Origin of the sequence: Gottfriedia acidiceleris (genome assembly GCF_050457485.1) — a bacterium.
GTDB classification, from domain to species: Bacteria; Bacillota; Bacilli; order Bacillales; family Bacillaceae_G; genus Gottfriedia; species Gottfriedia acidiceleris_D.
Genome location: NZ_JBCMJM010000016.1, coordinates 1 through 115,343 on the forward strand (window position 1 = coordinate 1; position 115,343 = coordinate 115,343).

General features: G+C 31.7%; 105 protein-coding genes, 3 pseudogenes, 1 riboswitch and 1 other annotated feature. Of the genes and pseudogenes, 90 read left to right on the forward strand and 18 right to left on the reverse strand.

The window, feature by feature from the left end; all coding sequences use genetic code 11:
- The 7 genes from ABEY15_RS15665 to ABEY15_RS15695 form a co-directional block, all read left to right on the forward strand.
- Nucleotides 1-208: alpha/beta fold hydrolase (locus ABEY15_RS15665; RefSeq protein WP_429891088.1), on the forward strand; the 208-nt coding region annotated here is incomplete at its 5' end.
- A 265-nt stretch (nt 209-473) separates the two neighbouring features.
- Nucleotides 474-1,289, forward strand: coding sequence for a leucine-rich repeat domain-containing protein (locus ABEY15_RS15670; RefSeq protein WP_429891089.1), 816 nt, complete (start codon nt 474-476; stop codon nt 1,287-1,289).
- Between the two features lie 208 nt (nt 1,290-1,497).
- Complete coding sequence (locus ABEY15_RS15675) at nt 1,498-1,938, forward strand: hypothetical protein (RefSeq protein ID WP_429891090.1); 441 nt, start codon at nt 1,498-1,500, stop codon at nt 1,936-1,938.
- 513 nt (nt 1,939-2,451) lie between these two features.
- Nucleotides 2,452-3,792 carry a S8 family serine peptidase gene (locus tag ABEY15_RS15680; RefSeq protein WP_429891091.1) on the forward strand — a complete coding sequence of 447 codons (1,341 nt, stop codon included), beginning with the start codon at nt 2,452-2,454 and terminating at the stop codon, nt 3,790-3,792.
- Between the two features lie 319 nt (nt 3,793-4,111).
- Nucleotides 4,112-4,954: a GNAT family N-acetyltransferase gene (locus tag ABEY15_RS15685; protein ID WP_429891092.1), complete on the forward strand. Its 843-nt coding sequence runs from the start codon at nt 4,112-4,114 to the stop codon at nt 4,952-4,954.
- A 344-nt stretch (nt 4,955-5,298) separates the two neighbouring features.
- Nucleotides 5,299-6,162 (forward strand): metallophosphoesterase, encoded by an 864-nt coding sequence (locus ABEY15_RS15690; RefSeq protein WP_429891093.1) that lies wholly within the window; start codon nt 5,299-5,301, stop codon nt 6,160-6,162.
- 502 nt (nt 6,163-6,664) lie between these two features.
- Nucleotides 6,665-7,177, forward strand: a complete 513-nt coding sequence (locus ABEY15_RS15695) for a DUF2199 domain-containing protein (protein WP_429891094.1) — start codon at nt 6,665-6,667, stop codon at nt 7,175-7,177.
- Nucleotides 7,178-7,775: 598 nt separating this feature from the next.
- Here the strand turns inward: ABEY15_RS15695 and ABEY15_RS15700 are convergent.
- The 4 genes from ABEY15_RS15700 to ABEY15_RS15715 all read right to left on the reverse strand — a co-directional run bounded on the left by ABEY15_RS15700 (nt 7,776) and on the right by ABEY15_RS15715 (nt 10,860).
- Nucleotides 7,776-8,261, reverse strand: coding sequence for a DinB family protein (locus ABEY15_RS15700; protein ID WP_429891095.1), 486 nt, complete (start codon nt 8,259-8,261; stop codon nt 7,776-7,778).
- Between the two features lie 347 nt (nt 8,262-8,608).
- Nucleotides 8,609-9,271, reverse strand: a complete 663-nt coding sequence (locus ABEY15_RS15705) for a hypothetical protein (protein WP_429891096.1) — start codon at nt 9,269-9,271, stop codon at nt 8,609-8,611.
- A gap of 25 nt (nt 9,272-9,296) precedes the next feature.
- The gene (locus ABEY15_RS15710; RefSeq protein ID WP_429891097.1) at nt 9,297-9,473 is read right to left on the reverse strand and encodes a hypothetical protein; all 177 of its coding nucleotides are present in this window, start codon (nt 9,471-9,473) and stop codon (nt 9,297-9,299) included.
- A gap of 307 nt (nt 9,474-9,780) precedes the next feature.
- The gene (locus tag ABEY15_RS15715; protein ID WP_429891098.1) at nt 9,781-10,860 is read right to left on the reverse strand and encodes a site-2 protease family protein; all 1,080 of its coding nucleotides are present in this window, start codon (nt 10,858-10,860) and stop codon (nt 9,781-9,783) included.
- 266 nt (nt 10,861-11,126) lie between these two features.
- Between ABEY15_RS15715 and ABEY15_RS15720 the strand changes: the two genes are divergently transcribed.
- The 3 genes from ABEY15_RS15720 (at nt 11,127) to ABEY15_RS15730 (ending at nt 18,484) form a co-directional block, all read left to right on the forward strand.
- On the forward strand, nt 11,127-12,596 hold the full coding sequence (locus ABEY15_RS15720) for a long-chain-fatty-acid--CoA ligase (RefSeq protein WP_429891099.1): 1,470 nt from the start codon (nt 11,127-11,129) through the stop codon (nt 12,594-12,596).
- A 349-nt stretch (nt 12,597-12,945) separates the two neighbouring features.
- On the forward strand, nt 12,946-13,698 hold the full coding sequence (locus ABEY15_RS15725) for a hypothetical protein (RefSeq protein WP_429891100.1): 753 nt from the start codon (nt 12,946-12,948) through the stop codon (nt 13,696-13,698).
- 622 nt (nt 13,699-14,320) lie between these two features.
- Nucleotides 14,321-18,484 (forward strand): S8 family serine peptidase, encoded by a 4,164-nt coding sequence (locus ABEY15_RS15730; RefSeq protein WP_429891101.1) that lies wholly within the window; start codon nt 14,321-14,323, stop codon nt 18,482-18,484.
- Between the two features lie 700 nt (nt 18,485-19,184).
- Here the strand turns inward: ABEY15_RS15730 and ABEY15_RS15735 are convergent.
- Together ABEY15_RS15735 and ABEY15_RS15740 are read right to left on the reverse strand one after the other, a co-directional pair.
- Nucleotides 19,185-19,571 (reverse strand): hypothetical protein, encoded by a 387-nt coding sequence (locus ABEY15_RS15735; RefSeq protein ID WP_429891102.1) that lies wholly within the window; start codon nt 19,569-19,571, stop codon nt 19,185-19,187.
- 99 nt (nt 19,572-19,670) lie between these two features.
- Nucleotides 19,671-19,907: pseudogene (locus tag ABEY15_RS15740) on the reverse strand (nuclease-related domain-containing protein); the annotation flags it as partial.
- A gap of 378 nt (nt 19,908-20,285) precedes the next feature.
- Between ABEY15_RS15740 and ABEY15_RS15745 the strand changes: the two are divergent.
- From ABEY15_RS15745 to ABEY15_RS15780, 8 genes are all read left to right on the forward strand, one after another.
- On the forward strand, nt 20,286-21,734 hold the full coding sequence (locus tag ABEY15_RS15745; protein ID WP_429891103.1) for a sensor histidine kinase: 1,449 nt from the start codon (nt 20,286-20,288) through the stop codon (nt 21,732-21,734).
- Nucleotides 21,731-22,417, forward strand: coding sequence for a response regulator transcription factor (locus ABEY15_RS15750; RefSeq protein ID WP_429891104.1), 687 nt, complete (start codon nt 21,731-21,733; stop codon nt 22,415-22,417). Before ABEY15_RS15745 ends, ABEY15_RS15750 begins: the two co-directional genes overlap by 4 nt.
- A 221-nt stretch (nt 22,418-22,638) precedes the next feature.
- Complete coding sequence (locus ABEY15_RS15755; RefSeq protein ID WP_429891105.1) at nt 22,639-23,190, forward strand: RNA 2'-phosphotransferase; 552 nt, start codon at nt 22,639-22,641, stop codon at nt 23,188-23,190.
- A 357-nt stretch (nt 23,191-23,547) separates the two neighbouring features.
- Nucleotides 23,548-24,222: an ankyrin repeat domain-containing protein gene (locus tag ABEY15_RS15760; protein ID WP_429891106.1), complete on the forward strand. Its 675-nt coding sequence runs from the start codon at nt 23,548-23,550 to the stop codon at nt 24,220-24,222.
- Nucleotides 24,223-24,289: 67 nt separating this feature from the next.
- Nucleotides 24,290-25,261 carry a DUF4822 domain-containing protein gene (locus ABEY15_RS15765; RefSeq protein ID WP_429891107.1) on the forward strand — a complete coding sequence of 324 codons (972 nt, stop codon included), beginning with the start codon at nt 24,290-24,292 and terminating at the stop codon, nt 25,259-25,261.
- A gap of 597 nt (nt 25,262-25,858) precedes the next feature.
- Nucleotides 25,859-26,593, forward strand: coding sequence for an SIMPL domain-containing protein (locus ABEY15_RS15770; protein WP_429891108.1), 735 nt, complete (start codon nt 25,859-25,861; stop codon nt 26,591-26,593).
- A gap of 391 nt (nt 26,594-26,984) precedes the next feature.
- A complete protein-coding gene (locus tag ABEY15_RS15775) occupies nt 26,985-27,329 on the forward strand; it encodes a DUF2294 domain-containing protein (RefSeq protein ID WP_335481745.1) in 345 nt (114 codons plus the stop codon).
- 86 nt (nt 27,330-27,415) lie between these two features.
- Nucleotides 27,416-27,826, forward strand: a complete 411-nt coding sequence (locus ABEY15_RS15780) for a phosphate-starvation-inducible protein PsiE (RefSeq protein WP_429891109.1) — start codon at nt 27,416-27,418, stop codon at nt 27,824-27,826.
- A 103-nt stretch (nt 27,827-27,929) separates the two neighbouring features.
- Here the strand turns inward: ABEY15_RS15780 and ABEY15_RS15785 are convergent, their stop codons facing one another.
- Nucleotides 27,930-28,880 (reverse strand): glycine-rich domain-containing protein, encoded by a 951-nt coding sequence (locus tag ABEY15_RS15785; protein ID WP_429891110.1) that lies wholly within the window; start codon nt 28,878-28,880, stop codon nt 27,930-27,932.
- A gap of 349 nt (nt 28,881-29,229) precedes the next feature.
- Here ABEY15_RS15785 and ABEY15_RS15790 point away from each other — a divergent pair, with 349 nt between their 5' ends.
- The 9 genes from ABEY15_RS15790 (at nt 29,230) to ABEY15_RS15830 (ending at nt 38,795) form a co-directional block, all read left to right on the forward strand.
- Nucleotides 29,230-29,664: a VOC family protein gene (locus tag ABEY15_RS15790; protein WP_429891111.1), complete on the forward strand. Its 435-nt coding sequence runs from the start codon at nt 29,230-29,232 to the stop codon at nt 29,662-29,664.
- A gap of 237 nt (nt 29,665-29,901) precedes the next feature.
- Nucleotides 29,902-30,333: a hut operon transcriptional regulator HutP gene (hutP, locus tag ABEY15_RS15795; RefSeq protein WP_429891112.1), complete on the forward strand. Its 432-nt coding sequence runs from the start codon at nt 29,902-29,904 to the stop codon at nt 30,331-30,333.
- A gap of 106 nt (nt 30,334-30,439) precedes the next feature.
- Complete coding sequence (gene hutH / locus ABEY15_RS15800) at nt 30,440-31,948, forward strand: histidine ammonia-lyase (protein ID WP_429891113.1); 1,509 nt, start codon at nt 30,440-30,442, stop codon at nt 31,946-31,948.
- 17 nt (nt 31,949-31,965) lie between these two features.
- Nucleotides 31,966-33,624 carry a urocanate hydratase gene (gene hutU / locus ABEY15_RS15805; protein ID WP_429891114.1) on the forward strand — a complete coding sequence of 553 codons (1,659 nt, stop codon included), beginning with the start codon at nt 31,966-31,968 and terminating at the stop codon, nt 33,622-33,624.
- Between the two features lie 54 nt (nt 33,625-33,678).
- Nucleotides 33,679-34,902: an imidazolonepropionase gene (hutI, locus tag ABEY15_RS15810; protein WP_429891464.1), complete on the forward strand. Its 1,224-nt coding sequence runs from the start codon at nt 33,679-33,681 to the stop codon at nt 34,900-34,902.
- Nucleotides 34,883-35,842, forward strand: coding sequence for a formimidoylglutamase (gene hutG / locus ABEY15_RS15815; RefSeq protein WP_429891115.1), 960 nt, complete (start codon nt 34,883-34,885; stop codon nt 35,840-35,842). Before hutI ends, hutG begins: the two co-directional genes overlap by 20 nt.
- 316 nt (nt 35,843-36,158) lie before the next feature.
- Nucleotides 36,159-36,728 (forward strand): dihydrofolate reductase family protein, encoded by a 570-nt coding sequence (locus tag ABEY15_RS15820; protein WP_429891116.1) that lies wholly within the window; start codon nt 36,159-36,161, stop codon nt 36,726-36,728.
- A gap of 435 nt (nt 36,729-37,163) precedes the next feature.
- On the forward strand, nt 37,164-38,141 hold the full coding sequence (locus tag ABEY15_RS15825) for an endonuclease/exonuclease/phosphatase family protein (RefSeq protein ID WP_429891117.1): 978 nt from the start codon (nt 37,164-37,166) through the stop codon (nt 38,139-38,141).
- Nucleotides 38,142-38,525: 384 nt separating this feature from the next.
- Complete coding sequence (locus ABEY15_RS15830; RefSeq protein WP_429891118.1) at nt 38,526-38,795, forward strand: hypothetical protein; 270 nt, start codon at nt 38,526-38,528, stop codon at nt 38,793-38,795.
- Between the two features lie 399 nt (nt 38,796-39,194).
- Here the strand turns inward: ABEY15_RS15830 and ABEY15_RS15835 are convergent, their stop codons facing one another.
- Entirely contained in the window at nt 39,195-39,665 is a 471-nt protein-coding gene (locus ABEY15_RS15835) for a hypothetical protein (RefSeq protein ID WP_429891119.1), read from the reverse strand.
- 256 nt (nt 39,666-39,921) lie between these two features.
- Here ABEY15_RS15835 and ABEY15_RS15840 point away from each other — a divergent pair, with 256 nt between their 5' ends.
- From ABEY15_RS15840 to ABEY15_RS15865, 6 genes are all read left to right on the forward strand, one after another.
- A complete protein-coding gene (locus ABEY15_RS15840) occupies nt 39,922-40,242 on the forward strand; it encodes a hypothetical protein (protein ID WP_429891120.1) in 321 nt (106 codons plus the stop codon).
- Nucleotides 40,243-40,494: 252 nt separating this feature from the next.
- The gene (locus ABEY15_RS15845; protein WP_429891121.1) at nt 40,495-41,127 is read left to right on the forward strand and encodes a hypothetical protein; all 633 of its coding nucleotides are present in this window, start codon (nt 40,495-40,497) and stop codon (nt 41,125-41,127) included.
- 320 nt (nt 41,128-41,447) lie between these two features.
- Entirely contained in the window at nt 41,448-42,251 is an 804-nt protein-coding gene (locus tag ABEY15_RS15850; RefSeq protein WP_429891122.1) for an extracellular solute-binding protein, read from the forward strand.
- Nucleotides 42,252-42,467: 216 nt separating this feature from the next.
- Nucleotides 42,468-42,986: a hypothetical protein gene (locus ABEY15_RS15855; RefSeq protein WP_429891123.1), complete on the forward strand. Its 519-nt coding sequence runs from the start codon at nt 42,468-42,470 to the stop codon at nt 42,984-42,986.
- Between the two features lie 263 nt (nt 42,987-43,249).
- Nucleotides 43,250-43,687, forward strand: a complete 438-nt coding sequence (locus tag ABEY15_RS15860) for a hypothetical protein (RefSeq protein ID WP_429891124.1) — start codon at nt 43,250-43,252, stop codon at nt 43,685-43,687.
- Between the two features lie 311 nt (nt 43,688-43,998).
- Nucleotides 43,999-47,190: a YncE family protein gene (locus tag ABEY15_RS15865; protein ID WP_429891125.1), complete on the forward strand. Its 3,192-nt coding sequence runs from the start codon at nt 43,999-44,001 to the stop codon at nt 47,188-47,190.
- A gap of 405 nt (nt 47,191-47,595) precedes the next feature.
- On the opposite strand, the gene ABEY15_RS15870 is transcribed toward ABEY15_RS15865, so the two are convergent.
- The 3 genes from ABEY15_RS15870 to ABEY15_RS15880 form a co-directional block, all read right to left on the reverse strand.
- Nucleotides 47,596-47,727 carry a hypothetical protein gene (locus ABEY15_RS15870; RefSeq protein ID WP_429891126.1) on the reverse strand — a complete coding sequence of 44 codons (132 nt, stop codon included), beginning with the start codon at nt 47,725-47,727 and terminating at the stop codon, nt 47,596-47,598.
- 11 nt (nt 47,728-47,738) lie between these two features.
- On the reverse strand, nt 47,739-48,488 hold the full coding sequence (locus tag ABEY15_RS15875) for a CPCC family cysteine-rich protein (protein ID WP_429891127.1): 750 nt from the start codon (nt 48,486-48,488) through the stop codon (nt 47,739-47,741).
- Nucleotides 48,489-48,960: 472 nt separating this feature from the next.
- Nucleotides 48,961-49,230, reverse strand: coding sequence for a hypothetical protein (locus ABEY15_RS15880; RefSeq protein ID WP_429891128.1), 270 nt, complete (start codon nt 49,228-49,230; stop codon nt 48,961-48,963).
- A 377-nt stretch (nt 49,231-49,607) separates the two neighbouring features.
- Here ABEY15_RS15880 and ABEY15_RS15885 point away from each other — a divergent pair.
- The 5 genes and pseudogenes from ABEY15_RS15885 to ABEY15_RS15905 form a co-directional block, all read left to right on the forward strand.
- A pseudogene (locus ABEY15_RS15885) lies at nt 49,608-49,889 on the forward strand (GNAT family N-acetyltransferase); the annotation flags it as partial.
- A gap of 399 nt (nt 49,890-50,288) precedes the next feature.
- On the forward strand, nt 50,289-50,993 hold the full coding sequence (locus ABEY15_RS15890) for an HAD family hydrolase (RefSeq protein ID WP_429891129.1): 705 nt from the start codon (nt 50,289-50,291) through the stop codon (nt 50,991-50,993).
- A 394-nt stretch (nt 50,994-51,387) separates the two neighbouring features.
- The gene (locus tag ABEY15_RS15895) at nt 51,388-51,522 is read left to right on the forward strand and encodes a hypothetical protein (RefSeq protein WP_429891130.1); all 135 of its coding nucleotides are present in this window, start codon (nt 51,388-51,390) and stop codon (nt 51,520-51,522) included.
- A 53-nt stretch (nt 51,523-51,575) separates the two neighbouring features.
- Nucleotides 51,576-52,037: a hypothetical protein gene (locus tag ABEY15_RS15900; protein ID WP_429891131.1), complete on the forward strand. Its 462-nt coding sequence runs from the start codon at nt 51,576-51,578 to the stop codon at nt 52,035-52,037.
- 618 nt (nt 52,038-52,655) lie between these two features.
- Nucleotides 52,656-52,904, forward strand: coding sequence for a DUF3892 domain-containing protein (locus ABEY15_RS15905; RefSeq protein ID WP_429891465.1), 249 nt, complete (start codon nt 52,656-52,658; stop codon nt 52,902-52,904).
- 232 nt (nt 52,905-53,136) lie between these two features.
- Here the strand turns inward: ABEY15_RS15905 and ABEY15_RS15910 are convergent, their stop codons facing one another.
- Entirely contained in the window at nt 53,137-53,586 is a 450-nt protein-coding gene (locus tag ABEY15_RS15910; protein ID WP_429891132.1) for a hypothetical protein, read from the reverse strand.
- A gap of 244 nt (nt 53,587-53,830) precedes the next feature.
- Between ABEY15_RS15910 and ABEY15_RS15915 the strand changes: the two genes are divergently transcribed.
- The 8 genes from ABEY15_RS15915 to thrB all read left to right on the forward strand — a co-directional run bounded on the left by ABEY15_RS15915 (nt 53,831) and on the right by thrB (nt 65,937).
- Nucleotides 53,831-54,127 carry a hypothetical protein gene (locus tag ABEY15_RS15915; protein ID WP_429891133.1) on the forward strand — a complete coding sequence of 99 codons (297 nt, stop codon included), beginning with the start codon at nt 53,831-53,833 and terminating at the stop codon, nt 54,125-54,127.
- Between the two features lie 14 nt (nt 54,128-54,141).
- Nucleotides 54,142-56,013, forward strand: coding sequence for a squalene--hopene cyclase (gene shc / locus ABEY15_RS15920; protein WP_429891134.1), 1,872 nt, complete (start codon nt 54,142-54,144; stop codon nt 56,011-56,013).
- A 111-nt stretch (nt 56,014-56,124) separates the two neighbouring features.
- Nucleotides 56,125-56,228, forward strand: a riboswitch (SAM riboswitch).
- A gap of 80 nt (nt 56,229-56,308) precedes the next feature.
- Entirely contained in the window at nt 56,309-58,135 is a 1,827-nt protein-coding gene (locus tag ABEY15_RS15925) for a bifunctional homocysteine S-methyltransferase/methylenetetrahydrofolate reductase (protein WP_429891135.1), read from the forward strand.
- The gene (metH, locus tag ABEY15_RS15930) at nt 58,132-61,509 is read left to right on the forward strand and encodes a methionine synthase (RefSeq protein ID WP_429891136.1); all 3,378 of its coding nucleotides are present in this window, start codon (nt 58,132-58,134) and stop codon (nt 61,507-61,509) included. Before ABEY15_RS15925 ends, metH begins: the two co-directional genes overlap by 4 nt.
- 129 nt (nt 61,510-61,638) lie before the next feature.
- Entirely contained in the window at nt 61,639-62,544 is a 906-nt protein-coding gene (metA, locus tag ABEY15_RS15935; protein ID WP_429891137.1) for a homoserine O-acetyltransferase MetA, read from the forward strand.
- Nucleotides 62,545-62,676: 132 nt separating this feature from the next.
- On the forward strand, nt 62,677-63,981 hold the full coding sequence (locus ABEY15_RS15940; protein WP_429891138.1) for a homoserine dehydrogenase: 1,305 nt from the start codon (nt 62,677-62,679) through the stop codon (nt 63,979-63,981).
- Nucleotides 63,974-65,032 (forward strand): threonine synthase, encoded by a 1,059-nt coding sequence (gene thrC / locus ABEY15_RS15945; protein WP_429891139.1) that lies wholly within the window; start codon nt 63,974-63,976, stop codon nt 65,030-65,032. The genes ABEY15_RS15940 and thrC overlap by 8 nt, the downstream gene beginning before the upstream one ends.
- Nucleotides 65,029-65,937 carry a homoserine kinase gene (gene thrB / locus ABEY15_RS15950; RefSeq protein ID WP_429891140.1) on the forward strand — a complete coding sequence of 303 codons (909 nt, stop codon included), beginning with the start codon at nt 65,029-65,031 and terminating at the stop codon, nt 65,935-65,937. The genes thrC and thrB overlap by 4 nt, the downstream gene beginning before the upstream one ends.
- A gap of 251 nt (nt 65,938-66,188) precedes the next feature.
- Here thrB and ABEY15_RS15955 read toward each other — a convergent pair whose 3' ends face one another.
- Entirely contained in the window at nt 66,189-66,323 is a 135-nt protein-coding gene (locus ABEY15_RS15955) for a hypothetical protein (protein ID WP_091021372.1), read from the reverse strand.
- A 146-nt stretch (nt 66,324-66,469) separates the two neighbouring features.
- Here ABEY15_RS15955 and ABEY15_RS15960 point away from each other — a divergent pair, with 146 nt between their 5' ends.
- A complete protein-coding gene (locus tag ABEY15_RS15960; protein ID WP_429891141.1) occupies nt 66,470-66,844 on the forward strand; it encodes a hypothetical protein in 375 nt (124 codons plus the stop codon).
- 12 nt (nt 66,845-66,856) lie between these two features.
- On the opposite strand, the gene ABEY15_RS15965 is transcribed toward ABEY15_RS15960, so the two are convergent.
- Nucleotides 66,857-67,417, reverse strand: a complete 561-nt coding sequence (locus ABEY15_RS15965; RefSeq protein ID WP_025671360.1) for a 3D domain-containing protein — start codon at nt 67,415-67,417, stop codon at nt 66,857-66,859.
- 626 nt (nt 67,418-68,043) lie between these two features.
- Here ABEY15_RS15965 and ABEY15_RS15970 point away from each other — a divergent pair.
- The 5 genes from ABEY15_RS15970 (at nt 68,044) to ABEY15_RS15990 (ending at nt 75,828) form a co-directional block, all read left to right on the forward strand.
- Nucleotides 68,044-69,825, forward strand: coding sequence for a M3 family oligoendopeptidase (locus tag ABEY15_RS15970; protein ID WP_429891142.1), 1,782 nt, complete (start codon nt 68,044-68,046; stop codon nt 69,823-69,825).
- A gap of 148 nt (nt 69,826-69,973) precedes the next feature.
- Nucleotides 69,974-71,713 carry an ABC transporter ATP-binding protein gene (locus ABEY15_RS15975; RefSeq protein ID WP_429891143.1) on the forward strand — a complete coding sequence of 580 codons (1,740 nt, stop codon included), beginning with the start codon at nt 69,974-69,976 and terminating at the stop codon, nt 71,711-71,713.
- On the forward strand, nt 71,694-73,529 hold the full coding sequence (locus tag ABEY15_RS15980; protein ID WP_429891144.1) for an ABC transporter ATP-binding protein: 1,836 nt from the start codon (nt 71,694-71,696) through the stop codon (nt 73,527-73,529). The genes ABEY15_RS15975 and ABEY15_RS15980 overlap by 20 nt, the downstream gene beginning before the upstream one ends.
- An 11-nt stretch (nt 73,530-73,540) precedes the next feature.
- Nucleotides 73,541-74,188, forward strand: coding sequence for a nitroreductase family protein (locus tag ABEY15_RS15985; protein WP_069032559.1), 648 nt, complete (start codon nt 73,541-73,543; stop codon nt 74,186-74,188).
- A gap of 251 nt (nt 74,189-74,439) precedes the next feature.
- Nucleotides 74,440-75,828: an amino acid permease gene (locus tag ABEY15_RS15990; RefSeq protein ID WP_429891145.1), complete on the forward strand. Its 1,389-nt coding sequence runs from the start codon at nt 74,440-74,442 to the stop codon at nt 75,826-75,828.
- A gap of 52 nt (nt 75,829-75,880) precedes the next feature.
- On the opposite strand, the gene pepF is transcribed toward ABEY15_RS15990, so the two are convergent.
- Nucleotides 75,881-77,692: an oligoendopeptidase F gene (gene pepF / locus ABEY15_RS15995; protein WP_429891146.1), complete on the reverse strand. Its 1,812-nt coding sequence runs from the start codon at nt 77,690-77,692 to the stop codon at nt 75,881-75,883.
- Between the two features lie 219 nt (nt 77,693-77,911).
- Here pepF and ABEY15_RS16000 point away from each other — a divergent pair, with 219 nt between their 5' ends.
- The 7 genes from ABEY15_RS16000 (at nt 77,912) to ABEY15_RS16030 (ending at nt 84,091) form a co-directional block, all read left to right on the forward strand.
- Nucleotides 77,912-78,433 (forward strand): hypothetical protein, encoded by a 522-nt coding sequence (locus ABEY15_RS16000; protein WP_429891147.1) that lies wholly within the window; start codon nt 77,912-77,914, stop codon nt 78,431-78,433.
- 34 nt (nt 78,434-78,467) lie between these two features.
- Nucleotides 78,468-79,346 (forward strand): ABC transporter permease subunit, encoded by an 879-nt coding sequence (locus ABEY15_RS16005; protein ID WP_429891148.1) that lies wholly within the window; start codon nt 78,468-78,470, stop codon nt 79,344-79,346.
- Nucleotides 79,343-80,398, forward strand: coding sequence for an ABC transporter permease (locus tag ABEY15_RS16010; RefSeq protein ID WP_429891149.1), 1,056 nt, complete (start codon nt 79,343-79,345; stop codon nt 80,396-80,398). Before ABEY15_RS16005 ends, ABEY15_RS16010 begins: the two co-directional genes overlap by 4 nt.
- A 429-nt stretch (nt 80,399-80,827) precedes the next feature.
- Nucleotides 80,828-81,403, forward strand: coding sequence for a hypothetical protein (locus ABEY15_RS16015; protein WP_429891150.1), 576 nt, complete (start codon nt 80,828-80,830; stop codon nt 81,401-81,403).
- Between the two features lie 272 nt (nt 81,404-81,675).
- Nucleotides 81,676-82,188: a hypothetical protein gene (locus ABEY15_RS16020; RefSeq protein WP_429891151.1), complete on the forward strand. Its 513-nt coding sequence runs from the start codon at nt 81,676-81,678 to the stop codon at nt 82,186-82,188.
- 44 nt (nt 82,189-82,232) lie between these two features.
- Nucleotides 82,233-83,111, forward strand: coding sequence for an ABC transporter permease subunit (locus ABEY15_RS16025; protein ID WP_429891152.1), 879 nt, complete (start codon nt 82,233-82,235; stop codon nt 83,109-83,111).
- Entirely contained in the window at nt 83,111-84,091 is a 981-nt protein-coding gene (locus tag ABEY15_RS16030; protein ID WP_429891153.1) for an ABC transporter permease, read from the forward strand. The genes ABEY15_RS16025 and ABEY15_RS16030 overlap by 1 nt, the downstream gene beginning before the upstream one ends.
- 60 nt (nt 84,092-84,151) lie before the next feature.
- On the opposite strand, the gene ABEY15_RS16035 is transcribed toward ABEY15_RS16030, so the two are convergent.
- Nucleotides 84,152-84,481 (reverse strand): hypothetical protein, encoded by a 330-nt coding sequence (locus ABEY15_RS16035; protein ID WP_429891154.1) that lies wholly within the window; start codon nt 84,479-84,481, stop codon nt 84,152-84,154.
- 301 nt (nt 84,482-84,782) lie between these two features.
- On the opposite strand from ABEY15_RS16035, the gene ABEY15_RS16040 reads away from it, so the two are divergent.
- The 12 genes and pseudogenes from ABEY15_RS16040 to ABEY15_RS16095 all read left to right on the forward strand — a co-directional run bounded on the left by ABEY15_RS16040 (nt 84,783) and on the right by ABEY15_RS16095 (nt 94,579).
- On the forward strand, nt 84,783-85,478 hold the full coding sequence (locus tag ABEY15_RS16040; protein ID WP_429891155.1) for a cadmium resistance transporter: 696 nt from the start codon (nt 84,783-84,785) through the stop codon (nt 85,476-85,478).
- A 170-nt stretch (nt 85,479-85,648) separates the two neighbouring features.
- Nucleotides 85,649-85,906 carry a hypothetical protein gene (locus ABEY15_RS16045; RefSeq protein WP_429891156.1) on the forward strand — a complete coding sequence of 86 codons (258 nt, stop codon included), beginning with the start codon at nt 85,649-85,651 and terminating at the stop codon, nt 85,904-85,906.
- Nucleotides 85,907-86,873: 967 nt separating this feature from the next.
- On the forward strand, nt 86,874-87,236 hold the full coding sequence (locus ABEY15_RS16050) for a hypothetical protein (protein WP_429891157.1): 363 nt from the start codon (nt 86,874-86,876) through the stop codon (nt 87,234-87,236).
- Nucleotides 87,237-87,430: 194 nt separating this feature from the next.
- On the forward strand, nt 87,431-88,003 hold the full coding sequence (plsY, locus tag ABEY15_RS16055; protein WP_429891158.1) for a glycerol-3-phosphate 1-O-acyltransferase PlsY: 573 nt from the start codon (nt 87,431-87,433) through the stop codon (nt 88,001-88,003).
- A 152-nt stretch (nt 88,004-88,155) separates the two neighbouring features.
- On the forward strand, nt 88,156-88,572 hold the full coding sequence (locus ABEY15_RS16060) for a tetratricopeptide repeat protein (RefSeq protein WP_429891159.1): 417 nt from the start codon (nt 88,156-88,158) through the stop codon (nt 88,570-88,572).
- Nucleotides 88,573-88,584: 12 nt separating this feature from the next.
- Nucleotides 88,585-89,004: a hypothetical protein gene (locus ABEY15_RS16065; RefSeq protein ID WP_429891160.1), complete on the forward strand. Its 420-nt coding sequence runs from the start codon at nt 88,585-88,587 to the stop codon at nt 89,002-89,004.
- 175 nt (nt 89,005-89,179) lie between these two features.
- Nucleotides 89,180-89,429 (forward strand) — a binding site (T-box leader).
- Between the two features lie 65 nt (nt 89,430-89,494).
- The gene (locus ABEY15_RS16070) at nt 89,495-90,733 is read left to right on the forward strand and encodes an MFS transporter (RefSeq protein ID WP_429891161.1); all 1,239 of its coding nucleotides are present in this window, start codon (nt 89,495-89,497) and stop codon (nt 90,731-90,733) included.
- 328 nt (nt 90,734-91,061) lie between these two features.
- Nucleotides 91,062-91,226: pseudogene (locus ABEY15_RS16075) on the forward strand (hypothetical protein); the annotation flags it as partial.
- Between the two features lie 676 nt (nt 91,227-91,902).
- On the forward strand, nt 91,903-92,340 hold the full coding sequence (locus ABEY15_RS16080) for an N-acetyltransferase family protein (RefSeq protein WP_429891162.1): 438 nt from the start codon (nt 91,903-91,905) through the stop codon (nt 92,338-92,340).
- A gap of 310 nt (nt 92,341-92,650) precedes the next feature.
- Nucleotides 92,651-93,250, forward strand: coding sequence for a GNAT family N-acetyltransferase (locus ABEY15_RS16085; RefSeq protein ID WP_429891163.1), 600 nt, complete (start codon nt 92,651-92,653; stop codon nt 93,248-93,250).
- A gap of 180 nt (nt 93,251-93,430) precedes the next feature.
- Nucleotides 93,431-93,871, forward strand: coding sequence for an NUDIX hydrolase (locus tag ABEY15_RS16090; RefSeq protein ID WP_429891164.1), 441 nt, complete (start codon nt 93,431-93,433; stop codon nt 93,869-93,871).
- A 204-nt stretch (nt 93,872-94,075) separates the two neighbouring features.
- The gene (locus ABEY15_RS16095) at nt 94,076-94,579 is read left to right on the forward strand and encodes a CcdC protein domain-containing protein (RefSeq protein WP_429891165.1); all 504 of its coding nucleotides are present in this window, start codon (nt 94,076-94,078) and stop codon (nt 94,577-94,579) included.
- Between the two features lie 92 nt (nt 94,580-94,671).
- Here the strand turns inward: ABEY15_RS16095 and ABEY15_RS16100 are convergent, their stop codons facing one another.
- A complete protein-coding gene (locus ABEY15_RS16100; RefSeq protein WP_429891166.1) occupies nt 94,672-95,406 on the reverse strand; it encodes a HipA family kinase in 735 nt (244 codons plus the stop codon).
- 217 nt (nt 95,407-95,623) lie between these two features.
- Here ABEY15_RS16100 and ABEY15_RS16105 point away from each other — a divergent pair, with 217 nt between their 5' ends.
- The 19 genes from ABEY15_RS16105 to recQ all read left to right on the forward strand — a co-directional run bounded on the left by ABEY15_RS16105 (nt 95,624) and on the right by recQ (nt 113,588).
- Nucleotides 95,624-96,112, forward strand: a complete 489-nt coding sequence (locus ABEY15_RS16105) for an AraC family transcriptional regulator (RefSeq protein WP_429891167.1) — start codon at nt 95,624-95,626, stop codon at nt 96,110-96,112.
- A gap of 425 nt (nt 96,113-96,537) precedes the next feature.
- Entirely contained in the window at nt 96,538-97,221 is a 684-nt protein-coding gene (locus ABEY15_RS16110) for a hypothetical protein (protein ID WP_429891168.1), read from the forward strand.
- 227 nt (nt 97,222-97,448) lie between these two features.
- Nucleotides 97,449-97,823, forward strand: a complete 375-nt coding sequence (locus ABEY15_RS16115; protein ID WP_429891169.1) for a DnaJ family domain-containing protein — start codon at nt 97,449-97,451, stop codon at nt 97,821-97,823.
- A 169-nt stretch (nt 97,824-97,992) separates the two neighbouring features.
- Nucleotides 97,993-98,856, forward strand: coding sequence for an AraC family transcriptional regulator (locus ABEY15_RS16120; protein WP_429891170.1), 864 nt, complete (start codon nt 97,993-97,995; stop codon nt 98,854-98,856).
- A gap of 76 nt (nt 98,857-98,932) precedes the next feature.
- Entirely contained in the window at nt 98,933-100,009 is a 1,077-nt protein-coding gene (locus ABEY15_RS16125) for a Gfo/Idh/MocA family protein (RefSeq protein WP_429891171.1), read from the forward strand.
- Nucleotides 100,010-100,030: 21 nt separating this feature from the next.
- Complete coding sequence (locus tag ABEY15_RS16130; protein ID WP_429891172.1) at nt 100,031-100,777, forward strand: sugar phosphate isomerase/epimerase family protein; 747 nt, start codon at nt 100,031-100,033, stop codon at nt 100,775-100,777.
- 44 nt (nt 100,778-100,821) lie between these two features.
- Complete coding sequence (locus ABEY15_RS16135) at nt 100,822-101,538, forward strand: ThuA domain-containing protein (RefSeq protein ID WP_429891173.1); 717 nt, start codon at nt 100,822-100,824, stop codon at nt 101,536-101,538.
- A 25-nt stretch (nt 101,539-101,563) separates the two neighbouring features.
- Nucleotides 101,564-102,532 (forward strand): sugar phosphate isomerase/epimerase family protein, encoded by a 969-nt coding sequence (locus ABEY15_RS16140; RefSeq protein WP_429891174.1) that lies wholly within the window; start codon nt 101,564-101,566, stop codon nt 102,530-102,532.
- 40 nt (nt 102,533-102,572) lie between these two features.
- Entirely contained in the window at nt 102,573-103,601 is a 1,029-nt protein-coding gene (locus ABEY15_RS16145) for a Gfo/Idh/MocA family protein (protein ID WP_429891175.1), read from the forward strand.
- Between the two features lie 589 nt (nt 103,602-104,190).
- On the forward strand, nt 104,191-105,036 hold the full coding sequence (locus tag ABEY15_RS16150; protein WP_429891176.1) for a protein-glutamine gamma-glutamyltransferase: 846 nt from the start codon (nt 104,191-104,193) through the stop codon (nt 105,034-105,036).
- A 383-nt stretch (nt 105,037-105,419) separates the two neighbouring features.
- Nucleotides 105,420-106,376, forward strand: a complete 957-nt coding sequence (locus ABEY15_RS16155; RefSeq protein WP_429891177.1) for a LacI family DNA-binding transcriptional regulator — start codon at nt 105,420-105,422, stop codon at nt 106,374-106,376.
- A 282-nt stretch (nt 106,377-106,658) separates the two neighbouring features.
- Entirely contained in the window at nt 106,659-107,276 is a 618-nt protein-coding gene (locus ABEY15_RS16160; RefSeq protein WP_429891178.1) for a pyroglutamyl-peptidase I, read from the forward strand.
- Nucleotides 107,269-108,012, forward strand: coding sequence for a 5-oxoprolinase subunit PxpB (pxpB, locus tag ABEY15_RS16165; protein WP_429891179.1), 744 nt, complete (start codon nt 107,269-107,271; stop codon nt 108,010-108,012). The genes ABEY15_RS16160 and pxpB overlap by 8 nt, the downstream gene beginning before the upstream one ends.
- Entirely contained in the window at nt 108,002-108,757 is a 756-nt protein-coding gene (locus ABEY15_RS16170; RefSeq protein ID WP_429891466.1) for a 5-oxoprolinase subunit PxpA, read from the forward strand. Before pxpB ends, ABEY15_RS16170 begins: the two co-directional genes overlap by 11 nt.
- Nucleotides 108,758-108,761: 4 nt before the next feature.
- On the forward strand, nt 108,762-109,706 hold the full coding sequence (locus tag ABEY15_RS16175; RefSeq protein WP_429891180.1) for a biotin-dependent carboxyltransferase family protein: 945 nt from the start codon (nt 108,762-108,764) through the stop codon (nt 109,704-109,706).
- Between the two features lie 2 nt (nt 109,707-109,708).
- Nucleotides 109,709-110,212: an ankyrin repeat domain-containing protein gene (locus ABEY15_RS16180; protein WP_429891181.1), complete on the forward strand. Its 504-nt coding sequence runs from the start codon at nt 109,709-109,711 to the stop codon at nt 110,210-110,212.
- 83 nt (nt 110,213-110,295) lie between these two features.
- Nucleotides 110,296-111,012: a pseudouridine synthase gene (locus tag ABEY15_RS16185; protein WP_429891182.1), complete on the forward strand. Its 717-nt coding sequence runs from the start codon at nt 110,296-110,298 to the stop codon at nt 111,010-111,012.
- On the forward strand, nt 110,996-111,436 hold the full coding sequence (locus ABEY15_RS16190) for a YaiI/YqxD family protein (RefSeq protein ID WP_429891183.1): 441 nt from the start codon (nt 110,996-110,998) through the stop codon (nt 111,434-111,436). The genes ABEY15_RS16185 and ABEY15_RS16190 overlap by 17 nt, the downstream gene beginning before the upstream one ends.
- A 40-nt stretch (nt 111,437-111,476) precedes the next feature.
- Complete coding sequence (recQ, locus tag ABEY15_RS16195) at nt 111,477-113,588, forward strand: DNA helicase RecQ (RefSeq protein ID WP_429891184.1); 2,112 nt, start codon at nt 111,477-111,479, stop codon at nt 113,586-113,588.
- Between the two features lie 68 nt (nt 113,589-113,656).
- On the opposite strand, the gene ABEY15_RS16200 is transcribed toward recQ, so the two are convergent.
- Nucleotides 113,657-115,258, reverse strand: a complete 1,602-nt coding sequence (locus ABEY15_RS16200) for a glycoside hydrolase family 10 protein (RefSeq protein WP_429891185.1) — start codon at nt 115,256-115,258, stop codon at nt 113,657-113,659.
- Nucleotides 115,259-115,343 lie beyond the last annotated feature (85 nt).

The window sequence follows — 115,343 nt, forward strand, 5'->3', positions numbered from 1 at the left end:
GAATGGACTTGAAATGCCAATTTTATTTATGGTTGGAGAAGGAAACCTTCATGAAATTAAAGGAGCTATTACATATCCGAATGTGGGTAATGATGTCCATGTTTCTGTCATCCCTTTCGCCTCTCATCTTGTACACATTGACCAACCAGAAATATACACTAATATATTAGAACAATTCATATTTAAAAATGAACAACGTAGTAACTGACCTGATTGCAATTGGTAAAAGGATAATTTTTTGAAGAATTTTTACTTTTCTTATACAACTAACGCATGCTTTAGTTGAAGATCATGAGTCGCTCAGTCGCTCAATGTGGCTCTTTTTTTTATTCAACATAATAGCAGGTTGTTGAATAAGAAAAGAAGGAAATGATGTTCATTTAAGGTATATTAATTGTTGTTTATGTCTATTGCTTTATTGAAAAACTTTTCACCAAATAGTAGTTAATAATTTTAAAATTGGGAGTATAGAAATGTCATTCATAAAAGATCCTGAATTAATATTTTGTATTAATGAAAGACCTCAATTTACTGATGATTTGAATGGATTAGATGTTACTTTAACAGAGTTAGTGATTCGTGGTAAAACAAAGAATCTTCATAAACTAAAACTTTTTACTGAATTAGAAAAATTATGGATATATACAGTTAATCAAAAGGAATTTGAGGTTATTTTGGACTTAGTTGATCCTAAAATGCTATATATTTATGAAATGAGGGTAGAGGATTTATCATTATTTAGTACTTTAAAAAAAGTTGAGATTCTAGCTCTTACTTGGAATACTAAAGCCAAAAGTTTATGGGATATCACTAAAAACTCATTACTAAAAAGTTTATTTATTGAAGATTTCTCAAAATTAAGTAATTTAAGTTCATTAAATAATAATTTAAAGTTGGAGTACTTGAATTTATCCGGTGGTATGTGGAATTCTTTGAAATTAGATAACCTTAAAGATCTTAGAAATCTTAATAATCTTAGATACCTTGGTTTATCAAATATTAAAACAAAAGATGAATCTTTAGAACCGATTGCATTTCTAAAAAATCTACAAATATTAGAAATTTCTAATCAGTTTCCAACGGAAGAATATGCAAGGCTATCTGTATTATTACCTAATACTAAATGTGATTATTTTGAACCTTATAAAGTTTTACTAGATCCAATTGATGATAAAGATATAATGGTTACTGGTAAAAGAAAACCATTTTTAAATTCAAAAGATGATGTAAAGAGAATTCAAAAATATAAAGATCAGTTTGAAGATTTTCAAATTAAATATAGAAAATAATGTTTTCCTTATGCAACTAACGCATGCGTTAGTTATACAAACAAAAAGTTGAAAAATAGCCTGTTTCTATGAACATTTAGTTTACATAGAAACAGGCTTTATTTTTTTAGTTAAACTTTCTAGGTTAGATTAATCTAAATATTGATTAAAAATCAATGGAAGGTTAATGTATATTGAGAAATAATAAATGTTTTGGAGGAAATTCATATTGCGATATTTATTAAAAATCATATTTGCTATTATTCTATCGGCTCCTATTGCAGTATTAATATGGACAGTTTTCACTTATTTTGTAAGTCCAGATTTCTTTAGAGAAGAAAATCTTGCAAATAGAGGATATTTTCCGTTTTTTACTTTTGTTTATATCATTGTATATTTTATTTTGGGTGTACCTACTACACTTATTGCAGATTTTGTTAGTAAGAGAAAGATGTTTAGTAATTCAGTTAAAATTCAATATTTCGTTCAATTTGGAATTTACACTCTTGCTGCCTTATGTATAACAAGCTTTGATTTTTCTGAAGGGTTATCTGCATTTATTCCTGTTCTAATACCTGTTTACACATATCTACATATATTATTATTTCTAAGGAGAAATCCAAAGAAAATAATAAGCAACAATAACTTGAAAAGTACCTCAAATACTTGAACCGTAATTTTTATTTGAGAAGAAATAGATGTTTTTGCTTTTCCTTATACAGCTTACGCATGCTTTAGTTGTATAAGGTTTACTAATTCCGAAGTTTAGAAAAATATTTAGACTATAGAATTAGTGGATTAATATATTCTATCTCTTCAAGAAACAACATTGTTTTTTGAAAGACTTCATCTTCAAATTCTTAGTAGTCATTCTATAGAAAGAGCATAGAAATCATAAAAGAAACAGATGGTAATCTTCGTATAAATAGTCTAGTTTTAGTACTAACAGTATTAAGGGATAGTACTACCAATGATGATACATATAATATATTAGATAATGTAGTTAAAGTACTTTGATAGAAGTCTAATTGAATAAGGTCTTTTCATTACTTTTAATTATGTCGAAAGTTTTATAAAAATAAGCTAAGGAAAGACAGGATTAAACAAAATCTCCCCGTTGTGATAAAAATATTAAGATTTTATAATTTAAATATTAGAAAATTCTTAAAAACGGGGGTTAATCATGAAAAAGAAATTGATTACAGGTGTTTTAACTGGTGCATTAAGTGCTTTTACTGTAATTAGCAGTCTTAATGTTGGACAAGCTCAAGTAGTGGACAAGGATTATGTGGTTGTTTTTAAATCAGAAACAAATTTACCGTCAAACTATATGGATGTAGTGAAAAATGCTGGAGGTAAAGTGAAAAAATCTTTAGCAAAATTAGGAGTTATTGAGGTCACATCAGATAATCCAAATTTCTTAACAGATATCCAAAAAAGTCCAGCTGTTTTAAACGCTGGTGTTGAAAATACTATTTATCCTGAAGCACCTGTAGATGTTGAAGCTATGCAAGATTTTGCTGCTACTTCTTCAAATGATTTATATAACCAATATCAATGGGATATTAAACAAGTCACAAATAATGGTGCTTCTTGGAAAATGCAAGGTGGTACAGGCAAGTCAACGAATGGTAAAGATGTTATTGTAGCCGTTGTGGATACAGGTATTGATTATACTCACCCTGATATCAAAAATAACTATGCGTACGGAAAGTCGTTCGTTCCTGGTATCACGAGTGCGATGGATGAAGATGGACATGGAACTCATGTTGCAGGATCAATCGCTGGTAACGGAAGAGTATTGGGTATCGGTCCTGAACTAAAAGTGGCTGCATATCGTGTATTTGGTCCAGAAGGTGAAGCAGCTACAGCTGATATTGCAAATGCCTTAATGACAGCTGCAGATGACAATGTCGATGTTGTTAATATGTCTCTTGGTGGATACGATTGGTTCCAAAATCCTGAATATGCAACAAAGGATGTTGTAGCTGACGTTCGTCTCTTCAACCGTGCAATTCAATATGCAATTAAAAGTGGTGTAACGGTAGTTGGTTCTGCTGGAAATGCTGGTGTGGATATTTCAAGTCCTGGTAAGCTTTCTGGAGATGATAATGGTGCTACACACAGAAGCCCAAGCAGCCAAACATTAATTCGTGTTTCTGCAGGTGGACAAGAGAAGAATTTAACTTATTACTCAAACTATGGTGTAGGTAAAATCGATGTAATCGCTCCAGGTGGTGACTATGGTACAGCTTGGTTAGCTACTGGCGATAAATCGCTAAGAGAAAATAAATTATGTTTATCAACTGTTCCTGGAGGTTATGCATTTTATGCAGGTACATCTATGGCAGCTCCTAAGACTGCAGGACTAGCTGGGGTAATTATTGCAAAACACGGTAAGGATGTTCTTTCTCCTTCACAAGTAAAACATATAATTCAAAGCTCAGCTGATGATTGGTTCAAAAATGGTTACGATGGTCAATCAGGATTTGGTTCAATCAATGCTGTAAATGCTTTAAAATAATTTATCAAATCAAAGTAAAAAGGATCTAAAACATAGATCCTTTTTACTTTGCGAATAGGCTAATCCTTATCTTATCTGAACTGCAAAATGACATTCAATTGTTAATGAATGAAATTTAATTATGTTATTCAACTAACGAATGCTTTAGTTCAATAGCGATTGGCTGCTTCGGCAGTCTTTTTTTATTCAACAAAATGGCAGTTTAGTTGCATAAGGATTACATAAATAAACTTTGTAATTTAAAGCATAAAATCGATTTTATAGAATATATATTATAAACATTTTTTAAGATTAAGAACTATCAGAAGGGGATGGTTGATTGATAAAACTGATAAAGTATGATGACTTTACATTATTTAAGAAAGATGTGATTTCTTTCTTAGAACTATATGAAGCTGAAAACAATCTAATTTTAGGCGTCTTGCTATCATTAAGTGAAATAGATGAAAGTCCCCTTTTAATGGCTACTGTAATAAAAGACGCCGAAATAGGGCTGGTCTTACTTCAGACACATCCTAGTCAAATTATTTTGTCAAAATCTGTTTCTTTTACATCAAAAGAAATAATTGTTATAGGGGAAAAGTTGAATAACACAACACAAGTAATACCTGGCTTTATAGGCGAAAAGAAATTAACCACAGAACTAGCCAATTGTATTTTGAAATTAAAAGGGATTCAAATAGGATTTTTAATGGATCAAAAAATTTATAAACTTGAAAAAGTTAACAAAAGAAACAATACAATTGGAAAGCTTAGGAGGATTTTAGAAAAGGATCATAATACTATTAAAGAATGGATGTATCAGTTTTGTAATGAAATTAATCAACCTATTAGTAATGAAGAAGCAGATAAAAGAGCAAAAGAAATGATTAATAAAGGGAAATTATTTGCTTGGGAAGTGGACGGAGAACTGGTTTCCATGGCTTGTGCAACACGTCCAACCAAAAATAATATTACTATCAGCTGTGTGTACACTCCGAATAGAGAAAGAAAAAATGGATATGCCTCTGATTGTGTTTCATCTCTTACTGAATTCTTATTAGAAAGTGGTTATAAAACAACAAGTCTATACACTGATCTTAGTAATCCTACTTCCAATAAAATTTATATTCAAATTGGATATAAAGCAATAATGGATTCATTTGCTATTTTTTTTAAATGAATGAATTAATAATTGGAGTATTAGTCACATTTCATTTTATCTAATTCAACTAACAATCAGCTTTAGTTGAAGATCACGAGTTGCTAGCAACTCGTTTTTTTATTCAACAAAATGGCAGTTTAGTTCAATAAGAACTCGCAGTTTGGTAATAAAATAAATGGAAATTTATGGTATAATCACTTGGGTAAGCTGTCTTTCCAATTGAATTTTTAATACATACACTAATTTTACTAGTTCAATAGTGAAGTAGTTTGTTTAGTTGAGCAATTATTTTTAACGAACATCGAGAAGTAATCAGAAATGAGTCGCTAATGCGGCTTTTTTGAATTATACAGGGGGAAATGATGGTTAAAAAAGGTAGAAAAATTATAGTGTTTATCTTGGCATTAGTAATCTGTTTAATAGTTTATTACTTTTTACAACTAAATTGGATTTCAATAACCAATGAAACGGTTCATTTAAATGATTTACCACCAGAATTTAATGGTTATAAAATCGTACAGTTATCAGATTTGCACAATAAAGAATTTGGGGAAGGAAATAAAAAGTTAGCCAATAAAATTAATAAAATTAAGCCAGATATGATTGTTATTACAGGTGATATGTTGAATAACAATCACGATATACTAAATAATGGAGAAGTTTTAATTAAATTACTTAGAAACCTGAATAACAATTATCCGATTTATTATGTGACGGGTGAACACGAGGAAGGTTTGTATTACGAGGATAGAAATAAGTATCATAAAGAAGGTACAAAAAAAGCATACGAAGAGGAATTAAGTAAACTAGGTGTTACGATCTTAAATGATGAAAAAACAACAGTTAGACAACAAGATGCAAAAATTAACTTATATGGTTTAAAAGAACATTTATCAGGAGACATTCATATCGAAGAACGTTTAGGCAATACGAGAGAAGGAGAAGTTAATATATTACTTTCACATAGACCTTTTTATTTTAAAGAATATGCTAAATGGGGAGCAGATTTAGTTTTTTCTGGTGATACTCACGGGGGAATGATTCATCTACCTTTTATAGGCGGTATTTTTTCAACAGAGGGATTTTTCCCGAAATATGATGGTGGTTTGTTCCAAAATGGGAACTCAATAATGGTTGTAAATAGAGGTTTAGGTAACAATCCATTTGCTCTTAGAATAAATAATCGCCCAGAAATAGTTGTCATTACCTTAAAAAATAAAAAATAAGCTAGTAAATGTTATTCAACTAACGCATGCTTTAGTTGAATATTGTAAACTTGATGATCAGTAAACAGGAAGTGGAGATATTATGAAAAATAGATTTAAACTCTTGATAATTCCAGCTATTGTATTATGGATAGGTGGGGGACTTACTTATTTCGTTTCAACTTGGTATTACGGAGTTTCCAATAATTATAGATTTATTGCCTATATACTAATTATTATCGGATTTATTATGTATATAATTGAAAAGTATTTACTTAAAAAAATAACAAAAAAACAATTACTTTGGTTTAATTTCACTTTCTTGATATTACTGATAGTTAGTATTTTAGGAATCAAATTCTTCAACTAACGCAGTGCTTTAGTTGAAGAACTTGATTCGCTTTATGTGGCTCATTTTTTATTCAACAAAATGGCAGATTAGTTGAATAAGTGATTCTCTACTTCATCAAAAATAAAAGATAGTTTATTATTAAATTAGTTAAAAGTATTTGGGGGCAATCACATGAGTAATGGTTTTATATGTAAGTGTTGTGGAAAATATCATGAAGAGTTACCAATGAGTTACGGAAGTGCAGTTCCTGACTATTTTTTTGATATTCCAGTTGATGAGCAAGAAAGTCGTGTCGAGATGAACGATGATTTATGTATTATTGATGATAAGTATTTCTTTATTCGTGGAAATATTGAAATTCCTGTTATCGATACAAATCAAAAATTTATTTGGGATGTATGGGTATCATTAAGCGAAGAGAACTTCGATAAGACAAATGACTTTTGGGAGGATCCTGAAAGGCAAAAAAAATTAGATCCTATGTTTGGTTGGTTATCGACCGATATTCCTTGTTATCCAGACACAATAAATTTAAAAACTATGGTACAAACAAGGACAGTTGGTTTGTGTCCTGTTATTGAATTAGAGCCAACTAAACACCCATTAGCAGTGGAACAAAGAGAAGGAATAACATTAGAACGAATTAAGCGAATTGTAGAAGAATTATGTGATTCAGAAGAGTAAGATTAGTAATTCCTTATGCAACTAACGCAATGCATTAGTTGACTAACCCAGCTAATTATAAGCGGCTTTTTGTATTGTGTAAATGACAGATTAGTTACATATGATAATATTTAATTTTTGGATAAAGAGACAAAATTCCCCCAAATCAAAAACAATTATTGCCTTGGTATAGTTAAAGGTACTAATTAGAATTTAGGAGAAGAGTATTATGGATCAAGAAAAATACTAGCGTATGCTAATCTATTACTCACAATAATTGCATTGGTGCTGTATTAGTCTAAAAACTAACACTAAAAATCCATTGCTTTTTCCAATAATATCACTGACATATATACTTGGAGGATTTTATAATTTAAACTATTTCATTTCCAAATATTTCTATTTTATTCAAGGAGTCTTTTTATTGAGCAAAAATTACCTAAATATAAAATAGGAGCCGATCATATTCCATCTGCTCCAGAGTTTTATTCAACTATTGCAATGTGTTAGAATAATTTCTATTTAACCCCAATGACTTAACTTAGAAAAAAAGCTACCGTAGCTGGTAGCTAGAACATAAATTTAAAACAGAAATTGTTTAAACTATTTTCTTTGTTAATTATTTATTCGAATGAGTAGCAAGACCCCGTCCAATTAGATTTGCAGAAATAGGTTGTTTCCCGATTTCCCTTGCCCAAATTGATAATTGTCCTATATGGTGAATTTCATGAGCAATGGTATGTCTAATGATTTCACCCCAAGTATCCGTTACATTTCTTCCATCTGGTAAGGTATCGTAAAATAAACGATTTTCCATTTCATGATCCCAGCTGTCTACAAAATTTTTCACTTCAATATGAAATTTAGCGTCTAATTCTCGAACTTTATCTAAGCTTTTATAATCATTAAAACTCTCCTGAAAATCAGATTTGCCTTGTAAGACACGAATCCAGCTCCACTCTACATCAACTATATGAAATAGTGTATGTAAAATACTTCCCATTCCACCAGTTCGGGTCAACAGTAATTCTTCTTCACTTAACTCTTCACACCACCTATACCAATCTTCTCTTACCGACCAATTATATTTATAAAACATTTGCAATAATAACCCCTCCTAATATAGAAAATTAAGCTACTAAAATAATTTATTAAGAATTTTACCAAAATTTGTTAACTATGAGTATTTCAACAAGTAAATGTTAAATTCCTTGTTGAACAACTAGGTGATAATACTGTTTTTTTCGATGATGAAACACAGCAAGTAATTGGAAGAGGATATAGAGATCGAATTGGTAGGAAGCCCCTGTTCCTTTAATTGACATTATCGCATGCATGGAAGGGGGGCAATGCTTGTCTAATAACTAGTAGATTTATTGAATCATAGAGGCAACTCAATTTTTATAAGTAATTTTTAGGAAGTTTCTCTTATTGAGTTAAGACAGCAATTTATTATTTATATAAAAAACTAGGATTATTTAAATCATTATTTTTAATGATTACGTCAGCAGTGAGTTGAGGTGAGTGTTCTACCAAATAGAGTTTCGAAGCTGCATGATACCTTTTAAAAAACATTTCTTCAGCTTTTTCATAGCTTCCGAATGCTCGTTCTTCACGGATCGCTCCTCTTTTTCTAGCTATATCAAATTCGGTATCTACGAATATTTTAAAATCGTACAGGTTACATAATTCCCTCTTAAATAAAAAGGTTCCATCTATAATAAAAATCATATCATTTGTTGCAACTTTTAAATTTGAATTAACATATTCATCCTTTAGCAAGTCGAAGGAAGTTGTTTGATAATGCAAGTTGCCATTTGGACCTAATGGTATTAAAAGTTTTTGCTTAAAAGACTCGTAATCATGTGCAGCCTCATAATAACCTAAAGCAGATTCCTTGCCGTGTTTGTATCGAATTTCTCTTGGGTTATGAAAATGATCTATACTTGTTCTAATCACGTTCTTTTTCCTGCGTTTAAGTTCCTCAGCAATTTCATTAGCAATTGTTGACTTACCAGATGCCGTGATTCCACTAACTCCCACTCGAATTGGATGATCTGTTTTTAAGCAGAAAATTTTATTTACCAAATCAGAAATTAATTTGCTCCTTAGCATAAATCCTCCTTATTTGCGAAACTTTTTAATTTGGTCCATTAATATTATTTGGATTAGTAGGATTAGTTGTATTTCTCCCAATTTCTTCATTAAATGTTTGATTATCACTTTTAGTTGGAGTGCCAGTTCCAAACATCTTTTCCATAAAAAAACCAAATGCAATCATTAAAATAACAAATCCCAAAATTATGTATCCAAACAATGTCGTATACCTCCTGTCATATTTAAATGTTATATAGACAAAACTCAAATTTACACAAAATGTATGTTTAATAAAAAGCTCGTTTTAGTTCTATTTTTAAAGATATTCCATTTTTTACCATAAAATTCCTCTTCCTTATTGAACTAAAATATTATTTAGCTCTAACAATGGTATTTTATTTACCCTGAACTATTCTTCAAACCCCCAATGGAAATGGAAAACAGTAACTGAATACCAAGAGGGCATTTATAATTAAAATAAAAGAACCTATCTTGAAAATTTATTTTCAAAATAGGTTCTTTTTCTCTTATCTACCTAAAACATGTTCAATTAAACCATAACTCCAAAATCCAAGTAAAGCTAAGCTACTCGCTAAAATGATATAGGCAATAAAAATTTGCCATTTTTTACGATTGCTAGAAACATAGTAAGTTTCTAATGTTTCTTGTTGTTTCAGTAAAGGGGCAATCCTTTTATGCTTAATTTCTTGAATCTTTTCATCTATATAAGTTCTCCAGTCTAAGTCTGGTTCATGTAAACGTGCTCGAATGGAACGAATTAGATAATTTATTTCAAGACGTTCCTTATGAATTTCTAATTCTAATTTCTTATGATCCTCAAAAAATGGGAAAAAGAAACGTTTTACAATCGTACGATCGGAATAGACATTAAAAATCCCAAATTGAAATTGTTTAATAGTATGCTCGTATAGTTTTATTTTTTCTTTAATAACCTTTAACTGGTAAGCTTCTCGAATTCGTTTAACGAATGTAGTAATACCTAAAATAATAATATAAAATGCGATAAAACTAGGTTGATAAAATAAATACACTAGCATCATCATAATACCGATAAACCAAAAAATTGGAGGTAAAACACTTAAAATTCTTCCTCCATCAAGAGGAGAAATCGGAATTAAATTAAACAAATTAAGTATACAGCCTAAAGCAATGACTAATCCGAAAAATTCATTATGAGTATAATGATAAAGTGGAATTGCTGGTAGAACTGAAATTAAGCCTAAAAACGGGCCACCAAATGCTACATATGATTCAGTTACAGCATCTTTAGGCATTTTTTTAAGTGAAATAACCGCTCCAACAAAAGGAATAAAAAATGCTGGTGAAGTTGGTAGACCCTTTTGTTTCGCAGCAATTAAGTGCCCGCCTTCATGACAAATTAATAAGTAAACAAGAGCGAAAGCAAAATACCATCCAAAAGTAAATCCGTATACAAATAAATACAATATCATGCTTAAAAAAGATAAAAATTTTGCAGCTTTTAATAACGGTAAAAGTAGCTTTAATTTAGTACCGATTAGTGCGATTACAACACCAATTCTTGTTAACGATTTTTTCGTTTTATTATTGATCATTGGTTGTGCCATTCATTTCACCTTCTCGCTAATTATGATATGATTATGTAGTATAAAAATTATATCATTAAAGATTATTTGTTTGATAGAACAATAAAGAAATAGGGACTAAAGTCTGTCCTTGTACTGAGATAAAAAGAAAAGATTTAAGAGGAAAATAACAAATTAGATGAGTTTAAGTAAATGTTAGAAAGTTTTCTTTCTAACTTTTGCATTTTTCTAGAATATTTAATTATATGTAATACTAACAATGAAATTAACTAAGGATTGATAAAGTAATGAATATATATGAGATGATTAAAGAAGTAGCAGATAATAAAGGTAAAAACATAGCTTATAATTACGATGGAAACAAAACGAATTATGAAGAACTCATTTCATCGTGTGAAAACATAGCACAACTATTAGTTGAAAATGAGATTGAAAAAGGAGATAAAATAGCGATTTTATTAGGAAATTCTCCTGAGTTTGTACAAACCTATTTAGCAATTTTAAGACTAGGTGCAATCGCCATTCCATTAAATCCAGCTTTTACGGAAAAGGAACTTAGCTATATTTTAAATGACTCTTCTACTAAACTTGTAATTTCAACTAGTGAGCAGGAGAAAAAGCTTAAAATTGTTAAAAATCTGTGTCCTTCATTATTAAATATCATTTCAATAGATGTAATACAACCGGTAGTGACAATAAAAAATCAATTAGAAGAAATTGAAATCCTACAGGATGATACGGCTGTTATTCTATATACATCAGGAACAACCGGTAACCCTAAAGGTGCAATGTTGTCTCATTTCAATTTAATTGAAAATGCAAATGATTTTTCCAGGTTAATCGAATTAAGTGAAAATGATCAAATAATCGCCGTCCTTCCAATGTTTCATTCATTTTGCTTAACATTATGTGTAAATATGATTTTGTTAAATGGGGCATCAACAATCATTATTCCTAAATTTAACCCAGCTGAATTAGTTGAGGTAATCAAAAAAGAAAAAGCTACTTTAATTGCGGCGGTACCGACGATTTATAATTATTTATATCAATTAAATAGTGCGACAGCAAAGGATTTTAGTAGTTTAAGAGCATGTATTTCTGGCGGGGCATCTATCCCAATTGAATTATTACAGTCAATTCAAGAAAAATACAATGTCTTAATTGTAGAAGGTTATGGACTTTCTGAAACAGCTCCAGTTCTTACTTTCAATCCATATCGTGGTATTTGCAAACCAGGATCGGTAGGTCTTGATCTACCAAGTGTTGAGACTAGAATAGTAAATGAAAATGGCGAAGAAGTTCCAACTGGTGATGTAGGTGAAGTTATTGCGATAGGACCGAATGTGATGAGTGGTTATTTAAATAATATAGAAGAAACTGAAAAAGCATTTTTAAACGGTTGGTTTAAAACGGGTGATCTCGGAAAAAAAGATGAAGATGGATATTTATTTTTATTAGATCGAAAAAAAGATGTTATTATTACGAACGGATATAATGTTTACCCTAGAGAAATAGAAGAGAGACTTTATCAACATCCTAATGTTATTGAAGCAGCGGTAGTCGGAAAACCTAATCAATTAATAGGTGAAAGTGTTTGTGCTTATATAGTCGTTTCAAATGATTCACTTTCAGAAAGTGAGATCATTGATTTTTGTAAAAAAGCACTTGTTTATTATAAAATTCCTAAAGAAATTTATTTTGTAGAAGAACTACCTAAAAATAGTACTGGGAAAATTTTAAAAAGAAAACTTAAGTAATTTTGGAGACCAATCATTTGAATGGTCTTTTTTTTTTTGCGAATTTGGGCCATGTCTTCTCCTGTGCAAAACTAGTTAAATAGTCCTGTTAAATTAAGAAGATGATATAGTCTAAATTTCGTATATTTGACACATTACTACAAACTAAATACTACTAATTTTTGGTAATATTTAGATGAAAAAAAGGTAATTGAAGAGGAGATAAAAATTGAAAATGAAATTAATGATCATGTAACTGAATTAGTGGAAGAAACGTTGAGGGAATTAAATTAGTTTATAAGAATTTTGCTTTCCAACTCTTTGTGTTTATGTGACTATTAAGTTAGTCATTAAACAAAGGGGATAGAAAATGAGAATGAAAATGTTTATTTTGTATGTAAGTTTAATGTGTGTATTATTGTCGAGTTGTACAACTCCATCATCTAATGGCAACTATTTTGAATTGGATGATTATGATAAATTAACTTCATTTAGTGCACAAAAAGGAGATGTGTACTATGTTGATTATTCATTTGCTGTCAAAAAAGGTTATGTAGATTTAATTGTCTATAATAAAAAAACGAGAGATATCGTTTTCACAACATCAATTAATAAGAAGGCAAAATATCAAGGTTCTTTTACTATACAAAGAAGCGGTATTTATATTGTCGAAATGGATGGTTATAAAGCATCTGGTGAATATAAATTCAAACTTACTAATGAAACAATTGCAAAAAAAGAATCAACTATTGAACACATGGATGAAATGTTGTTAACGAATACAAAAAATCATGATTTTGAGATAGAGAGATGGAAAGATAAAAAAAATACTTATTACAATGTTACATTCCAAACAGATTATACTGGTGTAGAGCTGTGTACGTTTGATGGTATAAAGAATGAAAACAGTGGAGTAATAGCAGGTAATTACGATCGGCAGGATGATCTTGTTGAATTACCAACAACAATTGATGTTTGGAAAAGCGCAAAAACGATGATTCATTTTAACATTCCAAATGAAAAAACGATAGGTAGTATGGTAATTTGCTATATTCCAATTGAAAAAGATGGGGAAACTTTAAGTAAGGAAATTAAATATGATCGAATCCTCTTTCATAAATAAATGATAATGAAACGCACCTCTTTAGTAGAGGTGTACAAATTCCAACTGTAAAAACTAAAAAAACGTCTAAACAAAATGCGAATGGAAAAACTATAGATGAAAATATAAGTGCATTAAAAAGATTTTAGAGAGACTGATTATAAAAAACTAATATATTGGAGCAAATCTATGGAGCTATACTTCAAAAAGGAGTATAGCTTTTTTTTGAAATGCTTTTTTGAAAAATCCTGTATTTTGAAATGAAATCTTACAAATCCCACAATTTTCAGCCTAAAAAATCTTACAAAAAACAACAAAAACCATCTTTTTGTGATTTTATTTCCTTTTTATTTTCATAAAGAATTAAATATGTAACTAATAGATACTAGGTTAAAAATTTAAAAGAATAATCTGATTTTACTTAAAAGATTAGTATAAAATGTTAATTTTTTACTTTTGAAATCTACTTAATTATAGAGATGAATATCGCGAAAAATCACTAGATTTATTGGGAATTAATGTAATTTTTGTAGAAAAATGAAGGTTAATTTCACTTAATATTCCCCCAATACACTTTAAGAATTTGTCTGATTATAATGATAATTGTAAGATTTTTCAGAAAAGTACAAAAAGGAGAATGCAGATGATGAAGCATAAAAACAAAAAAATTGTCAAAGTAATGACTGCTGGAGTAATCACCTCTAGCTTATTTTCAGCTAGTTTAATTTCTGGTCACAAAACATTCGCAGTGACAAACTCTTCTGGCTCAAATAATAGTATTAAGGATATTGATAGTTATATCAAAAATATATCCAATGCTGATCGAGAAATGATTCACAGCATGCAGGAGAATAATAATGCTGAAGGGCTAAAAATCTCGCCTGACGTAGATTTAAATGTAGATACTCCTTTAAATGTAATTGTTCAGTTTAAACAAGCTCCATCAGAAATTGATTTTAAAATCAATCAAAAGAGTGGTCTTAACGCTTCCATGCAGAATTCAAGAGAGAAGGTAGAGGAATCTCATAAAAAATTCAAAGAACAATTAAATGGAAATGCAAAATTAAAATCGATTGATATAAAGAGAGAATACAAGAGCATCTTTAACGGTGTTGCAATGACACTACCTGCTAATGAAGTAAAAGAGCTTTTAACATTAGAGACAGTAAATGCTGTTTATGAAGATCGGGAAATTACGGTGGAACCTTTCGTAGAACAAAATGGTGAGCCGACAAACAACGCTTCGATTAAATTAAATAATATGGAACAAATCGGTGCTGAAAAGCTACATAAAGAAGGTATCACTGGTAAAGGAATTAAAGTAGGTGTCATTGATACAGGTATTGATTATACTCATCCTGATATAAAAGATGTGTATAAAGGCGGATATGATTTAGTAAATAACGATTCAGATCCTATGGAATCAACTTATGATGATTGGAAAAAATCTGGAAAACCTGAATTAAATCCAACTTCAGGTGAACCTTGGTATACGGCACATGGAACACACGTATCAGGTATTATTGCGGGAACAGGTAAAAATAAATCCGATTTTGCCATAACAGGTGTAGCTCCAGAAGTGGAGCTTTATGGCTATAAAGTTCTTGGTCCATATGGTACTGGATCATCGAATACAATACTTGCAGGAATTGAAAAAGCCGTAGAGGATAAGATGGATGTCATTAACTTATCGTTAGGGGCACCTGTTGCTAACCCACTTGATCCATTAGCAGTTGCGATCAATAATGCTACTTTAGCTGGAACAGTTTGTGTTCTTGCTGCTGGTAATGCCGGACCTAACCAGTATACGATTGGTAGCCCAGCTTCATCTGCGCTTGGTATTACAGTTGGCGCAAGTAGCTCACCAATTACGGTTCAAACTAGTAATTCAGTTGCAACTTCAGCAACTGAAACTGCTAAATTAGATAATATGAGAATTATGGGTTCAGATTATACTAATCTAAATACGTTGAAGGGATCAAATCTTCCAATTGTATTTGTAGGTAAAGGTCAAGTTTCTGATTACAATGGTAAAAACGTGAAGGACAAGATTGTACTGATTGAGCGTGGCGATTTAACGTTGAATGTAAAAATTAAGAACGCAAAGGCAAATGGTGCCAAGGCAGTAATCATGTTCAATAATATTGCTGGAGAAACGTATATTCCTTATTATATTGGAAACAATTTTGACTTTATCCCAACTTTTAGTATTCCAAATGATCAAGGTACAAAGCTAGTCAATATGTTATCTAAAGGCAATGTAAACATAACGATGAACGATTTTGGATCTTATGATACGGATGGGGATAAATTGGCTGACTTTAGTTCAAAAGGACCAGCAAGAAGATATTATGACATTAAGCCAGAGGTCACTGCACCAGGTGTGGCAGTATTTTCTTCAATCCCAGCTTATTACAATGGTGTAGCTCACAAAGATGACTACGAACATGCATATGCGCGCTTTGATGGTACTTCTATGGCTGCGCCACATGTTACTGGTTCTGCTGCTTTAATTTTACAAGCTCATCCTGACTATACTCCTGAGCAAGTTAAATTAGCACTAATGAATTCTGCTGACGCATTAAATGGAAACTATAGTGTTTTTGAAGAAGGATCGGGAAGAATTGATGCAGATGAGGCTGTACACTCTTCAATTCAAATTGGTGTGAAGGATGATGCACCAACGCTTGATGAAAACGGAAATAAAATGATGATCCCAGAAACAGCTGGCGACCTAAGCTACGGTGCCATTGTATCGACAGATGAGGATTATACAGACAAAAAGACAATTGAACTTACAAACAACTCAGATAAAGATAAAGTGTTTGACGTAAAAGTTAAATTTAATAATGTTGAAAGTTATGATAAGGACGGAGCTAAGAATGGTATTTTAATAGATTTGCCTTCTGAAGTTAGAGCTAAAGTTCATGGCATGTCAAAAATTAAACCTATACTTACAGTTCCAAAAACAGCTGAATTAGGCATTTATGAAGGGTACATTACCTTTACGAATAAAGAAGACAGCAATGAAGTTTATCAAATTCCATTTGCCTTAAATAAAATGGAACAAGGTATTAAAGACGTTCTACTAACAACAAAAGCTTTTAATACAAGAAGAGATTTACCATTCCCTATCTCTGGATCTACTGGAATTGCATTCTCTTTAAACAGTCGCATGGAGACAGTTGATGTAATATTAAAGAATGCCGACACTGGCGAGCAATTAGGAATCATTGACTCATTCGATGGTGGATATAATGAAGGTATGACATATGGTTTAGATGCTGGATTTAATGGTCTTTACTTCCCATTTACAGGAAATCCTGACCAACCAGTTCATGTTACAAAAGCTCTTGCTTCTCCAGGAAGATATGAGATTGAAATTGTTGGAACAAACGAAGAAGGGAAAATATTTAAAAAATCTCAGCAAATTGTCATTGATAATACGCTACCAACGATGAAAATGAATATTCCAGGTGGAGTTTATGAAGTAGATGATGCAGGTCTTAAAATTACTGGTAATATTTCAGATTCAAGCATGGATCTAATAAACAAAAATGGTGATAATATTGACCAATCCAAAAATACAGTTAAAGTAACTGGTGCACAAAATCCTATTGGTAATGTACCATTAGTCGTTGACAGCAATGGAAACTTTGAATACACAAGAAAAATCCAAGCAGAGAAAAATTTCTCAACGATGACATTATTAGGCCAAGACATTGCTACTAACGGCATTCAGAATCATCCTAGTCAAACGTACACTTTGGTTAAAAAAGGACAACCTTACATTAAGTTAACAACTGATAAATTTGACGCAAAATACGGTGATACTATTAAAGTAACGTTAAGTGAACATAACATTAAAAATTTAATGGGCGGGGAGTTTACACTTGCTTATCCTAAAGATGTATTTGAATACCAAAGCACAGAAATAAGTAGCGAATATGTTAATGCAGCAAAAGCTTTAGGGTTAACAGCTAACCTTACAGCTCAAGATCAAAAAACAGATACATCAAACAATTGGGTTAAATTAACGACAAGTTTAGATGGACCTACTCCTACAACTGGAATTAATTCAAATATGCCTGTGGCTACGATTACTTTAAAAGTAAAAGATAAGCCAAACTTATATACAAAATGGGTTCAACAATTAGGATTCCAGACTGCTAAAGCGAATATTTTAGGTCAACCACAAATGACAATAAACAATAAATTTGGACAAGGAATTAATATCATTCCATCTTATTCAATACTTGAAGGTGGATTCCTTCCAGATGGGTTTGTCCCTAGTAATCTAATTTGGTTAGATCCAAATAGGGATTATTCAAAAGTAGGAGCAGAAGTGTATGTAATTGGTGGAACTGATGGAAAACGTTATGATGCAACCATTAACAGTGCTGCTAGATTCTCAGTACCTAATCTACCATTACTAGATCAATCTTACGAAATTGTTATCAAAATACCAGGACATTTCGAAAGACATGTAAAGGTTGATGAATTAGTAGATTCATACGATGCAATGGATGCTGGAAAATTAAAGTATTTCTACTACGCTACGATGAAAGCTGGAGATGTTAACAATGATAATGTCGTTGATCTACTTGATGCAGTCTACATCACTAGCAAACTGAATACAAATGATCGAAATGCAGACATTAATTTTGACGGTAAAGTTGATGCGAAGGATCTTAATTATGTAAAGAGAAACTATCTAATGGTAAACCCAGATGCATCTGGAAATATCAAACCAGTTACAAAATATAAAGGCAAAACGATTGATGATTATATTAAACCATTAGGATAAGTTGTATTTTGTAATTATGGCCACCAGCTTTTATGCTGGTGGTTTTTTCTTGTGAGACTTGTTTTTAAGAGTTGGATTAAATTCTACTCATATGGAAAGGAAGGCCAAAAATGCGTTTATGAGTAAGTAAAGAGGTAAAAAGATGAAAAATGCTTCTTCATGAGGTGTTTATGAGGAAGTAAACAAGGAAAACTATGAAAAATGATTCCTCATGAGGTGTTCATGGGGAAGTAAAAAAGGGAAAATATGAAAAATGCTTCCTCATGGGTGTTCATGAGGAAGTAAAAAGGTAAAAAGATGAAAAATGGTTCCTCATGAGGTGTTCATGAGGAAGTAAAAAGGTAAAAAGATGAAAAGTGCTTCCTCATGAGGTGTTCATGAGGAAGTAAAAAGGTAAAAAGAAGAAAAGTGCTTCCTCATAAGGTGTTCATGAGGAAGTAAAAAGGTAAAAAGATGAAAAATGGTTCCTCATGAAGTTTTCATGAGGAAGTAAATAAGGAAAAAGATGAAATATGATTCCTCATGAGGTGTCCATGAGGAATTAAAAAAGGAAAAAGATGAAAAATACTACCTCATGAGGTGTTCATAAGAAAGTAAACAAGGAAAAAAATGAAAATACCCTACTCAGCAAGGTTTCATAACTAGCTAAAATAACAAAAAAATATGTACTCACAATATAATGAGTACAAAACTAAAGCAACTAAACAAAATAACTATATTTTCCATGACCATTCTTATTGAAATTTTCACGAAGTACTTTACAAATTCCTTTTTTTGATTTATAAATTCCACACCAATCATAAACCGCATTAGTTGTAATTTTTTTATCTGGGAAGAGAAATTTAAGTTCTTCAACACTCCTTAATATTCCATTGGGCAGATCTTCTACATAGTCACAGGCTTGACAGATCAGTTTCCCTTTTTTAACCTCGGTTAGATACGTATTACAATTAACACAAATGATCCCTTTTACTAGTTGGTCATAGTGATACATTGGATATTGAGAGTATTTTGACTCTGTTTTATGAAGAGAAAATAATGCTTCGGCAAGTCGAAAATGATTAACATTTAATTTGAAATATTGCATGTTTAATTCGTTTATTAAGCTATTTAATTGTGATGGGAAAATAATGGGTAGGTTCATTGGGGTATTATATAAAAAAAATTCGGAGTTTACAAAAACTAAATGTGGTTTTATTTTGAAATGAATCTTGTGTTCATTAAGTAATTTTCTCAACATGGACTCGGTTCTTTTAAGTTGTTCGTAAGGATTTTTTATTTCGGTTTTTGGTGTTTTATACCATCGATCCCCTTCTATATAATAATCTCCTTCAAAATTTTTTACTTCAAATAAATAGATCGTTTCTCCGTTTATACCAATCGAATCAATTTGGAATTCGGATTTGTTACATTCGAACAATAAATCGTTAAGGAAAAGCTAGGATAAGTATGATAAATCTTCATCAGAAAGCCTGCTCCTATTATTTAATCTTTGATAAATACGTAAATCATTTGATTCAAATCGTTCTTTTTGATTTTTCATAATCCACCTCCTTTCAATCTATCTTACATACAAATGAAACTAATTATTTGATGATTTTCTAACTATTTTATGAATTGCGTGTTGTTTAGACTTATTTCACAAAAATTTTACACTTTTTTAAGATTTATATGATATAGTTCACTTAATTTCAATTGAAAATAACCCTTTATTTTTAGAGTGTGTAGTTTACGAAAGTAGATAGCATGCTAAGAATAAAGATAATCTAAATAAAATTTTATTACCGAGCGAGTGAAAGAAATGTCAATTAAAATGAGGTTTCTGTTGTCTTATATTGGGGTGATTCTTTTTTCGATCACATTATTATTGGCAGCAGGTTTTTTAATAATTTTTGCAATAACTGGAGATGTAAAGTCAGTAGAAAATCTTTACAAAAAGACTTATGTACAAAAGCCTTTGACTACAGTTGAAGAAAGTGTGTTTCTTGATTTGAAGCTACTTGCTAAACATAATCCTAAGCAGTTACTTAATAATAAGGAACTTAAAAGTATAGAGCATAAGAATATCGGAATTGTAGTAAGAAAGGGAAAACATATCGAGTACGCTTCCCCATCTTTAGACAAAAAAGTGTTGGAACAAGCGCTCCCTGGGTTTGAGGAAACAAATATAAATACTCGCGATACGATTAAAATTAATGATTTGTTTTTTACGTATGTGAAATTTGATTTTTATTTTCCAGATCAAAGCCAAGGGAGTATTTTTGTCTTAAAGAAGGCAAGCTCATATACCGAGGTTATTCGTAATCTTTTTCCAATTTTACTAGGTTTATTGCTTTTTTTATTTATCATGATAATCGGAATGCTAAACTATTTAGTTTCTCGAAGCATTATAAAGCCAATCTCAAAACTTAAAAATGGTGCTGAAAAAATTAAAGTTGGGGATTTGAATTTTGAAATTGATACGAGTTCAAATGATGAAATAGGTGTATTAAATAAAGCGTTTGAGGAAATGAGAATAAAATTAAAAGAATCGATTAATCTACAGATTCAATATGAGGAAAATCGTAAAGAGCTATTGTCCAATATTTCACATGATTTGAAAACACCGATTACTTCAATAATTGGATATGTGGAAGGGATAAAAGATGGGGTAGCAAATACTCCAGAGAAAATGGAAAAATATTTATCAACAGTTTACTCTAAAGCAAAGGATATGGATTCATTAATCGATGAATTGTTCTTATTTTCTAAGCTAGATTTAAAAAAAGAACCTTTTCACTTTGAAAATGTCGAAATGAATAAATATATAGGAAGCTATATAGATGAAATTTATTTGGATTTACTGCAGCAAGGCATCAAGATAGAATTTAGCCATTCAAACGTATCAATCGATGTAACAGCAGATCGAGAGAAATTAAAAAGAGTGTTGTCGAACCTAGTAAGCAATTGTGTGAAATATATGAACAAAGGAGAAAAGAAAATTTCTTTTTCATTAAATGAACAGTTAAATGAAGTAATTGTTAAAGTATCTGATAATGGACAAGGTATTGATCCTGCTGCGTTACCATTTATTTTTGAACGTTTTTACCGTGCAGAACAATCAAGAAATTCACAAACTGGCGGTAGTGGTTTAGGACTAGCAATCGCAAAACAAATTGTTGAAGAGCACGGAGGGAAAATCTGGGTAACTAGCGAGATTGGTAAGGGGACAAGTATATTCTTTTCCTTAAAGAAAGGTGAGAGAAATTGAAAGAAATATTACTGATTGAAGATGATATAAGCATAGCAGAATTACAAAGAGATTATTTAGAAATAAATGATTTTCGTGTAGATATTCAGCATAATGGCGATGAAGGCGTTCAACATGCATTAAAAGGAAATTATGATTTAATCATTTTGGATATCATGCTGCCAGGAAAAAATGGTTTTGAAATTTGTAAAGAAATACGTGCAGTAAAGAATATTCCTATTTTATTTGTATCTGCAAAAAAAGAAGATATCGATAAAATTAGAGGCCTCGGTTTAGGTGCGGACGATTACATTACAAAGCCATTTAGCCCAAGTGAATTAGTTGCTAGAGTAAAAGCACATTTATCTCGATATGAAAGACTAGCAGGTAACAATACTGTTTCAAAAACAATTTTCATTCATGGAATATCAATTGATCGTTCAGCCCGTAAGGTTTTTATTAACGAAGAAGAAGTACCTTTTACGACAAAAGAATTTGATTTAATGGTGTTTTTTGTAATGAACCCGAACCAAGTATTAAGTAAAGAACAGCTCTATGAAAAGGTTTGGGGCCTCGAATCAGCTGCAGACGTTTCGACTGTAACTGTCCATATTAGTAGATTACGTGAAAAAATAGAAAGAGATCCTACTAACCCTAAGTTCTTGGAAACAGTTTGGGGAGCGGGATATCGATTTAATGTATAAATAACGTTTTAAAACTGTCACAAAGTGGCGGTTTTTTTCTTTATATTGATATTTGTCTTGCACCTTTAACTATATAGTAGTTTGTTTGAACAAAGGAATGAAATTATTAAAGTAGAATTTTATAGATAAACATGGGGTTATATTAACATAATGTAATTGTCAAAATTTGATGCCTTTCTAACCAATAAAAAAAATTGAAAAATTGGGGTGGAGATTAAAAAATGAATCAAAAAGATGAAGAAAAACTAAGTAAATTTATGAGTAAAATTTTAAGACATGACCCATTAAAATTTGGAGTGAATTTAAAAGAAGATGGGTCATGTACAATACAGGAATTAGTTGATGCAATAAATAGTCAAATAAATTGGAGCGGTGTGACTGTTGAAAACATTACTCAGGTAGTAAGGAATTGTCCAAAACAGCGGTATGCAATAAATGATGATCGAATTAAAGCGAATTATGGGCACTCGAAAACTAAAATACAATATCAATCGAAAAAACCACCTGAATTACTTTATCATGGTACAAATAAAAAAGTTGAAGAACTAATTCTCAATGAAGGAATAAAACCAATGGGACGTAATTATGTTCATTTATCTGAAGGGGTTGAATTCGCGACACTGGCTGGAAAGCGTAGAGGAGAATTAGTAATTTTAAAAGTAGATGCTAAAAATGCATATGAGAATGGTGTTAAATTTTTTTATACTGACAATGAAGTGTGGTTGACTGATTATATCTCACCTAAATATGTTATAAAAAATGAAAGTTTTTAGCACTGGTAATAACTGAACCAGAAATAGTTTGTTTATATTAATCCCATGAAAAATATCGAAAATCAAGTCTTGCTGTGTATGACATGTGTAAGTTAGTTCGTTTGACTGTCTAATTGGACAGTCATTTTTTAGTTCAAAAAAATACATTTTAGTTCATTAGAGCAATCTATAAAGAATTATTTTTAAAAATTTTATACTTTTTTAATAATTTGTTTAGAAGGAGTTTTCATTTAAGGATTAACATAGGTTTCAGACGAACAATGGTCTAACTTAAAAAAAAGATTGGAGGAAAATTTCCCAGGAATAAAACGATATTTTCATGGTGATTTGTAATGGAAAAGGAGGACGTTGTATTTTATGTGGAAGTTACTTGCAGTAATAACCAGCTGCATACTTTTGCTAAATGGATGTGCTTCATTTGCTAAGGGGGAAGAAAAAGTGAACGAACAGTTATTTCAAGCAGCTAAACGAGGAGAAACTGATATCGTTAAGAAGTTGATTGAGAATGGTGCGAATATTAATGCACAGAATTCTAATGGACAAACTGCCACAATGATTGCGACTTATCATAATGATTTCAAAACTGCAAAAGTACTGATTGATGCAGGCGCAGATGTCAATATTCGAGATCATATGAAAAACAATCCTTTTTTATATGCTGGTGCTGAAGGCTTTATTGAAATTCTAAAACTTACAATAAAAGCTGGTGCTGATCCAACAATTACGAACCGGTATGGTGGAACAGCATTGATTCCCGCTTCAGAACATGGTTATTTAGTTGTGGTCAATGAACTTCTTACTAATACCGAGATCGATGTTAATCATGTTAATAATTTAGGATGGACGGCCCTTTTGGAAGCAATTATTTTGAACGATGGAAGTGAAAAACAACAGCAAACAGTACAATTGCTTATTGAAAATGGAGCAGATGTTAATTTGTCTGATCGTGAAAATGTTAGCCCTTTACAGCATGCACGTGAAAGAGGTTTTAAAGAAATCGAAGAGATTTTGCTAGAAGCAGGTGCTAAATAAGGAAAGTTTTTGAATAAATGGAGAACATATTAAAAACGATAAAATGAAAATTGAGGAGACAATTAAAATGAATAATAAAACAAAAACAATTTCATCAATTTTACTCGGAATATCTCTAGTAGTAACAGGGTATAATACTGCTGCTAACGCACAAGTAGAGCATGGTAAACAAAAGCAAGAAAGAGTATACAAAGCTCCAAAAAAAGTAAAGAACAAATTAACAAAAGGCCAGGTAATGGCTAATATTTTAAGTAGTACAAACTGGCAAGGTACAAGAGTGTATGATAAAAATCATCATGATTTAACAAAAGAGAACGCAAATTTTATTGGTCTTGCTAAATATGATACAAAATCAGGTAGATACGAATTTTTTGATGCAAAAACTGGCCAAAGTCGTGGTGATAAAGGAACATTCTTTATTACAAATGATGGTAATAAACGAATTTTAATTTCTGAATCAATGAATTACCAAGCTGTAGTCGATATGATAAAACTAAATAAAAACGTATTCACTTATAAAAGAATGGGGAAAGATGCAAACGGTAATGATGTAGAAGTATATGTTGAACATGTTCCTTATAAAGAAAAACAGCTTTCTTTTACAGATCCTGATAAAAAATTAGATTCTAAAACAGGCGAGATTGTAAAAAACGTTGATGGTGATAAAATTTTAGGTAGAACACTTTGGAATGGTACAAAAGTTCTAGATGAACAAGGGAATGACGTAACGAAATATAATACGAATTTTATTAGCCTTGCAAAATTTGATGGATATACTAATAAATATGAGTTTTTCAATCTTGAAACAGGTAAAAGCCGTGGTGACTATGGATATTTCGATATTGCCCACGAAAATAAAATTAGAGCACATGTTTCAATCGGAGCAAATAAGTATGGCGCTGTTCTTGAATTGACTGAGCTTAATAATAATAAATTTACTTACAAAAGAACAGGAAAAGACAAAGATGGTAAGGATATAACTGTATTTGTTGAGCATGAACCTTATAAAGGTGATTTTAAACCTATGTTTAGTTTCTAATAAACTTAAAAAGGGATGGAGAAATCCATTCCTTTTTTTTTATGTATAAATTATTTTCAATAAGAATGTTAAATTTCCCCCAATACAATTAATATTTAAATACTTGATTTAGAAGGTATTTCTATCTAGAATTAACCAAAAAATTGCTATTTTAACATTCTTTTTTAGATGAAATTGTTAAAATTCCCCCAATAGTATTGAAAGGTATTATCTTGTTTAATTAAAATGTGGATTGATTTTAACAGATTTAAGACGCTTCCAATCTATCATTTAAAAAGGGGAATTCAAATGGAAAACAATTCTACATATTACAATGGCAGTGTACCAGAATATGAAGTACCAATAGAGATTGGGAAACAAAAAGACGATGATGATATCTGGGTTAAAGAAGAATCAAAATAAACGATGAGAAAAGCATCATCGTATATTATTGAGTAAATTTAAATTGTAAAAGCTTGTAGACAGTGGGATTTTCCCAAAGTTTACAAGCTTTTTTTGATTATATCCTCATAACAATAAGTCGAACTTATCACAGAAAAAGCCTTCAATACATAAAATAAATGGGCACAAATACAATATTTTTTATTTTAAAAGGATGTGAGGAAGATTTATCCATTAAATAATTATAACTTAACAGGTATGCGATATGATTATTCAACCCCTCAATATCAAAGTGCTATCCGATCACGCAATTTGAATACTAATTATACGATTAAAGCAACAGGAAAAGGTGAAGTATCAGTAAAGCCCGACCAGTCGTTTGTACTATTAGGATCAGTTGTAGAAAATATGAAAGTACAAACGGCTCAAACAGAGAATGCAATCATTTCGAATAAAATTATAGAGGCATTAAAAGGGATAGGAATTAAACAAGACGAAATTGAAACGAATTCATATACAATCGATCGAATTGTTGATTACCAAGATTCACAGCAAATTTTTAAGGGGTATCGGGTGAGTCATATTTTCAAAGTAATCGTGAAGGATCTTGCAAATGTTGGGAAAGTGATTGACGTTGCAGTTGAAAATGGAGCAAATGAAGTAAGAAATCTTACATTCGAAGTATCCAATCCCGAACCTTATTACGGAGAAGCACTACAAAAGGCCACTTTAAATGCAAAAATGAATGCAGAGAACATCGCAAAATCTCTAGGTTTATCGATTAATAGCATACCTATTTGGTTGGCTGAAGAAGGAATTCAAGTTGTACGTCCGATGGCATCATTAACAATGACTGCAGCAGCATTCAGCGGTCCAACTACGCCAATTCAAGAAGGTCAAATTAAAATAACTGCTTCAGTGCAGGCAATGTTTAATTATGTAGGTTATTAAATGTTTAAAATTCGAATTAGATAGAAATTTATAAAGTTAACATAATGATTGTTAATTTAAACAGATAGAGATATAATAAATCCGGATGATATGGAAACATGATAATGTAATTTGTTATGGATCTATTAAATTCAATTAACTTAAATTGGATTGGTATTTTAGTAAACTTTTTGCTAATTAACTATTCCACCAAGAAGACCGTAAGCCTATGAAATGGCCAATTGTCTTCCTGGTGGAATTTTTTTTTTTCAAAAAAGTGGGAGAAGTGAAGTGATTTTTGAAAAATGTAATAGAAACTAGGGTAATTCCTCGTCTTTAGTAAATAGGTTAAAGAATACTGTGCAAAGATAAGCTATAACATTAAAAAAATTGAAATTGAGGCGAATAAGTAATGTCAAAAAAAGTACATGAATTTAATGATATGATGAGAAAACTTCGGAAAGATTTGTTTGGGAAAGGTCCTGAGCGAATTCATACGGTGTTTGTTGAAAACATGGCCGTTTCAACTTTATATGGTAATTTGACTCCAACCGAAAAATTTATTTCTGGAACAATGAACGGGGCAGAAATGGTTCATACTGCACGAACAAAAATGATTCAAGAATTGTATTTAAATAACCCACCAGAAGGTTTAGAAGAACTTGTGGGCGCAAAATTAGTCCATCTATTTTCAGATATGAAAGTTGAAGAAAATATAGGCATTTCGGTTTTTGTGTTCGATCGAAATATTATATAGAAGAAGCTAAAATGATTAGTGTTTTTCATTTATTTTAAAAGAATCAAATAAAAAACTTTTAAGGGACAAAAAACTGGGGGAGACAAATGATTGGAATGAGTTGGTTTAAAAATCGTAAATTGTTGATCAAGCTTTATCAAACCTTATTAAATATATCTTTATTATTACTGAGCTTGATTCTTGCGTATTTCCTTTTCAGAGAACTTTATTATATTTTTAACGATATTTTATTGGAAAATAAAAATGTTCATCAGATTTTTGGCAAAGTTTTAATATTTTTCTTATATTTTGGATTTATATCAATTATTGTTCAATATTTCAAAGAAAATTATCATTTTCCAATTCGCTATCTTCTATACATAGGGATTACAGCTACTATTCGTTTTATTATTGTAAATAATGGAGAATCGGCCCATAATTTTTGGTTAGCAATTATAATTTTAGTGCTTACAATTAGTTATATTATTTTACCTTTTGGGGAAACGAGAAATGGTTGAATTGATCCTATATAGGAGTAGATAAAGTTTTCTAAAATTAAAGTAATTTAACCCAACCTAAAGGTTGAGTTAATGTAATTATACATGAACGACAATATATAGATTAACTTGAACAACCTGAACTTGAGCAACTCGAACTAGAACACGAAGAGTGAGAACTACTAGAACATGAAGAATGTGATGAACTTGAGCATGAAGAGTGCGAGTTATGATGATGACTATCACTCTTGCTTGAACAATCATTTGAACTTTCATTTAATGCAAAAAAAGAATTTGTAGCTAAAAATGTTGAATTAATATGCCCATCATCTGATTTTTTGCTAGAAGATGATCGATTAGTTGAACTTGGGTAAGATTTTTGTGATTGGTGTTTAATTCTGGCTTCTTCTTTTTCCTTTTCTACTAAATTTTTTTGAATTTTAGTAAACTCGTCTAAAAAATTATTTTTAATTTGTGGGTTTAAATGTGAAACGAAACTTTTTGCTTGAATTGTTTTGCTCGATAAATATTCTTGAACTTTAGTATTTTTATAATTAACAAATAAATTTCCTAAGACATAAGTATTTACAGATGTCATTTCAAACAAAGTATTATATAACAAATTGTAAACAGCCCTAGCATCGCTTCTATCGGTTATCGATACATCATCTTTATGAACTTTTGGTTCATGGTGGATCATTTCACCACAAAAAGCCTTGCAGAAATTATGATAACTTTTCGTAAATAAAATCATTTCGTGCCAGATTTTATCAACTTCTTGACTATACATTGGAACGTTTTCAAAGATTGCTGCCATTAAGAAAAAGCGTTTTAATTCCCTTTCTATAAAGGAATACTTTTCGCTGCTCCAACCTTCTTTTTCTATAACTCTTTCTTTAACATTAGCCAGGAAATCCATTTTCCATGTGTTTTCTAGTCTAGAAACTAAAGATAAATTAGCGAAGTTGGAATTTAGATTTAAGGTGTTTGTATTAAACTGATTATAAAGGTCGTTATAGTATGCATTATCCTTATTTAAATTCTTTTTAAAAATTCTTCCTAAAAATTTTTTCATATAAACCTCCTTTTTATTTATTTTTAATTCAATTATATAATTAAAAAATTAACAAAAGAAGAAAATTGTTAAGATTAGGAAATACTTGAATTGTGGATTAACATATCTATATGATTCTGGAAGAGAGACCCATTGCTTGACGGATAGATCATTAATAGTATGTGCATCCCTTATTAAATTTGCATTTTTTGTCAATTAACTGCAAAGTTTTTGGATATGTAAAAATATGGTACAATCTATTTATATTTACATTTTTTTAAGGCTAAGTCTCCAGCGGAAATAGATGATTTACAGCTGTTTTTTTAGTTCTAAAACGAGGTAATTTCAAATTGTTTGGAGGGTTTCAAAGATGGCACAAGAACAAGTAATACCGGTTGTATCAGGGCAAAGGATTACTCCATTTCTTACGTTTAGCGGTAATGCGGAGGAAGCAATGAACTATTATGTTCGTATTTTTCCGAATTCAAAACTCGTTTCTCTACGAAGATATAAGAAAGATGACCGAGGCGTAGAGGGAAAAATTCTAAATGGCATCATTGAAATTTTAGGACAGTCTTTTATGGTTTTAGATATGGATAAAGAATCTTGTCCTGATTTTACTTGGGCTGTTTCTTTTTATTTAGAATGTAAAGACGATGCGGAGTTTGATTTAATTTTTGGTGGCTTGAAAAGTGATGGGAAAGTACTAATGGGGCCAGTAGAAATGAATGATTTTAGTAAGGTTACATGGGTGACTGATTGTTTTGGTGTTACTTGGCAGCTAGTGTTAAGAAAAAAATCTTAACAATCGGCGAATGATCCTTTTTTCTGTAATTCAATATATTATTATTTAAAGATGATATTGGACAAGTTTTCTTAAATAATAATTTACTGATGAATATTTTGAATATTACAACAAGTTTTAATAAAAAAATATTTTTTAAAAATAATAATCTGAAAATATTGAAGTTTACTAATTGTTGGCATATAATGTAATCAGATACTAGTTTATTAGAGAAAGTAAGTAAGAGGTATTAGCGATATGGCAGAGCAAAGTCAACGAATTGGTCGAACAGCTATGATGCTTACTTTGACTGATCATGAAGAAGAATTAATGAAAAATGAAAACGTTGTATGGTGTGTAGGTAAGGTCGGTACAATGGATGCTCAGAAGGTCGTTGCTGCGATTGAAACCGCTGCCAAACAAAATGGTGTAATAAATGGAGCTCTATATAGAGAAGTTCATTCATTATATCATGCAACACTTGAAGCAATTCAAGGCGTAACAAGAGGTCATGTTCAATTAGGTGATGTTCTTAGAACAGTAGGACTTAGATTTGCTGTTGTTAGAGGAAAGCCTTATAAAAACGTGAACGAGGGTGACTGGATAGCAGTTGCACTATACGGTACGATTGGTGCTCCAATTAAAGGATCGGAGCATGAATCAGCAGGACTCGGCATTAATCACATATAATTGCCCATAGTTTATTAGATGATAGGGGGCTATGATTCGTAAGTTTATATTTACGTCTCATAGCCTCTTTCTGTGTTTTTTTTGACAAAATTCGGAGGTGTTTTTAATGGTAACTTTAACTGGTAATAGCTTAACAATGGAACAAATGAAAAGTATTTTATTCGATAAGGCATATGTAAAAGCAGGTGAAGAGAGCTTAGTTGCGGTAAAAGCATGTAGAGAAAAGGTTGAAGAAATCGTAAATAATGGCAAAGTCGTTTATGGTATCACAACAGGTTTCGGAAAATTTAGTGATGTATTAATTGAAAAAGAAAATGTTTCAACACTTCAATATAACTTAATCGCTTCTCATGCATGTGGTGTTGGTGAACCGTTCCCTGAATTAGTTTCAAGAGCGATGTTAGTACTTCGTGCAAATACAATGTTAAAAGGTCACTCTGGTGTGCGTTTAGTAGTAGTTGAAAAATTACTTTCATTAATTAATGCTCAAATTCACCCAGTGATTCCATCTCAAGGATCATTAGGTGCAAGCGGAGACTTAGCTCCTTTATCTCACTTAGCTTTAGTTTTACTTGGTGAAGGTGAAGTTTTCTATAAAGGAAAACGTATGGAAACAGCAGAAGCTTTAGCAAAAGAAGGAATTTTACCAATTACTCTAGAAGCTAAAGAAGGTTTAGCTTTAATTAATGGTACTCAAGCAATGACAGCAATGGGCGTTCTTACTTACCTTGAAGGTGAAGAATTAGCTTATCAAAGTGAATTAATTTCTTCTATTACATTTGAAGCATTAAATGGTATTACAGATGTTTTTGATGAAAGAATTCATATTGCTCGTGGATATAAAGAACAAATTGAAGTAGCAGAACGTTACCGCAATATTTTAGCAACAAGCCAATTAACGACTAGACAAGGTGAAATCCGAGTTCAAGACGCTTATACATTAAGATGTATCCCACAAGTTCATGGAGCAAGCTGGCAAGTTCTGAACTATGCAAAAGAAAAATTAGAAATCGAAATGAATGCAGCTACTGATAATCCATTACTTTTCGGTGATGATGTATTCTCTGGTGGGAATTTCCATGGTCAACCAATCGCATTTGCAATGGACTTCTTTAAATTAGGTGTTGCTGAGTTAGCGAATATTTCAGAAAGACGAATTGAGCGTTTAGTAAACCCACAATTAAATGATTTACCACCATTTTTAAGTCCAGAACCAGGATTACAGTCTGGTGCAATGATTATGCAATATGTGGCAGCTGCTTTAGTATCTGAAAATAAAACTTTAGCACATCCAGCAAGTGTTGACTCAATTCCTTCTTCTGCAAACCAAGAAGACCATGTAAGTATGGGGACAATCGGTGCTCGCCATGCATACCAAATTCTACAAAACGCTAGAAGAGTTTTAGCAATCGAATGTATTTGTGCAATGCAAGGTGTTGAATATAAAGGAATTGAAAAAATGTCTGAAACAACTAGAAAGTTTATGGAAGATGCTCGTAAAACAGTTCCATCAATTACTAGAGATCGCGTATTCTCAAAAGACATTGAAAAATTAACAACTTATTTAAAAGAAAATTTCTTAGCAAAAAACTATACAAAACAAACACAAATATAAGAAGAGGTGGAATTAAAATGGAAATCACAAAAGGATCTTTAAAAGCGCCAAGAGGTACTGAATTAAACACTAAAGGTTGGATTCAAGAAGCAGCACTTCGTATGTTATTAAACAACTTAGATGAAGAAGTAGCAGAAAGACCAGAAGATTTAGTTGTATACGGTGGAATCGGTAAAGCTGCAAGAAACTGGGAAAGTTTTGATGCAATTATTGAATCATTAAAAAAATTAGAGAGCGATGAAACATTATTAGTTCAATCAGGTAAACCAGTAGCTGTGTTTAAATCTCACGAAGATGCACCTAGAGTATTATTAGCAAACTCAAACTTAGTTCCAAAATGGGCAACTTGGGAACACTTCCGTGAATTAGATGAAAAAGGCTTAATGATGTACGGTCAAATGACTGCTGGTAGCTGGATTTACATCGGTACTCAAGGAATTTTACAAGGTACTTATGAAACATTTGGTGAAGCTGCTAAACAACATTTCGGTGGAAGCTTAAAAGGTACAATTACAATTACTGCAGGTCTTGGTGGTATGGGTGGAGCACAACCTCTGGCTGTAACAATGAATGGTGGAGTTGTAATTGGTATTGATGTGGATGAAACTAGAATTCAACGTCGTATTGACACTAGATATTGTGATGTATTAACTCACGATTTAGAGGAAGCATTACAACTTGCAACTGAAGCTAAAAATGAAGGAAGAGCTTTAGCAATCGGCTTAGTAGGAAATGCTGCTGAAATTTTACCTCAATTAGTTGAACGTAATTTTGTACCGGATCTAATTACTGACCAAACTTCAGCACATGATCCATTAAATGGTTATTTACCAATCGGGATGACAATGGAAGAAGGAAAGAAACTTCGTGCCCAAAATCCAGATGAAGTCATTAAACGTGCAAAACATAGTATGGCAGTGCATGTTGAAGCAATTTTAGCGATGCAACAACGTGGTGCGATCGCATTTGATTACGGTAATAATATTCGTCAAGTTGCATTAGATGAAGGTGTTAAAAATGCATTTGATTTCCCTGGTTTCGTACCTGCATTTATTCGTCCATTATTCTGTGAAGGTAAAGGTCCTTTCCGTTGGGTAGCACTTTCAGGTGATCCAGAAGATATTTATAAAACAGACGAAGTAATTTTACGTGAATTTGCTGATAACGAGCATTTATGTAACTGGATCCGTATGGCTCGTGAAAAGGTAGCATTCCAAGGTTTACCATCACGTATTTGTTGGTTAGGATACGGTGAGCGTGCTAAATTCGGTAAAATCATTAACGAAATGGTTAAAAATGGCGAATTAAAAGCTCCAATCGTAATCGGTCGTGACCACTTAGATTGTGGTTCAGTAGCATCTCCAAATCGTGAAACAGAAAGCATGAAAGATGGTAGTGATGCAGTAGCTGACTGGCCAATCCTAAATGCACTTATTAATGGTGTAAATGGCGCAAGCTGGGTAAGTGTACACCACGGTGGTGGAGTAGGTATGGGTTACTCTTTACATGCTGGTATGGTAATCGTTGCTGACGGTACTGATGCAGCTGCAAAACGTATCGAAAGAGTATTAACTTCAGATCCAGGAATGGGTGTAGTTCGTCACGTTGATGCAGGTTATGATTTAGCTGTTGAAACTGCGAAAACAAAAGGCGTAAACATCCCAATGATGAAGTAGGTGTTAGAATTGAAAGCAGATATTCTATTAACAAATATTGGTCAATTATTAACGATGGATCATGGTGATGGTCCAATCCATGGAAAAGACATGAGTAATCTACCTGTTCTAGAAAATGCAGAAATTGCATGGAAAGATGGGCAAATTATTTATATCGGACAAATGAACGAACAGAAAATTGATGCAAAAGAAGTAATTGATTGCCAGGGAAAACTAGTCACCCCAGGATTAGTTGACCCTCATACTCACGTGGTCTTTGGAGGATCACGTGAGCATGAAGTTAGTTTGAAATTACAAGGTGCTTCATATTTAGAAATATTAGAAATGGGCGGCGGGATCCATTCTACTGTGGGTCAAACTAAATTAGCTTCTCATGAAGATCTAAAAAAGAAAACGATTCATCACTTAAACAGAATGCTTTCATTCGGTGTAACAACAGTTGAAGCAAAAAGTGGTTATGGACTTGATGAAGAAACTGAATTAAAACAACTTCGAGTTGCTAAAGAATTACAAACCGAGCATGATATTGATTTAGTTTCAACTTTCTTAGGTGCGCATGCAGTACCAAAGGAGTATAGAGGAAATGAAGAAGCTTTCTTAGAAAAAATGCTTTCTTTATTAGATGTTATTAAAGAAGAAGAACTTGCTGAATTTGTAGATGTATTCGCTGAAACAGGTGTATTTTCAGTAGAACAATCAAAAGAATTTTTATTAAAAGCAAAAGAACAAGGCTTTAATGTTAAAATTCATGCAGATGAAATAGATCCTCTAGGTGGCACTGAAATGGCTGCTGAAATTGGCGCTATTTCTGCTGATCATCTATGTGGAGCATCTGAAAAAGGCGTTGAAATGCTTGGTAAGAGTAGTACAATCGGCGTTATTTTACCGGGAACTACTTTCTATTTGAATAAACCTGAATTTGCACCTGCAAGAGCGATGATTGAAAATAACGTAGCAGTTTCATTAGCAACTGATTTCAACCCAGGAAGCTGCCCAACTGAAAATTTACAATTAATCATGACAATCGCAATGCTTAAATTAAAAATGACGCCTGAAGAAATTTGGAATGCCGTTACGATTAACTCATCATACGCGATTAATCGTGGAGACCAAGCTGGTAAACTTAAAATTGGTCGTAAGGCAGATGTGGTTATTTGGAATGTACCAAACTATACTTATGTACCTTACCATTTTGGTGTAAATCATGTAGAATCAGTATTTAAGAATGGTAAATTAGTAGTAAGTAGGGGTGAACACGATGTCGCTATCACATCTTAAAAAAGCAGGAGATGCCATTTTCATTGATTCAAAAGTTACAAAAGCCAATGAAATCATCTCTGCATGGAATGGAACAGAAGCATCAAATTTCTCAATTATCGGTGTACCATTATCTAAAACATCAATTAGTCATTCAGGTGCAAGCTTCGCACCTGCTTCAATTCGTAAAATGCTAAGTAGCTATAGTACTTATCATATTGAAGACCAAATTGATTTAAAAGATTACAAGGTTACTGATTTTGGTGATATTACGATGCATGTGACTGATTTTGAAGAGTCTAGAAATCGTATTAAAACGACAATCTCTGAATTGCTAGGTCAATATAAAGAAACGATGCCAATTATTTTAGGTGGCGATCACGGAATTAGTTTTCCAAGCATTTCAGCTTTTGCTCAAGAACGAGGAACAGTAGGCGTTATCCAATTTGATGCTCATCATGACTTAAGAAATACTGAAGATGGTGGACGTTCAAACGGTACACCTTTCCGTAGCTTAATTGATGAAGGTATTCTAAAAGGTGAACACTTAGTTCAAATTGGAATTAGAAATTTTTCAAATAGTGCTCCATACACTGAATTCGGTGTTAATAACGGAGTAACAATCTATTCAATGCGCGATGTTCGCGAATTAGGAATCTCAAAAATTATTAAAGAGAGCATCAATCATTTAGTAGACAAAGTCGATGCAATATACATTAGCCTAGATATGGACGTACTAGATCAAGCATTTGCTCCTGGTTGCCCAGCAATTGGACCTGGAGGTATGGACAGTCAAACTCTATTAGATGGCATCTGTTATCTAGCATCACATCCTAAAGTTTGTGGAATGGATATTGTTGAGCTTGACCCAACAATCGATTTCCGTGATATGACAAGCAGAATCGCTGCACATGTAATCTTAAACTTTCTTGTTGAGAAAGTTAAATTGCTAAATAAGTAAAATGTGAAACTCGTAAACTTAGTTGTTTGCGGGTTTTTTGGTTTTTATGGGTAGGAGTAGAAATAAAAGTCGAGGTGCAAGTAAGAAGTAAGAGCTGAGTGATTGCAAATAAGATATGTAACATTGCAATAAGGGCTCCAGGGGTGCAAATATACGTCGAAGTACAAATAATATAAGAGTGACTGCAAATAAATATCGATATTTGATAGCACCAAGCCTGCTTGTTATAATCAAAATAAGAACAAATATTCGATTTCGTTGATAAGTGAATGTTACAAGATTAAAAAATGTCTAAACAAAAGTAGGAGGAAAAGTTTTGTCAAATAACATAAAACAAAGAAAAATAATTTTAGATCTAGCTGTTACATTAGATGGTTTTATAGAAGGGAAAAACGGAGAAATTGATTGGTGCATAATGGATCCTGAAATGGAATTCACACATTTCTTGAATCAAATTGATACGATTTTATATGGTCGAAAAAGCTATGAATTGTTGGGAAATTATATTCCAAATATAGATGACTCTGAATCGGATAAAGAAATGTGGCATCTTGTACATAGCAAGGAAAAATACGTGTTTTCCAGAACGCAATCAAAAGATGAAAATAATGCAACATTTATAAATGAAAATATAATTGAAGAAGTAAATAAATTGAAGGAAAAGCCCGGTAAAGACATCTGGTTGTATGGTGGTTCGAGCCTTATTACAACATTTATAAATTTAGGACTAGTAGATGAATTTAGATTATCAATTCATCCCGTTATATTGGGAGAAGGAAAACCTTTGTTTGTTGACATAAAGCAAAGAAAGAATTTAATCATGATGAATACAAGAACGTTTTCTTCTGGAGTTGTTCAGGTAACTTATCATTTAAATGAAGAATAAATTTGTTAAGAGCTACATTTATAAATGGCTATATGTTTTTTTAGAGGTAACGATAACCCTTCATAATGGTATAACTGGCTTCTATGAAAAATAAAATGTTCCTCCAAAGAACAAGATAGTATAGTGAAAATAAGAACTAAAGAGGTTACAACATGATCGGCTGTATAGTCGATTTTTTTTGTGGAACTAAATGGCAGGATAGTTTAGGTGGAAAAAATCACAAAATCGATTGTAAATTCAAACTCTAATAACCGATTATCTGAAGACGTTCCTCAACAATCAAGCCATTTAATGGAGTAAGGCTTATTCAAACGGATCAGATTACTTGAATAATTTTTAATAATGAATACATATTTCCTGATTATATTGCCGTTACATATCTATTTCATTCTTCATCTATTAATAATAGGAATAAAGAATGGAGGTGAATTTCACATGAAAAAAAGAAATGATTTGCATCTTTCGTTCCTAACGTGGAATATTTATCAAGGTACTGATCCAGCACTATTGATTAATGCTACCCCAGAGCAAATCCCTGAAAGAGTAACACAAATCTTTAGGCTATTTCTTGCAACAAATTTTACTGTTCGTGCAAAGGCAATTGCTAGAGCTATTGCATCAGAAAAACCTGACCTTATCGGTTTGCAGGAGGCTCAGCTTTGGGCACTGATTATCCCTACTTTTAGAACAATTACCTATGATTTTATAGAGATATTATTGGAAGAATTGGAAAGAATAGGGCTGGAATACGAAGTAGCAGCTCAAAACCGAAATTTTACAATACAACTTCCTGACAGTAATGGAAATTTCGTTCGATTAATGAACAGGGATGCCATATTGGTTCGTAAAGAAAAAGATTTCAAGGTAATTAAAAGCCAAGAAGCTAATTTTCAAACAAATTTAATTGTACCTATAGGAGGACAACCTTTTACAGTCATTAGAGGATGGTCTTCAGTAGATGTAAAAAAAGATGGACAAGTATTCAGGATGATTAATACACACTTGGATCCAGCTGTTGAGGCAATAAGGAATGCTCAAGCAAATGAAATACTCCAAGGACCAGCAAATACTCATTTACCTGTAATAATTACAGGAGATTTGAACTCCATCCCTAATAGCACGACTTATAATTTGTTTATTAACGAAGGCTTTCAAGATGTATGGAACGAGGTCGGTGAAGGTTCAGGACCTACCTGTTGTCAGGGTCCCGATCTTTTAAATGCAGTTTCTAGTTTGATTTTAAGAATAGACTATATCTTGTTTAAAAATGGTTGGAAACCAAAAGAAGCAGAATTAGTAGGTGAAGAACAGAGTGACAGAACAAGAACGGGTCTATGGCCGTCCGACCACGCAGGTGTATCTGCTAGTTTACATTTAGAGGATCATCATCACCATGATGAAAGCTGTAGTTAACAATTGCCAAAGAATGTATGGACCGTTATTTATTAAAGAGACGGTCTTTTTTAGTGGACAAAGTGTAGCTTCCATTTGTTATATTCGTAACCTATGAAACCGTATTACATATATCCTTATTCAAATGGTGCATTAGTAAAATAACTTACTTAGAAGTCATTTTTTAAGATCTTTCTTATCTTCAGCAATCGGGCGTTTTATTTGAAAAAGGCTAATATATTGAATTTATTAAGAGCGTTAATAGATCTTTTTTTTAAAGAGGCTCATTCTAAAATTTTAGGGTTGTAGATTTCAAGGTATTTAAAGGAGATTTATAGAAAACAAGATATAGGTAGAAAGTTTAATGGAATTTTAATTAAAAAGAAAATAGGGAGTAAAACGGTAATGAAAATGAGAGGTATTCTTTTTACTGTAATTACTATGATTTTATTATTTACAGGATATAAAGTCTATTCTACTACACACAAACCAGTAAATCATAGTACAATATTCTCTGCGAAAGTAATAGATAAAATACAATTAAAAGATAAAAATATTATTGAGGTTGTTGATATTAATAATATTAATAAAACAGAAAATGGTAAAATGGATACTCCTATATTCAGTGAAGAAAAAGCGACGTTTACAACAGATAAATATCGTAAAATAAACTGAAATTGTATTTTAAATCTTGTTCATCTAACGCATGTTTATGTTCAATAAGGCAATTTAAATTTTAGACGTCAAGTATCTCTATAAACCAGAGAAATGGCGTGCCAATACTGATGTCAGTTCGCATGCCATTTTTATTGCCATATATACGATATGCACCTCAAAACGGAATTACTTTACAATTAAACAGAACGGCTTTTTTCAATTTTATAATCAAATCTTTAAGATGCTTTTCGTTTCACTCAATACTCGGCTGTCATTAATTCGTAATTTCATAGTATAAAATTGTGCTACATGATAGATACCGCCTTGGTTGCGACACGGGGTCACTTTTCGGATCAATATTTGCATCTACAAAATCTTCATGCCTAAAGAACGCTGTGTGAACGAACACCGTGTTCATCATTCTTGGAACATATTTAGCAAGGTGTCATTTGGAATTGGGTTACTCGGTGGTTTGATTTCTACTTCAACCATGTCTGCGTGTCTGAAAAAGACAGTAGGATCAGCAACTGATAATGTTACACCGCCAGGGGCTGATGTACCAGCGATTACCTCCACACTGAGTCGGTTTTTCACCTCATCTCGACCGATATTTCCAAAAAATGAAAATCGAATAAAAAATCCAGCAGGGTTGCCAGCATTAAATGGTTTAAAGCTGTGTGCAGGAACGATGATTTTAAATAAATGGGGGGGCTCAATCTCTTTTTGAACTCCTGTAGTAGTAACAGGGAATTGGGTTCTTTCCCCGAGTAAATACGTAGTGAGTGGTTTATCGGTTGGATTTTTCCAGAGGATAAACAACGTGTTGTTGGGGCTGCCACTTTGGTTAGTCAATGGAACTAAAAATGCTCCCGTCGTTATTGCCTTCATTCAATCACTTCCTTTTCATATACTTGCTTATTATATGCACTGTGGTACAAGCTGTGTAGGACACCTATCAAGGTATAATAAAAAAATATAGGAATCTACTTGGCACGGCCGACATCAACTTTCACATAATATTTCATTGTGTAATTTCCGACCTAAGGAGCACCAACTTCATTTCTTCAATTGTTTGATATGATCAGGAACAAACAAGTATCCCATGGAGTACGATGTAGTATTCGATATTAGGGAGGAATACACTTTGAGCAATACGGATGTACATGGATTACTTAGATGGAAGAAAGAATTAAACGCCGAAATCAAAAGACTAGATAAAGAGTTAGTCGATTTAACAAAAGAAATAGATAATGTTAGGACAAGATATTCGGTAGCCGAGAAAGCATTTTTACAATATAGTAACGAAACAATCTCGCAAGAATTTGTTACACCATTAAGTGTACAACTGAATGAATTAAATAATAATTATGATGTTTTATTGCTAGTGAATAATCAAAAAAAAACAGCTATTGCTTCAATTATAGAAACTGTGGATTCAATTATTAACGGATATTTCACAAATTAATGGGGTTTCCAATTTTGAGGAACTCCTTACCCCAATAGGCAAGTCAAAACAAAGTTTTTGACAAAACCAAGAGCAAGAGGGTTTGTGTTCTTATTCAAATAACGCATGCGATACTTCAATAGAAGATCGCTTTTTCTAATTCAACATAATGGCAGTTTAGTTCAATCTGGATTTTTACAAGAAGTTTGATAAAAAGGAAAATAATGGGTCAATATAGAAACTCCTATATATCGCTATATAGGAGGAATCTTAATGTCTGAATTTAAAAGTATTAATGTTGAAAATATAAATATTGTCGATAAAGATGGAGCTGTAAGAATGAGAATTTTTAATAATGAAAACATTCCACCTGCAATTATGGATGGAAAAGATTTTCTCCCAGGTCACAGGCAAAAAGATCCAATTGCTGGATTAATGTTTTATAACGGAGAAGGCGATGAGTGTGGGGGACTAATATTTGGAAGTAAAAAAGATGATATAGGAAACTATGAATCATACGCATCATTAACTTTTGACCAATATAAACAAGATCAAGTAGTACAAATGCATTATATTGATGAGAATGGACAAAAAAATTATGGGATTTCAATTTATGATAGACCTAATACACCTTTACCAGAACTTGTAGAAAGAACACATAAAATACAAAAGTCTGAACTATCTGATGAGGATGTTGAACGAGAGTTGAAAAATATTTGGGAAGGAAATACGCCTCGCGCTTTTATGGGGAAGAATTCAACTGGAGAAGTAACTGTTCAACTATCTGATAGCAAAGGAAAACCACGAATCAGAATGGTAGTCGATGAAAATGATGTTCCCCGTATGGAATTTTTAGACGGTGAAGGAATAGTCACGTATAAAATTCCACCTGAAACTGAAATGTAATTTAAACTTTTATTATGACTTTCTTATGCAACTAAAGCAATGCATTAGTTGTAAAACAAGATTGGCTGTTTAGTCGATTTTTTTATTGAGCTAAATAGCGGGTTAGTTCAAGAAGGAAAATCTTTACTCAAAGCGAATTTCTGTTCTAACTATATTTTAAACAAACATGTACACCTTTTATTTATTCTTCACCAGACTAATTTTCAATAGATTTATGAAACTTTCTAACTATTTTGCAATTATAATCAAACCGTTTACAGCCTCCCTTCGTTTCCTTTAATAGTACTAATAAAAATCATGTATGAAATGGAGGAAGAATCATGAAGAAGACCGTGTTCCTATCAGTTCTACTGCTCTTTGTCATTATGGCTTCAGGATTGTCAGCCTATGCAAAAATGGACCGTAAGCCAGCGTTCCAGGCGACACCAAATACTAGCCAAAGTGATCATGTCATCCGGGTGTACGGACCGGGCGGACCACTTGGACCGATTAAGGAAGCTGCTGAACATTTTTCAGCTGAAACGGGAATCAAGGTGGAATTAACAGCCGGACCAGAGGGCAATTGGATCGGCCAGGCAAAGCAAGATGCAGATATTATTTTCGGTGGCTCCGAGTATATGCTGCAGGACTTCATCTTTAACCACCCCGAAATAATCGACACTAAATCACGTACGGAGCTTTACCCGCGTGCCGCAGGAATATTGGTGAGGAAAGGAAATCCTAAGAAGATTGAAAGTCTGGAGGATTTGACGAAAAAAGGAGTAAAAATAATCGATGTGAATGGGGCCGGCCAGCTTGGCCTGTGGGAAGACCTGGCAGGCAGAAAAGGGCTGATTGAAGGCATTTCCCAAAATATTAAGCTTTCTGTAAAGTCTAGTGCCGAAGCCATTGAACGATGGAAATCGAATTCCAGCCCGGACGCCTGGATTACCTATGAATCGTGGCATTACCGGCTCCAGGATGTGACCGACCTGGTCGAACTGCCCGAGGAAGAAAAGCTCTATCGTGGAACGCCAATCGCCCTGACGAAAATCACCGATCAGAAAAAAGAGGCACAGCAATTTATTGATTATTTAAGAACGGAAGAATCTCACCAAATCTTTCAAAAATGGGGCTGGAAGTAAGGATGAGCCTTAAATCTAAAAAACTGGGAGGAAAGTTTGTGAAGAAATGTACTTAAACTAACGGGGTGCGTTAGTTGAATAACATCGAGTTGCAACAGCAGCTCTTTTTTCATATTCAAGTAACTAGTAGGTTAGTAGCAGAAAGTGATTTAATTATTAATATTGAATAAAGTATTTGAATATATTTAGTAGGAAAAATATACTAAGGGTGAGTGCATGAAGAAATTATTTATACTTTTTTTATGCTTAATATTAGTGAGTTGTTCAGCAAAAACAGTAACACCTTCTTCTCATAAGTTTATTAATCATGTACCTTTTCCAAAATCAACAACTTTACTCTATAAAGAAAAAATAGATGAAGGCACTATTTACTTATATAAAGATAAAAGTGGTTTCCATCATGCATTTTCGTCAAATGATCTTAATATTTGGTTTAACAGTGGGAATGCGGAAGTTCGTCCTAAAGAAGGATTTGACTGGACTATGAATAATGATCCCAAAGTACCGAATGTTACATTTGCAGGGGTTATTACGAGAGATGACATAATAAGTGTCATTGTTAAACAAAAAACAATGGAAAAAGAGGCAAAAATTATTAATACGAAACAAGGAATAAGAGTTTGGTTTGCAACTTTTAAATTCTTAGAAGACGCTGATAAAGGTAAACCGGATCCACTTAAAATAGAAGCGTATTCAAGAGAAGGTAAATTAGTTTGGAAAGATGGAGTTTATTAAGCTAAAGCATGCAATTGAACAACAAGATCGGCTGTTTAGTCGATTTTTTTTATTGAAGTAAATGGCAGTTTAGTTCAATAGGACTCTTAATCACATTAAAGAAATATTAGAAATGATATAATTTCACAAACTTAGAATCATGTCAATTTACCATATAATAAAAATAAGGGTTTTTATTAGAAATCATTTCTAGAAGGAGTTTAATGACTACTATATCTTATTTAGATTGACTTCTAAGAAAATATCGCAAAATAAGTTTATTTATGCGAAAGGTGTTGATTGAAATTTTTAAGTACATAAGAATCTTTATTTTTTCTCTATTAATTGTAACTGTTTCAGCATGTAGCGTAAAAGAAACTGCAAGTGTTAATCTAGGATTAACAAAATTAAGTATTGTCACTTATAACGGAACTGGAAAAACATCAAAAGTAGCTGATAAGGACTCTACTAAAAAAGCATATAGAATCATTCAGGATGCAAAAGACGTTTTAAAAAAGAATGATCTGAGTTTTAGACAAGAACGTAATTATGCATTTGTCTTTAATTATGGTCTGGAAAATATAGATAATTATTTCTTATGGGTTATTCCATCAGATAATAAAGCAAAACCACAATCTGTAATAGTAGAAAAAGAAGACTACAAACACTATAAATTATCTGAAAAGGATTCAAAGAAAATAATTAGTATAGTTAGTAAATAAACAAATTAAAAACTAATTATTAATCTTTCTTATGCAACTAAATGATGCATTAGTTTTACAACAAGATCGGCTGTTTAGTCGATTTTTTTATTGAGCTAAATGTCAGTTTAGTTGAATTAGAAAACGCAATTTTTATGAGGCTTTTGATTGATTAATATATTTTGGCTTAATGATAAAATAAAAATGAATTTGCAAATTGACAAAGGAGAAATAAACATACTATGGATATCGGGATGGGAATAATCGTACTTATTGGTTCTTTTTTCTTTTAATTGCAACTGTCATTGAGGCTTTAAGAGGAGGGAGCTTTAGTGCTGAGGAAAATATGGATAGTTTTATTAATTTTTTCAATTTCTTTGACATTTTTTCCGCATACTCAAGCAGCAGCTGCAACAAACGTAAATCAATTATCTATAGGTTCAAGTCTTACAAAGTGGGTTCTAGATGACCCATCAAAAAAACTCTATGCTATATCATCGGAAGATAAGAAATTATTTTTTATCAATTCTTCATCATTGACTATTGATAAAACCTTAACCCTAGGAGGGGCTCCTACAGACATCATAAAAAGTGATGGCAATTTATACGTTGCAATAGATAGTTTAAAACAAATAATTGTTGTGGATTTATCGAAGAAAGTCATAACTCAAACATTGAAAACAACATCTGATCCATATCAGATTGTAAAGGATGGAGATATGATTTATTACACTGAAGAAAATGTATGGAGTAGTATATACGCTTATAATTTACAAACAAATTTGGATCAAATAATACAATCTTATTTGAGAGAACCTGCTTTAGCAATTAATACAGAAAATCACATTTTATACATTGGTGAGGCGGATCCAATGAGTTCACACTTGATATACTATAGCACTAAGGATAATAAAGTTATTGGAACATCAAATTATAACAATGGTTATGGATTTCGGAATCTAAATAGGAATATTCTTTTTGATGGAGTAAATGTGTATTACGCAGGACGTGACTTTAATCCAAATAATCCGAATCGATTTAATGGTAACTTTGGTAATGATGACAATGTAATCTATGTAAACAATAATCTCGTATTCACTTATAAGAGTATTTACAATAAAGATTCACATGAGAAATTAGGAGAATATGGTTATAATTCAGACCTTATAGCATCATCTCAGAACTCTATATTTATTTACAGCTCAGAATTAAGTCAAATTAAGAGATATGATTCAAATCAAATAAATAGCTCTAACATTATCTCGCTTATTTCTGGAATACGGAATCAATCTCAAAGTACCGCTTTAAGCAGACAAATAAACGATAAAACTAGACAACTAAAAATTCAATCAAATTTGACTAAATGGGTGTTGGATGAGCCAACACAAACATTGTATGGTATCTCAACAGATGATAAAACGTTATTATTTATAAACTCACAGACCTTAAACCTAGAGAAAGTAATAAATTTTGCATGCAATCCAACTGATATTATAAAAGACAATGGTAAGCTTTATGTTGCACTTGATGATGCAAATCAAATAGCTGTTATAGATATGGCGAGTAGGACAAAAGTAGACACGTTATATACGACCAGTGACCCTTATCTAATCGCTAAGGACGGAGATATGATTTATTATGCTGAGCGTGATCAATGGTGTGACGTCTTTGCTTATAATTTACAAACCAATATAGATCAAATATTGCCAATTGAAAAGCAATATGAACCTACTTTATCATTTAATACAGACAAACATATTTTATATATCGGAGAATCAGGTTTAAGTGATTCAAACTTGATTTACTATAGCACAACAGATAATAAAGTTATCGGAACATCAAATTGGTTTCCTTCCCCAAGGAGGAGCATTCTTTTTAATGGAATAAACGTGTACTATGCAGGATTTGCTTTCAGTTCAGAAGATGTAAATAAAATGAATAATTCAGAAAATTTATTCTATGCAAATCAAAATTTCTTATTTTCTTCAACTAGTGTATATGACGAAGGTTCGAATGCGAAACTAGGAGATTTTAAAAATAAAGTAGATCTCATAGAATCTAATAGTAACAGTTTATATACTTACAATCAGGCAGTAGATGTTGTTGAAAAATATTCGAATAACAGTGAACAATTAAGTAATTCTAATATAGGTACAATTGTTTCAGCGATTCCACATGACACCGATAATACGAAGGGAACAGCTACACCACTTAATCTTACTACCATTAATGATGAATATTATCAATATGGAGCAACTGGAATTGGGAAATTTGAAAATGAAAAGGACGTTGATTATTTCCGTATTACTTTGGATGCTGCTGGAATGATTGAAACTGACTTATCTCAATTAAAAAACGCTGGGATTGTGATTGATTTATTTAATAGTAAAGATGAGTTATTAGAGAGTTTGGTAACAGATCGAGGCAATCAAGTTATTCCTATTTTAGATCAAGGATTACCAGCGGGAACCTACTATATTAGACTATCAATAGATAATGGTACTATTGCAAACGCAAATTATCGAATGCTTGTTTTTTACCGTAAAAGTAATTTTGTAGAAAAAGAAGCAAATAATACACTGAAAACGGCTAATCCAATGACTATTGGAAAAGAATATATTGGTTTTTCTGATTTTGATACAAAAGATTATTATAAAATTGAAACAAAAGAAAATGGAAAATTAACTGTTCGAGGTAGCTATTCACCAAATGTAACTTTATACTATATACTTATAAATACTAAAGGCGAGCAAGTTGATGGATGGAAACTTGATCCAAAAGATACGGATGAAACTAAAAATTTGTTTACGGTAGGTGTGAGAGCAGGTACTTATTATTTAGTAGTAAGTCAGGATGATGACACGTATTCAAATGAATATTACGCAACTCAAGTTAATTTTAAGGCAGATCCATTCACTGAACTAGAACATAATGAAACAACAGGTTCTGCAACAACTGTTCTGCTTAAGCGAACTTATAATGGCTTTATTTCATGGAAAAATGATATTGATACATTTAAAGTAAATGTACCTGCAAATGCAAACGTTTCTTTCTCGTTATCGCAAGCTTCATCAACTTCATTTAAGGTTGAGGTAGTAAATAATAATAATAGACTAATTAAAACGTTCAATACAAAAACTGGAAAAAGTCCAATGATTTCATTAGGAAATCTGAACCTTGTAAAAGGTACTTATTTTATTAAAGTTAAGTATTTAAGTGGAAAATCTGATGAAGTATCATATAAATTACAGCTTCAACCAAAAATTTATTGGGGAAAAGTTGAATACAAACCTGGAATTGTTGGTAAAGTCGTGGCAGTAAGTACTTCAAAAGTTTATAAACTAAAGTCAGGCAAACTAATCTACGTAAAATCTGCTCCAAAAGGATCTGAATTTGCAGTTTACGGTAGTGATAAATATGGATATAAGTTGGGTAATGGTTACTATGTGAAGAAAAACAAAACTGTAAAATATTACACAGTTCCAAGTCAGGTAAAGAGTAATTATGTTGCTGTAAATAAATAAGTAAAAGACAGAGTTCATTTGGTGTTAATTAAAAGGCTCAGTTAAAGTATACTGGTATACTGTTGATATTTAAAATATATATTAAGACCATCTAAGTATAGATCTATAGGTAAATGTGTTCATTTGTAGTGTTCACCTGTTTTAATTCTTTATTTATATTTAAATGAAGTAGTTAACTCTACTTCATTTTTTTATGACCATTCTAGATTATGTTTCTTATAGGTGGTGGCTAATTATGGTGCAAATACTTTCTTGATCAACTAACGCAATGCGTTAGCTTAATAACTATTTCTTCAAATCTAACCATTCCCAATAAGTTTCATAAATTTGATCATGTAATAATTCATCTTCGTCATTATTTTCCGCATCTTCATTTTCATTTCGTTCTTGCAATTTTATCCCTAACTATAATTCAATATCTTCAATATCTTCAATATCTTCAATATCTTCAATATCTTCAATAACTTCTGGATCAGAAACAGCATCCATTAAGGCAAAGCTATCATGAAAGACTCGTTTTTCCCTAAGACATTTCAATAGAAAGACCATTAACGAAATATAATGGTTTCAGTTCCTACCGCAATGACAAACTGTCCCGTACTTAATGCGATTTGGCATAAATCTATTAAATTATCAACAAATTCTCTTACTCCCCGATCATCTCGTTCATCTTCTGTATGCGTATGGAGCAACCTTTCACAGACTTTGATTAATGAAATTATTTCTTGAACGTTGTATTTCTTTTTCGAATAGCTCCTTAATTGAAGTAGCAAATCAACATGTTGATGATCCATCGGTGATTCACGACTTGAACGATGGCATTCCATCACTCCAATATGACGGAGCGGATTGTCTTCCAATAGAATATATTCATCTGATTTAGCCAATTCTTGAAACGTATTGGCCACAAAGAAATAAACTCCTATCGGGTCACAACCTTGTGCGCTTCTTAAATGGTGCTCGCACACCTTTGCTTTTCTCCAAAGTGCTTTATAGGTTATAAGGTCGTTTTTATATTTTTCACATTCGTGATAGGCGCTGATTAACACTTTTTTCGCTTCAATTTCTTTAGGGGTTTGCCTATCGATAATTCTTTTTTCACTATACATAATGTAATACTTGTTAAAATTTCTTCTTGATTCGGCTAAACCAGAATTGCCATTTGGATCGACATCTTCAAAACGATCAAAACCATCACCGAACGGCAAATCTTCCCAATTGCAAAGCATACAGATATCGCAAGCAGCTCGCTCCTCTAATGTTGGGTAACCACAGCAAGGACAAATTCCACGATTCATGTTAATTCCCCCTAGTAAATTAAATCAATTTTTATAATATCAACATCTTCCATTGAAGGAAATCTTTTTGAACAATTATATTTGCTGAAACTTTATTCTTCAATTAATCAACTTTTCCTGTAATCTCTTTTGTTCTTCGTTTCTATTTGCCATGTTCATCTTTTAAGCAGTTAATCTCGTATTCAATACAACCATTCTTGTAAACAAATAACTTTTAACGACCAGTTAACATACTAATAAATGCTAATATAAAACAAATTGAAGCCAATCTCTTTACTTTTTACCACTCCCATAGATATATTATTTTAGTTCTTAAATACTAGTCCTGATTCCTTACACCCTTTGTGAATTCTTCTATATTTTTATGCAACTTTATTGTCAGTTATCTCAATAAAAATGGACTACCGAAGTAGCCCATCGTTGTTGAACTAACGCATTGCGTTAGTTCAATAAGGGTTATTTATGCAGTTGTTTAAAAGGATTGTGATGCAACTAAAATTATAATTACCGATAAGACAAAGAAGGCAATTGACCAACTTTTCTTTTTTAAAATATATTGCTCTATCCCCGATAAAAACATATAAACGGCAAGGGTCATTCCTATAAGTCCAGAATAGAAAAAATTAACGGGATATGATTTTAAAGAAAAAATAAATAATACTGTGATTGGAATACCCAATATCATTTGAGTAATTACGATAGGCTTTACCCTGTTCTTGAAAAAACGGTCGCTAAATGTCATTAAACGTAAGCCCTCCTTTCTATAATAAAAAAATGCTTCTATGTCTATAAAGACGAAACATGTTGTGTAACTAAAGCATACGTTAGTTCAATATATAATTTGTTTTAGTAATCTAGATTATTAATCACTATTAGTGCGATTGAAATAAGTGCTATTAATATCCAAATAACTCTGGTTAACTTTTTATTTTGTCGGACACCTTTCTTATCTATTATAAAATAACCACACAGTAACAAAACAAATAAAATATTAATTAACCACCGCACACCAATTCCTCCATTTTTATAATTCCTTAATTAATTATATACTTCATACGACTTAGATAATTTGGGGAAATTTAACCTTTTTTTCAAAGAATTTGGGTTCATCCTTATACAATTACTAGGGGAGACCTCCAAAATTGTTATACAGGATTTACTCTAGATAAGGAATATAATGGAAAGGGCTATACAACAGAATCTCTTCAACTTGTTGTAGACTTTGCTTTTAGAGAATTAAAACTACATAAAATTGAAGCAGGAGCTATGCCTGACAATATTGCATCTATTCGGGTATAAGAAAAAGTAGGGTTTAAAAAAGAAGTCATTGCTAAAGAAAATCTAAAGATTAATGGAAAATGGACAGAGTATCAAATATTAGCTATCATCAACGATGAGTAGGGAGTTACTTGCTGCTCTCTTTTTTATAGAAGATTGTGTAATGTTTTTCTTGTACAACTTAAAAAATTTTTTAAGAATTTTTAGTTTGTTATTTATTGTTTATATTATAAATAAATTAATTCTAATCTTATATTTAAAACTATTGCATGCATTCATAGAAAAAAAGAGGAGGGTCTTAGGATCTTCCTCTATATTTTTAAAAGAATATTAGCTAAACGAATGTAAATAAAATTTTACAATAAATTGGCAAGATAAAATTTAGGTTTACTTTTATATTATTTTAAGAATAAATTAGGGACACTTAGCAAATTAGCATATATAATTAGTAAAGCCGAATCAATAGGCGTTTGTGAAAATTAATAACTATATGCTTCAGTTGGAAAGTGAGATAAATTAATTATGAAATATGATTTAGTTTTTGATTTAGACGATACATTAATTCAAACCCAAGCCGCATTTCGGAATAATGTAGATTTATGTTCGAATCTAGTACATCAAGCGCTAGATGAAAAAGTAATAATAAATGACATTAAAGAAGTTTTTAATAAAATTGATCTAGAACTAATAAAAGAAATGGGTTTCAGTAAAGCGCGATATCCTTATGCATGGGAATCAACTTTAGATTTATTAGCAACTCGTTTTAATATAGAGATATCAAGTATTGTCAATGATCAATTACAATCATTAGCAAAAACGATATTTAAAGTAAATATTCCAATGCAAAGTGACACATTTATAATAGAAGAATTATCAAATCACAAAGATGTAGCAAGTATGACTATATTGACTTTAGGTGAAAAAGACGTACAAACTAAGCGAGTGATGGATACTGGCTTAGTACAACATTTTGATAACGTATTTATAACAAGTAAAAAAGATATAAATACCTATGTTGAGTTAAATGAAAAATTAAGTAATCCAGTAATGATCGGGAACTCTCTTAGAAGTGACATTGTACCTGCTTTAGATGCAGGGATGAAGGCAATCCATATTATAAGAGATTCATGGTCTTATGACGAAATTGAGCATAGTCACAGAATAGATAGTATTAAGTCATTAGTTGAGATTAAATTACTTTTATTTGGTAATTTGGTAAAACTTTAAGGATTGTTTTTTAGTCCATTTGATTTATCGATAGTTCATTCAACATCCCTTTCGATTAGTCAATCATGTTTTTGAAGAAGGAATTGCAAGCTCAACAACAAAAAGAGGATGATCATTAATCGATCATTGAACTTGAACCTAAGACAAATAACAAAAAGTTAGAAAGTGAAAAAACCAGAAAGTTGTTTAAGACTTTTCTGGTTTTTTGCTAGAAATTTTAAGGTGTATCCAAAGTCAAGATATAAATCTTTTTCCAACGTAATGGAAGAAATGGAATGAGAACTCATTTAAATAGAGAGAATGATCTAGATTTTTGTTAAAGTATGATTGTTCCTAGAAAATAAATATCTAACTTTATTCAAATAAAGATAAATTAAGAAAAGGTGCGATTTTTTTGAAAAAAGAACAAAAGGCACTGTTTAAAGAAATTGAAAAAATTCAAGAAAAGAGTATGAGAGAGTTAGCAAAGGAATTTGGTTTGAAAAAAAGGTCATATGTTTATTTAATAAAATTGGAGAATTTTTTGTAGAGGGTGTCTATTCAACAAATTTTACAGATGAAGATTATGAAGTTTCAATTAGTATGAAATGGAATATAAAACCATTTTGCTATGATGATTTATTTTGGGAAGTATTCGATATGCGAGAAAACGCAAAAGAACCCATGAGTTTAAGAGCAATTGGCGCATTCGTAGCTCCAATCTATACGATCAATAGAATTAAGATTGTTGAAAACAGTCTAGTGAATATTGAAGATGATATTCGACAAACTGTAATAGAATTTATTGAAACTTTCACGACGTTTATTAATTCTATGGAAAATTCTGTAGATAATTTCAATAAGTTTATTATACAACAATCAGATTTTTATCATGAAGAACTGATGAAAATTTTAGCATATTTACAAGGTGGAAAATACAAGAATGCATTAAATTATGCATATGAGTTAATAAGTGAAGGTGACACAGGACCCTTTATTAATGGGAATAAAGGTATTTATGAATATATAGTTGACTATTGTGAAAAAAAACATAGCATTCTTTAATATATATTAATATCTACAATTATTACTTAGCTACGTTAGAGATAACTACTTTCTACTACAAAGATTTTAAAGCATTAATTCTGAAAAGTAATTCCATGATCATTTATAAATATAAAAAAATAATAGAATGCTTTAGATATGATTTATATTGTTTACCTTTTAGTGATAAGTATTTTGGGGGCCTCCTTATTAAATGCTTTTTTTCGGGTTAATTCCTTTAATAAAAATAATAAATATACATGGGGAATAAATTACCAAGTGAAGTTGTCTTTGTAAAAAATTCATCTATACCTACTATAGTAATTACACTGAAATCTGCTACGGTTGCACTTTTTGTTCAAAATCGTTTATGTAAATGTCAGTTAAAACTAACTAATTGTTCGTTAGTTTAAAACTATGAGTCGCAGTGGTGTGGCTCATTTTTTTATGGGTCAACTTCCTAACATTAGGAAGTTGCTCTTATTCAACAACCTCATGCTATAGTTCTATTCTAGGACTAACTAGTTTTACATCCTCTATCAATGGCAAAACTAATGATAAAAGGAGGATGTAAAAGTGACTCAAGATCGATTTGAAGAAGCATATGAAATGTATAGAAATCAAAGTGATGACGAACAAATGATAGTAGACGAATCAGTGAATCAGGACAAGGAACATATTGTTGCTGTTCGTAAAAATGAAGATGGTGATTTAATTGGTTTCAGAACAAGTTTTAATCGTGAACTAGATTATCTACAAGCTTTGCAGGAAGCAAAAAGTGGAAATTTAGCACATGTAGATGTAATCCATAAGTATGGTCGAGACATCCTTAGAAGTGAACCGGATGGTATTGCAGAAAATAATTTGAGTAATTTACCAGAGTTTTAAGTCTGAAAAGCTTATAAAAAAATGAAGTAAACCCACTAGGAATTTTCCTCGTGGGATTTTTATTAGATCTACACATTTGTCGTCAATTGATGTCAAATGAAAGAGGGTGAACAAAAAATTGCAAATAGATTTTAATTTCAACATTTTCAATCATGATGAGGCATCTTCTATTTAAATAGTAGTATTGCTTGTCCACACTTTAAAAATATGAGTCTGTATGTTGGAAGGTCTCTTATTCTGTTCTATTAAGTCTATTTAATCTTGGCAATTGGAATTGTTCAGCGTTTGCATCTTCAGTTCCAGCGCCTTCGTTGTGTTCGGAATCTGTTCTGATTCTGCTTCTTTTGATTTTGCTGTCTCTGATTTTAATTCCTTGCTGTCCGCCTAATTCATCGTTATCTCTTCCAGCAATACCGCTTCTACCATTTCCATCTGCAAATTGTGAACGATCATTTGCTGTTTGGCTATTGTCTCTAGCATTTTGACCGCCTTGATTTGCGTTCATTCCAACATTTCGATTAATTTGTCCTCCGCCTTCAGCTCTTTGTTCGACTTGGATGCGGTTCTCTTTAATTTCAATGTTGAAAAAATTAAAATTGATTGAACCATCTGGATTAGCTGATGCAAGCACCTCTTGAATTTCTTCTTTTAAAGCTTTGAAATCATCAAATTCTGCTGCCATAGTAAAAAACGCTCCTTTCTATCATTACTCTCACTATATTCAGTTTTAAAAGTTTCTGATTAGACATTTAATAGATTATTCAATTTTTAAAATACTGTAGAGAAAAAAATTTAAAGTAAATTATTTATTTCCCCTGAAATTCCCACTATAAATTGTTGATTTTTCCAAGTAACAGGTACTAATTACACAGAATAATTCATTATTTCACATTTAAATCATAGATTAGTAATGGAGTGTGATCTAGTTGAATCCTTTTTTAATAAAAATAGTAAAATCATTTTGCGGTGTAATTGTTATCGATCTGTTATTACTTACTTATTGCTTGTTATTAGGTAGCTTTTTTCATATTTTACATTCATTTACTTGGTTTGGATTTAAAATAATTGTTTTACCTTTTAGCCTTTTAGCATTTATTATTTCAATTGTATATTTTAGTAAAAAAATAGAAATCGAGGTATCAGAGGAAATTGATGATCTTGAAGGAATTGAAATTGAACATTCAACAAGAATGGAAAAATACCATCAGGCAGAAAAAAATTGAACTGAGGTGGTAGAATGGACCTCGAAAATATTGTTTTACGAAATATTGAAGAGCGGATCAAACGTCTAAGAGCAAAACAAGATGAAGATGGTTCTTGGGAATATTGTTTTGAAGGTTCATTAATGACGGATAGTTTTATGATTTTATTAATGAATGATCTTGAATACAAAAATCAAAAGGTGATTGATGGGATTATTGATCGGATCATCAATCTTCAACATCCGAATGGAGCTTGGAAATTATACGAGGATGAAAAAGATGGAAACTTAAATGCAACAGTACAAGCTTACATAGCTTTATTAATCTCAAAAAAGTATACAAAAGATCATTCAAGTATGAAAAAAGCTGAAAAATTTATACGTGAAAACGGTGGTATTAAAAAAACGCATTTTATGTTAAAAATGATTTTGGCTACTCATGGTTTGATAGAGTATCCTAAATTATTTTACTTTCCAATGAGCTATTTTTTGCTGCCGGATAAAATTCCGTTAAGTTTATTTGATTTAAGTAATTATGCAAGAGTTCATTTAGTTCCAATGATTCTTTGTATAAATAAGCGATTTAAAGTGAAATTGGATGAGGATTTAAATATCGATCATCTTTTGGAAACTAGTGATGTAGAATGGTTTTACGAAGAGCGAGGGAGTTTTTATCAATTTTTACTTGAAGAAGGTAAGAAGCTAGCTTCATATCCTCTCTATTTTCACCAGAAAGGATATGAGAAGGCTGAAAGATTTATTCTGGATCGTATTGAAACAAATGGAACTTTTTATAGCTATGCTAGTTCAACGTTTTATATGATTTATGCTTTAATGGCTTTAGGCTATGAATCTACTTCATCTGTCATTCAAAATGCTCTACAAGGACTTCTTTCATATGCAGCCGATACTGAAGCGGGACTTCATATTCAAAATTCGCCATCAAAAGTTTGGGACACAGCATTATTGTCATATGCAATTCAAGAGGCTGGTTACCAGGTAAGTGATCCGATTATTTCGAAATCAATAAACTACCTAATTAAGAAACAGCAAAATATGGTTGGTGACTGGAAGGTTCATGCTAAAAATTTAAGTCCTGGGGGTTGGGGCTTTTCTGATGTTAATTCTTTTATTCCAGATAATGATGATACTGGCGCAGTTTTAAGGGCATTAACTAGAAGTGCTAGTGCTTTGGATCAGTCCACAATTCATGAAAGTTGGTCAAGGGGAGTTCATTTTTTATTTGGACTTCAAAATGATGATGGTGGTTGGGGAGCTTTCGAAAAAAATGTAACGAATAAATGGTTAACTTTTTTACCAATTGAAAATGCAAAAGATGCAATCATTGATCCTTCTACTGCGGATTTAACAGGACGCGTATTGGAATTTATTGGGCATTATACGACGATTTCAAACGATGATCCGATTGTGAAAAAGACGGTTGATTGGCTTTTAAAAAACCAAAAATCAAATGGTAGTTGGTATGGTAGATGGGGAATTTGTTATATTTATGGGACTTGGGCAGCCATTACTGGTCTTAGAGCCGTGGGGATTCCTAAAAATCATGAGGCCATTAGAAAAGCTGAGAAATGGTTAGTTAGTATTCAAAATGAAGACGGAGGTTGGGGAGAGTCGGGTCTTTCACCAGTTAAAAATAAATATGTTCCTTTAAAATTTAGTACACCTAGTCAAACAGCGTGGGCAGTTGATACTTTACTTTCAATTCGTAATAAAGAAGATGAAGTAATAAGAAAAGGGATTAAATTTTTAACTACTCAAAGTGAATTGACTAATAAAGCATTAACTTATCCAACTGGATTAGGTTTACCTGGTCAGTTTTACATTCATTACCATAGCTATAATGAAATTTATCCGCTATTAGCACTAGCACACTATAAAAATAGTTAAATAATACTATTATGTAAACAAAATAAATTTATTTTTGGAAATCTTTCCATAAATGTCTTTTCTTTATCATATAAATATAGTAAACTGTTTTTATTAAATATAACTAAATAATCCTTATCGAGAGTGGTGGAGGGACTGGCCCTTTGAAACCCGGCAACTTTAGCGAAAGCTAAAAAGTGCTAAATCCAGCATGTTTAAAACATGAGAGATAAGGCGTAATCTGTACTTAAACGTCATTCTCTCATTTTTTTGAGAGAATGGCGTTTTTTATTTTATATAAACGGGAAGTGATTGAATGGGCTTATTGGAAAAGTTAAAAGATGGAATTGTTTTAGGTGACGGCGCAATGGGAACGCTTTTGTATTCTGGTGGACTTCACAGCTGTTTTGAAGAACTTAATATTACTGAACGTGATCGAATCATTCATATACATGAACAATATATAGATGCTGGCGCAGAAGTGATTCAAACAAATTCGTACGGTGCTAATGCTGGAAAACTGAGACAATACGGTTTGGAAAAGCTGGTTAAGCAAATTAATCAAATGGCTGTTAGAAATGCTAGAGCGGCATCAAAAGGAAGAGCTTTAGTTATCGGTGGTATAGGTGGAATGAAATATGTGGGTTCTACTTTTACTACACCTTTAGAACGTGAAATGATGCTGCTTGAGCAAGCTTCAGCGTTACTAGAAGAAGGCGTAGACGGGATCATGCTTGAAACATTTTATGATGAAAATGAATTATATGATGCTGTAAATCTATTAAGAGGAAGAACGGATTTACCTATTATTGCACAAGTAACACTACAAGAAATTGGTGTCATGCAAAGTGGCCAATATATCGAAAAAATTCTTCCTAATTTAATCGATTTGGGTGCAGATGTAGTTGGTATCAATTGTCATCTAGGACCACTTCATATGTTGGAGTCATTAAATACCGTTTCATTACCAACGAATGGTTACTTATCTGCATTTCCTAATTCAGGATTACCACTATACAATGAGGGGAAATACGTATACAAATCGAATCCAGAATATTTTGAAGATATGACAAAACCATTTATTGAACAAGGTGTAAGACTAATCGGTGGATGTTGTGGTACAACACCAGCGCATATCGCTGCTTTACGAAGTAGGATTGATACTTTACAGCCTGTAACAAAAAAAGATGTGAAAAACAGAACAATTAAAATTACAATTCCTAAGCAAGAAGAACAAAAGAATGAAACTTTAGCAGAAAAGGCAAAAAAGAGAACGACGATCATTGCAGAGCTAGATCCACCAAAAACATTACAAACTAGAAAGTTTTTTGAAGGAGCGAAAGCATTACATAGCGCAGGGGCTGATGCAATTACGCTAGCAGATAATCCACTAGCTTCACCTAGAATTTCGAATGTGGCAATGGCATCACTGCTTCAAAGATTGGATGTTCCAGTCTTGACGCATTTAACTTGTAGAGATCGTAATATGATTGGACTTCAATCTCATTTAATGGGGCTTTCAACTTTAGGATTAAATGAAGTTCTTGCTATAACAGGTGATCCAGCAAGGGTAGGCGATTTTCCAGGTGCAACTTCAGTCTATGATGTAGCATCACTTGAACTAATTCGAATGATTAAAGAAATGAATGAAGGTAGACTTTATTCCGGTAAGAGCTTAGGGAATGGAACGAGATTTTCTGTCGCTGCAGCTTTTAACCCGAATGTTCGAAAATTTGATGCGGCAATTAAAAGACTTGAGAAAAAGGTCGAGGCGGGAGCAGATTATTTTTTAACTCAGCCAATTTATGATTTTGAAACGATTGATAAGTTGTATGAGGCAACCCGTCATATTAAACAGCCAATTTTTATTGGGATTATGCCACTAGTTAGTAAGAAAAATGCTGATTTTATCCATTATGAAGTTCCAGGAATTACTTTATCCGAAGAGGTAAGAAACAGAATCTCATCAGTAGAACCAGAGAGAGCAGTTGATGAAGGTAAAAAAATTGCAAAAGAGCTTATTGATTATGTTAAGGATAAATTTAACGGCATTTATTTTATCACTCCATTTTTGAAGTATGAAATAACAGAGGACTTAATTCAATTTACTAAAAGCAGCAATAAAGAGGAGATTCAACTATGAAAACTTTAGATGTAGCATTAAAAGAAAAAATATTACTTCTTGATGGAGCAATGGGAACGATGATCCAACAAAGAAACTTAACAGCAGAAGACTTTGGGGGAGAAGAATACGAAGGTTGTAATGAATATTTAGTTGTTACAAGACCGGATGTTATACAAGAAATTCATGAGGAGTATATATTTGCTGGGTCTGACATTATCGAAACGAACACATTTGGAGCAACAAATATTGTTTTATCCGATTATAATTTACAGCATTTAGATATTGAATTAAATGAAATTGCAGCAAGGATTGCAAAGCAAGCTGTTGTGGCATCGGGTAAAGATGTATATGTAGCAGGTGCAATGGGTCCAACAACAAAAGCAATCAGTGTTACAGGTGGTGTGACTTTTGATGAATTAATTACTGCATATAATCGACAAGCAACTGGCCTAATTAATGGTGGTGTAGATGTTTTATTAGTTGAAACTTGTCAAGATATGAGAAATGTTAAAGCTGCTTGTATTGGGATTAGTAATGCATTTAACGAATTAAATAAAAAATTACCAGTTATGATTTCCGGTACGATTGAACCAATGGGGACAACATTAGCAGGTCAAACAATTGATGCTTTCTATTTAGCCATTGAACATATTTCTCCAATATCAGTTGGATTAAACTGTGCAACAGGACCTGAGTTTATGAGAGACCATGTTCGTTCATTGTCAGATCTATCTGAGACATTTGTTTCATGTTATCCAAATGCTGGTTTACCAGATGAAGATGGACATTATCATGAGTCACCAGAATCTTTAGCACAAAAAGTACGCGATTTTGCAGAACAAGGATGGATTAATATAATAGGTGGTTGTTGTGGAACAACTCCTGAACATATTAGGGCAATGAAAGAAGCGGTAAGTGGAATAACTCCTCGTCAACTTAAAAAAAGAGAGGATCATGCGGTTAGTGGTTTAGAATCACTTCAATATGACGATAGTATGAGACCACTTTTCGTCGGTGAAAGAACAAACGTTATTGGATCGCGTAAATTTAAAAATTTAATAGCTGACGGAAAATTTGAAGAAGCTTCAGAAATTGCTAGAGCTCAAGTGAAAAAAGGTGCTCATGTCATCGACGTATGTATGGCAGACCCTGATCGTGATGAAGTTGAAGATATGGAAAATTTCATAAAGCAATTAGTTAATAAAGTAAAAGTACCAATCATGATTGATTCAACTGATGAAAATGTAATTGAATTAGCACTAACTTATATTCAAGGTAAAGCGATTATTAATTCGATTAATCTTGAGGATGGGGAGGAGCGATTTGAGAAAATTTTACCTTTTATTCATAAATATGGTTCTGCCGTTGTAGTTGGTACGATTGATGAAGATGGGATGGCTGTATCGGCAGAAAGAAAATTGGAAATTGCAAAAAGAAGTTATCAACTATTAACTGAAAAATATAAAATTCGTGCGACAGACATCATTTTTGATCCGCTTGTTTTCCCTGTTGGAACAGGTGACACGCAATATATCGGTTCTGCAAAAGCGACAATTGATGGCATTAAATTAATTAAAGATGAATTTCCACAGTGTTTAACGATTTTAGGTTTAAGTAATATTTCATTTGGATTACCAAATGCTGGTCGTGAAGTGTTAAATGCCGTTTTCTTATATCATTCTACAAAAGCTGGTCTTGATTACGCGATTGTGAATACCGAGAAATTAGAACGATTCGCATCAATTCCTGCGGAAGAACGTGAGCTTGCTGAGAATTTATTATTCCATACGTCTCAAGAAACATTAGATAAATTTGTTGAGCATTTTAGAAATTCAGTAAAGAAAGAAGAAAAACCGAAAGAACAGCTTCCGATTGAGGAAAGATTAGCTGCGTGTGTAATTGAAGGTTCAAAACAAGGATTAATAGAAGATCTACAAGCTTGTCTAGACCGTGGGGACACACCGTTAAATATTATTAATGGTCCACTAATGACTGGTATGGATGAAGTTGGAAGACTTTTCAATAATAATGAGCTAATCGTAGCTGAAGTATTACAAAGTGCAGAAGTAATGAAGGCATCTGTAAACTTTTTAGAGCAATTTATGGAGAAAACGGAAAGCTCTAGAAAAGGGAAAGTCATTTTAGCAACTGTTAAAGGTGATGTTCATGATATCGGAAAGAACTTAGTTGATATTATTTTGACGAATAATGGTTTTGATGTTGTCAATTTAGGCATTAATATTCGACCAGATGATTTAATTACAAAGATTCGTGAAAACAAGCCCGACATTATTGGCTTATCAGGCTTATTAGTAAAGTCTGCTCAACAAATGGTTATTACAGCTGGTGACTTAAAAAGTGCAGGAATTAACACACCTATATTAGTTGGTGGCGCTGCATTAACTAGAAAATTTACTGAAAACCGTATTCAACCAATTTACGATGGATTAGTTGTTTACTCAAATGACGCGATGACTGGTTTAGATTTAGCAAATAAAATTGTTAATCCTGATGAATTAAAAGCATTAGAAGAAAAGAAAAAGGCAATTAAAAAAATTGACAATGTTATTGAATTGCCTGTTCCTGAAATTAATACAACGAGATCAGCAATACAAAAATCAGATTGCCTAGTTCCTTCATCATTAAGTAAAACGGTCATAAAAAATATTCCAGTAGCTCAAGTGGCACCTTTTATTAATTACCAAATGCTAATAGGACATCATTTGGGGGTAAAAGGTAAATGGGAAAATCAAGAACGTGGCCAAGAGTTATACGAGTTAGTTCAAGAATTCTTAAAAGATGGAAATGAATATTTTGACTGTCAAGTAATCTATCAATTTTTCCCGGCTCAAAGTGATGGCAATGATGTCATTATCTATGACTCTGAAACGAAAAAACCGATTGAGCGTTTTCAATTTCCAAGACAAAGAAAAGAACCAAATCTTTGTATAAGCGACTTTTTAAATCCTATTGGTGAAGAGATGGATTATGTTGGATTCTTCTCTGTAACATCTGGCCCACGAGTAAGAAATATTGCCGAAAGATTGAAACAAGAAGGGGAGTATTTAAAGAGTCACGTTTTATTCTCATTAGCTTTAGAATTAGCAGAAGGTTTAGCTGAAAAAACTCATATGCTGATGAGAGAAAAATGGGGATTCCCAGATCGTCCAGATTTCACAATGTCTGAGCGTTTTAAAGCAAGATATCAAGGAATTAGGGTTTCATTTGGTTACCCTGCTTGTCCAAATCTAGAGGACCAAGAAAAGCTATTTAAGTTAATTAACCCAAATGAAATTGGGATTAATCTGACAGAAGGATTTATGATGCTACCAGAAGCATCTGTAACTGCAATGGTATTCTCGCATAAAGATGGAAGATATTTTTCAGTTTAATAAGCGAGAATAATTATTCATTTGATTCAATAAAACCATAATTTAGTTTAGATATTTCAAATAGGTAGTAGAAATAGTTCATGCATCAATCTACTACCTTTTTCTTAAGAAAAAAGAGGAGTGGAAAAAATGCCTATAATTATCAACAAAGATCTACCTGCAACGGAAATACTAACGAAAGAAAATGTTTTCTATATGACGAAAGAGCGAGCGGAGTCACAAGATATAAGACCGCTTCAAATAGGCATTTTAAACTTAATGCCAACTAAAATTGAAACCGAAACGCAATTATTACGTTTAATTGCAAATTCACCTATACAAGTAGATATCGATTTAATCGGTACTGAATCATACAAGCCAAAAAACGTTTCGGAAGAACATGTTTCAAGCTTTTATAAAACAATTTCACAAATTAAAAATACAAAATATGATGGCTTTATTATTACCGGTGCTCCAGTAGAGACATTGGACTTTGAAGAAGTTGAATATTGGTCGGAACTTAAAGAAATTATGGATTTCACAAAAGAAAATGTAACATCTACATTGCATATATGTTGGGGTGCACAAGCAGGTCTTTATCATCACTACGGAGTTCCAAAATACACATTAGATAAAAAAATGTTTGGTGTTTTTCCACACTCAGTAGAGGATCGCTTTGTGAAACTAGTACGTGGCTTTGATGACGAGTATTATGTACCACATTCAAGACATACTGAAGTTAGGAAGGAAGACATCGATCAAATAGGAGAATTGAAGATTTTAAGTCTATCAGATGATGCAGGTGTCCATCTTGTTACTAGTGAGGACGGAAAGCAAATTTTCGCAACTGGACATCATGAATATTGTATTAATACTTTAAAATCAGAATATGAAAGAGATGTACAAAGAGGAGCGGAAATTGCTATTCCAAAAAACTATTTCCGTAATGATAATCCTGAAAAACCACCAATTGTACGTTGGAGAAGTCATGCTAATCTACTTTTCTCAAATTGGTTAAATTATTACGTTTATCAAGAAACCCCTTACAATTTATAATTTTATATTTTTAGTTTCATAATTTCGTCAAATTCTAAATAAAAATAATTGGAAAATTTCAAAAAATGTTTGCTATTTTCATAAAACATTACCATAATGGAAATAATATCAAATTTTAACGGAGGAGATCATATGAAGGACTGTATATCTATCGGACTATTAGGACTAGGAACTGTTGGAAGTGGTGTTGTAAAAATCGTTGAAGATCATCAGGACAGATTAGCCCATCAAATCGGTTGTTCTGTTCAAGTAAAAAAGGTTCTTGTAAAGGACCTTGACAAGGAACGTTCAATTTCAATTCAAAAGGATTTATTAACAACAGATGCAAATGAAATTTTAGATGATGCAGAAGTAGATGTTGTAGTAGAGGTAATGGGTGGAATTGAAGACGCTAGACAATACATACTCCATGCTCTTCGAAATAAAAAGCATGTAGTCACAGCTAATAAAGATTTAATGGCTTTATATGGTACTGAATTACTCCGTGTAGCAAATGAAAATAAATGTGATTTATTCTATGAAGCTAGTGTTGCTGGTGGTATCCCTATTATTCGTAGTTTAGTAGACGGATTAGCTTCAGACCGTGTAACTAAGTTAATGGGTATTGTAAATGGAACGACAAATTTTATTCTTACAAAGATGAGCAATGAAGGGAAAGCATATGAGGATGTGTTAAAAGAAGCTCAAGAACTCGGCTTTGCAGAAGCAGATCCAACATCTGATGTTGAAGGATTAGATGCTGCGAGAAAAATGACAATTTTAGCTAAATTAGGTTTTTCAATGGATGTTGAACTAGAAGATGTGCAAGTGCGTGGAATTAGTTCAGTATCTTCAGAAGACATCGATTTTGCTAAATACTTTGGTTATACAATGAAATTAATCGGTTATGCGAAGAGAAACGATAATCGAATTGAAGTTAGTGTTGGACCAACTTTAATTGCACATAATCATCCATTAGCATCAGTTAGCAATGAATTTAATGCAGTTTATGTATATGGTGAGGCTGTAGGAGAAACGATGTTCTATGGACCAGGTGCAGGTAGTTTACCAACTGCAACTGCTATCGTATCAGACTTAGTAGCAGTAATGAAAAATATGCGATTAGGTGTAAACGGTACAAGTGCTGTTTTACCACAATATCCAAAAGAAATTAAAGAAGATCATGAAATTTATTTTAAATCTTTCTTCCGCTTTACAGTTAAAGATCAATTAGGTTCGTTCGCAGAAATTACTTCTATTTTTACAGAATCAGATATTAGCTTTGAGAAAATTATTCAAGTTCCATTAAAGCATAAAGGTCTTGCTGAAATCATCTTAGTAACACACCATGCATCATATTCAGCATACAAAAAAGTAATTGAAAATTTAGAAACATCTGATGTAGTCGATGAAGTACGTAGCTATTATCGAATTGCAGGTGAAGATTGTGATGTATAAAGGATTAATCGAAAAATATTCAAATTTCTTACCAATCAATGAAGAAACACCAAAATTAACTTTAAATGAAGGAAATACGCCATTACTGTTTTTACCTCGCTTATCCGAGGAATGGGGAATTGAATTATTTGCAAAATTAGAAGGACTAAATCCAACAGGTTCATTTAAAGATCGTGGGATGGTAATGGCAGTTGCTAAAGCAAAGGAAGCAGGAAGTTCAGCAATTATTTGTGCATCGACAGGCAATACATCTGCAGCCGCTGCTGCTTATGCTGCAAGAGCTGGTATGAAATGTTTTGTTATTATTCCTAATGGCAAGATTGCATATGGTAAACTTGCGCAGGCTGTCATGTATGGAGCTCATATCATTAGTATCGATGGAAATTTTGATCACGCATTACAAATGGTAAGAAAAATTAGTGAGACTGAACCAATTACACTAGTAAATTCCGTAAACCCATATCGAATCGAGGGCCAGAAAACAGCTGCGTTCGAAATTTGTGAGCAATTGGAAGAAGCTCCAGATATATTAGCAATTCCAGTTGGAAATGCAGGGAATATTACAGCTTATTGGAAAGGATTTAACGAATACAATTTATCAAAAGGTTATCAATTACCTAAAATGCATGGTTTTCAAGCAGAAGGTGCAGCACCAATTGTTAATAATAAAAAGATTGATAATCCCGAAACAATTGCAACAGCTATTCGAATAGGTAACCCAGCAAGCTGGGAGCACGCAGTAAATGCAATAGGGCAATCAAACGGTGCAATCGATAGTGTATCAGATGAAGAAATCCTACAAGCGTATAAATGGATTGCATCAAAAGAAGGCGTATTTGCAGAGCCAGGTTCATGTGCAAGTATTGCAGGAGTATTTAAACAAGTACAGTCAGGTGTAATCAAAAAGGGCTCAAAAGTAGTTGCCATTTTAACAGGTAATGGATTAAAGGATCCAGATATCGCAATTCAATCAAGTAAAATTGAGCCAATACTGTTACCGAATGAAGAAAAAATTGTCTTAGAACATTTACAAGGTGTGGTTTCGATATGAAAAAACTTTTCCAAATAACAGTTCCTGCAAGCACTGCAAATGTAGGACCTGGTTTTGATTCGATTGGTATCGCATTAGATCGATACTTAACAATTGAAGTATATGATCATGATCAATATAGCTGTGAGGGATTTAGTGAATTTTTGAAAAATATTCCACTTGATCAGACAAATTTAATCTTAAAAACAGCAATTGATGTAGCAAAAGCAAATCATAAATCATTGCCAACATGTCATTTAAAGCTTGAAAGTAATATTCCGTTAACAAGAGGTTTAGGAAGTAGTGCCTCAGCAATAGTAGGTGGCATTATTCTAGCAAATGAACTTTGTAATCTTCAATTATCTTTAGAAGAACAGCTTAGAATTGCAACTTCAATTGAAGGTCATATGGATAATGTCGGCGCATCACTTTATGGCGGCTTAGTTATTGGGACTTTTATAGATGGAAAAGCATATATCCAGCACTCAACATTAAATAAAGTGTCAGTAGTAGCAATTATTCCAAAATACGAATTAGAAACTGTCCATGCCAGAAATATATTACCTTCAACGATTCCGTATAAAGATGCTATCCAATCTAGCAGCTATAGTAATATATTAGTTTTAGCACTATTAACGGAAAATTGGGCATTAGCAGGCGATATGATGAAACGAGATCTGTTTCACGAACCATATCGATGCAAAATTGTAAAAGAACTAGATACCTTAAAACAAATCGAATTACCTGAATATGTACATGGATTTGTTTTAAGTGGAGCCGGTCCGACAGTACTAGCCTTTGTTTCGATCGAAGGTTGTCCCGAAGCAATTGACTATTTTACACGTTTATTTCCAAATTGTGATGTAAGTGAAATAAAAATAGAAAACAAAGGTGCAACAGTTAAACAGTCAATCCACTCGAATTAAAAGAAACCACTCAACTATGGTCGTTGAGTGGTTTCTTATTTTTGGGAAAAATATGAACTCCAAATAAAAATTGTGAAGGTGCAATTAAAAAAAGTAAATCTGCAAATAAAAATTACGAAACTATAAATAAAAAAGTCGAATCAGCAAATAAAATCACTAAAACAGCAAATAAGAGCATCAACTATGAATGAATAAATTAAGGGGAAATCACGAGAATTAACAATAAATTAGAATAAGGAATCAATAATTCTTTATTTTTCTCGTTCTTTCATATATTTTTCTGCAAGTAATTGTTTAACTTGATTATATGTTAAACCAGAATTTGCATTTTTTCTTTTCACTTCGTTTATGTCAGTTCCTGTTATCGTAAAACGTTTATCTTTCATTTAGTTTCATCTCCAAAAAAAAATTATATAATCTTATTATTTATTAGTATAATGGAAAATATCCAAAGGATTGATTAAAAGAACAATTAAACTAATTGGTAAGATATGTTAAAATTATAATGATAAATAGAGTAGGAGATAAAACCATGCATGAGATTTTCTTTGGGTTATTAGGTTTCATATTTCGTTTAATATCTTGGCTTGTTATCGAAATAATCGCTCAATTTTTCTTTGATTATTTGCCAAAAAAATTTTTTGGCTATTCGTTTTATAAGAAAGATGAGGAATTAATTGAAAAGAGAATGACTGTATTGAAAAAAGAAGAGTGGTTTAAACCATACGAAATGTATTTACTAGAAATATCACAAAGAAAGAGTATTCAAAAGTTAATTTTAAATGCAAATATGCTTGAAATTATATCAAATGAAGAAAAGAGAAATGAATTCTTAAATGAATTGGATCGCCAATTATTTGACTTAAATCCGAATGGAATTAGAAATAGAAAAACGAGCCCGAATTAACGGCTCGTTTTCTTATTTTTTATAAACTTTTACAGTAACTGTTTTAACTCCCCATTTTTGGGCGTTTTTCTGACTTGGGATAAATACATCAATTTTATTTCCTTTTAGTGAACCGCCAGTATCTCCAGCAATTGCATAGCCATAGCCTTCTACATATACTTTAGAACCTAGTGGAATTACTTTTGGATCCACAGAAATAACTTTTGCTTTTGGATTCTTTTTTAAATCTATGCCAGTAGCTGTTTTACCACTACATCCTTTACAACTACCAGTGTAAGCTGTAGCTTTCATTTTAATTACTTTATAAGGTGTAGCAGCTTTAGCTGTTGTTTTTTTAGTCGTTGTCGTTTTTTTCTTAGTTGCAGGTTTAATTTGCAATACTTGATTTACTTTAATAAGGTCTGATTTTAAATGGTTCCAAGATTTAATTTGAGAGACTGTTACCTTTTGCTTTTTTGCGATAGCAGATAAGGTATCTCCAGATTTTACTTTGTAAGTTGCTGCGTATGTATTTGTCGTAAATCCCATTGTTAGAATAACAGTAGTAACAAAACATGTCATTAATTTTTTCATATTTCCCGCTCCTGTCCATCTTCTATGTATAATACTTTACCATGGGAATGTGACAGTAAGATTTCAGCAGTTTTATTTTATGTTACAAATATATTACCTTTTTTTATAATTTTCTATAAATTCTGCATAATAGTGACAGTTAATTTCGACATAGTTCCAAATTAAGAATGTTCAACGCCTAATTATGAGCCGAAAGCTTGATTTTAAAGGGCTGAACGGTTGGAATGAATGATTTATAGGGAGAAAGTAAAATAGTAAAAACTTTTCAATAAGGTAATAAATATTCTAGAAAAACATACTTTTTTAGGGCAATTGAGCTGGTTTTTATTAATTTTGAATTAAAAACTATGTAACAATTAGTGAAGTTTTGTAATATTTACTTCATATTTAAGGAAACAGATCCTGAATTTAAGTTCAAAAAACTACTAAAATTTACTAAAAACTACCTTCATAATGGATCATGCTAAACATTACATACTTTCATAAATAGACAAAAAGTACGATTGCAGCAAAATTCAACAAGCTTGTGTAGGTCATAAAATTGGTGAAAAGTAGTATGATTAGACTAAATATTTTGAATAATGTATAATAACAAATGTACTTATAAAACCAAAAGGTGGGGTCGTATGTCAACCAATACATATTCACTTACATGGGATTTAGATGTTTTCTTTAACGGAGGCAGTGAATCTCCTGCATTCGCATCATACATAAAAGAAATTACTAATTTAGTAGAAAGAATAGAGAGTCAGGTTTCTTTGTTTTCTGCTCCTAAAAGTAGTGATGAAGTTGAGGAATTAGCTGATATCATAGGTATTATTGAAGTAATAGGTAAGAAATTATCGCAAGCTGGTGGATTTGTTAGCTGTTTACAAGCTCAAAATATGGCTGATCAAAAAGCTAATTTATTAAGAGGAACTTTAACGCAGCTATATGCAACATTTTCTACTTCTTTAACAAAATTCCATAGTCAATTAACTAAAATTGAGGATTCTGTTTGGAAAGGTATTTTAGAAACTGATGAGTTTAAGGAAATTTCTTTCGCATTAAATGAGCGTCGTCAAAATGCTAGTGAATTATTATCAGTTGAACAAGAGGCATTAATTACTGCCCTTTCAGTTGACGGTTATCATGGTTGGGGCCAAATGTACGATACGGTTGTTGGAAAAATGCAGATCGAATATGATGATAAAGTTTTATCTGTTGGTCAAGCATCGAATCTATTTTCTTCTAAGGAACGCAATGTGCGTAAAGAGATTTTTGAAAAATGGGAAGAAACATGGGGAGAAGAGTCAGATTATTTCGCTAAAATATTAAACCATCTTGCAGGTTTCCGTTTGAGTGTATATGGACAACGTGGATGGAATAATGTATTAAAAGAACCATTATCAATCAATCGTATGAGTCAAGAAACACTTGATTCAATGTGGGGTGCGATCATCGACAATAAAGCTCCATTTGTTGAATATTTAGAAAGAAAAGCTAAATTACTAGGCGTAGAGAAATTAAGTTGGTATGATTTAGAAGCGCCTGTTGCCGATATTGATTCTATCGTTTCATATTCTGAAGGTGCAGAATTTATATTAGATCAATTTGGTAAATTTGGTGATGAATTAACTAGTTTTACAAAGATGGCTTTTGAAGACTCTTGGATTGAAGCGGAGGATCGTGCAGGTAAACGTCCAGGCGGTTTCTGTACAGGATTTCCTGAAAGTGGCCAATCTCGTATTTTCATGACATATTCAGGTACACCTTCGAATGTTTCGACTTTAGCACATGAATTAGGTCATGCTTTCCATTCATTTGCGATGAAAGATGTTCATACACTTAATAAATATTATGCGATGAATGTTGCTGAAACAGCTTCTACATTTGCAGAAATGATCGTAGCTGATGCAGCTGTTAAAAATGCGAGTTCAGATCAGGAGCGTTTAGCTCTTTTAGAAGACAAAATTCAACGTAGTGTAGCATTTTATATGAATATTCATGCTCGCTTCTTGTTTGAAACGCGTTTTTACGAAGAGCGTAAAAATGGTGTTGTAAGTAAAAATAAAATAAATGAACTGATGGAAGAAGCTCAAAAAGAAGCGTATAGTGGGGCTTTAGAAGAGTATCATCCACATTTCTGGGCATCAAAACTACACTTTTATATTACAGGTGTGCCGTTCTATAACTTCCCATACACTTTTGGATACTTATTCTCATTAGGAATTTATGCAAAAGCATTGGAAGAAGGAAAGAGCTATGAACAGAAATATATTGCTCTATTAAAAGACACAGCTTCTATGACAGTTGAAGAATTAGCTCAAAAACATTTAGGTGTAGATTTAACAAAACGTGATTTCTGGGAGAAGGCAGTAAAACTATCTCTTAAAGACGTTGAAGAATTTTTATCGATCACTGAATGATAATTTTTTATGAGGAGGACTCGTTTAATTACGAGTTCTTTTCCTGTTTTAAATGCCTTTATTAAGATTTTAGTAGATTTATTAAAAAGAGATAAGAAAATACAGAGGGGTTTTTAATCATTACCTCTTTAGTAGGGGAGTGACTAAAGTGAATAGTTTTAAATTTTTAAAACCATATAAAATAACAATTTTCGCAGCAATCGTCTTTTTACTTTTAGAGTTAGTAGTTGAATTATTTCAACCATATATTTTATCTAATATCATAAACAATGGAATAGTTCACAAAGACATGGCTTATGTTACAAAATGGGGAATCGTCATGATCGTGTTATCGATCGTTGCTTTTATTGGAGGAGTATTAAATACTTTTTATGCTACTCATATTGCACAAAGCTATTCATATACGTTAAGGAAAACATTATTTGAGAAAGTACAAACTTTTTCATTTACAACGTTTAGTTATTTACCAACATCATCAATCATTACTAGATTGACAAATGATGTATCACAATTACAAAGTGCAGTATTTATGAGCTTAAGAATTATTTTGAGAGCGCCATTAATCGTAACTGGTAGTGTCGTAATGGCATTAATTTTGAATTGGAAGCTTTCTTTTATACTATTTTTAATTTTACCTTTCTTATTTATGTTTTTAAATTGGATGGTTAAAAAAGGTAGAAGGCTATTTAAGAATGTTCAAGATAATGTGGATATTGTAAATAGTGTGCTAAGGGAAAATTTAGTTGGAATGAAATTAATAAAAGCTTTTGTACGAAATGACCATGAAAATAATCGATTTCAACATATAAATCAAAATTTAAAACAAAAAACTTCTGTAGCATTACGAACAATGGAAATTACGATGCCGGTCATGCTTCTATTTATGAATGCTTCCATTTTGATCGTATTATGGTTTGGAAATAGTAAAGTACATTCACACGAAACGAATATTGGAGATATTGTTGCAATCGTAAATTATATTTCCCGTATTACTTCATCATTTACTGTCTTTTCATTTATTATTAGTGCGTTTTCAAGAATGAGAGCTTCTTCTGAACGAATTGATGAAATATTAACGATTGAAGAAGACTTTGTCGAAAAGAATGAAGGAAACCAACTAGCAAATCGGTTAGAAGGAAAAATTCAATTCCATCAAGTTTCTTTTAGTTATCCTAATTCTGAAAAAGAAGTACTAAAAAATATTTCATTTGTTGCATACCCTCAAACAACTATTGCAATATTGGGTTCAACAGGCTCTGGAAAAACTTCTTTATTCCAATTAATCCCTCGCTTATACGATGTTAATTCTGGAACAATTTTAATTGATGATCAAGATGTACGTAAAATAAACAGTAAGCAACTAAGGGGTCAAATTGGATATGTACCACAAGAAGCCTTACTATTTACAGGAACAATCAAAGAAAATTTACTAATGGGCCGAGAAAGTGCATCAGATGAGGAAGTTTATTTAGCTGCTAAACATGCGCAAATTCACGATTCAATTTTAACTTTTCCAAATGGGTATGAAAGTTTAATTGGTCAAAAAGGGGTTAACCTTTCAGGTGGGCAAAAACAAAGACTTTCGATTGCAAGAGCAATTCTTAGAAAGCCTAGTATCTTATTACTTGATGATAGTACTAGTGCATTAGATTTAAAAACCGAAGCTAGCTTGATTGAAGCCTTAAAAAATTACGAGTGTACCACATTAATCATCACTCAAAAAATCAGCACAGCAAAAAATGCAGATAAAATATTAATTATAGATGAAGGTGAACTTGTAGAAGAGGGTACACATGAATCTCTATTAAAAAGTTCAAAATTATATAAAGCAATCTACTATTCACAATATGGAAGGGAGGAAATTCATAATGTTAAAGGAGCTAACTAAACCTTTCCAATATAAACACTTACAATTATCAAAGGAAAAGAAGAAAAAGGAAGCTTCTCGAGCAGATAACGTTTCCTCAACATTGAAAAGAATATGGTCTTACCTAGCATTAATGAAAGGTAAATTAGTTGTTGTGCTTTTAATGGTTTTAGCAAGCTCTGTCCTCGGTTTATTAGGACCTGTATTAGTTGGCTATTCAATCGACCATTATATTCTTAAAAATAATTTAAGTGGTTTAAGTTGGTTAATCGTTGCTTTAGTGTTTATTTACTTAGGTTATTCAGCATCATTGTTTTTACAAAATTTTTGGATGATCGATATTGCTCAAAATACTGTAACAAAAATGAGAACAGAATTATTTAATATGTTTCATAAATTACCAATGTCATTTTTTGAAAAAAGACAACACGGAGAATTAATGAGTCGTGTAACGAATGACTTGGAAAATGTAAGTTCGACTTTAAATACATCTGTAATTCAAGTATTTTCAAGTGTTATAACTTTAGTTGGTACTGTTTCAGTGATGCTTTGGTATAGTCCAATCTTAACTTTATTGACTTTATCAATTGTACCAGTTTTAATAATTGGTATTAAATGGATTACGCACCGTACTGGCCAACTTTATAAAATCCAGCAACGTAACTTAGGTGAGTTAAATGGATTTATTGAAGAAACAGTTTCCGGCCAAAGAATCATCAAGACTTTTTCTCAAGAAGATAAAATGATTCGAGATTTTTTAAGTAAAAATGAAAAATTAAAAAACTCAGGATTTTGGGCATTTATCTTTGCCGGATTTATTCCTAAATTCATGAATGTATTAAACAATGTAAGCTTTGCAATCATTGCAGGGATTGGTGGCTACTTTGCCTATAAAGGCCATATCTCGATTGGTACAATTGTTGTATTTACAGAGTATTCAAGACAATTTACTCGTCCACTAAACGATTTATCAAATCAGTTTAATACATTACTATCTGCGATCGCTGGAGCTGAAAGAGTATTCTCCATCATCGATGAAGATATTGAAGCGATTGATGAATCCCACATTATTAACGATCAAAAAGTTATTCAAGGTGAAGTTGAATATAAAAATGTTAATTTTTCTTATGGGAAGGATTCAAATACATTAACAAATGTTTCATTTAAAGTATCACAAGGTGAGACAATCGCTTTAATCGGTCCAACAGGTGCAGGTAAAACTACAGTAGTAAATTTACTTTCGCGCTTTTATCAAATCAATAGTGGTGATATACTCATAGATGGTGTAAGTATTGGTCAATATTCTAGAAAAAATTTGAGACAGCAAATGGCATTTGTTTTACAAGATTCATTTTTATTTAAAGGAACAATTCGAGAAAATATTCGCTATGGTCGTTTAGATGCCACAGATGAAGAAGTAGAAGAGGCTGCAAAGCTTGCCAATGCACATAGTTTTATTATGAAATCTTCAAAGGGATATGATACAATTTTACAACAAGATGATCAGCAAATTAGTCAAGGTCAAAAGCAACTTCTCTCAATTGCTCGAGCTATTCTAGCAAATCCTGCAATTTTAATTTTAGATGAAGCAACAAGTAGTATCGATACAATTACTGAAATTAAAATTCAAGATGCTTTACAAAGACTAATGCAAGGTCGAACAAGCTTTGTCATTGCTCATCGACTAAATACAATTAAAAATGCTAATCAAATACTTGTTTTGAGAAATGGAATGTGTATAGAGAGAGGTTCACATGAAGAATTAATTGATAAACAAGGTTTTTACTATGAATTAGTAAAACATCAAGGGATGAATGAAGATCAGCATATACAATAAAGGGTGGAAGCATGGATTACAATTCGTTTAAAGAAATTATTCACGGAAGAAGAAGTATTCGAAAATTTACTGATCAAGCAGTTTCAAATGAAATAATTGAAGAAATTATCGACTGCGCACGTTACGCTCCAAGTGATACAAACTCACAAACTTGGGAGTTTATCATTATTAAAAACACTGACAAAATTAAAAAAATTGAAGAGATGACATGGGATTCTCTACATGAAGTAGCTGAAAAAGCAAAAGAAAAAGGATTAGAAAAAGAAGGTAAACTATTAGTTCGTTCTTTTGGTCCTTATGCAACAGCATTTAGAGAAGCACCAGTTTTAATAATTTGTTTAGCAACACCTTATGAATCAAAATTCAGAACCAAAATATTTGATCCAATTGGCTTTGTTGAAAATGAAGTTTGGAAAGAAGAAGGAATTAAAAGTAGCTGCTTAGCATCACAAAACTTAATGTTAGCTGCACATGCATTAGGCTTAGGAACATGTCCAATGACAGGTCCAGTCTTACTTGCTCAAGATAAACTTAGAACGTATTTAGAGATCGAGGAAAACCGTGAAATTAACATGGTCATTTCACTTGGATATCCATCTGAACCAGCGAAAAAACTTGCACGTAAAGAAGTTGCAGAAATTATTCGTTACGTTGATTAATAAATTAAGTAGCCCACGAGGAAATTACTCGTGGGTTTTTTGCTTTTTTATAGAAGAATCAACTAGATATTGACTCTTTTAACGAAATTCAAAACTTTATCAATAACCAATCATTTAAAGATGCAATTTTACATTAATTCAAAAAATTATACTAGTATAAAATAACGTTTGAATTTATATTAATATATTTGTATAATTACTCAAGTGATTAATAAGTAGAAGATTTTTTTTATGAAAGGTGCAGTATCATCATGGATTCGACTAAAAAATTAGGTGTAATGGGTTTATCATTTTTAAGTATAAATGCAATATTAGGATTACGTAATATTGCTTTTGCTTCAACAATTGGTCCTTCAGCTATATTTTATTGGATTGTTGCAGCGTTAATTTATTTTATTCCAATTGGATTGATTGTAGCTGAATTATCAACAACCTATCCAAATCAAGGCGGTATGGGTGTTTGGGTTCGAAAAGCTTTTGGAGAAAAAGCCTCATTTTTATGTTCGTGGTTTTTTTGGATTGCTAATTTTACATATTATCCGTCACTTTTATTAACTACTACAATTGCGATTGCATATGGAATTAACCAGCCACAAATGGCAAGTCATCCTATGAAAACAGCTATTATATCTAGTGTTATCTTTTGGATTGTTACATTACTTACATTAAAAGGGACTAAAATGAGCGGAAGACTTGCGTCGATCGGCGCACCACTTGGCGTATTAGTTCCAGCAATTTTAATATTTGGTTTCGGATTTTATAGTATGTTTAGCGGTGAACCAAGCGCTACTCACTTTACACAAAGTACAATCATGCCAAATAATTTATCATTTGGAACGATTATGTTTTTATCAACATTAATGTTTGGTTTTTCAGGGGCAGAAATGCTAGGAACGATTGCTGGGAATGTAAGAAACCCACAAAAAACATTTCCGAGAGCCATTTTTATTACATCAATTATAATTGCATTAGTCTATATACTTGCAACAGTTGCTTTCCAGTTTGTCATTACAATTTCATCTGACCAAACTGCGACTGCACTATACTTATTTGCGGATAAAATAACTTCACAATTTGGACTGAGTTTTTCACTATCGCAAATTTTAGGAATCTGTTTTGTGCTAGCATTTGTAGGTTCTCTTTCATTTTTAATTTTAAATCCTAGTGTAATGATTGCTGAAAGTGCAAAGGATGTTCTTCCTAAAAATTTATTAAAAGTAAATAAAGATGGTATGCCATCAATTTTAGTATTAGGTCAGGCGGTTGCAGTTACATTCATTTTAATTCTTTCTGCTTTTGTACCAAGTGTTTCAAAGGCATTAAATATGTTAATTTTAATGTCGACATTGGCATTTTTTATCCCTTATGTATTTTTAATTAGTGCATATATTAAACTTCGTATGACTGATAAAAAAATAAACAGACCGTTTAAAATTAAAAGCAATTCACTAGCTATATTCGTTGCACTCATTGGAATGATTTCAGTAGTTGGTACAATCGGTTTAACGCTTATTCCGACTCCAGATACTACATTATTAGAATATTTACCAATTGTACTTGGACCGATTTTATTCGGATGTATTGGATTTATCCTTTACAGTAATGGAACAAAAGCTAAAAAGAAGAAAATGAAAAACTAATAAAAAAACCTAAATTATTTATATTAAAATAATTTAGGTTTTTTTGATATTTTTAGAAAAGAGACTCTAATTCAGTCACTAATGAACCAACATACTCAACAGCCTCTTTGATCGGTGCACTTGTTGTTAGATCAACGCCAGCCATTTTTAATAGTTCAACTGGTTTTTTCGAACCACCTGTTTTTAATACTTCAATCCATGCATCAATAACAGGTTGTCCCTCTGAGGCAATTCTACGTGAAATAGCAGTAGATGCAGTCAATCCAGCAGAATAAGTATATGGATAAAGTCCCATATAATAATGAGGCTGGCGCATCCAAGTTAAACTTGCACCTTCATCTATTTCAACAGAATCTCCCCAAAATTCTTTCAGAACATTACCTTTAACTTCACAGAAAGTTGTCGCAGTAAGAGGCGTACCTTTTTCTGCAAGTTCATAAACTCTTCTTTGGAACTCGCCTTCAAGTAAATGAGTTACAAAATTATGATAATAAGTACCTAATAATTGAAGGATGACCCAACGCTTCATTTTTGGATCATTCGTTTGTTTTAATAAATATTGGCCTAATAACATCTCATTAAAAGTTGATGGTGCTTCAACGAAATACATTGAAGGACGAGTATTTACAACACGTTGATATTTGTTTGCATAATAGAAATGACCAGCATGTCCAAGCTCATGAGCAAGTACAAATGCATTTCTCATAGTATCCTGCCAGCTAATTAAAATATATGGATGCACTCCATACGGACTAGAGCAAAACGCACCTGTTGATTTTCCAACATTATCGGAATAATCGATCCAGCGCTCATCAAACGCTTTTTCCATAATCGAGAGATAGTCAGATCCCATAATTTCTAGTGATTTTAAAATCGTTTCTTTTGCTTCTTCATAAGTAGTGCTTGGGTTGAAATCTGGATCTAGTGGTGCTTTTAAGTCATAGAAATGAATCGTTTCAAGTCCAAGTTGTTTTTTCTTTAAGTTAGCTAGTCTACGCATATGTGGAGCTAGTTCCTTAAAGATGATATTTAATTGATTATGATACATTTCTAAAGATACTTTATGATCTTCAAGCAGCATTTGTGTAACTGAGTCATAATTACGTAATTTACTTAAAGCGACTTCCTTTTTTACTTGAGTAGCATAGATCGAAGCATATGTATTTTTGTATTGGGTAAGTGTTTTAGTAAATGATTCATATGCTTGTTTACGCACTGTATGATTCGGAGAGAATTCATATAAGTTTTCAAACATGGCAAAGGAATTTTCTAATTCTTTTCCATTTTCATCTTCAAAGGAATCGAATGTTAAATCAGCGGCCTTACTTGTTTGGTAAATTCGATATGGGGCAGAAGTAACTTCACCGAGCGCAGCTAAAGCCTCTTCAGTTTCAGGGAGTAATCTATGTTTTTTAGATGTAATAATTTCTTCTAAGAATAATTTAAAAACCTCAATTTCATTTTCTTCCTTAATAAATGTTTCTAGCATTTCATTATTTAGATGTAAAAGCTCTGACTGAATAAAGGTTAAAGTTGTATTTGCTTTTGTACTTAAGCTAGAAAATTGTAAACTATCAGATTGATTTTGAGAATCTGAACCATCTCCAGACTGACGTAAGCTTACATATGTACCACAACGAATTAATTGAAGCATAATCGATTCATAAGTTAATAATGCTTTTTTTAAAGATTCACCAGACTTAAGGACAGAACCTTTTAACGATTTCGCCTCTACTAAATCATTTTCAATTAGTTCTAAAGCAACTAGCCACTCTGCACGAGTAGGATATAAATCCTCTAATTTCCATGTCATTTCTGTTGGAACCTCAGCACGTGTTAAACGTTTTACTAACATTTTTTCCATCAAATTGCCTCCTTTAGTAGTAGTTGGTACGAGTCTATTATACTGTATAAAAACATTTTAATGGTGAAATTATTAGATAAAATTGAAAATTATAACAATTTTACTGCACAACCCGTCATTATTTTGATAAAATTAATTTGAATTTGGTTAAAAATTTCAACTTTTATATGAAAAATTGGAAATAAATTTTATTCTTGAGAAAGGAGTTTTTTAAATCGAATGAAAAAAATTAAAATGGTCTGTTTACTAACTTTGGCAACTGTTGCACTTACAGCATGTACAATTAAAAAACCTCCACAAAATTTAGCTATTAAAGCACAAGGGACTTATGATTTAAAAAGTGTTGGGATTAAAGTGGAATCATCACTTCCTAAAAATGCTAAATTTAATATTCTGTTTAAGGATGATGATACAAAGAAAGTAATCTACGAAACTATCATAAAAACGGATGAACAAGGCACTGCAAATAAAAAAATATTATTAGAATCAAAAAATAAAAACATCACTGGCTTCTTATTTTTTAAGCCTGATGAGCAACCAAAAAACATTCAAGACAAATTCGGTAAATATGGTGAAAACATTAGATCTACTACAGAAGGTTATAGAGTCGGGAAAAAGCATGACCAAAAATATATGTATATTAAACAGTACGGTACATTTTGGAAATTCGGTAAATTAAGTGATGGAGGTTTTCTAGTATTTGGTAAAGATAAGATAAAGCAAGAAAAGGAGGGGAAATAATACACAATTAGACGAAACAGATTGTGTATAAAACATGATACAAACAAGCAGAACTATATCTAAATATCTTCTTCAGTTTTGTTTAACTATATTCGGAATTGGTTTAATTACGGCTACTTCTTTTACTCTATTTTTACCAAAGGGAGAGCGACTGGTTGAGTTTTGGAATCAATTACAAATCTTTTTTTGGAGTTTTTTTTACTTCGATAATTTAGAAGTTTACTTAAAAGAATTCCAATATGTTCCTTTTTCTTCTGTATTTATTGAGCCATACGTTTATTCTTTTACGATTCTTTTTTCAGCGTTTTTACTTTCAATTTTCGTCGCATTATTTATTGTGTATATAGTAAATATAGGTCCAAAATCATTTAGAAAAATAATGAATAGCATCCTATTTTTCTTACAATCTATTCCAGACGTAGTAATGATTTGCGCATTTCAAATTTTCTTTTTATGGATTTTTAATAAAACCGGCGTAAAAATTGTCGATCCAATAAGTGGCTTTGAATCCAAAGCCTACGCATTACCGATCATCCTTGTATCAATCATTCCTACAATCCAACTTTTTCAAATGTTATTTCTAGCAATACAAGAAGAAAAAATTAGAGACTATGTAGAGTATGCAAAAGCAAAGGGACTTTCTAACTCTTGGATTATTATCCGTCATATATTCAGTAATGTTGCGATTACTTTATTAAGTAATAGTAAGTTAATATTTTGGATGATGATTTCAAATCTATTAATAGTAGAAAAGTTCTTTAATATGAAGGGCTATTTCTCATTTCTATTTAATAATAGCAGATCGCCTGAAATCTTTTTTATGGCATTAGTTTTACTATTTATCCCATTCTTTTTGCTAGAGATTCTGTTTAAACAAATTGTAAATAGAATGAAAGGGGGACAAGCTGTATGATAAAAATTAGAAAGTATTTACCAATTATAATAGGAAGCTTTATCATACTTGGCTTAATCACCTTTAGTTTTATTTATACTTACTTTATTAAGGATACAATAAAACCAGCCCCAGCTTTGTTATATAATGCAAAAGGTAAGTTAATAGATACATATGGTTATCCTCCAAGTTGGAAATATCTTTTTGGTGTCGACCGATTTGGAAGAGATGTATTTTGGATGGTAATTGATGGGGCTAAATACACTTTATCCATTGCTATTGTTGTAGGATTAATGAGAGTCATATTTGGCGGTTTATTAGGTACATTTTTCGGATTCATGAATCAAAGATTACTTAAAATTTTTGAACCAATTTTGAATGCCTTTCGTTTTGTGCCAGCTGTTATCATTATATTTCCATTTTTTGAGAGGTTAAATGACGTTCCAGAAGCAGTAAAAGAAAAAACAATAGCAATTCAAATATCATTACTAATCATTATCTCGATACCAGTATTGATGAATTCAATCGGTGAAGAAGTAAGAGATTTTTTAAAAAATGATTTCATTACTAGCTCTAGAGTCATAGGTGCACGAAATGGCTGGATCAGTCGTAAACATGTCATACCATATTTACGAAGCCGTATTCTTTTATTATTTGTTCAACAGACTATTCAAACTTTATTTTTACTAACCCAATTAGGAGTTTTTAAACTATTTATTGGTGGTGTAAAAGTCCTTTATTTAGATCTTGGAGTCGATCGACCGATGTCACAAGCTAATGAATGGTCTGCAATGATTGGTGCAAATTACATCGAGTTATCGATTGATTCATGGGTAATTATTGGTCCAAGTATAGCGTTTATTGTTTCAATATTTGCTTTTAATCTTATTAAATTGGGTATTGAGCGTTTACTGGAAAACCAAACTGGACAAAAAAAGAAGCAACCTATGAAATATGAAGCTTTATATCAGGGATTAAATGATTTTGATTTTGTGAATAAGGAAAAATTAAATGAAGTTAGTAAGAACGTAGAGGACGAACCTAAATCGAGTGGGCAGCTTGTAACTAGATAATAAAGTAATAGAAAACCTTTGTTCTAAATAGAGAATAGAGGTTTTTATTTTTGGCAATAGAGGAAAATCAAAAATCGTATAAAGTACTCATAATTTGTAGGACTCCCTTTTAGTGATACCACTTATTTTTGTTTGGTTAATGTTATTTTTATACGATTAATCTCATCCATAGATTACGAGTATTTATCAAGACTAAATTTAAAGAATACTTTAAAGGCGAGCGAACTATGACGGAATTATTTATATTTTTACTACTTATTCTTATTCTCATTATTGCTATAAAATTTTATCGGATATTAGAGGAATCTATATGGTTTAGCTTTTCCATTTTAGGGTTAGCAATAAGTTTTTTATTCAACAAAATGGCAGATTAGTTGAATAAGGAATGATATAATTAGTTTCAAAATAACCTTAAAGGATGTTAGAAAATTGAAGTTTGAATATAAATTACGGGGTTCAGGTTGGGCAAATTTTAATATAGAGATTAATACTAAAAGTTTTAGTTTCGATCCAGGATATTTAACAGATGCGTTAGGTGGTATTTTAAATGCAATTAAAAAAATACATCCATTATTTGATCCAAATGGCGATTTTAAAGAAAATGGTTCATATTATATGTGGGATGCTGAACCTGATATATTAAGATGGAACTTAAAATATTTAGATAACGAAAATATACATATTAATCTTATTTACTGTGACGATGATGAAGATGAAACAGTAGTGCTAAATGAAAAATGTCCTTATGATGTTTTCTTAAAAGAAGTTATAAGAGAAGTTGAAATGATTCTCGTGGAGCACGGAATTGTTGGATATAAGGAAATGTGGCATGCACATGAATTTCCATTAAGTACATTTTTAGAGTTGAAATTTTACTTAGAAAGTAAGCAACGCTTTCCATTAGTTACAAATAAAGTAGGAAATAAAAAAAGAAAAAATAGTGATTTGAAATTTGAACTAGATTACATTAATAAATTAGCCTTATTCAACTTAATCATGCATTAGTTGAAGAACACCTGAATGTGTTTTATCAAGCATTGGATATACGATTAGGTAAAGAAAGTTATTAATATAAGACTCTTCAAAAGACGCTTGGATATAAGTTCGAGCGTTTTTTTGTTGTGATTTTAATTACACTCTTTGACTTTTTCAAAAAATTGGGAAAATTTATTTCAAGAAGGATTACCAAGAACGGTAACGAATCATTTATTTAAGAGAAAAAATACCAACTTTTGACAAATAGTGTGGTAAATCGAGAGAAATAAGAGGTATCAAAAATGAAAAAGTTTGTTTTAATGTTGAGTGTTGTACTAGTAGTTATCGCATCATTAATGGGGTGTGCAATAAAAAAACCACCGCAAAAGATCGATATAAATGCTAGTGGACTGTATACGGACCGAGGAAAAATTCGTGTTTCGGGTGACACAAATTTACCAAAAGGCAGTATCTTGACATTACAGATTAGTGAAGTTGGGAAAACAGATTTAGTGTATGATGAAAAAATTCAGGTAGAAAAAGATGATGGATACTTTAACTGGCTTGATACAAGTTTTGATGCTTCAAAGGACTATAATATCAATTTATACTTCATTCCAAATAACCAGCCAAAAGAAATACAAAAAAAATATGGAGAAAACGGAGAATACATCAAAAAAACGGATGATTCTGGCATTGAAGTAGATGATCAAGGGAAAGTAGTTCTTCATCAAACGACAACCATTCAGAAAACAGATGGCTTTACTACTGGTGGATATTTTAATTTATATACTGTTGCTGCACCGAAAAAATAATGGAGGAAGCTCATGAACGAAATCGTTCATGGGCTAATTTTAATATGAAGATACTTAAATTTACGTTGGAAAAAATGTTTCAGTTAGTATTAACCATTACGATGATTGGATTGATTATTGCTTTTTCTGTTTCGTTACAAGGACCCCGAAATGAGCTGTTTCACACGTTTTGGGATCAAATTCAAGTTTATCTCGGCAGTTTAGTGTATATCGATACCATAACAATCAATATGAATAAGCATTATGATTTGCTAATGAATTTGATGAAAGAACCATATACTTATTCACTCATCATATTGGCTGTTTCGTTTTTGTGTTCATTATTATTGGCACTGTTCTGTTCGTTTGGGCTATTCTTACTTCCAGTGAAAATTAGAAACATTGTACAAGAATGGTTTTACTTTTTGCAAAGTATCCCCGATGTGATGTTTATATTTGCTGCCCAATTAATTTTTATTTGGATCTATAAAAAAACGGGGGTCATGATTCTTGATCCAATCGCTGGATTTGACAAAGTCTATGTCTTACCGATTCTGGTTGTTTCAATTTTACCTGGTATACTGTTGTCGCAAATGACATTATTAGCAATTGAGGATGAAAGGCAAAAAACGTATGTTGAATTTGCCAAAGCAAAAGGACTAACAATGAAATGGATCTTATTCAAACATATTTTCAGAAATGTTTTAGTGACTGTTTTCTCAAATATCCAATACATTTTTTGGTTTTTAATCTCGAACCTGCTTGTTCTCGAGTACTTGTTTAATATGAGTGGGTATTTTAAATTACTCTATTTTCTTATCAAAAACCATAATCCCGAAGCATTTTTTGTCTGTTTAGTGTTTCTATTTATACCATTCTATTTATTTGATGTACTTTCCAAATTTGTCATTTTGAAATTAACAGGAGAGGAGCAATTAATCTAATGAAGTATATAAAAAATCGCTCTTTTCTTATCGGTAGTTCCTTCATACTTTCTCTGCTTTGTTTTAGTTTTTTCTATACAGTTTACTTAAAAGATGTCATTCAACCACCACCTAAGTTTCTTTATAACCAAGAGGGGAGAGTCATCGATACCTTTCCATATCCTCCTAGTTTTCACTATCTTTTTGGGGTGGATCGTCATGGGAAAGATGTATTTTGGGCTGTAATCGATGGTGCAAAATATACGATTCTGTTTGCAATGCTTATTGGAGTCTTTCGTGTGTTTTTTGGAATGGTATTTGGCGTAGTATATGGCGTGTATTTACAAAGAATGCGATTTTTCTTTCAAGCGTTTGAACGGGCATTCCGATTTGTCCCAGCAGTTTTTCTCGTATTCTTGTTTTTTCAAGTGAATTTTATTAGTCAATCAAGTGACGGGTTGACATTGTTAATCTCACAACTTATTTTATTAACTGTTGTTGCACTTCCACCATTAACCAGTGTTGTAGGCAATGAAGTAAACTTTTATGTTAAAAATGAATTTATTACTTCATCAAGAATTATGGGAGGAAGCAAACTTTGGATTATTCGGAAACATGTTATTCCGTTTTTACGTTCAAGGCTACTCCTACTGTTTGTTCAACAAATTATACAAGTGTTATTGTTACTAGTTCATCTAGGCGTTTTTAACTTAATTGTTGGTGGAAGTTATGTAGTTAATACGGGCGAAAGAGATGTTACAGTCTCATTATCGAACGAGTGGTCAGGGTTAATTGGTCTCTCCTATGCAGAATTAATGCTAGATAAGTGGATTGTTATTGGTCCATGTATCGGGTTTGTTTTAACAATTATCGCTTTTACTTTCATCAAAAAAGGAATCGAAAATCCAAGTATGCCAAAGAATCGAAAAGAACTTGTTCCTAATAAACAAGTAAATTCAAACGCACTTAAAGATTTTACCTTTGTCCACAAACAGATGTAATAAAAAAGTTAAAAAGGAACTTCATTCGAAGTTCCTTTTTTTCTTTAGTTAGTCTTAAGTTTAAAATTCTTTCCAGTAATAAGTTAGTGTAATGAGTAAAGAAACGATTGTAAAAGTAAAAGACACAAGTAAAGAAAATGATTTTTGAGTTACTGTAAAAGGACTAGCATTCTCACCCGTTACTTTCATACCCGTCTGTGTTTGAGTGCTTAAATTAATGCTATTGGATGCATATCCTCCACTACTCGTGAAAAATCGGATAATGATCGTTACTACCAATCCTACAAAAAACGCATAGTCAATCATTTTACCATGCATAAAATCTGAAACAATCCATGTAAGTCCAAACAGAAATCCTAGTGTAATGATTGCAAAAATAAGCTTTTTCAACTCCATCATCCCTTCAAGTTTTAAAATCTAATTAACATAATTTTAAACCAAAATGGAAATTATTGTAAGAAAAATTAGAATAGATTGAGTTGTTTAAAAAATAAATGGTAAGGATTCCTCGTAAAGTGTTTGTGATTGGAAATTTATAAGCCACAAAAATGCTCGGCTTCTTATGCAACTAACTCATGCTTTAGTTGAATAAGATCAGGAGTCACATAGGCGGCTTTTTTTATTATACAAACTGGCAAATTAGTTGAAGAAGGTGTAGTAATATAAAAAAACATTAGTAAAATGAATAGTATTGTTTAGAAAGGAGCGTGTATCAATAATCGTTACGCTAATTATTTCAAGTATTATCTTTTTTGCAGCGACCAATATTGATGATATTTTCTTGTTAATGAGCTGGTTCTCGCAAGCCAAAACAATAGAAGAAAAACGTTATGTGGTATTTGGACAATATGTTGGATTCATATTCATTCTTTTTTTCAGTTTGATCGGGTCATTTGGAGCCCTTATTATATCGGAAGCTTGGATTGGTCTACTTGGTTTGTTCCCTGTTTACCTTGGGATGAAACAGTTAATTGAACTTTACCAGGAGCGAAAACTAAGACTTCGTTCTGTTGACGGAGACATCGGCTGTGATGATGAACTAGATGATACAGAAGAAGATGTTTCAACGAATCGCTTTAGTTGGTTAAAGAAAGTCATGAACCCTAATATTTTAAAATTAGCCACGATCACTTTTGCAAATGGAGGGGACAACATAGGGGTATATGTTCCTTACTTTTCAAGTAAAAGTATTGGTGAAATTATTTTAATTGTAGTGCTTTTCCTTTGTTTGGTTGCAATATGGTGTTATTTTGGTTCTCTATTAGTTCGTCATCCAATCATTGCAAAAGGGATAGAACGTTATGGACATATTGTTGTTCCATTTGTTTTAATCGCACTTGGAATCTTCATTCTTGTGGAAAATGGAACATTCCATTTAATAAAGTAATTCAACTAACGCAATGAATTAGTTGAAGATTAAGAGTTACTTAAAGGTGACTCTTTTTTGTTTAACTAAATAGCAGTTTAGTTGAATAAGAACTGGATATTTTTTCAAACAAAAATTAAGGGATTAATATGATAAAATTCAACTATTAAAACTATTTAGGGAGAAAAATTGTGATTTCTAATATATTATTTTTTGTATTTTTTATATGTGCATCATTTTATCATTATAGAAAGTACATATTTATTGGACGGGGATGGAACTTTTTTATTGGAGGAAATTCATTTATTGCAGGTTTTGGAATTATAAAAAGCAATCTTCCCGATGGAAAGAAATGGCTTTTTCATATCGTAACAATAATAATAGGTCTATCGATTTTAGCTTTAGTTGAATTTTTAAGGAAAAAACATAAGAATAAAGTCTTTAGTTAAGTTTCTCCACCAATTCTGAAACCACACTCTTACGAAAAGTGTCATACTGAATCTGGCAATGTTAATGGACGTGTAGCAAAAGAAAATATGGAACATTGATATAATCTTAAATAACTAACGCAGTGCAATAATTGAAGATCAAGGCTGCTTCGGCAGTTTTTTGTAATGAAAATATAGAGAGAGTACAAGAGGAGTAGTTAAAAATAATAAAGAAACATAATTTAATTCTTAATACAATATTTTTAATAAGTACTATTCTTATTGCAATTATTTTAGTTAAGGACATTGATGATTCATTGTCTAATAAGTTTGTTATAGGCTATGTAGTATTTTTACTTTTATATTTTTTTTTTATTATTTAAAGTGATTTCAAAGTTAAGTAAATTAAAACGAACTGAAATTAAAAGTCGAATTTTAAAGTTTATTATTTGTTTTATTGTAATTATTGCTACGAATTATATTTTCAACTTTATATTTCAACCTTCAGAAATTGATGATCTTAATTTTGGTACAGCTTTAGGCTTAGGTTTAGGCATATCATTTTTTGATTTAGCATTCTTTAATAAGAAAGAAAACAAATAGAAAATTATCTAACTAAAGCATGCTTTAGTTGTATCACATGATCGGCAGAATTGTCGGTCTTTTTTTGTTTAAACAGGCAGATTAGTTGAATTGTAAATGGATTTTTCTTCTAATAAATAATCGATAAATAAGTGATAAAATTTAGTTAGTAAATATAGGAGAAGTATTGAATATGAAAAGCTTTTTTATTAGATTGTTTTTTGGACTTCTGACTTTTGGAATCATCTTAAGTATCTCTCAGGTTTTAAATGCAAATTGGTTCAGAAAGGCTACCAGTTTTAATTTTTATATCGTACCATTAATAATAGTTGGAGGATGGGGTGGTTGGTTTCTATACAAAACAATAAAAAATAGAAAATAGTAAAGTTGTATAGGAGAATCACAAATGAAAAAAAGAATTATTATTAGTATAATTTTAGCTATTTTATTACTTAGTGGAGTACATTTCACTTTTAAAGATGCATTAATTTATGCTTTTATATATCTTATTGGAAAGACCCTTATATATTATTTCGAATCTAAAAAAATAAATTGGAATCAAAATATTAAAGATTTTGCTTTTTTCGTTATTTTTACCTTTTCATACTATATTTGTTATCTTGTATTAGAATCGTTTGGTTTTAAATCTATTAAATTTTTCTCAAGTGGAATTGCATTAATAGGGGGAGTTTTAGGGGGAATTGGATTTATTTACATTGTATTTGTAGTACCTTATAAAATTCTAACAAAAAAAGCAAGTAAAAAATAAGGGTCCTATTTTCAATTTATAAATAATAAGCTTATTCAACTAACGCAGTGCGTTAGTTGAACAACAAGGGTTGCTTCGGCAGCTCTTTTTTGTGCAGCTAAATGGCAGTTTAGTGCAAGAAGGATTACAGGAAATAATATACAACAAATAGAAATATTTAAAATAACAAACTAAGTGAGGAGATAATACCTAATTTGAACATTCTAACTCTGATTTTAAGTTACTTAATAGGCTCAATTTCATTTGCTTTAATAATCGGTAAAGTGTTTTATAAGAAAGATATTCGTGATTATGGTAGTGGAAATCTTGGTGCAACTAATTCTTATAGGGTTCTTGGAAAGAAAGCAGGAGCAATTGTTGCAATTGCTGATATATTAAAAGGTACACTTGCTTGTTTACTTCCACTAATACTTAGTTCTACGATTAACCCTATTGTTTGTGGTTTATTAGCTATATTAGGACACATATTTTCTGTATTTGCTAATTTTAAAGGTGGAAAAGCTGTTGCGACAACAACTGGAGTTTTTTTATTTGTGACACCTTTAGGTGTTTTGGTTGGTTTTGTTGTGTTTTTACTAACATTGTTATTTACTAAGTATGTATCACTAAGTTCAATGTTGGCGAGTATAGCATTATTTATTTACAGTCTAATATTTGAAGATAAAGTTATCATAATACTTTCGCTACTAATAAGCGTATTAATAATCATTCTTCATCGACAAAATATAAAGAGAATTCTAAATGGAACAGAGAACAAAATAGTCTAAAAATATTGAGTATATTTGTTCAGCTAACGGGTGCGATACTTCAATAGAAGATCGCATTTTTTTATTCAATATAATGGCAGTTTAGTTGAATAAGTTTTTTTTGAAAATTACCTATATAATTAAAATATAGCTAGTGTTCAAGAGGAGGGCTTATGGAAATTAATGATGAAATTTATGATAAAATAGTTGAACTTTCTGAGGAAGGTGATGCTTTATTTGAAGCACAAGATTATGTTGGTGCCATTAAGAAATACAAAAATGCTTTAGAACTAATACCTGACCCTAAATATATGTGGGAAGCTAGCACTTGGGTACTTACCGCACTTGGTGATGTGTATTTTTATCTTGAGGATTATCACAAAGCAAAGAATTATTTTTATGATGCTTTTAATTGTCCTAAAGGAATGGCAAATCCATACATACTACTGAGATTGGGTCAGAACTTATATGAAACCAATGAAGAAGAAAAGGCAAAGGAATATTTGTTGAAAGCATATATGTTGGAAGATCAAAGCATATTTGAAGAGGAAACTCCAAAATATTTAAAGCTTATACAAGAGCTAATATAGGAGGAATTAAGCGTGAAAATATCAAATCTTGAACTTGAACAGAGGATATCTTTACTATCTGATAAAAGTAACCAGGAGTTCGAATTAGGAAACTACGAAGACTCAATTAAATATCTTGAAGAAGCCTGGGATGCTTTACCGGATCCAAAAGGTACCTATGATGATAGTTATCATTTTGCTTTTTATCTAAGTGAGACCCATCTCCTGATTAATAATTTTATTGAAGCTAAGAAATGGGCAGAAATAATTTATAGCTGTGATCTTGATAGAATCGACACAGGGCAAAGAGAATTTCTATCAGGAAAAGTAGCTTATGATATGGGAGATATAAGTGCTGCTAGAAGATACTTTGATTTAGCAAATGAAAAATCTGAGGGTAGATGTTTTATAGATGAAGATAAGAAATATGTAGAATTCTTTAAACGAAAGTAGTACAGCTCTATGTAAGTTACTTCTAAATTGTAGCTGTTCTTATGCAACTAACGCATTGCGATTCTTCAATAGAAGATCGCTTTTTCTTAATCAACAAAATGGCAGAATAGTGCAATAATGAATAAATAAAAAACAGTAGACAAATAAGACAGAAAAGTTATAATAGTATAAAAAATAAAAAACTTTGAAGAGAAGAGTAAATAGAATTCATCATCTTAGAGAGCTCCAGTTGCTGAAAAGGAGTATGAATGGTCTATTGAAGCAAGACTCTGAGTTTCATATCGGAACCAATAATGGCGATGGTATGACAGGCGCTCCTGTTATAGAGTATGAGTATGTTTAAAATGTACTTAATGAGGTTAATGTGATGACATATTAACAAACTGGGGTGGCACCACGACACAATAGGTAAACTCGTCCCCAAGACTACGGTCTTGGAGGGCGAGTTTTTTATTTGTACAAATTAAAAATATTTATTTAGAGGTGTAAAATGAAAAGAAATAAGATGTATATTAATTGGAAAAACCCTTTGCTTTTACTATTTGGAATAGGCGTCTCAAATATTGGAGATTGGATTTATTTAATCGCACTAAATTTAATTATTTTTGATTTGACGAAATCTGTTTTGGCTGTATCCACTCTTTATGTCTTGAAACCATTAGCAACAATACTTACTAACCTATGGGCTGGCAGTTTAATCGACCGATTTAACAAAAGGAATTTAATGGTACTTTTGGATTTCTTGAGGGGATTATTAATATTCTTATTACCAAGTATATCATCCGTCTTTTTGATCTTTGTCATCGTATTTATCGTTAATATGGGAAGTTCAATGTTTTATCCAACATCAACAACTTATATAACAAAATTAATTCCACAGAATCAGAGGATTCGCTTCAATGCTTTGCGTAGTTTAGTTCAATCTGTAGGATTTCTAACTGGACCAGCGATTGCAGGTCTACTTTTTATGATTGGCACACCTATGTTTGCTATTAATATTAATGCGATCTCATTTATCATTTCGGGAATTGTAACAGCTTGTTTACCTAATTTGGATAAGGTAACAATGCGAAAGGTAAAATATGAGAAGATTTCCTTCAAACTAATTAGGAAAGATTTTATTGAGGTTTTAAAATTCAGTCGTAAATCAAGTTACGTTATGATAATTTATTTTTTGTTTAATAGTATATTAGTTTTAACGGCTGCTGTTGATTCATTAGAAGCAGTGTTTTCAAAGAGCGTACTTCATTTGAGTAATACTGAATATGGTGTTCTAGTAAGTATTGCTGGAGCAGGAATTGGTATAGGTGCAATTATTAATACAATTTTTGCAAAAAGACTACATCCTTCTTGGCTTATGGGTATTGGGACAACTTTTTTATCATTAGGATATATCGTATATTCATTTTCAAATTATTTTTCAATGGCTGGAATCGGATTTTTCATATTATCATTTGCGTTGTCTTTTGCAAATACGGGATTTGATACATTTTACCAATCCAACGTAGATGTTAAGATAATGGGGAGAGTGGGAAGTATCTATGGTTTTGTTGAGGCAATATTAGTGATAGTTTCAACTATGCTAATCGGATTTTCTACTCACTATGTATCGATTAAAATGTCAGTAATTACTGGTAGTTTTATTATGTTATTTTTAGCGCTATTTTTAAGTATATTTATTATCCGACCTTCAAGCGAAAACCATTTCAGCAGCATTGGATATAAATAAAGTTTTTAGAATTTAGTAAAAAATTTTCTTTTTTATGCAACTAACTGATGCAATAGTTGAAGTTCGAGAGTTGCTTCGGTGACCCTTTTTTGTTGAACTAAAGTGAAGGATAGTTGAATAAGGACTTACCTTTTTCATGAGTTTTTTGATTGATTAATACAGTTTGGCTTAGTGATAAAATATAGATGAAATTATAAATAGATTATGTGTTAGTTTAATATTGGAGTGATGAAAAATAGATAGAAAAAAATATGAGATTGTTAAGTTAGAAATAGACAAATGGGATCCTATGGGATTATTAGGTAATTGAGCACCTGATGATGAATACGAACCTCAAATAAAAAATATAGTTAACGAGATTCATACAGTAAAAAACGAAAATGAACTTGCATTACTAACTAAACGTATTTTTGAAAAATGGTTTAGTGAGGAGTTTGACTTTGAAGATTGCTTTAAAGTAGCAATGAATATCTGGAGCGAAATTGAAAATTAATATATTTATATTGTACAAGTTGCGCATTACTTCAGTTACATAAGTTTATATGATAAAACAGGCTATTAATAAAAAATTTTATGCTATATGGATTGGTTAGCACCCAGTCGTGACTATTATAATAGTAAAAATTGATGGATTTTATCAGCAGGTTTTTCTTACAGGTAGAAAGTGTTCTAAGAAAGAATTAAAGCAAAAATATCTACAAGCATTAAGTATCGTTAGTGATATAAGCGATTTACCTGACTTGTTTTGTAGAATACATCATTTTGATAAATTAAATTTTGGCAATTATGATGAAGTGGATTTTGTAATTGATACGGATACGAATCGTATTTATTCTCCAAATTATTAAACTAACGTAGTGCAAATAGTCAAAAAACTTAAAGCGATAATTTGTTTTGTAGTATATATTGAATATCACGAGTACCTAATTCGTACTCCTTAGTTGAAATATCTGCCAGAATATGTATATTTAAGGTTTTTAAGACGGAGAAATAATATGAAAGATACTAAATTAATATCCTGGAATTAGTTACTACTAAAATATCAATGTGATTTTAGTAGATTGTTCCGTATTATTTTTACAAGGTTGTATCAATCATGATTAGGCCCTGTTAAACGTAATTCATTAATGGGCAATCGTCATAAAATATTGGAGAGGAGAACTGAATTTATGGAAATAAGAAAACCAAACAATTCGGAATATAAAATGATTTTATCGCTTTCGCCAAAAGCCTTATTCGATGGCACTTTAGGTGAGGTAAAACCAACGGATGAAAAAATCAAACAACTTATTGAGCCTCTATTGCAGAAAGGAAGCTACTATTTAATAGCTTCTGAAGAGGATACTTTACTGGGGTGGATTCTTATAGGAACAAGTAAAGACCAATTAACAGAAAAGAAATATGGTTTTATTTATGAATTATTTGTGTTAGAAGAATTTAGAGGAATGGGAATATCAAAACGATTGATAGAATCCGGTATGGAATATCTTAAACAGGCTGGATATTCAGAGGTTCGTTTAAGTGTATACGCAGGTAATCAAGCCATTAAACTATATGAAAAAATGGGATTCAAAAATAGAACCATTACAATGAGTTTATCCATTTAAAACAACTGTTTACAGATCATAATTTGATTAATTAAGGTACTAGTTAGAACAATTTGTTAGTAAGAAGTTATTTAGTTATTGTTTTGCTATTCTTGATCAATGAAAGTTTGGAAAAAACTTCTATATCAGCCTTTTGCTGCTATTTTTATTTGAATTTTGTAAGTATTGTTATATATGGAATGTGAAAGTTAAATATTAAATTGTGTTTCAAAAAGGAAAAGTCCAAATGATGAATTTATCTTCTGTAAAATAAATAATTTTTTATAGTATATAAAATTCGAAATAAATTGCAGAAAATGAAGGTGATTGAATGATTACTTATAAAGGTGCCCCAATGATAGAAACCAAAAGACTTAAATTAAGGAAAATAGAAATGAATGATGCAAATAGAATGTTTGATTACATATTCTCAGATTATCGTGTAATGGATAATTTAATTAAAGGACCACATAAATCGATTTCCGAAACATTCAACCGATTGACTGAAATTACTAATCAATATGAAAGCGATAAGTTTTGCTATTGGGGTATAGAAGTAAAGGAAACTGGCGAATTAATTGGAACGATTGATCTATATAATATCAATGAAAATACAGAAAACTGTGAGGTTGGATACGACATCGGATTTAATTGGTGGAATCAGGGCTATGGAACAGAAGCATTACATGCAGTTGTTGATTTTGCATTCCGTTTTATGAATATTCATAAGATATCGGCAACACATAATATTGATAATCCTGCATCTGGTAAAATTATGTTAAAAGTGGGGATGAAACGCGAAGGCATTATTAGGCATATGGTTCGAAAAAATAATCAATACAAGGATTGTGGAATATATGGAATTCTCCAACAGGAATATTTAGAAACGAATTCGCCTGATCAAACACCAATATTAAACATAATAGATTAAAATATCTTTTCCTTAACATTTTGAATTAGATGTAGCATAGGCTATCGAACAAAACGATCGGCTGAATAGTCGATTTTTTTAAGGGGAAATATCAGTTTAGTTCAATAAAAAAGGTTTCTATAAGTTTAATAGAATTTAAAAAGGATTATTTAGTAATGTGAAATAGAAAGGGGAATTCTTTTGTTATCTAAGGAAAAAAATACAGAAAAATTCTTTTCGCCACCCAAACATATTATTTCAGCTGCGACAATTGTAATTAATGAACAAAATGAAATTTTATTAATTAAGGGTCCGAAAAGAGGTTGGGAAATGCCAGGTGGGCAAGTTGAAGAGGGGGAATCATTGAAAGAAGCTGCAATTAGGGAAACAAAAGAGGAAAGTGGAATTGATATTGAAGTTTTGAAATTTTGTGGAATATTTCAAAATGTTAGTGGTTCTATTTGTAACACGTTGTTTTTAGCTAAACCAATCGGCGGAAAGTTGACAACTTCTTCAGAAAGTTTAGAATTGGGATATTTTCCTATTGAGGAAGCTTTAGCAATGGTAACCTGGAAAAACTTCAAACAAAGAATAGAATATTGTTTGAATGAAAACAGCCATCCCTTTTATATAGAGTTTTAGTTTCCTTGTTCAACTAACTTATTTATAAAATATGATAAAATCATTTTAAAAAATCTATCTTTCTCCTAATGTTTGAACTTTCAATTTATTTTTCACTTCTTAACTATTTATCTAAGGAGTATATATAAAAAAGTTTAATGTTTTTCAAATTTCATAACTGTGACCACTAATTATAGTCAAAATAATTCAATTGTGGGGGAATTTATGAACGTTTCTTCTTTTTACATGATTGTTATTGTGATTGCAGCATTGGTATTATGGCGAAGAACGCGGGCTATGTATCACCCAATTAAAGGAAGCGGAGTTCGCCTTCTCCTCCCCATACTATATTTACTGATACCTAGTCTTCCCATTATTTTGAATCCGGATGCTCATGCTGCTAGCTGGGAATGGATTTGTGCACTTTTCTTTGGATTTATTTTATCTATTCCACTTATTTGGACGACTAACTATGAACTCCGATCCGACCAACATATCTATGCTACAAAGAACAGAAGTTTCATCGTCGTCTTCGTTACAATCTTTATTATCCGATTTTTACTTCGCGATTATTTAAAGTGGCTCGGCAATGAAACTGAGGCAGCACTGTTTATTACTGTTGCAATCGGATATATTTTCCCTTGGAGAATTATTTCATTTCTCAAGTTTCGGAAAATATATAAGAAGAAAAAATATAAAAATAAAGAATCCCTTCAGAAAAATATCTGAAGGGTATTATAGTTAAATGGGTAAAGCCAAGTAAAATTAATAATGATAATTTAATTTTTATGATTCAAATATCTTTTTACAAATGTATAAACTTAATCAGAAAGTGTTTTTTTGCGTTCTTTCAGATAGATAAAAAGTGCTTCTTTGTCTTCGTGTGAAACATTCCAGTCTACAGGGATCTGCTGGAGCACTTCTTGGACGGATGCTTCTGATAATTCCAAGATTTTTTCAATATAATACGTTATGATGTTTAAGTCATTTAATATGTCTATCGTCCAAATATGAACGACTGAATCCTTCTTAAACTTTTTGGACTTTTGAAGCGTTTCTGCATTCCATTTGTATCCTCCAGGAAAACATTTTCCATGATCAATCATAAAAATATCATACTGTCCATCTGGGAGTTGTTTCAAAAGAATATTGCTTTTAGTACGGTCTGCATCGTGGACCCAAAAATCGAAAACAAGAATTCCAGCCAAAACATGGGGATTATTTATTTCATTTAAAGTAGGGTGAGGAGGTTTTTTTGCAAGACCAGTACAGTTATCTATAAAAAGGCTAGCAAACTGGTGGCCTGCTTGGTAATCAGAAGAAAATTTTTTTGGTATTTGCTGAATTTGCTTTTCGTATAATTTTATAATTTCAAATGGGACAATAGGCAAATTCAACAACTGACCTAATCTAGCGACTACGTATTCGTTTACGAGCTCCCTTGTTCCATGGAAATTATTTTTACATTTAACTGCATAACGATTACCATCACTAAACAAAAATAAATGTGCAGCCTTACCTGGTAATGTTTCTAAATATTTTATTGGTACGATCAATTTTATAACTCATCCTCCTTTTTAGTAGAACATATTAATATATTCCATATTAGTAGTAGGGTATTGGACAAAAGAATTAATAAACTAGAAGATTTTGCTGATTTTTTATTAGTTCTCATTCGGTCATTTATCTGCTCTCATTAAACTTTTATAAGAAAAGGAATTTTAATAATAGTTAGAGAATAAAGGTCTTTATTACTAATTAGGAGTTGAGAAGATGAATATTTTAATTAAAGAACTACCTGAATATGAAGTTGCGTATTTCAGGCGCTATGGATCATATTTTGAACCAAATGGAGAACATTGGGATAAGCTATTAAATTGGGCAATAAATAATGGACTTTTTCCACCTCAACAATCTTTCATAGGAATTTCCTTAGATAATCCAGATTTAGTAGAAAGTCATAATTGTCGTCATGATGCATGTGTTACTATACCTGATCGTTTTGATAAGGAAAATCATGAAAATATAGAATTTAGGAAATTAGCTGGTGGGCTATACGCTTTATATCAATATTATGATTCTCCTAGTATGCTAAATAGTGGATATAAATTTATATATGAACAATGGTTACCAAATAGTGATTTTGAAGCTGATTACGAACGCTATAACTTAGAATTTAATATGAATAATCCTGCTGAAGATCCAAATGGAAAAGCTAAAGTTCATTTATTTGTGCCAGTTAAAAAGCGGACATCTTACTAAATTAGTTTTTATAGTATATTATTAGACAAAATTAGTAATAAACTAATTTGATTATCTACTAACCTAAACATCTTCTTTCATATATGATGTAAGTATTGTTATTTCTTGGAAATAATAATATAATTAAATAGAATTTAAATTAAAATTATATCCTTTGTGAAAGGGTGTTAGACAATGAATTTCACTATTTACTTTGGAAATCATGAAGACAAAGAAGTACATACAATGGATTGCTATGTAGACATTGAGGAAGAAACTGTTTCTTAAGCAATCGATCTTAATAAGAGTTATTTCAAGGATGCGAAAAATTTTCGTATCCTTTTTTTCATTTTTAAGATTTACATTTTAAAATTTATTGTGTATGATTAAAATATAAAAAGCGAACTAATGTTCTGTATATAGATTTTAGAAGGAAAGGAACTTGCATGATGAAAAGAAATGGAGCAACTAAAAGGAATTCCAAAACACCTATTATATCCAATACAGGTTTTATCGGAGCAAGTTTCATTGACATGGAAGAATTGCAAGAACATCAATATTATTTCTCAAGGAAGCATCCTTTAATTATACATGAAGTATTAAATGGTCTATTACAAGCTGCATGTGCATTATTTCAGAAACAAAACATTTCAGCATATATTGCATGTGAATATTTACGTGATGAAAAGAAAATTGGCTTAATTTTATCAAAAAAGCCATTCGAAAAAGAAGAAGGAATCCGTTATTTTATTGAATATCTTCGTGAGATTGGTCACTTAAATAATGAAAAAACAATTAGGGCTGAAATTTCAAATACCGGATTTATTGGCGTAATTTTTGTGGATTTAAGCTATATTACAAGATTTACATTCGATACAGAAATTAAGTTGCTTTCTGCTTTCGCTATAAATTTCATGGAACCGTTAAAAGAAATTTATCATCAATATAAAATTCATTTATATATGTCAGGTGTTGAACTTCAAAAGGATGATAAGTTAGGGTTTGTACTTTCTAAGAATCCTTATGATGAGCGAAAAGAAGCAAACTTGTATTTTAAGGAATATTTGAGAGAAAGAGGCTTGTTAAAAAATTATAAAGAGAATGTGTTTATTCAAAGACATCGAGCATAAATTTTTTTTATTAAATCTAATTTGAGTTGAATTTTGTTATAAAAATACATATTAAATTTAAGAGGAACTAGCATGATTAGTTTCTCTTTTTGTTTATACAAAAAGTTCATAATTTGGATAAAGTTAGAAACTTACTTAAAACATTCGTTTGCATAATATATAAAGGAAATAGTTAAAAAGTAACGAATTATAATAATATAAGACTAACCAAAAAGGTGGCTAAAACGATGTCGAATAATGGGAAATATGTAGATTGGTTAAGTGAAATCGTAAAGCGTCATGAAAAAGAAGGTGGATTTGAAGATCTACCTGGATTAGGTAAACCATTACCTAAGGAGCTTTTAAAAGATGATCTATTAACAACTGTTATTAAGAAGTCGGGCTATAAACCAGATTGGGTAATACAACAAAAGAAAATATTTCAGAAGCTTGAAACGATATTGATGAAGTTAAATTCGGATGAAAATAGTAAAGAAATAGCTAAAATGATCTCTGAGGTAAATGATGAAATAAAGAAATATAACCTAGGCTGTCCTTTTCCAATGCAAAGAAATTATGTAAATAAGGAAAATCTTGAGAATCAGATGATTTATTGGAAATAAGTTTGTGAAAAAATGAACGATTTAACTATTTTGATGTTTATACTTTTTTAGTCGGTATAAGCATCTTTTTATTTTCTAACTTTATAAATGGTAATTCTATGAAAAAATCTAAATTAAATGTTAATGTAAATAAATACTTAGTAAGAAAAGTTGTGTAGGGGGAATAGGAATGAGCGCCACTCTTGAAGTAAGGAGACTAGATCGGAATTTTCCATTTTGTTTATTTACAAATGATGGTTTGACGTTAGTTGGTCATCATTGGCATAAACTCGTAGAAATCATTTATGTACAAAAGGGCATTTTAAAGATTGGTGTAAATGATGAACTACTTCATTTAAAAGAGGGAGAATTTTATATCATTAATAGTGGTGACATTCATTATTTTTTATCTTCACCAAATAGTATGAGATTGGTCGTGCAATTTGATTTTACTATTTTCGAAGATGTACAGTTTTTGAAAAAAAATAATATGGAACTAATTGAATTGTTTAATTGTATTCAAAAATCTAGTGTTTTATGGAATTTAGAAGTTAAACAGAAAATGATTACCTATTTAAAAGAACTTGAAAGTGAATATCTTGATAAAAAAGAAGGTTACGAATTGGCGATTAGAGCTAGATTATATGATATTTTACTACTAATCTATCGAGATCTACCTCATACAGAAAATAATAAGCTTTACTACCCTAATAGGAAAGCTAGTCTTTTAAAATTAGAAAAAATATTTCATTATATAGAAGAGAATTATATGAATGATATTACATTAAATGATGTTGCGAATTATATCGGCTTTACGAATTCATATTTTGCAAAGTTTTTTAAAAAATACACTGGTTCTACATTTTGTCATTTTGTAAATCAATACAGATTAACGAAGGCTCAATGGTATTTATTTAATGAAGATTTACCAATTACAGAAATTGCTTATAATGTTGGATTCATCAATGTGAAAACGTTTAACAGATTATTTAAAAATGAAGTTGGTTTATCACCAACCCAATATAAAAAAAAGACAATATTTGAGAAGTTTTAGGCAAGGTGTAAGGAAGACTCAAATGAATTATTTCTATAAACTGGAAATGTAAATAACTTTTCCGGAGGTTTTCATAATGAAATTAAAAGTAGGAATAATCGGTTGTGGCGGAATAGCTAAAGGTAAACATATGCCAAGCTTAGCAGCATTAGATCATGTAGAAATGGTAGCTTTTTGTGACATTATTGAAGAACGCGCTATTAAAGCGAAGGCACAATTTGGTGTTGAGGAAGCAAAGACATATACAGATTACAAGGAATTATTAGCAGACGAGTCAATTGATGTCATTCACGTTTGTACCCCAAATAAATCACATTCATTTATTACGATTGATTCTTTGGAAGCAGGTAAACACGTTATGTGTGAAAAGCCAATGGCAAAAACTTCAGCAGAAGCAAAAGCGATGCTAGAAGCGTCTAAACGCACGGGAAAAAAATTAACGATTGGCTATCAAAATCGTTTTCGAAACGATTCACAATATTTAAGCGAAGTTTGTAAAAATAATGAACTAGGTGAAATTTACTTTGCAAAAGCTCATGCGATTAGAAGAAGAGCAGTACCTACTTGGGGCGTATTTTTAAATGAAGAAGAGCAAGGTGGCGGACCATTAATTGATATTGGTACTCATGCTTTGGATTTAACATTATGGCTGATGGATAATTATAAACCTAAATTTGTAGTTGGAAACGTTTACCACGAATTATCACATAAAGAAAACGCTGCAAATGCTTTTGGACCATGGGATCCAAAGGAATTTAAAGTGGAAGACTCTGCATTTGGTTTTATTACGATGGAAAATGGTGCAACCGTTATCCTAGAATCGAGCTGGGCTTTAAATACTCTTGAAATAGGAGAAGCTCAAACGACACTTTGTGGTACTGAAGGTGGTGCTGATATGAGAGATGGACTCTGTATTAATGGCGAAGCATATGGGCGACTTTACGATAAAAAAATTGATATCAACACTGGCGGCGTAGCTTTTTATGAAGGTGCATCCGATTCCGCTGAAGTATTAGAAGCGAGACAATGGATTGACAGTATTATTAATGATACAGAGCCAACCGTTAAACCCGAACAAGCATTAGTTGTAACTCAAATTTTAGAGGCAATCTACGAATCTTCAAAATCAAAGAAACCGGTATATTTTAACTAATTTGTTTAGGAGATGGAATAAATGACACTACCAATTGCCTTACAATTATGGAGTGTAAAAGAGGATGCCGCAATCGACTTTTTCGGTGCATTAGAAAAAGTAGCGAAAATGGGTTATGACGGTGTTGAGTTCGCGGGATACTATGGTAAAAATGCTTCGGAAATAAAATCTGTTTTAAACAAACTAGGGTTAAAGATAGCAGGAGCCCATGTAAGTGCAGAACAAATTATTCATCACATTGATGACGTAATTGCTTTCGAAAAAGAATTAGGAAACAAATACGTTGTATGTCCTTGGGCAAATTTTACTAGTTTAGAAGAATGGAAAGAATTCGCAGAACATTTACAACAGTCAGGAAAAAAGTTAGCTGAAGCAGGGATATCATTAGTATATCACAATCATGCTCATGAATTAGTCAGATTTGAAAGCGAATATTTATTAGATAGTTTATTAAATTCAGTTCCAAGTAATCTCTTAAAAGCAGAGTTGGATACTTATTGGTTAGAATATGCTGGTGTTGTTGCGATTGAATTTATGAGTAAGTACAAAGGAAGAACTCCATTAATTCATGTGAAGGATATGGCTCTATCCAAAGAGGAAAGTACCGAAGTAGGAAATGGAATTATGAATATAAAAGGAATTGTACAACAAGCCAAACTAAATTCAGCCGAATGGTTGATTGTTGAGCAAGAAGCGTTTACGAAATCACAATTAGAAAGTGTTGAAATTGGATTGAATAACTTAAAAATGATTCTAGCTGAAGCTTAAGAAGCTATTAAACTTTGTAAAAAAAATAGAGATGGGTGAGTCGTATGGTAAAAGTAACGATTTGGAATGAAAATCGACATGAACAAATTAATCCAGATGTAAAAAGCATTTATCCAAGCGGAATACACAGAACCATTGCTACTTTCTTAAATGAAGCAGGGTGCGATACGATGACGGCTACATTAGAGCAACCAGAGCATGGATTGACGGATGAAGTGCTAGAAAATACTGATGTATTAATTTGGTGGGGACATATTGCTCATAATGAAGTAGAAGATCAAATTGTTCAGAAAGTATATGAAAAAGCATTGCAAGGTATGGGGCTAATTGTCTTACATTCTGGACATTTTTCAAAGATTTTTAAAAAATTAATGGGTACTAGCTGCGATTTAAAATGGCGTGAAGCAGCGGAAACGGAAAGACTTTGGGTTGTCGATCCGTCTCATCCGATAGTAGATGGTATTGGCGAATATATAGAGATTGACCAAGAAGAAATGTATGGCGAGCATTTTGATATTCCAACCCCAGATGAGCTAGTTTTAGTAAGCTGGTTTAAAGGTGGAGAAGTCTTTAGAAGTGGATGTACATTTAAAAGAGGGAATGGGAAAATCTTTTATTTCAGACCAGGTCACGAAACTTATCCAACTTATCATCATAAAGAAGTTCAAAAAATCATCATTAATGCAGTGAATTGGGCGAATAAATCAAAAAGAAATTATCCTACATATGGACATAAAGAGCCCATAGAGGCATTAACGTAAAATAATAGATTGGAGCGAGAAAAAGATGAAATTAGGAGTATTCACGGTATTATTTGCGGATCAATCATTTGAGGAAATGCTTGATAAAGTTGCACACTCCGGATTAAAGGCTGTTGAAATAGGAACTGGTTGTTACCCTGGGAATGCCCATTGTCCGTTAAACGATTTATTAGAAAGTGATCAACTCAGAAGAGAGTATATTGAAAAAGTTGGAAAACGTGGATTAACGATTAGCGCTTTTAGTTGTCATGGAAATCCATTATCACCTGATAAAAAGTTTGCGAAAGAGTCCCATGATGTACTTGCTAAAACGATTAAACTAGCTTCGCTTTTAAGTGTGCCAGTTGTAAATTGCTTTTCTGGAACAAGTGGCGACCATGAAGAAGCAAAGTTTCCAAGCTGGCCTGTAACTGCTTGGCCAAATGAGTATAGAGATGTACTAAATTGGCAATGGGAAGAAAAGCTAATTCCTTATTGGAAAGAAGTGGGTAAATTTGCGGAGGATCACCAAGTAAAAATTGGGCTAGAACTGCATGGTGGCTTTTTAGTTCATACTCCATATACATTATTAAAGTTGCGTAAAGAAACTAGTGATGCAATTGGTGCTAACTTAGATCCTAGTCATCTTTGGTGGCAAGGAATTGATCCTGTAGCGGCGATTAAAATACTTGGAAAAGAAAATGCGATTCATCATTTCCATGCTAAAGATACTTATATCGATCAAGATAATGTAAATATGTATGGTTTAACTGATATGCAACCTTATGGTGAAGTTCAAACTAGAGCTTGGACCTTCCGATCAGTAGGCTGTGGACATAGTTTGAAAGATTGGTCAGATATGATGAGTGCACTACGTACTTTTGGATATGATTATGTCGTTAGTATTGAACATGAAGACCCAATCATGTCGATTGAAGAAGGTTTTTCACGTGCTGTAAAAAACTTACAGTCTGTATTAATAAATGAAGAGCCATCACAAATGTGGTGGACTTGATAAAAGATAAGTAACCAATCTAAAAAAAGTTGGTGTAAAAATGGAAAAATTAAGAGTTGCGATTATTGGTTGTGGAAATATTTTTTTAATGCATGCACAACCTGCTTTCATAAGAGAAAATGTAGAATTAGTAGCTGTATGTGATATTAAAGAAGAGCGAGCAAAAGCGAAAGCTGAACAATTCAAATGTGTATATTATACAAACTATCTAGAGCTTTTTGAAAAAGAAAATTTAGATGTTATTCATATTTGCTTACCGCATTATTTACATGCGCCGGTTGCAATTGAAGCCGCAAAACGAAAAATCCATGTTCTTACTGAAAAGCCAATGTCTATTCATTATTCTGATGCACAAGAAATGGTAGAAACAGCAAAAAATAATGGAATAACATTAGGTGTCATTTTCCAAAATAGGTATAATCCAGGATCAGTTCTAATTAAAGAAATGTTACAAAATGGTACTTTAGGTAAAATAAAATCTGGAAAACTATCAGTAACATGGGACCGTTCTGACGAGTACTATTTAACTAGTGATTGGAAAGGGACTTGGGATAAAGAAGGTGGCGGGGTAGTCATTGACCAAGCTATTCATACGATGGATTTAATGCGATGGTTCGTTGATGATGAGATTGAATATGTCGACGCTACAATTAGTAATAGAGCACATGAAATGATTGAAGTTGAAGATTGTGCAGAAGGTATTATTAAGTATAGAAGTGGTGTAGTTACTGCTTTTCATACAATAAACTATTATTCTTATGATGCACCAGTTACAATTGAGCTACACTGTGAAAACGGACTTGCTAAAATGATTGCTGACCGTGGAGTAGTCTCTTTAAAAGATGGAAGAGAGTTTGTTGCTGATAACAATCCAAATGAAACCTTTGATTATGGCAATGGTGCGAAAGGGTATTGGGGCGTAAGTCATGTAAAACAGATTAATAATTTTTATGAATCATTGAATGATCATTCTCAGTTACATATTTCTGGTGAAGAAGCGATGAAAACTCAAAAAATGATTTGTGCAATCTATGAATCAGGTAAGAAAAAAGTGAGGATTTATTTATAAACAAATCTATTATATTATCCCAAATAATTTAATAATTAGACTTATGAAAAAGTAAATGACGTGGAGTGTTATACTCCATGTCGTTTACTTTTTTTATTTTCTCACTGTAAACAATGACTAATTGACTAAATTGAATTATAGGGAGGAATTAAGAACGTAAACAAATCAAGTCCATTATTGAGGAAATGATTTAGATGAAAAAATATCACAATTAATACAGTTAACAACAAAGAATCTTAGTATTTCAGCAGAAAAAATTTCATTTACCGAAATGAGTATATTTAGATTTACTACAAGAAAAACAAGCTTACTAGAACATACTAAGAAAGACATTAAATTTAACCGTTATAAAGCTTAAGAACAATTTGCTGGTTTGAATAATGGTAAAGTATCCGCAAAAGGTGGACGGAGAATCTATTCGAGCTGTCCAGGAATTTACATAAAACATTTCCATGATGGTATGAATCGTATTGATTTAAAAAAAGAACCTCTAGGAAAGGTTCTTAGTCGAATATACACTTAAAAGCGATGATTGAATATGATGGGTATACATGGAAAACTAATACTTGATGTTGAAAAGAGGTATATTATGAATCATTTTTCGGGAATGCCCATTCAACAAATTGACTCGGGTCCGTCTGATAGTATTGTAAAAACGATAATTCAACGGATGAATGAAGAAGCGACGGTATTTGCATTTCGATCTGTTGATGAGTATGAGGGTATGTTGCGAAAAAACATAATTTTAAGTGCAAGAGCTATGTTTCAAAATAGAATCAGGTTTGCAGTATTTGAAAAATCTTATTGTAATCCAATGTACTGGCAATTAATGAGAACCGGCGGATTCCAATTGAGGAGAGGCGTAAGACCTTCTGACGCAATTAATGATATCTACGTTAATAGTTCATATTATGCTTTTGAATGTGCAACGGCAATGGTCATTATATATTACCATGCAGTCCTAAATCTAATTGGTGAAAACTTATTTAATCAAATTTTTCAAAACATCTATTTATACGGCTGGCATGCTGATCCTGACTTAGGAATAGGTGCCCAGTATTCTAACCGAATTTTACCTGGAGATATCGTATATTTTAATAATCCAGAATTTAGTCCACTTACCCCTGAGTGGAGAGGAGAAAATGCCGTTGTTCTAGGTGATGGTACTTATTTTGGACATGGATTAGGAATAATGACGGCTGAACAAATGATTTTTGCACTGAATAAAATGAGATGGCCAGGAGCATATCGGTCAGCCTATCTGACTAATTCAGTTACAAGACCGAACTTTAAAAATTTGGCGGCATTATCGAATTGGCAACGAGATCACTCAAATAATAAGTATAAGAATATAGTAGTCCATCATAATGAAAGTTCGATTTCATTTGATCATTATATGTATTTGTTAAATTACTTTACGAATTACTTTACGTGATGTTCAATTGTAATAAATATTACTTAAAACAATTAAAAACCAAAGTGGTCATGGCAGAGTGATTTATTTGCTAAATCTCATTTTTTTTATAATATTTCCACTAATTTATGCCCTAATATTCCCAATAACTTAATTACTTCATAAATTTTACCAGTAATGTAAAGGTGAGCAATGGAAGTTCAAAATACTTCAATGCTCACTTTTTATAAGTAAAAATATAACATTTCTCATTTAGGTACAAAGGGTGGAAAAAATGTAGGAAAATTTTACTTAATTTTGATAAAATTAATATACCTATTATAATTCATCTACATTTAATCTAAACGTAATAAAAGATAAAATAGAAAAAATGGCTTTTTGGTATTGAGAATGGAGGATATGGGATGGCGGGAATAAAAGATATAGCCAAAGAAGCTGGAGTTTCCATTTCAACAGTGTCATATGCATTGAATGGTAGTCCAAAAGTAACAGAAGAAACTCGAAGCAGAATCATGAAAATCGCAAATAGATTAGGGTATGTTCCTAATGCAGCGGCAAGGATGTTAAAGGTTAAAGAAACAAAAATTATTGGGGTATTTTTAACTGATTATGGAGGGTATTTTTACGGACCACTATTAAGAGGAATGAGACAAGCTTTAAATGACAAAGGTTATGAATTAATTGCATGTTCTGGTGTGCAATCACATCGACTTTTATTAGAAAAAGTAATTGATGGTGGAATCATTTTAGATCAGGCTTTTTCAGATGAAGAACTTTTAGATTATGCTGAAAAAAATTATAAAATGGTAGTGATGGATCGAGAATTACAACACAACAGTATTAAAGGAGTTCTATTAGATAATAATGGTGGAGCTAAATTAGCAATTAAAGAACTTCTTAAAAATGATGTGAAAAAAATATATGCAGTAACAGGGCCAGAAGGATCATACGATTCAAGTAAACGTATGGATGGTGTTAGAGAAGAGTTAGCAAATTATCCTGAAATTGAGTTAATTGAAATCGGTGGAAATTTCATGAAAGATTCAGGAGAGTTAGCAGCAAAACAAATCTTTTCAAACTATAATGAACCATGTGCAATTTTCTGTTTAAATGATGAAATGGCAATAGGGATCTATAACTATCTGCAAGATACAGATTACAAAGTAGGTAAAGATGTTTTTATTGTAGGATTTGATAATATTGAATTATCACAATATGTATCACCCAGATTAAGTACAGTATCTTATTCTACATTTGATTGGGGTTCATTAGCGGCTAAAAATTTATTGAAACTCATATCGAACGAAGTTGTTGAGAATAAGAAAATTGAAGTTTCATTAAGTGTTGGTGGTTCTTCTTAAGAAGAAAATTATATCAGAAACTTAAGTTTTTCTTAAAGAGACTTAAATTTCTCTTAAAAAGAGAGGTTTAAGTTTCTTTTTTTTATGTCTAATACCGAAAATTTCACATACCGTAATAGAATGACCCAATCAAAAAAAATCAGTTTTTAATAGTCAAAATTGAACAAATGACCTGATTTAAAAAGAACATACTTTGGAATTGAACCTCTTTTACTAATATGACAGGAAATTAAACTGACTTTGTCGAAATATTGAACTATATAAATTCTACCAAAGGACTGAGTGCTTTTGAACACATTATTGTTAACAGGTTTTGAACCTTTTCTGAACTTTTCAATTAATCCTACAGAAGAAATTGTGAAAGAGCTAAATAATCAAGAGGTTGGAGGGTTTCGAATTATCGGGTCAGTTTTACCTGTGGATTTCAGTACAGCAGGTAATGAGTTAATAAAATTGTTTCATACACACAACCCATCGGCGGTTATCTCATTAGGATTAGCAGGTGGTAGATTTAAAATAACACCAGAACGGATCGCCATTAATTGCAATGATGGTGCAGCGGACAATAAAGGCAATAAATATGCAGGGGCAAAAATTGATCCAGAAGGCTCGGATGGTCTATTTTCAACGCTTCCAGTTCAGAAAATTGTTAATGAATTAAACAATCAAAAATTTCCAGCTGAAATATCCAATTCTGCAGGTACTTATTTGTGTAATAACGTTATGTATCAAATGCTTAATGAAATAAAAAAAATAAATAAGCAAATTCCGAGTGGCTTTATTCATATTCCAGCTTCACATGAAATGGCCGTAATTGATCAGAAGTTGCCAAGTTGGTCGCAAACTGATTTGACAGATGCTATAAAGCTTGCAATTGAAGTGATTAGTCTAAATGACTAACATCAAATTAGATATTTTTCCGTTAGGTTGCTCTGGCTTAGTATGTTATTTAGGTGATTCAATTTCAATGGAAACAAATAGTCTAGTACATGCTTTTTCAGAATATCTAAAAACTAAATTAATGACGAGATTAACAGCAGTCGTACCATCTTATCATTCCATTACGATTTTTTATGATTCAATTAACTTTTCATACAAGGAAATATACCAAGAAATAAAAGGTCATTTTAATCTTTATACTAGTTCGAAAATTAACAGAGAGCATACAATTTATGAAATTCCTATTTGTTTTAGTTCCACGTTTGAGACAGAACTTCAAAAAGTAGCAGAGCATAATAAACTAAAAACTGAAGAGGTAATTCGTCTTTATCTAGAAAAAATGTATCCCATTTATATGATTGGTTTTATACCCGGGTTTCCATATCTTGGCGGGTTAAATCCTAAACTAGCAACTCCTAGGCTAACAAAACCAAAAACAGTTTTAAAAGGTTCGGTTGGGATTGCTGGACATCAAACAGGTATTTATCCATTTGAATCTCCTGGTGGATGGAATATTATTGGACGTACTCCAATTTCAATATTTTCAACGAAAAATAATGGCACAGGAAACTTTAAACCTGGAGATCTATTGAAATTTTTCGAGATTAATATCGAAGGATTTAATGAGATTGAACAACTAGTGAAAGAGGACAACTATTCAATTAAAAAGGAAGTGCGTTTTATTGATTCACATTGATTTAAACTGTGATTTAGGTGAAAGTTTTGGGAATTACAAAATAAATGACGAACAAATTATGCCACATATTACTTCAGCAAATATCGCTTGCGGATTTCATGCAGGAGATCCGTTTGTAATTTATGAAACAGTAAAATTAGCAAAGCAATATAATTTATCAATTGGAGCGCATCCAAGTTTTCCGGATTTACTTGGTTTTGGTAGAAGAGAAATGAATTTCAGTGAAGAAGAAATATATAAATTAGTTCTCTATCAGATTGGTGCACTCTATTCGGTTTGCAAAGTAAATCAAGTTGAAATACGTCATTTAAAACCTCATGGTGCACTTTATAATATGGCAGCTACTAATCTGAAACTTGCTTTAGCGATTACAAAAGCAATGAAAAGCTTCGATCCTTCACTAGTCTTATTTGGACTTGCAAATAGCAAATTAATTGAAGCTGCAATTGAAATGGATATTCCTTTTTCTTCAGAAGTATTTGCAGACCGGACATATGATGAAGATGGTTTTTTAGTACCTCGTAATCAATTAAACTCGGTTCATCACAATACGAAAGATGCCATTCATCAGGCACTTCAAATTGTAACAACTAATACCGTATCGACAATTTCCGGTAAAGTTATTCCAATTCAAGCTGATACCATTTGTATACATAGTGATTCTGACATTTCAATTAAATTAGCGATGGAATTACGTAAGGTATTTAGTGAAAATAATATACTTGTTAAGTCTATAGGAGTGTAATACTTTGAAAGAGTTTTTTGAAGTTATACAAAGAGGTGTATCTATTTCAATTCAAGATAATGGTAGGAATGGATTTAGACATTTAGGGATACCTGTATCTGGTGCGATGGACAAGCTAGCTTATCAAATTGGAAATCTATTATTAGGAAATAAATTTAATGCATCCAGTATCGAAATTGCGATTGGTGGTACAGTCTTAAAAGCATTAAATCAATGCTCAATCGTCATTACAGGCGGAAATTTGAAACCTACAATTAACGGTAAATTCGTTGAGATGTATAAAATAATCGACATAGCAAAAGGAGAGATTTTGACTTTTAACGGGGGAAATAATGGTGTTTATTCATATATTTCGGTACCCGGCGGAATTACAAGTGATTGTCATTTCGAAAGTCAGTCCTCATATGAGCCTGCTTCTCTTGGATTAATTGTTAAGAAAGGTACAATAATTTATGGTTCAGGCACTACATTTAAACTAGTGAAAAATGGACTGAAACATGAGTATATTCCAATCTATCATAAGCATAATTTGGTTCATTTTATAAAAAGTAGTCATTTTGAAAAAATACCTCACCAGATAAAATCACAAATTTTATCTAAACCTCTTACAGTTGGTACCTTTAATAGAATGGGAATGTATTTAAATTCAAACAATGCTAATATAGAACCGTTTGATTCAAATATTTTATCAGAAGGTACTACTTTTGGAACGATTCAAATCCTACCATCTGGTGAACCAATTATCTTACTAGCAGACTCACAAACTACAGGTGGATATGCCACATTAGGTACAGTGATTTATTCAGACCTTTGGAAACTTGTACAAATGCAACAAGGAAATACAGTTCAATTAATACCAGTAGATGTAGATGAGGCGAGACTTTTAAATAAAAAGCTTCATTTATTTTTGCACTTTTTACAAATTGAATGTAGAAATAGGGAGAGATAACGATGGAAAATTTACTTGCAAAATTATTTGATGCTACGGAAAAAGGTGAAAATGAAAATGTAATGGAAATAATAAGTAACCTGCCCAATTTAATTCATGAAGAAAATGAGCATGGGTTAACATTACTTGGAATCGCAGCACATTACGGTCAATATGAAGTTGTAAAAACTTTAGTAAAAAGTGGTGCTCAGATTAATGCACTTTCTCACTCAAAGCTTTCATTCATTCCACAAAACACAGCTCTCCATGCAGCAATTGCAGGTGCTAAGTCAATAGAAGTGATCGATTTTCTTTTAACTAATGGAGCAAATCCAAATATTAGCGACAGTGAAGGTCACACTCCACTACATATCGCAGCATTTGAAGGAAATACCACTATAGCTGAACTTTTGTTAAAAAACGGAGCAGAAATTAAAACGAATAATTCTGGTAAAACTCCAATTGAAATTGCTGAAGAGCGTGGTAATACAGAGTTTATGAATTTTATAAAAGAAGTAACTTTATGATTAATCCGTAGTGTTGTGATGACTGTTATGTCACAGCACTTTTTGTTATGATAAAGGAAAGACTAGTAAAAGAGGTACAATTATTGAGAATTAATGTTTATATTAGCGCATCAGGGTATTGTTCTAGAAGAGCCGCAGAACGATTAGTTGCTTCGGGACAGGTTAAAATTAACGGGCTACCTGCTGAAAAAAACAGCATTGTAGAAGAAAACGATCTTGTACAAGTAAATGATGAAGTGATTAACTTAACGAGTGAAAAAGACTATATCATCCTAAATAAACCAGTAGGAATTACTTGTACGGGATTACAAACTGCAAAAGGAAATATAATTGATTTTGTTAATTATCCAAAGAGGATTTTTCCAATAGGTAGATTAGATAAAGATTCTGAAGGATTAATCATCCTTACAAACGACGGACCTATTGCACATAAAATATTACATAGTGAACATGGACATGAAAAAGAGTATATTGTCACAGTCGATCAGCCAATTGATGCAAATTTTATTAATGGAATGTCAAATGGTGTACTTCTAGGAACTGTTTTAACTAAAAAATGTAAAGTAGAAAAAATAGATGAATATATATTTCGTATTATTTTAACGCAGGGTTTAAATCGTCAAATTAGGAAGATGGCAAAAAGTTTTGGATTTAAAGTGATTAAATTAAAGAGAATTCGGATTATGAATATCCATATGGAAAATCTAGAAATAGGTAAATGGAGAAAATTAACAGATAACGAATTATTTAATTTAAAAGAACAATTGAAAGAGGAAGAATCAAATGAAAATTTTAATTGATGCAGATGGTTGTCCAGTAGTTTCAGAAACAATTAAAATTGCAGCAGAATATAAGATAAACGTTCTTTTATTATGTGATACTGCTCATATAATGCAAAGAGAGGGAGCTGAAACGATTGTTGTTTCACAAGGAGCGGATGCAGTTGATTTTGCATTAGTAAATCGTGTTGTAAACGGAGATCTCGTAATTACTCAAGATTATGGTCTTGCTGCAATGGTTTTATCAAAGCAAGCTTATGTTTTAAATCAAAACGGTTTTCAATATACAAATGAAAATATTGATTCACTTTTACATACTCGATATGTTTCAAAGAAAATTCGAAATGCAGGTGGACGAGTGAAGGGACCAAAGAAACGTCAGAAGCTTGATAATGCAAATTTCGAAAACGGCTTAAGAAAATTACTTTCTTCAATTTCTTTATAGTAAAATATAATTGTATAAATAAAATAAAAAGGAGGCAAGCATGTTAACACTTGCAAGAGAAAACTTAAAAAAGTATTTTGGATATGAAAATTTTAGAGCTGGACAAGAACAAATTATTGAACGAGTTTTATCTGGAAATCACACAGCTGGTATTATGCCTACTGGTGGTGGAAAGTCGATCTGTTATCAAATTCCAGCGACAATTCTCCAAGGAGTTACCCTCGTCATTTCTCCTTTGATCTCTTTAATGAAAGACCAGGTAGATGCATTGCATCAAGTAGGTATTCCTTCCACATTTATTAATAGTTCACTTTCTTATAATGAAGTTAATGAAAGAATGATGGATTTAAGTTATGGTGAATACAAAATTCTATATGTTGCGCCTGAAAGATTAGAATCAGAAAGCTTTATCAATGAATTAAAAAGATTGCCGATCTTACTTGTAGCAGTTGATGAAGCACACTGTATATCGTCGTGGGGACATGATTTTAGACCAAGTTACTTACGCATAAAAAACTTAATACAAGAATTGCCTACTAACCCAACAATATTAGCACTCACTGCGACGGCAACTCCGCAAGTTAAATCTGATATATGTAATCAACTAGGAATAATTGAGGAAACGACGATCATTACAGGCTTTGAAAGAGAGAATTTGTCATTTAAAGTCATTAGAGGTCAAAATCGATTAGATTATATTTGTAATTACATAAAACAAAATAAAAACGAATCAGGTATTATTTACGCCGCAACTAGGAAAGAAGTAGATAATGTTACTAATAAATTAAAAAACCTAGGCATTTCCGTCGGTAAATATCATGCAGGCTTAAGCGATGCAGAACGTTCAAAACAACAGGATGCATTTTTACAAGATAATATTAATGTAATGGTTGCTACAAATGCATTTGGAATGGGAATTGACAAAAGTAATGTTAGATACGTAATCCATTACCAAATGCCTAAAAATATGGAAAGTTATTATCAAGAGGCTGGAAGAGCAGGACGAGATGGATTAGAAAGTGAATGTATTTTACTTTTTACTGCACAAGACGTTCAAATACAAAGATTTTTAATTGAGCAATCTACCTTTGAACCTAATCGACTAAAGCAAGAGATTTCAAAACTACAATCAATGAAGGATTACAGTTATTGTGAAACATGTTTACAAGCATTTATTTTAAAATACTTTGGTGATGAAAGTGACCACTCTTGTGGTAAATGTAGTAATTGTATTGACGAACGGACTGCTATAGACATTACAATTGATGCTCAAATCGTTTTATCATGCATTATTCGAATGGGCGAAAGATTTGGTAAAACGATGGTTGCATCAGTACTAACAGGATCAATGAATAAAAAATTAATAGACTTAAATTTTCATACTTTAACGACATACGGTTTATTCAAAAATCGTACATTAAAAAGTGTTGGCGATTTAATTGATTATTTAACATCGGAACAATTTATTGGCGTAACAAGCGGTAAATTCCCACTGTTAACTGTAACAAATAGAGGAAGAGAAGTACTATTAAATAAAATAAACGTAATGAAAAAAGAAGAAATCCAAGTTACTGAAAGTACAAACGTTGATAATCATTTATTTGATCAGCTACGAAGTTTACGTAAAGAAATTGCGACAGAACTTGGTGTACCACCATTTGTCGTATTTGCAGATAGTACTTTACGAGATTTATGTAAGTTACTCCCAACTACTGATGAAGAATTCCTACAAGCAAAAGGTGTCGGATTGCAAAAACAACAAAAATTTGGTATGCAATTTATAGAAGTGATTAAGAAATATAAAGAAGATAACCAAATAGAAGAAGAGACAGCAAAACCAAAAGCAACTACAATTAATAAAGTACCTTCCCATAAAATATCATACGAATCTTTTCAAAACGGACTTACGATTTCTGAAATTGCAAAAGAGAGAGGATTAAATACGACTACTGTAGAAAATCATATTTTGCAAAGTGCAGTGGAAGATGATCTTTTTGATTGGGATGAAGTAGTGCCTTTTGATATTGAAAAACAAATTAAAGAAGTAATAAATACAGTTGGAAGCGAAAAACTTCGACCTATAAAAGATGAATTACCTTCTGAAATTAGTTATTTTATGATAAAAGCTGTGATTATGAAATCTGCTACTTAATCTAATCTGCTTCTTTGCACTAAAGTATAAAGAGCTTCCAGCAAAAAATCGGAAGCTCTTTTTTTTATCTATTTCTTACTAGCTTTGACCTTTATTTGATTACTTTCTTTACTTTCATTATGAAGTCGATCGACAGCCGTTATTTCATACGTGTAATCTTTATCTATATTTGCCGTTGTATCTATAAATGTTGTTTTGCCATTTTCTGATTTACGAACGGTAGTTAAGATGTTTCTTGGATCATCAATGCTATCTTTATGTAATCCATCAAAACGGTATACAACATAATATGAAACATCTTGATCATTAGGGTGAGTATTCAATGTAAGTTGGATTCCATCTTTTGTACGAGAAGCGTTTTCGAATTTTGGTTTCTTTGGAGCTTGGTCATCTAACCACGGCATTGAAGGAATTAATGCCTTTGTTCTATATAAGTCCTGGCTTAAACGGTCCTTAATACCAAGTGGATTTCGATTTAAGTCTTTAATTGAAAAATGCATACTACCTTTGATTTCTGGAATTGTACGATTTAAGGCAATTTGTTTTGGTAATTCGTCAGGTAGAGCCCATGCCTCATTGTTGGCATTAATTTTGTAATCGGCTTGTCCAATATATAAATCAACATTCTTACCTTTTACTTCCTTCGTCCACCAATTTGCAAGCGTATCGTATGCAGCGGCTTCAAATCCTATATTCCAATAGATTTGAGGTGTAATATAGTCAATGTACTCTTTATTAATCCATTCTCTTGTATCAGCAAATAAATCATCGTAATTTGTTTGACCAGCTGTTGTATTTGAACCAGTAGGGTCTTTTGCGATATTTCTCCATACCCCAAAAGGACTAATCCCAAATTTGACATAAGATTTTTCTTTCTTTATTGAATTATGAAGAACTTTTACGAACTGATCTACATTGTCTCGTCGCCAATCTTCAATATTAGCAAACTTTTGTTTACCATATTTTTCGTACGAAGATTGATCAGGAAATTCTTGACCTGCGATACGATATGGATAAAAATAATCATCCAAATGGACTGCATCAATATCATATTTTTTTACAACTTCCATAATCCCATCAATAATAAATTGACGTGCATCAGGATTACCTGGGTCAAAATATAATTGCTTTCCATATGGGATTACCCATTCAGGATGTTTTCTTGCAGGATGGTTTTCTGCTAAAGTATTTAAATCCTCTAAAGTTGCATCTCCTGGTGCTGTTCTTGGCATTGTAATTCGGTATGGATTGAACCAAGCATGAAATTCAATATTTCGTTTATGAGCTTCTTCAACCATAAATGCAAGAGGATCATAGCCTGGATTCTTACCTTGTGTACCAGTTAAGTATTTCGACCATGGGCCATATTCAGAAGGATAAAAAGCATCGGCGGTCGGCTTAATTTGTACAACAACTGAATTCATTCCCATCTTTTCCACATCATCTAATAGTTTAATAAACTCCGATTTTTGTTGCATTTCAGACAAGCCAGTAGCAGATGGCCAATCTATATTTGTAACTGAAGCAATCCAAGCTGCTCGCAGCTCATGCTTAGGCGGGACTGAGTACTGTGAAGTAGTTTCAGCATGAACATTTTGAATTTGTTGAAATAATAGAGATGCACCTACTGTAGCAGCAATCGCATATTTACCAAGTTTTCTTTCCTTCATTAGTGTTCCACCTTACTTTCTATTAAATTAGTAGCGCTTACATAATATAAAACTACCAAAAATGGAAAGTATTGTCTATAATTTT

Coding starts and splice junctions, on each gene's coding strand:
- ABEY15_RS15970 (WP_429891142.1), top strand. CDS start 68,044: ATGTCAACCAATACATATTCACTTACATGGGATTTAGATGTTTTCTTT.
- ABEY15_RS16085 (WP_429891163.1), top strand. CDS start 92,651: ATGATTACTTATAAAGGTGCCCCAATGATAGAAACCAAAAGACTTAAA.
- ABEY15_RS16180 (WP_429891181.1), top strand. CDS start 109,709: ATGGAAAATTTACTTGCAAAATTATTTGATGCTACGGAAAAAGGTGAA.
- ABEY15_RS15785 (WP_429891110.1), bottom strand. CDS start 28,880: ATGAAAAAATTTTTAGGAAGAATTTTTAAAAAGAATTTAAATAAGGAT.
- ABEY15_RS16135 (WP_429891173.1), top strand. CDS start 100,822: ATGGTAAAAGTAACGATTTGGAATGAAAATCGACATGAACAAATTAAT.
- ABEY15_RS15690 (WP_429891093.1), top strand. CDS start 5,299: ATGGTTAAAAAAGGTAGAAAAATTATAGTGTTTATCTTGGCATTAGTA.
- ABEY15_RS15735 (WP_429891102.1), bottom strand. CDS start 19,571: ATGCAATATTTCAAATTAAATGTTAATCATTTTCGACTTGCCGAAGCA.
- ABEY15_RS15850 (WP_429891122.1), top strand. CDS start 41,448: ATGAAGAAGACCGTGTTCCTATCAGTTCTACTGCTCTTTGTCATTATG.
- ABEY15_RS16125 (WP_429891171.1), top strand. CDS start 98,933: ATGAAATTAAAAGTAGGAATAATCGGTTGTGGCGGAATAGCTAAAGGT.
- ABEY15_RS16155 (WP_429891177.1), top strand. CDS start 105,420: ATGGCGGGAATAAAAGATATAGCCAAAGAAGCTGGAGTTTCCATTTCA.
- ABEY15_RS15715 (WP_429891098.1), bottom strand. CDS start 10,860: ATGGCACAACCAATGATCAATAATAAAACGAAAAAATCGTTAACAAGA.
- hutU (WP_429891114.1), top strand. CDS start 31,966: ATGGAAATCACAAAAGGATCTTTAAAAGCGCCAAGAGGTACTGAATTA.
- ABEY15_RS15955 (WP_091021372.1), bottom strand. CDS start 66,323: ATGAAAGATAAACGTTTTACGATAACAGGAACTGACATAAACGAAGTG.
- metH (WP_429891136.1), top strand. CDS start 58,132: ATGAAAACTTTAGATGTAGCATTAAAAGAAAAAATATTACTTCTTGAT.
- hutG (WP_429891115.1), top strand. CDS start 34,883: ATGTCGCTATCACATCTTAAAAAAGCAGGAGATGCCATTTTCATTGAT.
- ABEY15_RS16050 (WP_429891157.1), top strand. CDS start 86,874: ATGAAAAAAAGAATTATTATTAGTATAATTTTAGCTATTTTATTACTT.
- ABEY15_RS15680 (WP_429891091.1), top strand. CDS start 2,452: ATGAAAAAGAAATTGATTACAGGTGTTTTAACTGGTGCATTAAGTGCT.
- ABEY15_RS16020 (WP_429891151.1), top strand. CDS start 81,676: ATGAAAAAGTTTGTTTTAATGTTGAGTGTTGTACTAGTAGTTATCGCA.
- ABEY15_RS15755 (WP_429891105.1), top strand. CDS start 22,639: ATGAATCAAAAAGATGAAGAAAAACTAAGTAAATTTATGAGTAAAATT.
- ABEY15_RS16130 (WP_429891172.1), top strand. CDS start 100,031: ATGACACTACCAATTGCCTTACAATTATGGAGTGTAAAAGAGGATGCC.
- ABEY15_RS16030 (WP_429891153.1), top strand. CDS start 83,111: ATGAAGTATATAAAAAATCGCTCTTTTCTTATCGGTAGTTCCTTCATA.
- ABEY15_RS15825 (WP_429891117.1), top strand. CDS start 37,164: ATGAAAAAAAGAAATGATTTGCATCTTTCGTTCCTAACGTGGAATATT.
- ABEY15_RS15940 (WP_429891138.1), top strand. CDS start 62,677: ATGAAGGACTGTATATCTATCGGACTATTAGGACTAGGAACTGTTGGA.
- ABEY15_RS15695 (WP_429891094.1), top strand. CDS start 6,665: ATGAGTAATGGTTTTATATGTAAGTGTTGTGGAAAATATCATGAAGAG.
- ABEY15_RS15965 (WP_025671360.1), bottom strand. CDS start 67,417: ATGAAAAAATTAATGACATGTTTTGTTACTACTGTTATTCTAACAATG.
- hutI (WP_429891464.1), top strand. CDS start 33,679: ATGGATCATGGTGATGGTCCAATCCATGGAAAAGACATGAGTAATCTA.
- thrB (WP_429891140.1), top strand. CDS start 65,029: ATGAAAAAACTTTTCCAAATAACAGTTCCTGCAAGCACTGCAAATGTA.
- ABEY15_RS15830 (WP_429891118.1), top strand. CDS start 38,526: ATGAAAATGAGAGGTATTCTTTTTACTGTAATTACTATGATTTTATTA.
- ABEY15_RS16005 (WP_429891148.1), top strand. CDS start 78,468: ATGATACAAACAAGCAGAACTATATCTAAATATCTTCTTCAGTTTTGT.
- ABEY15_RS16190 (WP_429891183.1), top strand. CDS start 110,996: ATGAAAATTTTAATTGATGCAGATGGTTGTCCAGTAGTTTCAGAAACA.
- ABEY15_RS16080 (WP_429891162.1), top strand. CDS start 91,903: ATGGAAATAAGAAAACCAAACAATTCGGAATATAAAATGATTTTATCG.
- ABEY15_RS16000 (WP_429891147.1), top strand. CDS start 77,912: ATGAAAAAAATTAAAATGGTCTGTTTACTAACTTTGGCAACTGTTGCA.
- ABEY15_RS15890 (WP_429891129.1), top strand. CDS start 50,289: ATGAAATATGATTTAGTTTTTGATTTAGACGATACATTAATTCAAACC.
- ABEY15_RS16010 (WP_429891149.1), top strand. CDS start 79,343: ATGATAAAAATTAGAAAGTATTTACCAATTATAATAGGAAGCTTTATC.
- ABEY15_RS16070 (WP_429891161.1), top strand. CDS start 89,495: ATGAAAAGAAATAAGATGTATATTAATTGGAAAAACCCTTTGCTTTTA.
- hutH (WP_429891113.1), top strand. CDS start 30,440: ATGGTAACTTTAACTGGTAATAGCTTAACAATGGAACAAATGAAAAGT.
- shc (WP_429891134.1), top strand. CDS start 54,142: ATGGACCTCGAAAATATTGTTTTACGAAATATTGAAGAGCGGATCAAA.
- ABEY15_RS16140 (WP_429891174.1), top strand. CDS start 101,564: ATGAAATTAGGAGTATTCACGGTATTATTTGCGGATCAATCATTTGAG.
- ABEY15_RS16095 (WP_429891165.1), top strand. CDS start 94,076: ATGAACGTTTCTTCTTTTTACATGATTGTTATTGTGATTGCAGCATTG.
- ABEY15_RS16150 (WP_429891176.1), top strand. CDS start 104,191: ATGAATCATTTTTCGGGAATGCCCATTCAACAAATTGACTCGGGTCCG.
- ABEY15_RS15905 (WP_429891465.1), top strand. CDS start 52,656: ATGATAGTAGACGAATCAGTGAATCAGGACAAGGAACATATTGTTGCT.
- ABEY15_RS15760 (WP_429891106.1), top strand. CDS start 23,548: ATGTGGAAGTTACTTGCAGTAATAACCAGCTGCATACTTTTGCTAAAT.
- ABEY15_RS15720 (WP_429891099.1), top strand. CDS start 11,127: ATGAATATATATGAGATGATTAAAGAAGTAGCAGATAATAAAGGTAAA.
- ABEY15_RS16110 (WP_429891168.1), top strand. CDS start 96,538: ATGATGAAAAGAAATGGAGCAACTAAAAGGAATTCCAAAACACCTATT.
- ABEY15_RS15845 (WP_429891121.1), top strand. CDS start 40,495: ATGTCTGAATTTAAAAGTATTAATGTTGAAAATATAAATATTGTCGAT.
- ABEY15_RS15960 (WP_429891141.1), top strand. CDS start 66,470: ATGCATGAGATTTTCTTTGGGTTATTAGGTTTCATATTTCGTTTAATA.
- ABEY15_RS15980 (WP_429891144.1), top strand. CDS start 71,694: ATGTTAAAGGAGCTAACTAAACCTTTCCAATATAAACACTTACAATTA.
- ABEY15_RS15855 (WP_429891123.1), top strand. CDS start 42,468: ATGAAGAAATTATTTATACTTTTTTTATGCTTAATATTAGTGAGTTGT.
- ABEY15_RS15790 (WP_429891111.1), top strand. CDS start 29,230: ATGGCACAAGAACAAGTAATACCGGTTGTATCAGGGCAAAGGATTACT.
- ABEY15_RS15705 (WP_429891096.1), bottom strand. CDS start 9,271: ATGCTAAGGAGCAAATTAATTTCTGATTTGGTAAATAAAATTTTCTGC.
- ABEY15_RS15775 (WP_335481745.1), top strand. CDS start 26,985: ATGTCAAAAAAAGTACATGAATTTAATGATATGATGAGAAAACTTCGG.
- ABEY15_RS15910 (WP_429891132.1), bottom strand. CDS start 53,586: ATGGCAGCAGAATTTGATGATTTCAAAGCTTTAAAAGAAGAAATTCAA.
- ABEY15_RS15925 (WP_429891135.1), top strand. CDS start 56,309: ATGGGCTTATTGGAAAAGTTAAAAGATGGAATTGTTTTAGGTGACGGC.
- pepF (WP_429891146.1), bottom strand. CDS start 77,692: ATGGAAAAAATGTTAGTAAAACGTTTAACACGTGCTGAGGTTCCAACA.
- ABEY15_RS15780 (WP_429891109.1), top strand. CDS start 27,416: ATGATTGGAATGAGTTGGTTTAAAAATCGTAAATTGTTGATCAAGCTT.
- ABEY15_RS15730 (WP_429891101.1), top strand. CDS start 14,321: ATGATGAAGCATAAAAACAAAAAAATTGTCAAAGTAATGACTGCTGGA.
- ABEY15_RS16145 (WP_429891175.1), top strand. CDS start 102,573: ATGGAAAAATTAAGAGTTGCGATTATTGGTTGTGGAAATATTTTTTTA.
- ABEY15_RS15900 (WP_429891131.1), top strand. CDS start 51,576: ATGAAATGGAATATAAAACCATTTTGCTATGATGATTTATTTTGGGAA.
- ABEY15_RS15835 (WP_429891119.1), bottom strand. CDS start 39,665: ATGAAGGCAATAACGACGGGAGCATTTTTAGTTCCATTGACTAACCAA.
- ABEY15_RS16115 (WP_429891169.1), top strand. CDS start 97,449: ATGTCGAATAATGGGAAATATGTAGATTGGTTAAGTGAAATCGTAAAG.
- ABEY15_RS15860 (WP_429891124.1), top strand. CDS start 43,250: ATGCGAAAGGTGTTGATTGAAATTTTTAAGTACATAAGAATCTTTATT.
- ABEY15_RS15985 (WP_069032559.1), top strand. CDS start 73,541: ATGGATTACAATTCGTTTAAAGAAATTATTCACGGAAGAAGAAGTATT.
- ABEY15_RS15725 (WP_429891100.1), top strand. CDS start 12,946: ATGAGAATGAAAATGTTTATTTTGTATGTAAGTTTAATGTGTGTATTA.
- ABEY15_RS15765 (WP_429891107.1), top strand. CDS start 24,290: ATGAATAATAAAACAAAAACAATTTCATCAATTTTACTCGGAATATCT.
- ABEY15_RS16025 (WP_429891152.1), top strand. CDS start 82,233: ATGAAGATACTTAAATTTACGTTGGAAAAAATGTTTCAGTTAGTATTA.
- ABEY15_RS15875 (WP_429891127.1), bottom strand. CDS start 48,488: ATGAATCGTGGAATTTGTCCTTGCTGTGGTTACCCAACATTAGAGGAG.
- ABEY15_RS16060 (WP_429891159.1), top strand. CDS start 88,156: ATGGAAATTAATGATGAAATTTATGATAAAATAGTTGAACTTTCTGAG.
- ABEY15_RS15880 (WP_429891128.1), bottom strand. CDS start 49,230: ATGACATTTAGCGACCGTTTTTTCAAGAACAGGGTAAAGCCTATCGTA.
- ABEY15_RS15670 (WP_429891089.1), top strand. CDS start 474: ATGTCATTCATAAAAGATCCTGAATTAATATTTTGTATTAATGAAAGA.
- ABEY15_RS16120 (WP_429891170.1), top strand. CDS start 97,993: ATGAGCGCCACTCTTGAAGTAAGGAGACTAGATCGGAATTTTCCATTT.
- thrC (WP_429891139.1), top strand. CDS start 63,974: ATGTATAAAGGATTAATCGAAAAATATTCAAATTTCTTACCAATCAAT.
- metA (WP_429891137.1), top strand. CDS start 61,639: ATGCCTATAATTATCAACAAAGATCTACCTGCAACGGAAATACTAACG.
- recQ (WP_429891184.1), top strand. CDS start 111,477: ATGTTAACACTTGCAAGAGAAAACTTAAAAAAGTATTTTGGATATGAA.
- ABEY15_RS16200 (WP_429891185.1), bottom strand. CDS start 115,258: ATGAAGGAAAGAAAACTTGGTAAATATGCGATTGCTGCTACAGTAGGT.
- hutP (WP_429891112.1), top strand. CDS start 29,902: ATGGCAGAGCAAAGTCAACGAATTGGTCGAACAGCTATGATGCTTACT.
- pxpB (WP_429891179.1), top strand. CDS start 107,269: ATGACTAACATCAAATTAGATATTTTTCCGTTAGGTTGCTCTGGCTTA.
- ABEY15_RS16105 (WP_429891167.1), top strand. CDS start 95,624: ATGAATATTTTAATTAAAGAACTACCTGAATATGAAGTTGCGTATTTC.
- ABEY15_RS15745 (WP_429891103.1), top strand. CDS start 20,286: ATGTCAATTAAAATGAGGTTTCTGTTGTCTTATATTGGGGTGATTCTT.
- ABEY15_RS15990 (WP_429891145.1), top strand. CDS start 74,440: ATGGATTCGACTAAAAAATTAGGTGTAATGGGTTTATCATTTTTAAGT.